102 protein-coding genes, 2 tRNA genes and 1 other RNA gene (2 of these 105 running past the window's edge) are annotated in these 114,291 nt (G+C 66.1%); 55 read left to right on the forward strand and 50 right to left on the reverse strand.

Going from position 1 to position 114,291, the window contains the following annotated elements:
* A protein-coding gene (locus L1965_RS12405) for a 1-acyl-sn-glycerol-3-phosphate acyltransferase (protein WP_235756765.1) crosses the window boundary here: on the forward strand, positions 1–70 show its final stretch. It extends 842 nt beyond the left edge of the window; 70 of the gene's 912 nt are visible here — the last part of the coding sequence; its start codon lies off the left edge, out of view; it ends in the stop codon at positions 68–70.
* Positions 71–73: 3 nt separating this feature from the next.
* Here the strand turns inward: L1965_RS12405 and L1965_RS12410 are convergent, their stop codons facing one another.
* From L1965_RS12410 to obgE, 3 genes are read right to left on the reverse strand one after another with little or no spacing between them, the layout of a single operon-like run.
* Positions 74–367 carry an Rdx family protein gene (locus tag L1965_RS12410; protein ID WP_235756766.1) on the reverse strand — a complete coding sequence of 98 codons (294 nt, stop codon included), beginning with the start codon at positions 365–367 and terminating at the stop codon, positions 74–76.
* Positions 364–1,476 (reverse strand): glutamate 5-kinase, encoded by a 1,113-nt coding sequence (gene proB, locus L1965_RS12415; RefSeq protein WP_235756767.1) that lies wholly within the window; start codon positions 1,474–1,476, stop codon positions 364–366. The genes L1965_RS12410 and proB overlap by 4 nt, the downstream gene beginning before the upstream one ends.
* A complete protein-coding gene (gene obgE / locus L1965_RS12420) occupies positions 1,464–2,495 on the reverse strand; it encodes a GTPase ObgE (RefSeq protein ID WP_235756768.1) in 1,032 nt (343 codons plus the stop codon). The genes proB and obgE overlap by 13 nt, the downstream gene beginning before the upstream one ends.
* A 199-nt stretch (positions 2,496–2,694) precedes the next feature.
* Here obgE and L1965_RS12425 point away from each other — a divergent pair, with 199 nt between their 5' ends.
* From L1965_RS12425 to L1965_RS12440, 4 genes are all read left to right on the forward strand, one after another.
* Entirely contained in the window at positions 2,695–4,095 is a 1,401-nt protein-coding gene (locus L1965_RS12425) for a protein adenylyltransferase SelO (RefSeq protein ID WP_235756769.1), read from the forward strand.
* Positions 4,096–4,186: 91 nt separating this feature from the next.
* Positions 4,187–4,870 (forward strand): endonuclease/exonuclease/phosphatase family protein, encoded by a 684-nt coding sequence (locus L1965_RS12430; RefSeq protein WP_235756770.1) that lies wholly within the window; start codon positions 4,187–4,189, stop codon positions 4,868–4,870.
* Between the two features lie 66 nt (positions 4,871–4,936).
* The gene (gene eno / locus L1965_RS12435) at positions 4,937–6,211 is read left to right on the forward strand and encodes a phosphopyruvate hydratase (protein ID WP_235756771.1); all 1,275 of its coding nucleotides are present in this window, start codon (positions 4,937–4,939) and stop codon (positions 6,209–6,211) included.
* 258 nt (positions 6,212–6,469) lie between these two features.
* Complete coding sequence (locus L1965_RS12440) at positions 6,470–7,588, forward strand: TRAP transporter substrate-binding protein (RefSeq protein WP_235756942.1); 1,119 nt, start codon at positions 6,470–6,472, stop codon at positions 7,586–7,588.
* Between the two features lie 160 nt (positions 7,589–7,748).
* Here the strand turns inward: L1965_RS12440 and L1965_RS12445 are convergent, their stop codons facing one another.
* A complete protein-coding gene (locus L1965_RS12445) occupies positions 7,749–9,644 on the reverse strand; it encodes a TRAP transporter large permease (protein ID WP_235756772.1) in 1,896 nt (631 codons plus the stop codon).
* The gene (locus L1965_RS12450; RefSeq protein WP_235756773.1) at positions 9,641–10,270 is read right to left on the reverse strand and encodes a TRAP transporter small permease subunit; all 630 of its coding nucleotides are present in this window, start codon (positions 10,268–10,270) and stop codon (positions 9,641–9,643) included. Before L1965_RS12450 ends, L1965_RS12445 begins: the two co-directional genes overlap by 4 nt.
* A 351-nt stretch (positions 10,271–10,621) precedes the next feature.
* On the opposite strand from L1965_RS12450, the gene L1965_RS12455 reads away from it, so the two are divergent.
* From L1965_RS12455 to L1965_RS12480, 6 genes are all read left to right on the forward strand, one after another.
* On the forward strand, positions 10,622–12,226 hold the full coding sequence (locus tag L1965_RS12455; RefSeq protein ID WP_235756774.1) for a peptide ABC transporter substrate-binding protein: 1,605 nt from the start codon (positions 10,622–10,624) through the stop codon (positions 12,224–12,226).
* Positions 12,227–12,331: 105 nt separating this feature from the next.
* Positions 12,332–13,255: an oligopeptide ABC transporter permease OppB gene (gene oppB, locus L1965_RS12460; RefSeq protein WP_235756775.1), complete on the forward strand. Its 924-nt coding sequence runs from the start codon at positions 12,332–12,334 to the stop codon at positions 13,253–13,255.
* A gap of 3 nt (positions 13,256–13,258) precedes the next feature.
* Positions 13,259–14,185: an ABC transporter permease subunit gene (locus tag L1965_RS12465; protein WP_235756776.1), complete on the forward strand. Its 927-nt coding sequence runs from the start codon at positions 13,259–13,261 to the stop codon at positions 14,183–14,185.
* A gap of 1 nt (position 14,186) precedes the next feature.
* Positions 14,187–15,290: an oligopeptide/dipeptide ABC transporter ATP-binding protein gene (locus L1965_RS12470; protein ID WP_235756777.1), complete on the forward strand. Its 1,104-nt coding sequence runs from the start codon at positions 14,187–14,189 to the stop codon at positions 15,288–15,290.
* On the forward strand, positions 15,283–16,308 hold the full coding sequence (locus L1965_RS12475) for an oligopeptide/dipeptide ABC transporter ATP-binding protein (RefSeq protein ID WP_235756778.1): 1,026 nt from the start codon (positions 15,283–15,285) through the stop codon (positions 16,306–16,308). The genes L1965_RS12470 and L1965_RS12475 overlap by 8 nt, the downstream gene beginning before the upstream one ends.
* 1 nt (position 16,309) lies before the next feature.
* Positions 16,310–18,160 carry an ABC transporter ATP-binding protein gene (locus L1965_RS12480; protein WP_235756779.1) on the forward strand — a complete coding sequence of 617 codons (1,851 nt, stop codon included), beginning with the start codon at positions 16,310–16,312 and terminating at the stop codon, positions 18,158–18,160.
* A 41-nt stretch (positions 18,161–18,201) separates the two neighbouring features.
* Here L1965_RS12480 and L1965_RS12485 read toward each other — a convergent pair.
* The 4 genes from L1965_RS12485 to L1965_RS12500 all read right to left on the reverse strand — a co-directional run bounded on the left by L1965_RS12485 (position 18,202) and on the right by L1965_RS12500 (position 21,622).
* Positions 18,202–18,285 (reverse strand) — tRNA-Leu (locus L1965_RS12485).
* A gap of 89 nt (positions 18,286–18,374) precedes the next feature.
* Positions 18,375–19,334, reverse strand: coding sequence for a lipoyl synthase (gene lipA, locus L1965_RS12490; RefSeq protein WP_235756780.1), 960 nt, complete (start codon positions 19,332–19,334; stop codon positions 18,375–18,377).
* Between the two features lie 86 nt (positions 19,335–19,420).
* The gene (locus tag L1965_RS12495; RefSeq protein WP_235756781.1) at positions 19,421–20,326 is read right to left on the reverse strand and encodes a hydrogen peroxide-inducible genes activator; all 906 of its coding nucleotides are present in this window, start codon (positions 20,324–20,326) and stop codon (positions 19,421–19,423) included.
* Between the two features lie 156 nt (positions 20,327–20,482).
* Complete coding sequence (locus L1965_RS12500; protein WP_235756782.1) at positions 20,483–21,622, reverse strand: DUF6456 domain-containing protein; 1,140 nt, start codon at positions 21,620–21,622, stop codon at positions 20,483–20,485.
* A 217-nt stretch (positions 21,623–21,839) separates the two neighbouring features.
* On the opposite strand from L1965_RS12500, the gene L1965_RS12505 reads away from it, so the two are divergent.
* Positions 21,840–22,247 carry a DUF6477 family protein gene (locus L1965_RS12505; RefSeq protein ID WP_235756783.1) on the forward strand — a complete coding sequence of 136 codons (408 nt, stop codon included), beginning with the start codon at positions 21,840–21,842 and terminating at the stop codon, positions 22,245–22,247.
* On the opposite strand, the gene L1965_RS12510 is transcribed toward L1965_RS12505, so the two are convergent.
* The gene (locus L1965_RS12510) at positions 22,210–23,790 is read right to left on the reverse strand and encodes a helicase HerA-like domain-containing protein (RefSeq protein ID WP_235756784.1); all 1,581 of its coding nucleotides are present in this window, start codon (positions 23,788–23,790) and stop codon (positions 22,210–22,212) included. The two genes, L1965_RS12505 and L1965_RS12510, sit on opposite strands and share 38 nt — an antisense overlap.
* A gap of 426 nt (positions 23,791–24,216) precedes the next feature.
* Between L1965_RS12510 and L1965_RS12515 the strand changes: the two genes are divergently transcribed.
* The gene (locus L1965_RS12515) at positions 24,217–25,026 is read left to right on the forward strand and encodes an invasion associated locus B family protein (RefSeq protein ID WP_235756785.1); all 810 of its coding nucleotides are present in this window, start codon (positions 24,217–24,219) and stop codon (positions 25,024–25,026) included.
* Between the two features lie 85 nt (positions 25,027–25,111).
* Here the strand turns inward: L1965_RS12515 and L1965_RS12520 are convergent, their stop codons facing one another.
* The 4 genes from L1965_RS12520 to L1965_RS12535 all read right to left on the reverse strand — a co-directional run bounded on the left by L1965_RS12520 (position 25,112) and on the right by L1965_RS12535 (position 29,446).
* The gene (locus L1965_RS12520) at positions 25,112–26,320 is read right to left on the reverse strand and encodes a beta-ketoacyl-[acyl-carrier-protein] synthase family protein (RefSeq protein WP_235756943.1); all 1,209 of its coding nucleotides are present in this window, start codon (positions 26,318–26,320) and stop codon (positions 25,112–25,114) included.
* A gap of 83 nt (positions 26,321–26,403) precedes the next feature.
* Entirely contained in the window at positions 26,404–26,670 is a 267-nt protein-coding gene (locus tag L1965_RS12525) for an acyl carrier protein (RefSeq protein ID WP_235756786.1), read from the reverse strand.
* Positions 26,671–26,682: 12 nt separating this feature from the next.
* The gene (lpxD, locus tag L1965_RS12530; RefSeq protein WP_235756787.1) at positions 26,683–27,789 is read right to left on the reverse strand and encodes a UDP-3-O-(3-hydroxymyristoyl)glucosamine N-acyltransferase; all 1,107 of its coding nucleotides are present in this window, start codon (positions 27,787–27,789) and stop codon (positions 26,683–26,685) included.
* A gap of 22 nt (positions 27,790–27,811) precedes the next feature.
* Positions 27,812–29,446 carry a L,D-transpeptidase family protein gene (locus L1965_RS12535; protein WP_235756788.1) on the reverse strand — a complete coding sequence of 545 codons (1,635 nt, stop codon included), beginning with the start codon at positions 29,444–29,446 and terminating at the stop codon, positions 27,812–27,814.
* A 301-nt stretch (positions 29,447–29,747) separates the two neighbouring features.
* Here L1965_RS12535 and mepK point away from each other — a divergent pair, with 301 nt between their 5' ends.
* Both mepK and L1965_RS12545 read left to right on the forward strand, forming a co-directional pair.
* A complete protein-coding gene (mepK, locus tag L1965_RS12540) occupies positions 29,748–30,308 on the forward strand; it encodes a peptidoglycan L,D-endopeptidase MepK (protein ID WP_235756789.1) in 561 nt (186 codons plus the stop codon).
* Between the two features lie 190 nt (positions 30,309–30,498).
* Positions 30,499–31,095, forward strand: coding sequence for a TetR/AcrR family transcriptional regulator (locus L1965_RS12545; protein ID WP_235756790.1), 597 nt, complete (start codon positions 30,499–30,501; stop codon positions 31,093–31,095).
* Here L1965_RS12545 and L1965_RS12550 read toward each other — a convergent pair.
* Positions 31,092–31,709: a TetR family transcriptional regulator C-terminal domain-containing protein gene (locus L1965_RS12550; RefSeq protein WP_235756791.1), complete on the reverse strand. Its 618-nt coding sequence runs from the start codon at positions 31,707–31,709 to the stop codon at positions 31,092–31,094. The two genes, L1965_RS12545 and L1965_RS12550, sit on opposite strands and share 4 nt — an antisense overlap.
* Before the next feature lie 138 nt (positions 31,710–31,847).
* Between L1965_RS12550 and L1965_RS12555 the strand changes: the two genes are divergently transcribed.
* The 8 genes from L1965_RS12555 (at position 31,848) to L1965_RS12590 (ending at position 39,295) form a co-directional block, all read left to right on the forward strand.
* Positions 31,848–32,144, forward strand: coding sequence for a hypothetical protein (locus tag L1965_RS12555; RefSeq protein ID WP_235756792.1), 297 nt, complete (start codon positions 31,848–31,850; stop codon positions 32,142–32,144).
* Between the two features lie 93 nt (positions 32,145–32,237).
* The gene (locus L1965_RS12560; protein ID WP_235756793.1) at positions 32,238–33,503 is read left to right on the forward strand and encodes a Zn-dependent hydrolase; all 1,266 of its coding nucleotides are present in this window, start codon (positions 32,238–32,240) and stop codon (positions 33,501–33,503) included.
* 78 nt (positions 33,504–33,581) lie between these two features.
* Positions 33,582–35,033: a dihydropyrimidinase gene (gene hydA / locus L1965_RS12565; RefSeq protein WP_235756794.1), complete on the forward strand. Its 1,452-nt coding sequence runs from the start codon at positions 33,582–33,584 to the stop codon at positions 35,031–35,033.
* The gene (locus tag L1965_RS12570) at positions 34,970–35,815 is read left to right on the forward strand and encodes an ABC transporter ATP-binding protein (protein ID WP_439332090.1); all 846 of its coding nucleotides are present in this window, start codon (positions 34,970–34,972) and stop codon (positions 35,813–35,815) included. The genes hydA and L1965_RS12570 overlap by 64 nt, the downstream gene beginning before the upstream one ends.
* 1 nt (position 35,816) lies before the next feature.
* On the forward strand, positions 35,817–36,728 hold the full coding sequence (locus L1965_RS12575) for an ABC transporter permease (RefSeq protein ID WP_235756944.1): 912 nt from the start codon (positions 35,817–35,819) through the stop codon (positions 36,726–36,728).
* Positions 36,725–37,567: an ABC transporter permease gene (locus L1965_RS12580; RefSeq protein WP_235756796.1), complete on the forward strand. Its 843-nt coding sequence runs from the start codon at positions 36,725–36,727 to the stop codon at positions 37,565–37,567. The genes L1965_RS12575 and L1965_RS12580 overlap by 4 nt, the downstream gene beginning before the upstream one ends.
* A gap of 22 nt (positions 37,568–37,589) precedes the next feature.
* Complete coding sequence (locus L1965_RS12585; protein ID WP_235756797.1) at positions 37,590–38,576, forward strand: ABC transporter substrate-binding protein; 987 nt, start codon at positions 37,590–37,592, stop codon at positions 38,574–38,576.
* 116 nt (positions 38,577–38,692) lie between these two features.
* The gene (locus L1965_RS12590) at positions 38,693–39,295 is read left to right on the forward strand and encodes a YitT family protein (protein WP_235756798.1); all 603 of its coding nucleotides are present in this window, start codon (positions 38,693–38,695) and stop codon (positions 39,293–39,295) included.
* Positions 39,296–39,353: 58 nt separating this feature from the next.
* Here the strand turns inward: L1965_RS12590 and L1965_RS12595 are convergent, their stop codons facing one another.
* Entirely contained in the window at positions 39,354–40,166 is an 813-nt protein-coding gene (locus L1965_RS12595) for a hypothetical protein (protein ID WP_235756799.1), read from the reverse strand.
* A gap of 140 nt (positions 40,167–40,306) precedes the next feature.
* On the opposite strand from L1965_RS12595, the gene L1965_RS12600 reads away from it, so the two are divergent.
* The 5 genes from L1965_RS12600 (at position 40,307) to preA (ending at position 45,479) form a co-directional block, all read left to right on the forward strand.
* Positions 40,307–40,729 carry a PepSY domain-containing protein gene (locus L1965_RS12600; RefSeq protein WP_235756800.1) on the forward strand — a complete coding sequence of 141 codons (423 nt, stop codon included), beginning with the start codon at positions 40,307–40,309 and terminating at the stop codon, positions 40,727–40,729.
* Positions 40,730–41,392 carry a response regulator transcription factor gene (locus L1965_RS12605; RefSeq protein ID WP_235756801.1) on the forward strand — a complete coding sequence of 221 codons (663 nt, stop codon included), beginning with the start codon at positions 40,730–40,732 and terminating at the stop codon, positions 41,390–41,392.
* Positions 41,392–42,690, forward strand: a complete 1,299-nt coding sequence (locus L1965_RS12610; RefSeq protein WP_235756802.1) for a sensor histidine kinase — start codon at positions 41,392–41,394, stop codon at positions 42,688–42,690. The genes L1965_RS12605 and L1965_RS12610 overlap by 1 nt, the downstream gene beginning before the upstream one ends.
* A 98-nt stretch (positions 42,691–42,788) precedes the next feature.
* Entirely contained in the window at positions 42,789–44,150 is a 1,362-nt protein-coding gene (locus L1965_RS12615) for an NAD(P)-dependent oxidoreductase (protein WP_235756803.1), read from the forward strand.
* A gap of 30 nt (positions 44,151–44,180) precedes the next feature.
* Positions 44,181–45,479: an NAD-dependent dihydropyrimidine dehydrogenase subunit PreA gene (gene preA / locus L1965_RS12620; protein WP_235756804.1), complete on the forward strand. Its 1,299-nt coding sequence runs from the start codon at positions 44,181–44,183 to the stop codon at positions 45,477–45,479.
* A gap of 91 nt (positions 45,480–45,570) precedes the next feature.
* On the opposite strand, the gene putP is transcribed toward preA, so the two are convergent.
* From putP to L1965_RS12640, 4 genes are all read right to left on the reverse strand, one after another.
* The gene (gene putP / locus L1965_RS12625; protein ID WP_235756805.1) at positions 45,571–47,040 is read right to left on the reverse strand and encodes a sodium/proline symporter PutP; all 1,470 of its coding nucleotides are present in this window, start codon (positions 47,038–47,040) and stop codon (positions 45,571–45,573) included.
* A 114-nt stretch (positions 47,041–47,154) separates the two neighbouring features.
* Positions 47,155–48,627 carry a carboxypeptidase M32 gene (locus L1965_RS12630; protein ID WP_235756806.1) on the reverse strand — a complete coding sequence of 491 codons (1,473 nt, stop codon included), beginning with the start codon at positions 48,625–48,627 and terminating at the stop codon, positions 47,155–47,157.
* Positions 48,624–49,769: a heme A synthase gene (ctaA, locus tag L1965_RS12635; RefSeq protein ID WP_235756807.1), complete on the reverse strand. Its 1,146-nt coding sequence runs from the start codon at positions 49,767–49,769 to the stop codon at positions 48,624–48,626. Before ctaA ends, L1965_RS12630 begins: the two co-directional genes overlap by 4 nt.
* Positions 49,770–49,808: 39 nt before the next feature.
* Positions 49,809–50,537: an RNA methyltransferase gene (locus L1965_RS12640; RefSeq protein WP_235756808.1), complete on the reverse strand. Its 729-nt coding sequence runs from the start codon at positions 50,535–50,537 to the stop codon at positions 49,809–49,811.
* A gap of 70 nt (positions 50,538–50,607) precedes the next feature.
* On the opposite strand from L1965_RS12640, the gene L1965_RS12645 reads away from it, so the two are divergent.
* Positions 50,608–51,210 (forward strand): thiamine phosphate synthase, encoded by a 603-nt coding sequence (locus L1965_RS12645; protein WP_235756809.1) that lies wholly within the window; start codon positions 50,608–50,610, stop codon positions 51,208–51,210.
* A gap of 61 nt (positions 51,211–51,271) precedes the next feature.
* Here the strand turns inward: L1965_RS12645 and purN are convergent, their stop codons facing one another.
* Together purN and purM are read right to left on the reverse strand one after the other, a co-directional pair.
* Entirely contained in the window at positions 51,272–51,886 is a 615-nt protein-coding gene (purN, locus tag L1965_RS12650) for a phosphoribosylglycinamide formyltransferase (protein ID WP_235756810.1), read from the reverse strand.
* Positions 51,883–52,923 carry a phosphoribosylformylglycinamidine cyclo-ligase gene (purM, locus tag L1965_RS12655; RefSeq protein WP_235756811.1) on the reverse strand — a complete coding sequence of 347 codons (1,041 nt, stop codon included), beginning with the start codon at positions 52,921–52,923 and terminating at the stop codon, positions 51,883–51,885. Before purM ends, purN begins: the two co-directional genes overlap by 4 nt.
* Before the next feature lie 150 nt (positions 52,924–53,073).
* Here purM and L1965_RS12660 point away from each other — a divergent pair.
* The 11 genes from L1965_RS12660 (at position 53,074) to L1965_RS12710 (ending at position 63,097) form a co-directional block, all read left to right on the forward strand.
* A tRNA-Ile gene (locus L1965_RS12660) sits at positions 53,074–53,150 on the forward strand.
* A gap of 341 nt (positions 53,151–53,491) precedes the next feature.
* Positions 53,492–54,013, forward strand: a complete 522-nt coding sequence (locus L1965_RS12665; protein ID WP_235756812.1) for a hypothetical protein — start codon at positions 53,492–53,494, stop codon at positions 54,011–54,013.
* Between the two features lie 72 nt (positions 54,014–54,085).
* Positions 54,086–54,751 (forward strand): HAD family hydrolase, encoded by a 666-nt coding sequence (locus tag L1965_RS12670; protein WP_235756813.1) that lies wholly within the window; start codon positions 54,086–54,088, stop codon positions 54,749–54,751.
* Positions 54,748–55,704 (forward strand): sugar-binding transcriptional regulator, encoded by a 957-nt coding sequence (locus L1965_RS12675; protein ID WP_235756814.1) that lies wholly within the window; start codon positions 54,748–54,750, stop codon positions 55,702–55,704. Before L1965_RS12670 ends, L1965_RS12675 begins: the two co-directional genes overlap by 4 nt.
* Positions 55,705–55,868: 164 nt before the next feature.
* Positions 55,869–57,194, forward strand: coding sequence for an ABC transporter substrate-binding protein (locus L1965_RS12680; protein ID WP_235756815.1), 1,326 nt, complete (start codon positions 55,869–55,871; stop codon positions 57,192–57,194).
* A gap of 98 nt (positions 57,195–57,292) precedes the next feature.
* A complete protein-coding gene (locus L1965_RS12685; protein WP_235756816.1) occupies positions 57,293–58,162 on the forward strand; it encodes a carbohydrate ABC transporter permease in 870 nt (289 codons plus the stop codon).
* A gap of 9 nt (positions 58,163–58,171) precedes the next feature.
* Positions 58,172–58,996 carry a carbohydrate ABC transporter permease gene (locus L1965_RS12690; protein ID WP_235756817.1) on the forward strand — a complete coding sequence of 275 codons (825 nt, stop codon included), beginning with the start codon at positions 58,172–58,174 and terminating at the stop codon, positions 58,994–58,996.
* A gap of 12 nt (positions 58,997–59,008) precedes the next feature.
* The gene (locus L1965_RS12695) at positions 59,009–60,013 is read left to right on the forward strand and encodes an ABC transporter ATP-binding protein (protein ID WP_235756818.1); all 1,005 of its coding nucleotides are present in this window, start codon (positions 59,009–59,011) and stop codon (positions 60,011–60,013) included.
* A 142-nt stretch (positions 60,014–60,155) separates the two neighbouring features.
* Positions 60,156–61,625 carry a mannitol dehydrogenase family protein gene (locus L1965_RS12700; protein ID WP_235756819.1) on the forward strand — a complete coding sequence of 490 codons (1,470 nt, stop codon included), beginning with the start codon at positions 60,156–60,158 and terminating at the stop codon, positions 61,623–61,625.
* A gap of 162 nt (positions 61,626–61,787) precedes the next feature.
* Entirely contained in the window at positions 61,788–62,525 is a 738-nt protein-coding gene (locus L1965_RS12705) for a cytochrome c biogenesis CcdA family protein (RefSeq protein WP_235756820.1), read from the forward strand.
* Between the two features lie 11 nt (positions 62,526–62,536).
* The gene (locus L1965_RS12710) at positions 62,537–63,097 is read left to right on the forward strand and encodes a thioredoxin family protein (RefSeq protein WP_235756821.1); all 561 of its coding nucleotides are present in this window, start codon (positions 62,537–62,539) and stop codon (positions 63,095–63,097) included.
* 132 nt (positions 63,098–63,229) lie between these two features.
* Here the strand turns inward: L1965_RS12710 and L1965_RS12715 are convergent, their stop codons facing one another.
* From L1965_RS12715 to L1965_RS12725, 3 genes are all read right to left on the reverse strand, one after another.
* Positions 63,230–63,595: a YigZ family protein gene (locus tag L1965_RS12715; protein ID WP_235756822.1), complete on the reverse strand. Its 366-nt coding sequence runs from the start codon at positions 63,593–63,595 to the stop codon at positions 63,230–63,232.
* A gap of 85 nt (positions 63,596–63,680) precedes the next feature.
* Entirely contained in the window at positions 63,681–64,853 is a 1,173-nt protein-coding gene (locus L1965_RS12720; RefSeq protein WP_235756823.1) for an E22 family MetX-like putative esterase, read from the reverse strand.
* 66 nt (positions 64,854–64,919) lie between these two features.
* Positions 64,920–65,342, reverse strand: a complete 423-nt coding sequence (locus L1965_RS12725) for a Fur family transcriptional regulator (RefSeq protein WP_235756824.1) — start codon at positions 65,340–65,342, stop codon at positions 64,920–64,922.
* A gap of 108 nt (positions 65,343–65,450) precedes the next feature.
* On the opposite strand from L1965_RS12725, the gene L1965_RS12730 reads away from it, so the two are divergent.
* The 5 genes from L1965_RS12730 to L1965_RS12750 all read left to right on the forward strand — a co-directional run bounded on the left by L1965_RS12730 (position 65,451) and on the right by L1965_RS12750 (position 70,321).
* Positions 65,451–66,317 (forward strand): metal ABC transporter substrate-binding protein, encoded by an 867-nt coding sequence (locus tag L1965_RS12730; RefSeq protein ID WP_277882973.1) that lies wholly within the window; start codon positions 65,451–65,453, stop codon positions 66,315–66,317.
* Entirely contained in the window at positions 66,314–67,162 is an 849-nt protein-coding gene (locus L1965_RS12735; protein ID WP_235756826.1) for a manganese/iron ABC transporter ATP-binding protein, read from the forward strand. Before L1965_RS12730 ends, L1965_RS12735 begins: the two co-directional genes overlap by 4 nt.
* Before the next feature lie 100 nt (positions 67,163–67,262).
* Positions 67,263–68,123, forward strand: a complete 861-nt coding sequence (locus L1965_RS12740; RefSeq protein WP_235756827.1) for a metal ABC transporter permease — start codon at positions 67,263–67,265, stop codon at positions 68,121–68,123.
* Positions 68,120–68,947: a metal ABC transporter permease gene (locus L1965_RS12745; protein WP_235756828.1), complete on the forward strand. Its 828-nt coding sequence runs from the start codon at positions 68,120–68,122 to the stop codon at positions 68,945–68,947. The genes L1965_RS12740 and L1965_RS12745 overlap by 4 nt, the downstream gene beginning before the upstream one ends.
* Before the next feature lie 60 nt (positions 68,948–69,007).
* Complete coding sequence (locus L1965_RS12750; protein WP_235756829.1) at positions 69,008–70,321, forward strand: GH1 family beta-glucosidase; 1,314 nt, start codon at positions 69,008–69,010, stop codon at positions 70,319–70,321.
* Here the strand turns inward: L1965_RS12750 and L1965_RS12755 are convergent.
* The 3 genes from L1965_RS12755 to putA all read right to left on the reverse strand — a co-directional run bounded on the left by L1965_RS12755 (position 70,318) and on the right by putA (position 77,276).
* The gene (locus tag L1965_RS12755) at positions 70,318–72,027 is read right to left on the reverse strand and encodes an amidohydrolase family protein (protein WP_235756830.1); all 1,710 of its coding nucleotides are present in this window, start codon (positions 72,025–72,027) and stop codon (positions 70,318–70,320) included. The two genes, L1965_RS12750 and L1965_RS12755, sit on opposite strands and share 4 nt — an antisense overlap.
* Before the next feature lie 48 nt (positions 72,028–72,075).
* Complete coding sequence (locus tag L1965_RS12760) at positions 72,076–73,731, reverse strand: GMC family oxidoreductase (protein WP_235756831.1); 1,656 nt, start codon at positions 73,729–73,731, stop codon at positions 72,076–72,078.
* A gap of 101 nt (positions 73,732–73,832) precedes the next feature.
* Positions 73,833–77,276: a bifunctional proline dehydrogenase/L-glutamate gamma-semialdehyde dehydrogenase PutA gene (gene putA, locus L1965_RS12765; RefSeq protein WP_235756832.1), complete on the reverse strand. Its 3,444-nt coding sequence runs from the start codon at positions 77,274–77,276 to the stop codon at positions 73,833–73,835.
* Positions 77,277–77,386: 110 nt separating this feature from the next.
* On the opposite strand from putA, the gene L1965_RS12770 reads away from it, so the two are divergent.
* From L1965_RS12770 to L1965_RS12790, 5 genes are all read left to right on the forward strand, one after another.
* Complete coding sequence (locus L1965_RS12770; protein WP_235756833.1) at positions 77,387–77,551, forward strand: hypothetical protein; 165 nt, start codon at positions 77,387–77,389, stop codon at positions 77,549–77,551.
* On the forward strand, positions 77,551–78,732 hold the full coding sequence (locus L1965_RS12775; protein WP_235756834.1) for a vWA domain-containing protein: 1,182 nt from the start codon (positions 77,551–77,553) through the stop codon (positions 78,730–78,732). The genes L1965_RS12770 and L1965_RS12775 overlap by 1 nt, the downstream gene beginning before the upstream one ends.
* Positions 78,733–78,816: 84 nt before the next feature.
* Positions 78,817–79,503, forward strand: coding sequence for a M48 family metallopeptidase (locus L1965_RS12780; RefSeq protein ID WP_235756835.1), 687 nt, complete (start codon positions 78,817–78,819; stop codon positions 79,501–79,503).
* A 55-nt stretch (positions 79,504–79,558) separates the two neighbouring features.
* The gene (locus tag L1965_RS12785) at positions 79,559–80,752 is read left to right on the forward strand and encodes a hypothetical protein (protein ID WP_235756836.1); all 1,194 of its coding nucleotides are present in this window, start codon (positions 79,559–79,561) and stop codon (positions 80,750–80,752) included.
* Complete coding sequence (locus L1965_RS12790; protein WP_235756837.1) at positions 80,749–82,092, forward strand: cytochrome P450; 1,344 nt, start codon at positions 80,749–80,751, stop codon at positions 82,090–82,092. Before L1965_RS12785 ends, L1965_RS12790 begins: the two co-directional genes overlap by 4 nt.
* Before the next feature lie 91 nt (positions 82,093–82,183).
* On the opposite strand, the gene L1965_RS12795 is transcribed toward L1965_RS12790, so the two are convergent.
* From L1965_RS12795 to L1965_RS12845, 11 genes are all read right to left on the reverse strand, one after another.
* Positions 82,184–83,284, reverse strand: a complete 1,101-nt coding sequence (locus tag L1965_RS12795) for an ABC transporter ATP-binding protein (RefSeq protein WP_241865529.1) — start codon at positions 83,282–83,284, stop codon at positions 82,184–82,186.
* Positions 83,285–83,301: 17 nt separating this feature from the next.
* The gene (locus L1965_RS12800) at positions 83,302–84,123 is read right to left on the reverse strand and encodes an ABC transporter permease (protein ID WP_235756839.1); all 822 of its coding nucleotides are present in this window, start codon (positions 84,121–84,123) and stop codon (positions 83,302–83,304) included.
* Positions 84,120–84,992, reverse strand: a complete 873-nt coding sequence (locus tag L1965_RS12805; protein WP_235756840.1) for an ABC transporter permease — start codon at positions 84,990–84,992, stop codon at positions 84,120–84,122. The genes L1965_RS12800 and L1965_RS12805 overlap by 4 nt, the downstream gene beginning before the upstream one ends.
* 105 nt (positions 84,993–85,097) lie before the next feature.
* Positions 85,098–85,868, reverse strand: a complete 771-nt coding sequence (locus L1965_RS12810) for a squalene/phytoene synthase family protein (protein WP_235756841.1) — start codon at positions 85,866–85,868, stop codon at positions 85,098–85,100.
* A complete protein-coding gene (gene cysS, locus L1965_RS12815) occupies positions 85,865–87,247 on the reverse strand; it encodes a cysteine--tRNA ligase (protein WP_235756842.1) in 1,383 nt (460 codons plus the stop codon). Before cysS ends, L1965_RS12810 begins: the two co-directional genes overlap by 4 nt.
* Before the next feature lie 30 nt (positions 87,248–87,277).
* Positions 87,278–88,501, reverse strand: coding sequence for a glycosyltransferase (locus L1965_RS12820; protein ID WP_235756843.1), 1,224 nt, complete (start codon positions 88,499–88,501; stop codon positions 87,278–87,280).
* A complete protein-coding gene (locus L1965_RS12825; RefSeq protein ID WP_235756844.1) occupies positions 88,498–90,228 on the reverse strand; it encodes an ABC transporter ATP-binding protein in 1,731 nt (576 codons plus the stop codon). The genes L1965_RS12820 and L1965_RS12825 overlap by 4 nt, the downstream gene beginning before the upstream one ends.
* Before the next feature lie 10 nt (positions 90,229–90,238).
* Entirely contained in the window at positions 90,239–91,342 is a 1,104-nt protein-coding gene (locus L1965_RS12830; protein ID WP_235756845.1) for an ABC transporter permease, read from the reverse strand.
* Positions 91,342–92,421 (reverse strand): microcin C ABC transporter permease YejB, encoded by a 1,080-nt coding sequence (locus tag L1965_RS12835; protein WP_235756846.1) that lies wholly within the window; start codon positions 92,419–92,421, stop codon positions 91,342–91,344. The genes L1965_RS12830 and L1965_RS12835 overlap by 1 nt, the downstream gene beginning before the upstream one ends.
* A 105-nt stretch (positions 92,422–92,526) precedes the next feature.
* A complete protein-coding gene (locus L1965_RS12840; RefSeq protein WP_235756847.1) occupies positions 92,527–94,401 on the reverse strand; it encodes an extracellular solute-binding protein in 1,875 nt (624 codons plus the stop codon).
* Between the two features lie 161 nt (positions 94,402–94,562).
* Positions 94,563–95,102: a c-type cytochrome gene (locus L1965_RS12845; RefSeq protein ID WP_235756848.1), complete on the reverse strand. Its 540-nt coding sequence runs from the start codon at positions 95,100–95,102 to the stop codon at positions 94,563–94,565.
* 121 nt (positions 95,103–95,223) lie between these two features.
* Here L1965_RS12845 and L1965_RS12850 point away from each other — a divergent pair, with 121 nt between their 5' ends.
* Positions 95,224–96,072, forward strand: coding sequence for a prephenate dehydratase (locus L1965_RS12850; protein WP_235756849.1), 849 nt, complete (start codon positions 95,224–95,226; stop codon positions 96,070–96,072).
* 13 nt (positions 96,073–96,085) lie between these two features.
* Here L1965_RS12850 and L1965_RS12855 read toward each other — a convergent pair whose 3' ends face one another.
* Entirely contained in the window at positions 96,086–96,541 is a 456-nt protein-coding gene (locus L1965_RS12855) for a hypothetical protein (protein WP_235756850.1), read from the reverse strand.
* 322 nt (positions 96,542–96,863) lie between these two features.
* Here L1965_RS12855 and L1965_RS12860 point away from each other — a divergent pair, with 322 nt between their 5' ends.
* From L1965_RS12860 to L1965_RS12870, 3 genes are all read left to right on the forward strand, one after another.
* Entirely contained in the window at positions 96,864–98,756 is a 1,893-nt protein-coding gene (locus tag L1965_RS12860) for a bifunctional 2',3'-cyclic-nucleotide 2'-phosphodiesterase/3'-nucleotidase (RefSeq protein ID WP_235756851.1), read from the forward strand.
* Between the two features lie 53 nt (positions 98,757–98,809).
* Positions 98,810–98,908, forward strand: an RNA gene (gene ffs / locus L1965_RS12865) — signal recognition particle sRNA small type.
* 71 nt (positions 98,909–98,979) lie between these two features.
* The gene (locus L1965_RS12870) at positions 98,980–99,432 is read left to right on the forward strand and encodes a hypothetical protein (RefSeq protein WP_235756852.1); all 453 of its coding nucleotides are present in this window, start codon (positions 98,980–98,982) and stop codon (positions 99,430–99,432) included.
* On the opposite strand, the gene L1965_RS12875 is transcribed toward L1965_RS12870, so the two are convergent.
* The 9 genes from L1965_RS12875 to L1965_RS12915 form a co-directional block, all read right to left on the reverse strand.
* Positions 99,408–101,378, reverse strand: coding sequence for a 3'-5' exonuclease (locus L1965_RS12875; protein WP_235756853.1), 1,971 nt, complete (start codon positions 101,376–101,378; stop codon positions 99,408–99,410). The genes L1965_RS12870 and L1965_RS12875 overlap by 25 nt on opposite strands.
* On the reverse strand, positions 101,372–101,743 hold the full coding sequence (locus tag L1965_RS12880; RefSeq protein ID WP_235756854.1) for a response regulator transcription factor: 372 nt from the start codon (positions 101,741–101,743) through the stop codon (positions 101,372–101,374). Before L1965_RS12880 ends, L1965_RS12875 begins: the two co-directional genes overlap by 7 nt.
* Positions 101,715–102,242 carry a hypothetical protein gene (locus L1965_RS12885; RefSeq protein ID WP_235756855.1) on the reverse strand — a complete coding sequence of 176 codons (528 nt, stop codon included), beginning with the start codon at positions 102,240–102,242 and terminating at the stop codon, positions 101,715–101,717. Before L1965_RS12885 ends, L1965_RS12880 begins: the two co-directional genes overlap by 29 nt.
* Positions 102,239–104,047: a DUF294 nucleotidyltransferase-like domain-containing protein gene (locus L1965_RS12890; RefSeq protein WP_235756856.1), complete on the reverse strand. Its 1,809-nt coding sequence runs from the start codon at positions 104,045–104,047 to the stop codon at positions 102,239–102,241. Before L1965_RS12890 ends, L1965_RS12885 begins: the two co-directional genes overlap by 4 nt.
* A 64-nt stretch (positions 104,048–104,111) precedes the next feature.
* Positions 104,112–105,923, reverse strand: coding sequence for a sodium:solute symporter family protein (locus L1965_RS12895; RefSeq protein WP_235756857.1), 1,812 nt, complete (start codon positions 105,921–105,923; stop codon positions 104,112–104,114).
* A gap of 12 nt (positions 105,924–105,935) precedes the next feature.
* Entirely contained in the window at positions 105,936–106,193 is a 258-nt protein-coding gene (locus L1965_RS12900) for a DUF4212 domain-containing protein (RefSeq protein WP_235756858.1), read from the reverse strand.
* A gap of 133 nt (positions 106,194–106,326) precedes the next feature.
* Positions 106,327–108,282 (reverse strand): acetate--CoA ligase, encoded by a 1,956-nt coding sequence (acs, locus tag L1965_RS12905; protein ID WP_235756859.1) that lies wholly within the window; start codon positions 108,280–108,282, stop codon positions 106,327–106,329.
* Positions 108,283–108,566: 284 nt separating this feature from the next.
* Complete coding sequence (locus tag L1965_RS12910; protein ID WP_235756860.1) at positions 108,567–110,861, reverse strand: glycosyl hydrolase family 28-related protein; 2,295 nt, start codon at positions 110,859–110,861, stop codon at positions 108,567–108,569.
* Positions 110,862–111,019: 158 nt separating this feature from the next.
* Entirely contained in the window at positions 111,020–112,657 is a 1,638-nt protein-coding gene (locus L1965_RS12915; RefSeq protein ID WP_235756861.1) for a lysine--tRNA ligase, read from the reverse strand.
* 92 nt (positions 112,658–112,749) lie between these two features.
* On the opposite strand from L1965_RS12915, the gene L1965_RS12920 reads away from it, so the two are divergent.
* Positions 112,750–113,172 (forward strand): tellurite resistance TerB family protein, encoded by a 423-nt coding sequence (locus tag L1965_RS12920; protein ID WP_235756862.1) that lies wholly within the window; start codon positions 112,750–112,752, stop codon positions 113,170–113,172.
* 10 nt (positions 113,173–113,182) lie between these two features.
* On the opposite strand, the gene dacB is transcribed toward L1965_RS12920, so the two are convergent.
* Positions 113,183–114,291 carry the 3' portion of a D-alanyl-D-alanine carboxypeptidase/D-alanyl-D-alanine endopeptidase gene (gene dacB / locus L1965_RS12925; protein ID WP_235756863.1) on the reverse strand. 307 nt of this gene lie beyond the right edge of the window, so 1,109 of the gene's 1,416 nt are visible here — the last part of the coding sequence; its start codon lies off the right edge, out of view; the stop codon is at positions 113,183–113,185.

Below are 114,291 nucleotides of genomic sequence, written 5' to 3' on the forward strand. Positions count from 1 at the left end.
GGCCGCCACGCAGCTCGGGCGCCCGGGCGCAGAGGGGCCAGCGCTGTCGGGCCCGAACAGGGCAGCCTGACGCCTACTGACCCGATCCTGGCGCCGGGCGGTCGAGATGCCCGAGCGACCGCTGGGGGTCGATCCGGTCGCGGATGCTTTGCTTCAGCGCCCGGATCTCGGGAAAGCCGCCATCACGCTTGCGCTCCCATATCTCGTCGCCCTCCAGCGTGATCCGGAACACGCCGCCGGACTCGTCGGGCACGAGCGTGACCCGCAAGGCGGCGCCAAAGGTCGACAGGCATTCCTGGGCATACCAGCCGGCGCGAAGCAGCCAGTTGCAGCCGGTGCAGTAGGTGATCTCGAGATGGGCAGTCATAGCGCCATGTCGTCGCGATGGATCAGGGCCGCGCGGCCCGGATAGCCGAGGATGGTCTCGATCTCGGCCGAGCGATGGCCGGCGATGCGTCGGGCCTCGGCGGCGGTGTAGCGGGCAAGGCCGGTGCCAAGGGTTTCGCCGCCGGGCCCGCAGATCGAGACCGGGTCGCCGCGGCCGAAATCGCCGGTCACCGCGCGCACGCCTGCCGGCAGCAGCGACTTGCCGCGCCGCAGCGCCTGGGCCGCGCCGTCGTCCAGCATCAGCGATCCCTTGGGCTTCATCGCGGCGATCCAGCGCTTGCGCGCGGCCTGCGGATCGCCCTCGGGCAGGAACCAGCTTGCCCGCGCGCCATTCGCGACCGCCGAAAGCGGGCGCATGACCGAGCCTTCCGCGATGGCCATGGCGCAGCCGCCGGCGATGGCCGTGCGCGCCGCCATCAGCTTGGTCTTCATGCCGCCCTTGCTGAGACCCGAAACCGGATCGCCGCCCATGGCCTCGATCTGGGGGGTCAGCCGCGCGATCACCGGCAGATGGCGCGCGGTCGGGTCGGTCTTGGGGTTGGCGGTGTAAAGCCCGTCCACGTCGGACAGCAGCAGCAGCTGGTCCGCGCCGCAGGTCACGGCGATCTGGGCGGCCAGCCGGTCGTTATCGCCATAGCGGATCTCGTCGGTGGCGACGGTGTCGTTCTCGTTCACGATCGGCACCACGCCCAGTCCCAGCAGCGTCTGCATTGTGGCGCGGCTGTTCAGATAGCGGCGCCGGTCGGCGCTGTCCTCGAGGGTCAGCAAAACCTGCGCCGTCTTGACGCCATGCGGGGCCAGCGCCTCTTCATAGGCGCGCGCAAGGCGGATCTGCCCCACCGCCGCGGCGGCTTGCGCCTGTTCAAGCGGCAGGGCGCCGGGGGCAAGGTCCAGCACCCGGCGGCCAAGCGCGATCGACCCGGACGAAACCAGCACGACATCGGTGCCCCGCCTGCGCCACTCGGCCACATCGTCGCACAGCCCGCGCAGCCATTCGGCATTCAGCCCTTCCGGGCCGACCAGCAGGGCCGAGCCGATCTTGACGACCAGCCGCCGCGCCGCAGCAAGGGATGGCGCTAGGGCTGCCATGGCCCGTCGGATTGCTCGGGGCCGGTCGCGCGTGTCGGCGCGATCTGCGACCACAGCGCCCGCAACACCTCGGTCACGCCCTGCCCCGACACGCCGGACATCAGATGAACCGGACCGCCGGTCTCGGCTTCCAGCGCGGCGCGGCCTGCGGCGATGCTGTCGTCATCCAGCGCATCGATCTTGTTCAGCGCGGTGATGCGGGGCTTTTCCATCAGCAGCGGCGAATAGGCCGCAAGCTCGGTCAGGATCGTGCGCGCATCGGCGGCCACGTCCTCGGACGTGCCGTCCACCAGATGCAGCAGAACATTGCTGCGCTCGACATGGCCCAGGAACTGGTCGCCCAGCCCCCTGCCCTCGCTGGCGCCCTCGATCAGTCCGGGAATGTCGGCCATGACGAATTCGCGCCCGTCCACCCCCACGACGCCCAGATTGGGGTGCAGCGTTGTGAAGGGATAGTCCGCGATCTTGGGTCGTGCATTCGACACGGCGGCCAGAAAGGTCGATTTTCCGGCATTGGGCAGGCCCACCAGCCCGGCATCGGCAATCAGCTTCAGCCGCAGCCAGATCGTGCGCTCGACCCCGGGCTGGCCGGGATTGGCGTTGCGCGGCGCGCGGTTGGTCGAGGTCTTGAAATGCAGGTTGCCCCAGCCACCATTGCCGCCACGGGCCAGCAGCACGCGCTGGCCGACCTCGGTCAGGTCGGCGATGACCGTGTCCTCGTCCTCTTCGAGGATCTCGGTGCCGACCGGGACCTTCAGCACGATGTCGTCGCCTGACTTGCCGGTCATCTGGCTGCCCATGCCATGCTGGCCCGACTTGGCGAAGAAATGCTGTTGATAGCGGAAATCGATCAGCGTGTTCAGCCCGTCGACCGCCTCGGCCCAGACGTCGCCGCCCCGTCCGCCGTCGCCGCCATCGGGTCCGCCATATTCGATGAATTTCTCGCGCCGGAAGGACACGCAGCCCGCGCCGCCGCCACCCGAGCGGATATAGACCTTGGCGAGATCGAGGAATTTCATCGTCCGGGCTCCTTTCGGGCAGGCGATACGCGCCCGGGAGCGGTTTCGCAAGAGCCGCGCGGCGCGCCCCGGCGTCGGTTTCCGCACCGCGCATGGCCGCGCCAGCCGCGGACGGTTGCGCCGGCATGCCGGCCGTCGAAGCGGGGCCGCTCTTTTCCTGACCGTCCCGCGCCCCTAGATGTTGAAGCAGGAGGCCGCGATGATCCATTTCGACAACAGCTATGCCCGCTTGCCAGACGGTTTTTTCGCCCGGGTCGGTCCGACGCCCGTCACCGCGCCAAGCCTGTTGGCGCTGAACGAGGCGCTGGCCTCCCGTCTTGGCCTTGAGGCGGACTGGCTGCGAAGCCCCGAGGGCATCGCGATGCTGGCCGGCAACGCCGTCCCCGACGGCGCCGAACCGATCGCCCAGGCCTATGCCGGCCACCAGTTCGGCGGCTTCGTTCCCCAGCTTGGCGACGGACGCGCGGTGCTGTTGGGCGAGGTGGTGGCCCCGGACGGGGCACGCTTCGACATCCAGCTGAAAGGCAGCGGCAAGACGCCGTTTTCGCGCCGCGGCGACGGGCGCGCGTGGCTGGGGCCGGTGCTGCGGGAATATGTCGTCAGTGAATTCATGCATGCGATGGGGGTGCCGACCACACGCGCGCTGGCCGCCGTGGCCACCGGCGAGACGGTCTGGCGCGAGGACGGCTTGCCGGGCGCGGTGCTGACGCGCGTCGCCGCCAGCCATATCCGGGTCGGCACATTCCAGTTTTTCGCCGTCCGCGGCAACGAGGCCGCGCTGGCCGCGCTGACCGATCACGTCATCGCACGGCATTATCCGCAGGCGAACGGACCGCTGTCGCTGCTGGATCATGTCGTCGTCCGGCAGGCCGAGACGATCGCCCACTGGATGGCGCTTGGCTTCATTCACGGGGTGATGAACACCGACAACATGGCCGTTTCAGGCGAGACCATCGATTACGGACCCTGCGCCTTCATGGACAGCTATCATCCCGATACGGTGTTCTCGTCGATCGACCGCGCCGGGCGCTATGCCTGGGCGCAACAGCCGCAGGTCGCGGTCTGGAACCTCGCGCAGCTGGCGACATGTCTGATCCCGCTGATGGGCGACCGCGACGCCGCCATCGATGCCGCGACCAGGTCGGTCCATGCCTTTGCACCCGTTTACCAGGCGGCATGGCTGCGGCGTTTCGGTGAAAAGCTGGGCCTGACCGGGGCCGCGCCCGTCCAGGATCTTGCGGAACGGTTGCTGATCGCCATGGCCCGTCAGCGCGCCGATTTCACGCGGGTCTTCGCGGGGCTTGCGGGCGGTTCGGCGCGCGCCGAGTTTGCGGACCCGGCCGAATTCGACGTCTGGGCCGCGGACTGGCAGGCGCACCGTCCCGATCCCGCGCTGATGAGGCACGCGAACCCGCTGCGGATTCCGCGCAACCACCGCATCGAGGAAGCCATCGCCGCGGGGGTATCGGGCGACCTCACACCGTTCCGGCATCTGTTCGCGGCCGTGACCCATCCGCGCGAGGCCCGTGCCGAATGGGATGATCTGGCCCTTGCGCCGGAACCGGGACAGGTGGTGCAGCAGACATTCTGCGGCACCTGATTGCCGCGCACCGCGCACCCCCTCTTGCGGTGCCCGGCGCCCACAGTATCCTGAGCGTGCGGATTCCCGGGACAGGGTGCAAGGCGGGTCTGTGTTGATACTGGCAAGTTACAACCTTCACAAATGCCGGGGATTGACTGGCCCGCACGCCCCGGAACGCAACCTGGCGGTGATCGCGGCCTTGAAGCCCGACATCATCGCCCTGCAAGAGGTCGATTTCAGGTTCGGCGCCCGTCCCGAGGCCTTGCCGCGCACGCTGATCCGCGACATGACGGGGCTTGTGCCCGCCGACATCACCGGCCGCACGGGCGAGAACTCGCTGGGTTGGCACGGTCAGACCATCCTGATGCGGCCGGATCTGGCGGACAGCGCCGTGGTGCGGCGGCTGCCCCTTCCGGGGATCGAGCCGCGCGGCGCGGTGGCCGTTCGGCTGCCGGGGCTGACGGTTGTCGGGTTGCATCTGGGTCTGGCGCGGTCCTCGCGCCGCGCGCAGCTGGCCCGGGTCGCCGCGCAGGCCGCACGCATCGCCGGGGACAATATCGTGTTGATGGGCGATTTCAACGAATGGCGCGACGATCGCGGCCTGGAATCGCTGGCCGGATTCCGGGTGATCGCGCCCGGCCCGTCCTATCCCGCCCCGCTGCCCCGGCTGCGCCTGGACCGGATCGCCCTTTCGCAGCATCTGGATGTGCTTCGACACGGCGTCTTCAGCGGGGCGGGCGCGCGCGACGCCTCGGATCATCTGCCGATCTGGGCCGAGATCCGGCAGCCCTGAAAATTGCGACTTTCGGCGCGCCGCGGCGGCAGCTATGTAGGTGCTAACGCAAACATGGAGGGGCAGATGACCGCCATCATCGACATTTTCGCACGCGAGATTCTGGACAGCCGAGGCAATCCGACCGTCGAGGTCGACGTGACGCTGGAAGACGGCACGATGGGCCGCGCCGCGGTGCCGTCGGGCGCCTCGACCGGTGCCCACGAGGCGGTCGAGAAGCGCGACGGCGACAAGGCCCGCTACATGGGCAAGGGCGTCCTGGAGGCTGTGGCGGCCGTGAACGGCGAGATTGCCGAGAACCTCATCGGCGAGGACTCGACCGAGCAACGCGCCATCGACGCGATGATGTGCGATCTGGACGGCACGCCCAACAAGGGCCGGCTTGGCGCCAACGCGATCCTCGGCGTGTCGCTGGCCGTGGCAAAGGCCGCGGCCGAGGCCACGGGCCAGCCGCTGTATCGCTATGTCGGCGGCACCTCGGCGCGGATCCTGCCGGTGCCGATGATGAACATCATCAATGGCGGCGAACATGCCGACAACCCGATCGACATCCAGGAATTCATGATCATGCCGGTCAGCGCGGACAATATCCGCGAGGCTGTCCGGATGGGCTCGGAAGTGTTCCACACGCTGAAAAAGGAACTTTCGGCTGCAGGCCTGTCCACCGGCATCGGCGACGAGGGCGGCTTTGCGCCGAATCTGTCCAGCACGCGCGATGCGCTGGATTTCATCCTGAAGGCGGTCGAGAAGGCCGGGTACAGGCCCGGCGATGACATCATGCTGGCGCTGGATTGCGCCTCGACCGAATATTTCAGGGACGGCAAATACGCGATGAAGGGCGAGGGCAAGTCCCTGACGCCCGCCGAGAATGTCGATTATCTTGCCGCGCTGTGTGACGCCTATCCGATCCTGTCGATCGAGGATGGCTGCTCGGAAGATGACTGGGACGGCTGGAAGCTGCTGACCGACCGGCTTGGCGGCAAGGTTCAACTGGTCGGCGACGACCTGTTCGTGACCAACCCCGCGCGTCTGGCCGACGGCATCGCCAAGGGCTGCGGCAACAGCCTGCTGGTCAAGGTCAACCAGATCGGCACGCTGTCGGAAACCCTGGACGCCGTGCGCATGGCCGATCGCGCGGGCTACACCAGCGTGATGTCGCACCGCTCGGGCGAGACCGAGGACGCCACGATCGCCGATCTGGCAGTCGCCACCAATTGCGGCCAGATCAAGACCGGCAGCCTGGCCCGGTCCGACCGGCTGGCGAAGTACAACCAGCTGATCCGGATCGAGGAAATGCTGGGCGAAGTCGCTGAATATGCGGGCCGCTCGATCCTGCGTTGAGCCTTGCGCGCCAGGCCACCGGGCGCCCCGGAAACGGGGCGCCCTTTTCGGTCCGCGCCCTCGCTGCGCCCGCCGGGTCCCGGCCCCGGACCGGCATTGACGCAAGGGCACCCCTGGATTGCCCGGACCTTCCCAGCCAGACCCCTCGACAGACCACGCGCAGTGGCTAAACTGCGGCGCCATGACGGGCGGGAATGTGCCGGGGCGATCGCCCCACCCGACCTGCAAGGAGGAGATTGCATGAAGAATTCCAAGAGCCTGGATCGTCGTTCGTTTCTGAGCCGGGCGTCGGTCGGCGGGGCTGCTGCGGCGGCCGGAACCGTTCTGGCGGCACCCGCGATCGCGCAGGAGATGCCCAGCATCACCTGGCGCCTGGCGTCGTCCTTTCCGAAATCGCTCGACACCATCTATGGCGGTGCCGAGGAATTCTCGACCCGGCTGAAAGAGGCGACGGACGGCAAGCTGACGATCCAGGTCTTTTCGGCCGGCGAGATCGTGCCCGGTCTCGACGCGATCAACGCCACGACCGACGGCACGGTCGAGTGTTCGCATTCGGTCGGCTACTACAACTGGGGCAAGGACCCGGCCTTCGCCTGTGGAGCGGACCTGCCCTTCACCTTCTCGGCCCGCGCCAAGGCGGCCTACAACTATCAGGGCGGCGGGATCGAGAATTACAACGAATTCCTCGACCAATACAGTCTCGTCAGCTACCCCGGCGGCAATACCGGGGTGCAGATGGGTGGCTGGTATCGCAAGGAAATCAACACCCTGGCCGATCTTCAGGGTCTGAAGATGCGGATCTCGGGTCTGGCTGGACGGGTTGTCGAGAAACTGGGCGTGGTGCCCCAGCAGATCGCCGGCGGGGACATCTATGCGTCGCTGGAAAAAGGCACGATCGACGCCGCCGAATGGGTCGGCCCCTATGATGACAGCAAGCTGGGCTTCCAGAAGGTCGCGCCGTATTATTACTATCCCGGCTACTGGGAAGGTGGCCCGACCGTCGGCTTCTTCTTCAACAAGGCGAAATGGGACGAGCTGCCCGACAGCTACAAGTCGCTGATCCGCAGCTGCGCGCAGGCGACCGACCAGAACATGCTGGCCAAATACGACATGAAGAACCCGACCGCGTTGAAAGAGCTTGTCGGCACGGGCGCGCAGTTGCGATCCTTCAGCGAAGAGATCCTGACCGCCGCCTTCGCCGCCTCGAACGAGGTCTATGCAGAACTCTCGGGAGAGAACGAGTCGTTCAAGAAACAATACGAGGCGATGCTTCAGTTCCGCGACGACTGGTATCTGTATTCGCAGACCGCGGAATACACCTTCGACACGTTCATGATGATCCAGCAGCGCAACGGCAAGCTGGCGCCCGCAGGCTGACGCCTTTCGGCGCCCATGTCGCAATGCAGGCAGCCGCCGCGATCCTGTCGCGGCGGCTTTTTCGATCGCTCCTGCGGCGCTGACCGGGCATCCATGCCCTCACGCCGTGGCGGGATGAAGAAACCGGTCGGAAGTCCGGCCTGGTTCGCTCTGTTGCGGTTCAGTTGTCGCCACCCAGCCCCGGCGGTGGCCCCTCAAGCCCAAGCCCGCCATCCGTGGCCGGTGCGGGCACTGGGTCCAAGGACGGCGCGTCCTGCGGCGTTTCGCTGCCGGTATCTGCCTGTGGGGGCGCGCCGAAATCCGGCGTGCCGAGGCCGCCAAGTCCGCCCCCCAGTCCACCGCCAGGTCCGGGGGTGGCGCCGTCGTCGCCGGATGCGCCGGCGGGCGGCTGCCCGAAGGGCGACCCGCCCCCCAGACCGCCCAGCCCGCCAAAGCCACCCGATCCCACGCCGCCCGACGGGATCTCGATGCGGATGCCCGATGTGTCGATCACCGGACCCTTGTAGTGCATCACCAGTTGCGGGAAGGCGATCACCACGGCGATCATGACGATCTGCAACCCGACGAACGGCACGGCCCCCCGATAGATGTCGCCGGTGCTGACCGCGGGCATGTCCTGCCCCGTGACCGCGTCGGCATAGGGTTTTCGTGGTGCCACCGATCGCAGGTAGAACAACGCGAAGCCGACGGGCGGGGTCAGGAAGGATGTCTGCATGGTGACCGCAAGGATGATCCCGAACCAAACGAGGTCGATGTCCAGCGCGGTGGCGGCCGGGATCAGCAGCGGCACGATGACGAAGGCCAGTTCGAAGAAATCGAGGAAGAAGGCGAGGAAGAAGATGATCGCGCAGACCGCGATCAGGAACCCGTATTCCCCCCCGGGCAGTGCGGTCAGCAGGTCGCGCACCCAGATATGCCCGTTCACCGAATAATAGGTCAGCGAGAACACCGTCGCGCCGATCAGGATGAACATCACGAAGGATGACAGCCGCGCCGTCGACAGCAGCGCCTGGTTGATGACGGTGAAGGTCAGGCGCCGCTTCAACGCCGTCAGGATCAGCGCGCCGACCGCACCCATCGCACCGCCCTCGGTCGGCGTGGCGATGCCGAGGAAGATGGTACCCAGCACAAGGAACACCAGGGCCAGCGGCGGGATCATGACGATGATGACCTGACGGGCCATCGGCGACAGCAGCCCGAGGCCAAGGCCACGATCAACCAGCGCGAACACCAGCATGATCGCCACCGCCAGCGCGGCGGCCCAGATCTTGCTGTCGTCGCCCAGGGTTTCGCCCAGATACCGCTCGCCCGCCCAATAGAGGACGATGGAAGCCACGATCGCCAGGATCAGCGACCAGCCCCCGGACCCCAGGCTGCGGGCCTCGATCGGCAGGGCCGGCATCGTCTTGGGGCGCAGGATCGACATGACCAGCACATAGCCCATGTAGACGCCGGTCAGCGCCAGCGCGGGCACCAGCGCGGCCTTGTACATGTCGCCCACCGACCGGCCAAGCTGGTCGGCCAGCACGATCAGCACCAGCGAGGGCGGAATGATCTGTGCCAGCGTGCCCGACGCGGTGATGACCCCTGTCGCCATCCTGCGGTCATAGCCATAGCGCATCATGATCGGCAACGAGATCAGCCCCATCGAGATGACCGAGGCGGCGACCACGCCGGTCGTCGCGGCCAGCAGCGCGCCGACCAGGATCACGGCATAGGCCAGCCCACCGCGGACCGGGCCGAACAGCTGGCCGATCGTGTCCAGCAACTCCTCGGCCATGCGCGAGCGTTCCAGCACAATGCCCATGAAGGTGAAGAACGGGATCGCCAGCAAGGTATCGTTGCGCATCACCCCGAACACCCGGTCGCCAAGCGCGCCCAGCAGGTTCCAGCCCAAATTCACCTGGTCGCTGAGCGGTGTCAGGAAGACGCCGAAGAAAAAGAACAGCAGGCCGTTGGCGGCCAGCGCGAAGGCGATCGGATATCCGACCAGCAGGAAGACGACCATCGACGCGAACATGATGGGCGCCAGGTTATGGGCGATGAGGTCGATCACGGACGGGTCTCCCGGTCGTTGGGCCGGAACGAGGCCGGATGGTCATGGTCGAAACCCGAGCCCATCAGTTCGGCCTCTCGCAGGGCTGTCTCGTGCGGAGATGTGTGCGGATGCGGATCGGGCATCGCCCCGCGCATGACCGCGATCTTCTTGATGATTTCCGAAATGCCCTGAATGAACAGCAGCACGAAGCCGGCCAGGAGGATCGCCTTGGCCGGCCAGATGATCAGCCCGCCGGCGTTCATCGAGATTTCGTGCGTCCGCCACGAGGTCCGCAGCGACGGATAGATCAGCCAGATCATGATGGCCGTGAACGGCAACAGGAACAGCAGTGTGCCGAGCAGGTCGATCCAGTGCTGCACGCGGCGCGACCAGCGGGCATAGATGATGTCGATCCGGATATGCTCGTTCTCCAGCAATGTGTAGGCCGCTGCCAGAAGGAACGCGCCGCCGTAAAGATACCATTGCAGTTCAAGCCAGGCATTCGACGAGACGCTGAACACCTTTCGGATGATCGCATTGATCGCGCTGACGAGAATCGCCAGAAGGATCAGCCAGGCCGCGCTGCGGCCAATCATGGTGTTGATGCGGTCGATGCCGCGAGACAGGGCCAGCAGGCCGCCCATGATTTCCTCCCTCGAGACATTCGCGTGGCTGCGGGGGGCGCTTTCCCGGCCGCCTTCACGACCGTTTCCCGGCCGTTTTCCATTCCCCGATATGCGGGAAGCGGTCTGAGCCGTCAACATAATCCCGCGCGGATGGGGGGCGCCCACCCCGGCCGGGAACGGGTTCACCCCCCTTGCGCGATGCCGCCGTGGTGTCGCGCGAAGACGGCGGCCTGGGCGCGGACCAGAGCCGGCCGCGCCCGACCCCGCCAGACGAACGTGACAAAACCGCTTTAACTCGGGCGGGCTTTGACTAGTGTTCCGCCATTCCGGTGCACCGGCCACCGCGACGCAACCTGGAGGAGCCCCGACATGACCAAGCTGTTTGCAACGACCGCGCTTGCGGCCTGGCTGGCAATGCCGGCCTTCGGCGCGCAGCCCGCCGAGGGCGAGACTTTGGCGGACAGGCAGGAGGTCCGGTACTGGATCCTTGACGCGATCAAGTCGCTGGACCCGCAGCTGACCACGACGCGCACGGATTCCGACATGATCCGGCAGCTGTTCGAAGGGCTGATGAACGAGGACGCGACCGGCGCGATGATTCCCGGCATGGCCGAAAGCCACGAGGTCCGCGACGACGGGCTGACCTATGTCTTCCACCTGCGCGATGCGGCCTGGTCGAATGGCGACCCGGTCACCGCGGGTGATTTCGTCTATGCCTGGCAGCGGGCGGCCAACCCCGAAACCGCCTCGGAATATGCGTGGTTCATCGAGCTGATGAACATCGCCAACGCCTCCGCGGTGGTCAAGGGCGACCTTCCCCCGTCGGAGCTGGGCGTCAAGGCTGTGGACGACCGGACGCTTGAGGTGAGGCTGTCGAAACCGACGCCCTATTTCGTCAAGACCCTGTCGCACGCGACCACCTACCCGGTGCCACGCAAGGTGATCGAGGCCGAGGGCGACGCCTGGACCCGGCCCGGCAAGATGGTGGGCAACGGCGCCTATGTGCTGGACGGCCACGACCTGGGCGTCGAGGCCGTGGCGGTCAGGAACGACCGGTACTGGGACGCGGACAACACCATCATCGAAACGGTCCGGTTCATCACCGTCAATGACCAGAACATCGCCCTGACCCGCTATCTGGCGGGCGAGCTGGACTGGTTCGACTCGCTGCCCGCCGGCCAGTATCCGCGCCTGAAGGAGCAGTATCCCGACCAGGCCGTGACCGTCCCCTGGTCCTGCTCCTATGCCTATCTCTTCAACCTGTCCGACAAGGGCCCCGAGGCGCTGAAGGATGTGCGGGTCCGGCAGGCGCTGGCCTATGCGGTGGATCGCGACATCATCGTGGACAAGGTGCTTCAGGGTGGCCAGACGCCCGCCTATTACTGGACGCACTGGGCGACCGAGGGCTTCGAGGCGCCACAGATCGAGATGGCCGGCTGGACCCGGACCGAGCGGATGGAAAACGCCAGGACCTTGCTGGCAGAGGCCGGCCACGGCCCCGAAAACCCGCTGAACCTGACGATCCAGTACAACACCTCCGAGGATCACAAGAAGCTGGCCGTCGCGGTCCAGCAGTTCTGGAAGGCGATCGGCGTCAACGCGACGCTGGCCAACTATGAATGGAAGGTCCACACCGACCGGCTGCAGAACCAGGATTTCGAGGTCGCCCGCTATGCCTGGTGCGCGGATTACAACGAAGCCTCGACCTATCTCGATTACTTCCGCACCGATGGCTACAACAACGGCAAGTGGTCGAACGCCGAGTTCGACACGCTGCTGTCCCAGGCCTCGACCGCCCGGAACCCTGCCGCGCTGTACGAGCAGGCCGAGCAGATCCTGATCGGGGACATGGCGCTTGTGCCGGTCTATCACTACGCCAAGGCGCAGATGTTCCGGCCCGATCTGAAGGGCATTCCGACCCGGAACGTCATGAGCACCTGGTACGCCAAGGACATGTACCGCATTGCCGAGTAGGCCGCGGCCGCGGCCGGTCCTGGCCTTGATCCTGCCGGAAGGGGCGCCCGCCCCTTGTGGCTTTGGAACGGTTTTCACCCTCTTCTGAAGCGGAGGCTGCACCCGATGTTCGCGTATGTCCTGCGTCGCATGGCGGTGGCGATCCCCACGCTGCTGCTGCTGATCGTGCTGTCCTTCGTCCTGATGCATCTGGCGCCGGGCGGGCCGTTCACGCAGGAACGCGAACTGCCCGCGCAGGTCCTGGCCAACCTGAACGCCAAATACGGGCTGGACCAGCCGCTGTGGCGGCAGATCTGGAACTATCTCTACGGGATCGTGGCGCATTTCGACTTCGGCCCCAGCTTCGTCTATCCCGACCGGACCGTGAACCAGCTGATCGCAGAGGGGTTTCCGGTGACGCTGACCTATGGCGCGCTGTCCTTCCTCTTCGCGGTCGTCGTCGGCGTCGCGCTGGGGGTGGTCGCCGCGATCCGGCAGAACAGCTTTCTGGACTATCTGGCGGTCGGCATCTCGATCGGGGCGCAGGTGCTGCCGAACTTCGTGATGGCGCCGATACTCGTGCTGGTCTTCACGCTGTGGTGCGGGCTGCTGCCCGGCGGCGGCTGGAGCTTTTCGGACCCGCGATTCTGGGTCATGCCGGTGATCGCGCTGGGAACCAGCTACATGGCATCGATCGCGCGCATCACGCGGTCGTCCATGCTGGAGGTGCTGGGCAGCAACCACATCCGGACCGCCCGTGCCAAGGGCATGCCCGAGCATCGCGTCGTCATCCGACACGCGCTGAAGCCCGCGCTGCTGCCGGTCATCAGCTATCTGGGACCGGTCTTCGTGTCGATGATCACCGGATCGGTGGTGATCGACATCTATTTCTCGACCGGCGGCATCGGAAAGGCTTTCGTGGACAGCGCGCTGAACCGCGACTACGCGGTGATGATGGGGGTCACGATCCTGATCGGCGCGCTGACCATCCTGTTCAACCTTGTCGTCGACATCCTCTATGCGTGGATCGACCCCAGGATCAGGTACTGAGCCATGGTGATCGAGCAGGAAAAGATGCGCTCTCTGGCCAGCCGTCTTGGCCAGGAGGAGGTGCGCGGCCGCAGCCCGTGGACGGATGCCCGCAAGCGCTTTGTCCGCAACCGGGCCGCGATGACCGGGTTCGTGATCCTTGTGCTGGTGGCGCTGTTCGCGATCTTCGGCAATGGCCTTGCGGTCTGGTCCAACGAGGACCTGGATTTCGAGGTCATGGGCCAGGTCGCGACGCTGGGTCAGCCTTCGCTGGCGAACGGCCACTATTTCGGCACCGACGATCTGGGCCGCGACCTTTTTGCGCGCACCGTGCAGGCCACGCAGGTGTCGCTGACGGTCGGCGTCGTGGGCGCGGCCATCGCGGTCATCGTCGGCACGCTTTACGGCGCGACGGCCGGCTATGTCGGGGGCCGTACCGACCAGCTGATGATGCGCATCGTCGATATCCTGATGTCGATCCCCTACATGTTCGTGCTGATCCTGCTGCTGGTGATGTTCGGCCGGTCGATCACGATGCTGTTTCTGGGCATCGGCCTGATCTCGTGGCTGGACATGAGCCGGATCGTGCGTGGCCAGACGCTGAGCCTGAAGAACCGCGAGTTCATCGAGGCCGCCCGCGCCATCGGCGTCCCGTCGTGGCGGATCATCCTGCGTCACATCGTTCCCAATCTTCTGGGCGTCGTCGCGGTCTATGCCACGCTGCTGGTGCCGTTGATGATCCTGACCGAAAGCTTCATCAGCTTTCTTGGACTTGGCGTGCAGGAACCTCTGACAAGCTGGGGGGCGTTGATCTCGGAAGGAGCCGGCACGATGAACTACGGCACGCTGTGGCAGCTGGCCTTTCCGCTGTTCTTCTTCTGCATCACGCTGTTCGGCTTCTTCTTCGTGGGCGACGGGCTGCGCGATGCCCTTGACCCCAGGGATCGCTGACATGGCCCTGCTTGCGATCGACAACCTGTCCATCCGCTTTGCCACCAATGACGGAGAGGTCCGGGCGGTCAACGCGGTGAGCCTGACGATCGAGGCCGGCGAGACGGTCGGCATCGTCGGCGAATCCGGCAGCGGCAAGTCACAGCTGGCCTACGCGATCATGGGCCTGCTTGCCAGAAACGGTCGCGCCGCCGGAAGCGTCATCTTTGACGGGCAGGACATCCTGAATGCCCGGCCGAACGTGCTGAACCGGATCCGCGCCGAAAAGATCGCCATGATCTTTCAGGACCCGATGACGTCGCTGAACCCCTATATGCGCGTGGCCGATCAGATGGCCGAGGTGCTGGTGCTGCACAAGGGCATGGGCAAGCGGGCGGCGGTGGCCGAGGCGGTGCGGATGCTGGACGCGGTCAGGATTCCCGATGCCAGGGGCCGGGTGCGGCTTTACCCGCACGAGTTCAGCGGCGGGATGCGCCAGCGGGTGATGATCGCGATGGCGCTGCTTTGCCGGCCACGGCTTCTGATCGCAGACGAGCCGACGACGGCGCTGGACGTCACCGTGCAGGCGCAGATCATGGCGCTGCTGTCCGATCTGCAACGCGAATTCGGCATGGCGATGATTCTGATCACCCATGATCTTGGCGTGGTCGCCGGCTCATGCGAGCGGGTCGCCGTTATGTATGGCGGCCGCATCCGCGAGACCGGGCCGGTCGGCCCGCTGTTTCGCGCGCCGGCCCATCCCTACACGCAGGGGCTTTTGCACGCGATCCCGCGCATCGACCGGACGGACGACGAACTGGCCGCGATCCCCGGAGCGCCCCCGAACATGACCTGCCCGCCGCCGGGCTGCGCCTTCGAGCCGCGCTGCCCCTGTCGCCGCGAAGTCTGCGCGACCGATCGCCCGCCCCTGGAAGGCTTTGCCCCGGGCCGCGCGCGCGCCTGTTTCGCTCCACTCGCCGATGTCCGGGGCCACCGCGAGACGGCGGCGCCGACCACGCCGCGCGGCACGGGGGCGCATCCGCCCGAAAACCGGATTGTCCCGGTTGCGGCCGTCGCGGGCGCGGGCATGGCCGCAACGCCGGGAAGGCTGGACGATCATGACTAAGCCCTTGCTTGAGGTGCGCGATCTGCGCGTGACATTCACGATCAGGCGCCCGGGCGCGATGCCCTGGACGCCGCCGGACCCGCTGCATGCCGTGGCCGGCGTCGATTTCGCGCTGAACCCCGGCGAAACGCTGGGGGTGGTCGGGGAATCGGGATGCGGAAAATCCACGCTGGCCCGCGCGCTGATCGGGCTGGTGTCCGCCACCGGCCGGGCCGAATGGATCGACGGGACGGACCTGCTTGGTCTGTCACCCCGGCAGATGATGGCCCGTCGCCGCGACATCCAGATGGTGTTCCAGGACCCGCTGGCCAGCCTCAATCCGCGCATGACCGTGGGCCAGATCATCGCCGAGCCGCTGACGACCCACCATCCCGGCCTGGACCGGGGCGAGGTCAGGGATCGGGTCAAGGCGATGATGGACAAGGTCGGGCTGCTGTCCAACCAGATCAACCGCTATCCGCACGAATTCAGCGGCGGCCAGTGCCAGCGCATCGGCATCGCCCGCGCCCTGATCGTCGAGCCGAGGCTGATCGTCTGCGACGAACCCGTCAGCGCGCTGGACGTGTCGATCCAGGCCCAGGTCATCAACCTGCTGATCCGGTTGCAGCGCGAACTGGGCCTTGCGCTGATCTTCATCGCGCACGATCTGTCGGTGGTGAAACATGTCAGCGACAGGGTGATGGTGCTGTATCTGGGCAAGGTCATGGAGATCGCCTCGACCGACGATCTCTATGCCAGGCCGCAGCACCCCTACACGCAGGCGCTCATGTCGGCGGTGCCGGTGCCGGACCCGCAGCATGACCCGCGAGAAACCGTCGTGCCGCTGGCCGGTGACCTGCCATCGCCGATGACGCCGCCCTCGGGTTGCGTGTTCCGGACACGATGCCCGCGCGCCCAGGCCACCTGCGCCGAAAGGCTGCCGGCTCTGCTGGGTCAGGATCACCAGACCGCATGCCTGTTCCCCGGCCCGCTGACCGCCGCGGAAATCGCCCGCGCCCGCGCAGCCGAGGCGGCCTGACATGTCCGGCGGCGAGGCCCCCGCAAGTTTTCGCGCCCGGTGGGCGGCGCTGAAGAACCTGCCACCGTTCATTGCGATGGTCTGGCGGGCAAGTCCTGCCCTGACGCTGGCGATGGTGGCATTGCGACTGGCACGCGCGGTCATGCCGGTCGCGATGCTGTGGGTGGGCAAGCTGATCATTGACGAGGTCGTGCGCCTGCTTGCGCTCGAGGCGCGGCCCGACGGCCTGACCGGCTGGTGGCAATCCGGTCTTGCCGAGCAGCTGGCCTGGCTGATCGCGATCGAACTGGTGCTTGCGCTGGCGTCCGACATTCTTGGCCGGCTGGTGACCTATGCCGACGCATTGTTGCAGGAAAAGCTGGTCATCTCGCTCTCGATCCGGCTGATGGATCACGCGGCCGAACTGGACCTTGCCAGTTTCGAGGATGCCGGATTTCAGGATCGGCTGGACCGTGCGCGCCGTCAGACCATGGGGCGCATCCCGCTGGTGAACCAGATCATGCAGCAATTGCAGGACGGGGTGACCGTCATCAGTTTCGGCGCCGGTCTGGTCGTCTACAACGCCTGGCTGGTCGTGCTGCTGCTGGTCGCCCTGATCCCGACGCTGATCGGCCAGATGCATTTCAACGCCGAACTTTACGAGATGAACTGGCGTCGCGCCCCCGAACGGCGCGAACGCGACTATCTGCGGATGATCGGCGCCACGTCGGATTCGGCAAAGGAAGTCAAGATCTTCGGCCTGAACCGGTTCCTGCGCGACCGCTATCTGGAGCTTGCCGAACGGTTCTACGCCGAGAACCGCGCGATCAACCGTCGCCAGCTTGTGGCGATGGCCGTGCTGACCGGGATCGGCACGCTGTGCTATTATGGCGCCTATCTGTGGATCATCGGCCGGACCTTGACCGGCACGCTGTCGCTGGGTGATCTGACATTCCTGTCGGGCAGTTTCCTGCGTCTGCGCGGCCTGATCGAAGGGCTGCTGGCGTCGTTTTCGGGCATGGCGGCACAGGCGTTGTACCTGGACGATCTCTACCGGTTTTTCGACGAGCGACCTGGCATTGCCTCGTTGCCCGATGCCCGGCCCGTGCCGAACCCGATCCTGACGGGCATCACCTTCGAGGATGTCGGGTTCCGCTATCCCGAGGCCGGACGTTGGGCGGTGCGGCATCTCAGCTTTCATCTGCGGGCCGGCGAAACCGTCGCGCTGGTCGGCGAGAACGGCGCCGGCAAGACGACCATCGTCAAGTTGCTTGCCCGGCTTTATGAGCCCACCGAGGGACGCATCCTGCTGGATGGTCGCGATCTGCGCGAATACGATGTGGATCAGCTTCGCGCGGCGATCGGGGTGATCTTCCAGGACTTCGTCCGATACGCCATGTCGGCGTCCGACAATATCGCCGCCGGGCGGATCGAGGCCCGCGCCGATCGCGCCCGTGTCGTCACCGCCGCCGAACGTGCCCTGGCCGATCGGGTGATCGCCAAGCTGCCTGCCGGATACGACCAGATGGTCGGCAAGCGATTCGCTCGTGGCATGGAATTGTCGGGCGGCGAATGGCAGAAACTGGCGATTGCGCGCGCCTATATGCGCGAGGCGCAGGTGCTGATCCTTGACGAACCCACCGCCGCGCTGGATGCCCGCGCCGAATTCGAGGTCTTCCAGCGCTTCAAGGAGCTGTCGGCCGGGCGCACCGCCGTGCTGATCTCGCACCGGTTCTCAAGTGTCCGGATGGCGGACCGCATCATCGTGCTGGAAGATGGCCGGGTGCAGGATGAGGGCACGCATGAAACGCTGGTCGCGCGCGAAGGTCGCTATCGCGAGCTGTTCGAACTGCAGGCCCAAGGATATCGCTGATCGCCGATCAGCGAGCGGTCGTGCCGATGCGGCATGGGGGCTGGTACCCGAGGTCGGACTCGAACCGACAAGCCTTTCGGCGGGGGATTTTGAATCCCCTGCGTCTACCATTCCGCCACTCGGGCCCCGTCATTCGCCTAAGGCCGCGCGCCGGAATTTGCAAGACCTCGCGCGCGATGTCCTGCCCCGTTCACGCCGGGTGCACAGCCGCAGGTCAGGCGCGGCCCAGCTTTTCCAGTCGGGCGGCGCGAAGCCGGGCAAAGTCGTCGCCTGCGTGGTAGGATGACCGGGTCAGCGGCGTCGCCGAGACCATCAGGAATCCCTTGCCATAGGCCGATTTCTCGTAGCCCGCGAATTCATCGGGTGTGACGAACCGGTCGACGCGATGGTGCTTGGGCGAGGGTTGCAGATACTGGCCGATCGTCATGAAGTCGATATCGGCTGCGCGCATGTCGTCCATCACCTGCAACACGCCCTGACGATCCTCGCCCAGCCCCACCATGATCCCCGACTTGGTGAACATCGTGGCGTCCAGTTCCTTGACCCGTTGCAGCAGCCGCAGCGAATGGAAGTAGCGCGCCCCTGGCCGCACCGACGGATAAAGACCCGGCACGGTTTCGAGATTGTGATTGAAGACATCGGGCCGCGCCTCGACGACGGTTTCCAGCGCGCCGGGCCGTGCCTTGAGGAAGTCCGGCGTCAGCACCTCGATGGTCGAATCGGGCGAACGGTGGCGAATGGCCCGGATGGTCTGGGCGAAATGGTCGGCCCCGCCATCGTCCAGATCGTCCCGATCGACGCTGGTGATGACCACATGTTTCAGACCAAGCTTCTGGACGGCATGCGCGACACGGCCGGGCTCGAAAACGTCCAGCGCGTCGGGCCTGCCGGTCGCGACGTTGCAGAAGGTGCATCCCCGGGTGCAGATCTCGCCCATGATCATCATGGTCGCGTGGCCCTGGCTCCAGCATTCACCGACATTGGGGCATCCGGCCTCTTCGCAAACGGTCGAGAGGCGGTTCTCCTTCATGATGTCGCGCGTGCGCTTATAGCCTTCGCTGACCGGCGCCTTGACGCGAATCCAGTCGGGCTTCCTGGGTTGGGCCTGGTCAGGGCGGTGAGCCTTTTCGGGATGGCGCAGGCGCGGCGCCTCGGGGGCAGACAACTCGGTCATGGCAGACCTCTCGCTGGGTTTCGTCCTGTCTAGTCGCAATCCCGGTACGGATCAACGCCGCTCGCCTTGCGAATTCGGACACACTGTCAGTCACCCAGCAGCGTCTCGCCGGCGCGCCGCAGAACCTCGGCCAGGTCATCGAACCAGCCGCCCGCCGGTGTCGAGGCACGGCGCAAGAGCAGGATCCGGCGGGCGGGCGAAGGGTCGGGGAACGCGATCGCGGTCAGGCCGGGCGCGGCCGCGATCTCTTGCCGGCGGGCGATCTGGGGCAGAAAGGTCAGCCCCATGCCCTGGGCCGCAAGCCGGCACAGCGTGGCCAGCGAGGCGGCACCCAGGTCCAGCCGGCCGCTGCGGCGGCTGAGGCCGCACAGTTCCAGCGCCTGATCGCCCAGACAATGCCCCTCGTCCAGCAGCAGCAACTGACCCGGATCGAGGTTGCGGGGCTCGATGGCTGCGCCCTTCAGCTGCGCAATCCGGGTCGCGCTGCCGGCCAGCAGGAACCCGTCCGTGAACAGCGGCGTCGCGATCAGCCCGGGATCCTCGGCAGGCGTGGCGACCACGGCCGCATCCAGACGGCCAGCGACCAGTTCGTCCAGCAGGCGTTCGGTCTGGGCTTCGCGCAGATGAAGATCGCGACCGATGTCACGGGCGCGCAGGATCGGCAAGGCCTCGGGCAGAAGATAGGGCGCCACGGTCGGGATCATGCCCAGCAGCAGGCGGCCGCCCTGCCCCGGCTGGCGCAGCCCCTGTTCCAGCCCCGCCATCACGGCCATGACCTTGCGCGCATCATCGGCCAGCGCGCGCCCGCGCGGCGTCAGCACGACCCCGGCCGAAGTCCGTTCGACCAGTTTTCCGCCCGCCAGATCCTCGAGCGCGCGGATCTGCATCGACAGCGCTGGCTGCGAGACATGGATCGTTTCGGCCGCACGGGTGAAGTGGCCATGCTCGGCCAGCGCGAGGAAATAGCGAAGCTGGCGCAGGGTGATGCTCATAACGGGACCTGATGCAAGGCGAAGGCCGGTTCGAGCATGAATTATCACGAGATGGCGCTGGAAAGGCAATCCGGTCACCAGAAAGGGGCCGCCTTGACGGCGCCCCCTTTCGCATGACGGCCCATATCCGGAACCAGGCTCGCTTGCGGATCGTCGTCAGCCGATCAGCGGCGAGCCGTGACCATAGATCTCGCGGTAATGCCGCTCGAGCCGCATGAGGGCAAGCCGGAGAACGATCTTGCCGGACCGTGCCGACCAGCCCAGACGCCGTTCGGTCATTTCGATACCTTCCAGAAAACAGCACACCCTCAGCACGATGTCGCCCATCCCCGGCCCCAGATCGCGCAGCGCCACGGCGACACGATCGCGTGCGGATTCCGACCCGCCGCGATAGCCCCCGCCGCTGGACGACAGGTCGATCCCGGCCGTCATGAAGCCGTCCCAGTTCTGCGTCACCCGCGGTCCCATCTGCGCCAGTTCGAAATCCTCGCGCAGCCGCTCGCCGGCCCCGACCATGCCCTGCGTCAGGAAGGGCTCGCCGTTCTGGTCGCGGCGGCGCGAAAGGATAAGCAGCGGGCTTTCGGCGATATTCACGCGGGCCGACCTGCGCCGGCCATCCTCGGGATCCTGGATCACCCGATCGTCCCAGATCCGGTGGCGTTCGGCATGGTCGAACCCGGCCTGCGCTTCGGCAAGGCCGGGGGCGGCCTCGCATTCCACGGGTCGGGCATCGCTGAAGTCTTGCGGGCCCGGCACGGCGTTGCGCTGGCGCGGCGAGGTCAGCATCTTGCGCAGCGCGTCGCGACCTGCGGGTGCGATCGCATAGCGCTGCAGCCGCCCACCCTGCCCGATCTGCACGACCCAGCCTTTCAGGGCCATCGTCTCGGCCAGGCTGCGGTCCAGAACGGCGGTGCGGATTTCGTCGCGGGTCACGATGGCCTTTTCCATGCCTGCGGCCGAGGCCATGACCGCGCCCGGCTCGGCCAGACGGCGCAGCACGCGCAAGGCAAGCTTGTCGCAGGCTTCCTGCGGCGGGGCGCCTTTTTCGGACAATGCGCCATCGATCAGGGGATCGTCGCGGCGAGCCTCGAATCGGCGGATGCGCCGCAGGATGGTCGAGGCATGGCAGCCGGCCTCGCGGGCCAGCGCGCGGATCGTCTCACCGTCTTCGACATGGCGCAGATACAGTCTGGCATCCTCAGGCAGATCATCTCGGCCGCCCGCGACGCCACTGATCCGAAATCGGTGCTCCGCGCCCTCTGTGTCGATTGCGAAATCACCGGTCAATATGGTCATGTCTGGTCCCTTGTCGTCCTTGGGCCGCCCGGCAGCTGGCTACCCTGGGTTGCGTTATTTCCTGTGGATGACAGGCTGCTTTCTGCACATAGGCGCAACATTCCCTAACAAATCCTAAAGAAACCTTGGTCCGCCGCGCGCTGCACAGGGTCGGAAAGCAACGCACGTTAAAGTTGTGTGAAGCTGCGATCACCGACAGCCAAGAGGACCGAAAACCATGACAGCGATGCCGAACGTGATCGTCTTCCGCCCCCGCCCCGCCCGTGACGGGCTTCGCCGGCCCGCCACGCTGATCCGCGCCGCGCGCGAGGGTCAGTCAGGCTGGAAACGCGATCGCGACCTGCCGCGCCTGCTGCGCCTGGACGGCTGCGTCAGGCCTGGCGCAGCACTGGCCAGGTTGCGCGCGGAGGAAGCGATGCTGAACGATGCGCGTCTGCGCAGCGATCCGGCCTATGACATGAGGCGCCATGTGCTGCTGATGATCGCCGTGCTGGCCGAGATGCGGGCGGCGGTCGCCGCGGCACCGCAACCGGACGACATCGCCAAGGCCGCGATCGGCGGCCTGCCGCAAGTCGGTGCATCCGCGCTCAGCGGCCTCGGAACAGCGATCCCAGCACACCTCTGACGAGTGCCTGCCCGGACTTCGTCCCCAATTGCCGGGCAAGGCTCTTGCCGAAGGTTTCGGCGATGCTATCCGATCGAGACGACCGGGTGCCGCCGCCGCTGCGCGAGCTTGCCTCGCGAGGAGGTTCGTAGCGGCGGGCATTGCGATATTCCTCGCGCTCCATGTCGAACAGCCCGCCATCGTCCTGGGTGTTCGTCTCGGCCGCGGCGCTGGCTTGCGCTGCTTCCTCGGCTCGCCGCGCCAGCACCTCGTGGGCGGAATCGCGCTCCAGCCGTCTGGCGTATTTCAGCGCCATCGGCGAGGCCTGCATGATCTGGACCCGCTCCGCCTCTGTCACCGTTCCAAGCCGGCTGAATGGCGGCCGGATCAGCGTTCGCTGTGCCACGCCCGGCACGCCCTTGGCCTCGAGCAGCGAGGTCACGGCCTCGCCGGTGCCGACATGCTGGATTGCATCGGCGATGTCGAATTCGGGGTTTGGGCGGTAGTTCTGGGCCGCAAGGCGCAAGGCTTTCTGGTCCTTTGCCGTAAATGCGCGCAACGCGTGCTGCACCCGGTTGCCCAGTTGGCCCAGGATCGTCTCGGGGATGTCCGCGGGATTCTGACTGATGAACCAGACGCTGACACCCTTCGACCGGATCAGCCGGGCCACCTGCTCGACCTTGTCGATCAGGGCCTTGGGCGCGTCGTCGAACAGCAAATGTGATTCGTCAAAGAAGAATGCGATGCGGGGACGGTCGGGATCGCCGATTTCGGGCAACTGTTCGAACAGTTCGGACAGAAGCCACAGCAGGAAGGTCGCGTAAAGCCGCGGCGACGTCATCAGCCGGCCGGCGGCGAGGATGTTGATCATGCCCCGCCCCGATGCGTCCTGCCGGATGATGTCCGCCAGATCCAGCGCCGGTTCGCCGAACAGATTCGCCCCGCCCTGGTTCTCAAGCACCAGCAGCGCGCGCTGGATCGCGCCCACGCTGGAGGTGCTGACATTGCCGTAGCGCAGCGACAGGTCCGTGGCGTTCTGACCGACCCAGACCAGCATCGCCTGGAGGTCCTTGAGGTCCAGCAGCGCCAGGCCCTGCTCATCGGCGACATGGAAGGCGATGTTCATCACGCCTTCCTGCACATCGGTCAGGCCCAGCAGACGCGACAGCAGCAATGGCCCCATCTCGGCGGGTGTCGTGCGGACCGGGTGACCCTGCTCGCCCCAGACATCCCAGAACGTCACCGGGAACGCCTGATAGGCCAGCGTCACGCCGATCTGATCCGCCCGCTTGCGGAACGCGTCATGCAGGCTGGCTTGGTCCGACCCGGGTTGCGAAAGCCCTGCCAGGTCGCCCTTCACGTCGGACAGGAACACCGGAACGCCGGCAAGTGAAAGGCTTTCCGCAAGCGTCTGCAGCGTGACCGTCTTGCCGGTGCCGGTCGCCCCGGCGATCAGCCCGTGTCGATTCGCATATTTCAGCAGCAGCGATTGTGGCTGCGCATGGTCCGCCCCGCCCCCGCCCACGAACACCGTCCCTGCCTGTTCATCCAGAACCGTCGCCATCTTCACCGTCCCGATATCCGGTTATGCGCTGCCGCGTCACTGCGCGTGCGATGCGACAATACAATCTTAAGGGATTTGTGCCATATTGGAATTGTCCGGGATCATTGCCGTGGTACCGGACCTTCCTCCCTGTTGGACTGCCGCGCCCTCGGGCGCGGCTTTTTTTCTTGATCGAACATGACATTCTGGACTGTTGACGGATCGTGATGGCGCAACTAGCGTGCAGCACAATGAAGACCGGCCAGTCCGGCAGGGAGAATACGCTCAAGGCGTTGGGGTCGCAGTCATCGCTGCGGCCCTTTTAAATTCCGACACGCCCAGGACAGGTCAAGCCAAGGTGAAGCTGGTTCGCAATCATGCCGCCTGACAATCGCGCCGATACGTGCTAGGCCGCTGAAAAGCATTGAGCAAAGGGAAGTAATGCACATGCCGATCAAACCCTCGCAGGCGCTGCTGGCGGCGCTGGCCTTCATCGCCGCGCCGGCCTTCGCCCAGGACACCGATCCAGCCGCGCCTTCGGGCGAAAGCGAAACCTCGACCCAGCAGCCGGTCGCGACCGAAGCGGCGCCCGATGCGTCTGCCGAGGATGGCGCTGCCGCGAACACTGCCGCCCCGGCCGAAGACACCGCCGCCCCGGCCGAAGACACCGCCGCCCCGGCCGCAGAGCAGACGCCGGAGGCCGAGACAGAAGACGAGGCTGCTGCGCCCGCCCCGGAAGAAACCGCTTCGGATGAGCCCGCGATCGGCAGCTATTATGTGAAATCGACCGACCAGGACTGGACCACGCGCTGCATCAGGACCGATGAGATCAAGGACCCGTGCGAACTTTACCAGCTGATGAAGGATTCCGAGGGCAACTCGGTTGCCGAGTTGACCCTGATCCCGCTGGCGAACGGCGATGTTGCCGCCGGCGCGACGCTTGTCGCTCCGCTTGAGACCGACCTGGTCGAGGGCCTCGGCTTCGCGGTCGACAGCGGCAAGCCACGCGGCTATCCGTTCAGCTTCTGCGCGCCGGTCGGATGCGTTTCGCGCATGGGCTTCACCAAGGCGGAACTGACCGGGTTGAAGCGCGGAGCCAAGGCGACCGTCACGCTGCTTCCCTTCGGCGGGGACCCCAAGAAGCCGGTCGAGCTGACGCTGTCGCTGTCCGGATTCACGGCCTCGTTCGACGCGCTGTCGGAATATGCTGCTGCACAGCCCGCACCGGCTGCCGAAGCCGAACCGGCCAGCGAATAGGCAAGAAGACAGAGGCCGCCCGTTTCCGGCGGAACGACCAGGCCGCGCCCTTTCGGGCGCGGTGATTCGTTTCAGGCGTCTTCGATCAGACCCGCCGCAGCGCGATCACCGCGTTCAGGCCTCCGAAGGCGAAGGCGTTCGACAGCACCGCATCGACCTTGGCGTCGCGTGCCTCGTTGGGAACCACGTCCAGCGCGCATTCCGGGTCAGGTTCCTGATAACCGATGGTCGGGGCGATCACCCCGTCGCGCAGCGCCATGATGCAGGCCAGCAATTCGACCGCGCCGGTCCCGCCGATCAGATGACCATGCATCGACTTGGTGGACGATATCATCAGCCGGTCGGCATGATGGCCGAACGCATGCGCGACCGCGGCACACTCGGTCTTGTCGTTCGCCGCAGTGCCGGTGCCGTGGGCGTTGATGTAGCCGATCTGTTCCGGGGCCAGCCCGGCATCGTGCAGCGCGCCGGTGATCGCGCGCTCGGCACCCTGCGCCGACGGCATGACGATATCCTGCGCGTCGGACGACATCGCGAATCCGACCACCTCCGCCAGGATATCGGCGCCGCGCGCCCTTGCATGATCGTAATCCTCGAACACGAAAACCCCCGCGCCCTCGCCCTGGACCATGCCATTGCGGTTCGCGCTGAAGGGCCGGCAGGCATCCTTGGACATGACCCTGAGACCTTCCCACGCCTTGACGCCGCCAAAGCACAGCATCGCCTCGGACCCGCCGGTCAACATCACCTGTGCCGCGCCGGAGCGGACCATCTGGAACGCCAGACCCATCGCATGGTTGGAACTGGCGCAGGCGGTTGCGACCGTGAAGGACGGACCGCGCAGCCCGAACTCGATCGAGGTGTGGCTGGCGGCCGCATTGTTCATCAGCTTGGGCACCACGAACGGATGCACACGATTCTTTCCCTCCTCGTAGACCGCCCGGTAATTTTCGTCCCAGGTGTTCAGGCCGCCCCCGGCCGTGCCCAGAATGACGCCCGAGCGCAGCCCCAGCGCGCCCTCGAATTCCAGCCCGGACTGCGCCACCGCCTGCTTGGCCGCAAGCAGCGTGAACTGCGTGAACTTGTCATAGAGCAGGATCTGCTGACGGTTGAAGTAATCCTCGGGACGCCAGTCATGGACCTGCGCGCCGATCTGGATCGACAGCCGATCCACGTCGCGAAAGTTCAGCGCGGTGATCCCGCAGCGGCCTTCGCGGAAGGCCGAAAGGGTCGAGGGAACGTCGTGCCCAAGGGCGTTTATCGTGCCCGCCCCGGTGACCGCGACCCGACGCAGTCCCTGCGCTCCCTGCGGTGCGACCGTGTCGCCCGCAGCCCGCACAGTCCGGGGCATCGTCTTCTTGCCGGATTTCTTCGGGCTCATGCAGCCTTCTGCGACACCAGGCGTTCGACCGCCGCGATGATCGTACCCATGTTGGTGATATCGAAATCCGATTTCTCGGGTTCGTTGGCGTTGAAGGGAATCGAGATGTCGAACTCCTCCTCCAGCGCAAAGATCGACTCGACCAGCCCAAGACTGTCGATTCCCAGGTCCTCGGGCGTGGCGTCCTCGCTGACCTGGTCAGCTTCCAGCATCGCCTGCTCGGCGATGATGGCCTTGATGCGGTATCTGATCGTATTGGTCATGGAGCCTCCTGCTCAGCCCTTTTCCAACAGCCGTGTAACAGTTTCCTGAAGCTTTGCTAGCTGTTGTGCGAAACGCGGCAGACGCCGCATGGCCTTCTGAATTTCCATCTGCGTGTCCATCTTCACGGCCGGGTGTCCCAGGATGACACGGCCCGCCGGTACACGGCTGAAGATCTTGGTCGCACCACCGGCTATCACATCATCGCCGATCTCGATATTGTCGGAAACGCCGCACTGTCCGGCAAGCACGACCCGATTGCCGATCCGCGACGAGCCGGCGATGCCCACATGCCCGCACAGCAGGCAGTCCTGGCCAACAACGACATTATGGCCAAGCTGCACGAGGTTGTCGATCTTTGTCCCCGATCCGACAGTGGTCGCGCGAATGGTGCCTCGGTCGATGGTTGCATTGGCGCCGATCTCGACGTCGTCGCCCAGATCCACCCCGCCAAGCGAATGGATGCGGGTCCAGTGCTGGGCCTTGATGCCTTCGCGCGCACCCAGGGTCCGACGAATCTCCTCGATGCCGGATTCCTCGGGTGTCACGAACGAGAATCCGTCACCGCCGATCACGGCACCCGATTGCAGGATCAGCCGATCCCCGGCACGCACGCCATGCGCGATGCGGGCACCGGGATGGATCAGGGCCTGTTCGCCGATCACGCTGCCGCGCCCGATCGAGACATGCGCCCCGATGCGTGCGCCGGCGCCGATCCGGACATCCGCGCCGATCACCACGAACGGACCGATCGCGGCATCCCCGGCGACGCTGGCCGACGGATCGATGATCGCGCTGCCATGAATGCCGGGGGCGATATCGGGGCCGGTGTCGAATTCCCGCGTCAGGCCCGCCATCAGCACTCGCGGCCGTGGTGCGAAGATCGCGGCCTTCAGCCCATAGTTTTCCGGCTGCATGCCCTCGGCCAGAATCGCCATGCTGCCGGGTTTCAGGGCGCGCGCGTATTTGTCCGCCATGGCCAGCGCGATGATGCCGCCCTCGGCGCCTGCGGGTTCGGTTGCCGCCGGCTCTGCGGCGCCGGTCACCTTCAATGTCTCGTCGCCCCAGCAGCGCGCATCCAGCGCGCGGGCCAAATCACCGACGGTCACGGATTTCGTCATCGCACCCTCTTTCGAGCGCGATCTAATCGCTTTCGCGGCCCAAATCCAGTGCGGCCTTCTGCAAACGATCCCAGACGGCCGCATCGCGCCCGTAGATGTCGTCAAAGAACCGGATCTGGCCGGACGCGTCGGGGTAGGCGGTGAAGTAGACAAGATGCACGGGCAGCTCGGGTGTCAGCGCCAGCCAGGTCTCGCGGCCGCTGTCCAGGGCACGCTGAAACAGGCCAAGCGGATCGGCGCTTTGCGCCGAAAGCAGGTGAGCGGCCAGATCGAAGGGATCGCCCACCCGGACACAGCCATGCGAATAGGCGCGCCGGGCGTTGCCGAACAGATGCTTGGTCGGCGTATCGTGCAGATAGATGTTCCAAGGGTTCGGGAAGATGAACTTCACCAGCCCCAGCGCATTGTCTTCGCTGGGTTTCTGCCGCATGCGATACGGAAAGCTGCCGGCGTCATAGCGCGAGAAGTCGATCCTGTCGCGCGACACGACCTTGCCCTGGCCATCCACGATGTCGAGATGAGGCACCGCATAGCGGTTGGCCTTCAGTCGCGGCAGGTATTCCCTGACGGTGATCGACCGCGGCACATTCCAGCGCGGATTGACCACGACATATTCCATCCGGTCAGAGAATTCGGGCGTCCGCATGTCGTGGTCGGTCTTGCCGACCACCACCCGTGTCCGGAACACCTCTGTCCCGCCATCCATGATCCGCGCGACGAATTCGGGAATGTTGACCCAGACGTGGCGGGCCTGCAGATCGTCGTCGGCCATCCATCGCATCCGCTCAAGCGCGACGGTGATCGCGCGACTGCGCCTGTCATCGGCGGCACCCGCATCCCCGTTCAGCCGGGCGATCGTGTTGGGCCCGGCGATGCCGTCGGCCTGCAAGCCGACGGCGGCCTGGTAGCGGGCCACCGCCTCTGACAGGGCGGCATCGTAGAGCCGCGGATCAACGGATGGGGCCCAGAAGCCGATGCTTTCCAGGCGCGCGCGCAGCGGTTCGACCCCGTCGCCGCGCATCCCGACCCGCCACAATGCCGAGGGCACGCGCGGCAGATCGGCGGGCACCGTCAGGTCCTCGAACCCGGCAAGCGCGCGTTGCAGGGCGAGATAGTCCGGGTGCTGCGGAGAAAGCCCGGCCAGAAAGGCCCGCGGATCGGGCGCGTGCACAAAGTCACGCATGAGACGGGCGGCGTCCGGGCGCGCAACGCTGCGATGGATCTGAGGGTCCGCGTCCGAGGGGCGGATCGCCCCGCCGGTCATGTCGCGCAGATAGCGCAGCAAAGCCCGCGCATGAAGCAGTTCGGCCTCAAGCCCCTGCCCCGCCGATGAAAGCTCTTCGGGCCGGTATCTTGCGGCAGGCAGGCCATGGCTCGGTGCGGCGGCGACCGCCTCGTGCAGCGCGGCCCGCAAGGCAGCACCATCCGTGCCCTGAAAGATGGGCTTGAGCCCGTTGCTTCCATAGAACGCCGCAAGCTGAGGCGCGCCGGCGACGCTTTCGGCGAGGGCCATTTCTTCGGGATGGAAGGTCAGTTGTGGCGCCATTGCAACGCCGGCCCCACGGCCTGACACGAGCGATGCCTGAGCGGACGCAGGTTCGGGCAGGCCGCCAAGCACGACGAGAGCCAGAACGGCAGGTGTCAGGGACAAACGCATCACAACCTCGGAAAAACCGGATTTTATGATGCCATCGCCGCAGGGCATCCGCCAGCGGACCGGCACAATCTTAGCGAGTTTGCCGCCTCGGGTTGCGGCGAAGACACAGCCTGAAACCAAAACGTCACGGTGGCGTCGATCGGCGGGATTCTGCCTATGCGGGTAAAATCCTGCGGCATCGGGTACGAAAACTGTTCCTCGACACACGATCTTTTGACATATTGTTAGGAAGTTGGGGATAAACCCGACGAAGTCGCGCCAGAACGCGGCGACCAGAATGAAGCAGGACAGGCGATCCGACATGACAATGAATCTTCTATCGCGCCGCGGCATCCTTGGTGTGTTCGCAGCAACAGGCGTGGCCGCCGCTCCGGTGATGGCCAACGCATTCGGCTTTCTTCGCGGGGCGGGCGACATGCGGCGTATCCGCATGTATAGCGGCCGGACCGGCGAAAGCCTCGACACCGTGTATTGGGTCGATGGCAAATACATCCGCGAAGCCCTGAACGAAATCAACATCTTCATGCGCGACTGGCGGACCGGGACGGCAATCGGGATCGACCCGCGCGCCATCGACGTTGCCGCCGCCTCGCACCGGTTGCTGCAGACCAACGAACCCTACATGATGCTGTCGGGCTATCGATCCCCCCAGACCAATGCCATGCTGCGCCGCAGCTCTGGCGGGGTTGCCAGGAACTCGCTGCACATGACCGGCAAGGCCGCCGATCTGCGGCTCAAGTCGCGCTCGGTCGGTCAGATGTTCCAGGCCGCGAAAGCCTGCAATGCCGGGGGCGTGGGCAAATACAGCCGGTCGAATTTCGTCCACATGGATTGCGGTCCGGTCCGCACCTGGGGCGCCTGAAGCGCGCAGCCCGAAGACATGTGCCGCTGCCCGCCTTGTCCTGCGCGGGCGGCGTGTTTCTGCTTGATGTCTCAGCCGATTCAGTGCTTTGGCTCAGGTGACGCAAACGCACGAATGCTTGACGCCGCTTGCCCCTCCGGGAACGCTGTGCTGCACTCGGCCCACCAGCAGATCGGACGACCCCCAGGACATGAGCCCACAGACAACCCGCCGCTTTCGCACAGCCAAGAAAATTCAGGCGGCCGCCGTCGCGCTTGCGGTCCGGGACGGGCTCTCCAACGTCACCACCGAGGCGATCGCCCGCGAAGCCGGGATCAGCACCCGCACCTTCTTCAACTATTACCCCTACAAGGAAGCCGCGCTGGCCGGCCCTCCGCCCGACTACCCGTCCGAGGCGGCCGAACGATTCGTGGCAGGCAGCGGCTCGCTCATCGATGATCTGGAACAGTTGATCGAGGCGCATCTCGCCCGCTTCCTGTCCGAGCGCGAGATGTTGGCGCACATGTTTCGCCTGGCCGAGACCGACGCCAAGCTTGGGGCCTTGCGAAACAGCGCCGTGATGGCGCGTCGGGCGCAGATGCGCGAATTGCTGAGCCGCCGGATGCCGCGCGCGGACGGTCGCATGGTCGAGATCCTGGCAGCCGCGATCATCGCCGCGACGAACGCCGCCACCAAGGACTGGCTTTCCGGCGAAAGGAACGACTTCATCGCCGCCGCGCGCCACAATCTGGCATTGATCCTGCCCGCAGCCGAAATGCTGAAATCCACGACGGGCCGCGCCCTCTAGGTCGCCAGCATCCGCCGGAACAGGTTTTCCAGGAACACCTGGGCCTCGGCATAGGGATCGTGGCCCGGTCCCAGAACCGCGCGCACCTGCACCTCGAAATCGGCGTAATGCTGGGTCAGCGCCCAGATCGAGAAGATCAGGTGATGCGGATCGACCTTGGCCAGCCTTCCCTCGTCGATCCATCCGGTCAGGACCGCGACGGTTTCATCGACAAGATCGCGCAGGCGCCCGCCCAGGATCTCGCTCAGATGCGGGGCGCCCTGAAGCACCTCATAGGCAAACAGGCGGCTTTCGCGGGGAAAGTCGCGCGACATGTCAAGCTTGGTCGAGACATAGCGCAGCACCTCGTCCAGCGGCTCGCCATCGGGATCGAGGCTCAGCATCGGCGCCAGCCACAGATCCAGCAGCGCCGTCAGCAGAGTCTTGTGGATCTCGTCCTTCGAACCGAAATAATACAGCACGTTGGGCTTGGACAGGCCCGCCTCCTCGGCGATCTGGTCGATCGTCGCGCCGCGAAACCCGTTGGCGGAAAAGGCCGTCAGCGCGCCCTCCAGAATTCGTTCGCGGTTCCTTTGCTGGATCCGCGTGAGTTGAGGACCATTCTGATCTGTCATCGCTCATCCCGCTCTGGCATGATCCTTTTCTGGGCAGCGGAACGTGATTTGTCACGCGCTGGTTTGAATGCTTGACTGAAAACATCCGCGTGCTAGCCTCATCCTGACCATTTGGTCAATATTCGCCGGGGTTCCTAGATGCCGCTCGACCGCAAGCCCGCGCCAATGGATCTGCGCGCCTTCTGGACGCCCTGCACGGCGAATTTCAGGTCGGCCCCGCGCCTGCCGGTCGCGGCCAGCGGCATGCACGGCGCTGACACGGACGCCCGGCCGCCTGGTCCGGGAACGTCCGGGCGGTGGTGCCGCAACGCCGGCCATACCCGCCTCCGCCTCACCGGCGCCATCATCGCCATGTCTCCGCCGCCGATCATCCGCAAGGCGCGGATCGCCGAACGGACAGGAACCCTCGCCGATGTCCGCGAGACCGCGTCCTGAACCGCAGCGGTCGCCGGCTCCCGCGCACCGGTCGCCGCCCCATCACGCCGATTTCGCATCAAGACGGAACGGCCAGACAGGAAGGAAGACGACATGACCGACAGCAACGGTCCGGGACCTGCCGCCAACATGACGGTCGATGGCGACAGGCTTTGGGACAGCATCATGGAGATGGCAAGGATCGGACCCGGAATCGCCGGCGGGAACAATCGCCAGACCCTGACCGACGCCGATGCCGAGGGGCGGGCCCTGTTCCGGATGTGGTGCGAAGAGGCCGGGATGACCATGGGGCTTGACCGTATGGGCAACATGTTCATGCGCCACGAGGGGGCCGAGCCGGATCTGGACCCTGTCTATGTGGGCAGCCATCTGGATACCCAGCCGACCGGCGGCAAGTATGACGGGGTGCTGGGCGTGCTGTCGGGGCTGGAGATCATCCGCTCGATCCGCGACATGGGGATCACCACGCGTCGCCCCGTCGTGGTGGTGAACTGGACAAACGAGGAAGGCACACGTTTCGCGCCCGCAATGCTGGCCTCGGGCGTGTTCGCCGGCATGCATGACGAGGATTATGCCAACAGCCGCGAGGATGCCGAGGGCAAGACATTCGGCGCCGAGCTGGACCGGATCGGCTGGCGCGGCGATGAGGAGCCGGGCAAGCGGCCGATCCACGCGATGTTCGAATACCATATCGAGCAAGGCCCGATCCTCGAGGCCGAGGGCTGTCAGATCGGCGTCGTGACGCATGGCCAGGGGCTGTGGTGGCTGCAGGTGACGCTGGCCGGCAAGGCCGCGCATACGGGCAGCACGCCGATGAACATGCGGGTGGATGCGGGACTTGGCATGGCGCGGATCACCGAGGCGGTGAATCGGATCGCCATGGATCATCAGCCAAACGCCGTGGGCGCCGTCGGTCAGGCGAATGTCTGGCCCAACAGTCGCAACGTGATCCCCGGAAAGGCCGTCTTCACCATCGATTTTCGCAGTCCCGATCTGGACAAGCTGACCTCGATGCGTTCGAGGCTCGAAGCCGAAGCCGCTGATATCGCAAGGGCGCTGGGGCTGGAAATCGAGATCGAGCCCGTCGGCCATTTCGATCCGGTGACCTTCGATGCGGATCTGGCCGCGAAGCTGCGCGAGGCCGCCGACCGTCTGGGATACAGCCACATGGATCTTGTCAGCGGCGCCGGCCATGACGCCTGCTGGATCAACCGCGTGGCGCCGACGGTGATGATCATGTGCCCCTGCGTGGACGGGCTGAGCCATAACGAGGCCGAGGAGATCAGCCCCGAATGGGCGAAGGCGGGCGCTGACGTGCTGCTGCACGCGGTGCTGGATGCCGCCGAGATTGTCCGCTGACGCGGACGCAAGCCGGGGGCGCTGCCCCCGGACCCCCGAGAAGGGGCGTATTTTTGGTCACGGAAGAAGAGGTTGGCGATGAGCACGGTCATCAGGGGTGGAACAATCGTCACGGCGGATCTGACCTACAAGGCGGATGTCCTGATCGAAGGCGGCAGGATTGCGGCGATCGGCGAGGGGCTGGTGGGCGACAAGGTGCTGGACGCCTCGGGTTGCCATGTCATGCCCGGCGGGATCGACCCGCACACGCATCTGGAAATGCCCTTCATGGGCACCTATTCGGCCGACGATTTCGAAAGCGGCACCCGTGCCGCGCTGGCGGGCGGCACCACGATGGTGGTCGATTTCGCCCTGCCCTCGCCCGGTCAGGGGCTGCTGGACGCTCTGCAGATGTGGGACAACAAGTCCGGCCGCGCGCATTGCGACTACAGCTATCACATGGCGATCACCTGGTGGGGAGAGCAGGTCTTCGCCGAGATGCAGGCCGTGGTGGATCGCGGCATCACCAGCTTCAAGCATTTCATGGCCTACAAGGGCGCGCTGATGGTGAACGACGACGAGTTGTTCGCGTCGTTCCGCCGGGTGGGCGATCTGGGCGGCATTGCCCTGGTCCATGCCGAGAACGGCGATGTGGTGGCCGAGTTGTCCGCCCGCCTGCTGGCCGAAGGCAATACCGGCCCCGAGGCCCATGCCTATTCGCGCCCCCCTCAGGTCGAGGGCGAGGCCACCAACCGCGCGATCATGGTGGCCGACATGGCGGGGGTGCCGCTATATGTCGTGCATGTCAGCTGCGAGGACAGCCACGAGGCGATCCGCCGCGCCCGCCAGCAAGGCAAGCGCGTCTGGGGCGAACCTCTGATCCAGCACCTGACGCTGGATGAAAGCGAATATTTCGACAAGGACTGGGACCACGCGGCGCGGCGGGTCATGTCTCCGCCGTTCCGCGACAAGAAGCATCAGGACAGCCTGTGGGCCGGTCTGCAATCGGGCAGCCTGTCGGTCGTGGCCACCGATCATTGCGCCTTCACCACCGAACAGAAACGCCATGGCGTCGGCGACTTCACCAGGATCCCGAACGGCACCGGCGGGCTCGAGGACCGGATGCCGATGCTGTGGACGCATGGCGTCGGCACCGGCCGCCTGACCCCGAACGAGTTCGTCGCCGCCACCTCGACCAACAGCGCCAAGATCCTGGGCATGTATCCTCGAAAGGGCGCGGTGCTGGTCGGCAGTGACGCGGATCTGGTCGTCTGGGACCCCGAGGCCGAAAAGACCATCAGCGCCGGCAGCCAGCAATCCGCCATCGACTACAACGTCTTCGAGGGCCAGAAGGTCAAGGGCCTGCCGCGCTACACGATCACGCGCGGCGTCGTCGCCGTGACCGAGGGCAAGGTGGACAGCCGCGAGGGTCACGGCGAATTCGTCCCCCGCGAACCGCGCGGCACGGTGAACCGCGCGCTGTCGCAATGGAAGGAACTGACCGCACCCCGCCCGGTCGAACGGTCGGGCATCCCGGCGACCGGGGTCTGATCTTGAGCCAGCCGGTCATCAGGGCGAACGCGGTCGGGCTGACCTTCCAGACCGCCGACGGACCCGTTCACGCGCTGAAGGATGTGGATCTGACCATCAACAAGGGCGATTTCGTCAGCTTCATCGGTCCGTCGGGCTGCGGCAAGACCACCTTCCTGCGCGCGATCGCCGCATTGGAGACACCCACTTCGGGTCAGCTGACCGTCAATGGCATGGACCCGGATGCGGCGCGGCGCGCGCGCGCCTATGGCTATGTCTTTCAGGCGCCCGGGCTTTATCCCTGGCGCACGATCGCCGGCAATATCAGCCTGCCGCTGGAGATCATGGGGTTTTCCAGGGCCGATCGGGCCGAGCGCGTCGCCCGCGTGCTGGATCTGGTCGATCTGGCGGGGTTCGGCGGCAAGTTCCCCTGGCAATTGTCGGGCGGGATGCAGCAGCGCGCCAGCATCGCCCGCGCGCTGGCCTTCGACGCCGACATCCTGCTGATGGACGAGCCCTTCGGGGCGCTGGACGAGATCGTGCGCGACCGGCTGAACCAGGCGTTGCTTGAATTATGGGCCAAGACCGGCAAGACCATCGGCTTCGTCACCCACTCGATCCCCGAGGCGGTCTATCTGTCCACGCGGATCGTCGTGATGTCGCCCCGGCCCGGCCGGATCACGCGCGTCATCGACAGCCCGCTGCCCGCCAGCCGCCCGCTGGACATCCGCGACACGCCCGAATTCATCGCGCTGGCCCATGAGGTCCGCGAGGGCCTGCGCGAGGGGCACAGCTATGACTGACATGGCCATCGGCGGGATGCGTGGCGGCGGAATGTTGCGGCGCGCGGCCAGCGGCGGCGTCCTGCCGATCCTGACCGTGCTTCTGGTGATCGTGATGGTCTGGTATGTCGCGGCGGTCGGCATGAACGCGCAATGGGTTCGCGATCAGGCCGCGCGCAGCGGCGCGGTGCTGGAAACAGGCGAATTCGTCCGCCAGACCCTGACGCTGGACAGGCCGGTTCTGCCCGCTCCGCACCAGGTTGCGGCGGGGCTGTGGGACGGGATCGCCGGCCAGAAGATCACCTCGAAGCGCAGCCTTGTCTGGCATGGCTGGGTCACGCTTTCGGCGACGCTGGCCGGTTTTGGCATCGGCACGCTGGCGGGCATCCTGCTGGCGGTCGGCATCGTGCACAACCGGGCCATGGACCAGTCGCTGATGCCCTGGGCCGTCGCCAGCCAGACCGTGCCGATCCTGGCCATCGCGCCGATGGTGATCGTGGTGTTTGCCAGCGCCGGCATCACCGGGCTTCTGCCAAAGGCGATCATCGCGGCCTGGCTGTCGTTCTTTCCGGTGCTGGTCGGCATGGTCAAGGGGTTGCGGACGCCCGAGGCGATGCAGATGGACCTGATGCGGTCGTGGAGCGCATCACCCGCGCAGCGCTTCTGGCGGCTGCGCCTGCCCTCGTCGATGCCCTATCTGTTCGCCAGTCTCAAGGTCGCGATCGCCGCCGCGCTGGTCGGCACCATCGTTGGCGAATTGCCGGCCGGCGCCAGTTCCGGCCTGGGCGCGCGGCTGCTGTCGGGCAGCTACTATGGGCAGACCGTGCAAATCTGGTCGGCCCTGTTCACCGCCGCCGCGCTGGCCGGGGGGCTGGTCCTGCTGATCGGGCTGCTGGAACGGCTTACGCTGCGGCGCATGGGACTGGCGCGATGAACGCGCTGCCGATCCTTGCGGTCTGGCTGGGCGGATGGGCCCTGAATGTCTGGCTCGCCCGGATCGACACCCGCGCCTCGCGGCTGCTGGTCGCGCTGATCTTTGGCGCCACGCTGCTGCTGGTCTGGGAAATGATCGTCACGCTCTACGGCGTGCCGACGGTCATCCTGCCCGCGCCCAGCCAGATCGGGGCAAGCGTTGCCGCGAATGGCTCGATCCTGTGGACCGATTTCGTGCAGACGATCCTCAAGGGCGCACTGAGCGGCTGGCTGATCGGAGGATCGGCCGCGATCCTGACCGCCATCGCCATCGATCGCAGCCCTTTTCTGCAACGCGGCCTGCTGCCGATCGGAAACTTCGTCGCCGCGCTGCCGATCGTCGGCATCGCCCCGATCCTGGTGATGTGGTTCGGGTTCGACTGGCAGTCCAAGGCCGCGGTGGTGGTGGTGATGGTGTTCTTCCCGATCCTTGTGAACATGGTCGCGGGGCTTGCCGCCACTGATCCCATGCAGCGCGACCTGATGGCGACATGGGCGGCGCCCTATGGCGCGTCGCTTTGGAAGCTGCGGCTGCCGGCGGCCATGCCGTTCCTGTTCAACGGTCTCAAGATCACCACCACGCTGGCCCTGATCGGCGCGATCGTGGCCGAATTCTTCGGCAGCCCGACGCGCGGCATGGGGTTTCGCATCTCGACCGCCGTGGGCCAGCTGGACCTGCCGCTTGTCTGGGCGGAGATCCTTGTAGCGGCGATCGCGGGGACGTTGTTCTATGGCGTCGTCGCGCTGATCGAGAAGAAGGTGACCTTCTGGCACCCGTCGCAGCGCAATCAACGGGGCTGAGCCCCCAACAGGAGAGTGGATCATGAAGAAACGGATGCTATCGGTCGGAGCCTTCGCCCTGATGAGCGGCGGCGCCCATGCGGCGGACGAGCTGAGCTTGCAGCTGAAATGGGTCACCCAGGCCCAGTTCGCAGGCTATTACGTGGCCCAGGACAAGGGCTTCTACGAGGAGGAGGATCTTGACGTCACCATCAAGCCCGGCGGTCCGGACATCGCGCCGACGCAGGTGCTGGCCGGGGGCGGTGCCGATGTGACCGTCGAATGGATGCCCGCGGCGCTGGCGGCCCGCGAAAAGGGCCTGCCGATCGTCAACATCGCCCAGCCCTTCAAGTCCTCGGGGATGATGCTGACCTGCCTCAAGGAATCGGGCATCACCGACCCCAAGGCCGACTTTCCGGGCAAGACGCTGGGGGTCTGGTTCTTCGGCAACGAGTATCCCTTTCTCAGCTGGATGAACCATCTCGAAATCCCGACCGAGGGCGGTCCCGACGGCGTGACCGTGCTGAAGCAGGGGTTCAACGTCGATCCGCTGCTGCAAAAGCAGGCGGCCTGCATCAGCACCATGACCTACAACGAATACGGCCAGGTGCTGGACGCGGGCTTGACCGAGGACGATCTCGTCACCTTCAAATACGAGGACCAGGGCGTCGCCACGCTGGAGGACGGGCTCTACACGCTGGAACAGAACCTTCAGGACCCGGCGATGGTGGACAAGCTGGTCCGGTTCGTGCGCGCCAGCATGAAAGGCTGGAAATACGCCGAGGAAAACCCCGAAGAGGCGGCCGAGATCGTGCTTGAAAATGACGAGACCGGCGCCCAGACCATCGAACACCAGACCCGCATGATGGGCGAGGTCGCCAAGCTGACCGCAGGCTCGGACGGCGCTCTGGACGAGGCGGATTATCAGCGCACCGTCGATACGCTGCTGGCCGGCGGCTCGGACCCGGTCATTTCCCAGGCGCCCGAAGGCGCCTGGACCCACGACATCACGGACCAGGCGTTGAACTGATCCGGCGCGATTCCTGCGCCGACATGCGCGGGACCGGGTGGGGGGGGCAGGCGCGCCCCCCCCTTTTTTCATGTCACGCCCTTGCGCCGATCCGGATCAGGGGGCACAGCACGCGGATGAGCGACACGCAACGCAAGCACAGCATGATCGAGGATGCGCAGGGCATCGCCTTCGGCAGCTTCATGGCCGCCGCGGGTGTCCTGCTGCTGACCCATCTGGGATTCGTCACCGGTCAGACGGCCGGCATGGCCATCCTGATCGCCTATGCCACCGGGTGGGAATTCGGCCCGGTCTTCTTCGTGATCAACCTGCCCTTCTACTGGCTGGGCTGGCGTCGTTTCGGACCGCGTTTCGTTGCGAAAAGCTTTGCGGCGGTGGCGCTGCTGTCGGCCTTCAGCATGGTGCTGCCCGCGCATCTGCACTTCGGGCCTATCCATCCGGCCGTGGGCGCGGTCCTGATCGGATGCCTGACCGGGGCCGGGCTTCTGGCGCTGTTTCGCCACGGATCGTCGCTTGGCGGGGTCGGGATCGTCGGGCTGTATATCCAGGACGCGACCGGGTTCCGCGCCGGCTGGGTGCAGCTGATCTTCGACGCCGGGCTGTTCCTGATCGCGTTCATGCTGCGCGACCCGATCACCGTGGCGTGGAGCTTTCTGGGCGCGATCGTGCTGAACCTGGTGATCGCGGTCAATCATCGCCGCGACCGCTACATCGTCTGAGGGCGGGCGAAGGGGGCGCGGCGCTGATGCGGCCCCTTCGCCCTGGTTCGGCGCGCGGTCAGCGCGCGGTTTCGCGGATCACCTCGCCGGCCGGATCGACCTCCAGCGTGACCGCCTCGCCCGCGGGGTTGGTGGCATCGACCAGCAGCCGAGGCCCGGCCGGACGTGGTGCGGCAAGCTCGGTGTATCCGGCACCGCCCAGGCGTTCGTTCAGCGCCTGGCGGTCGATCGGCGGCATCCCGCGCAGGCCATCCGGGCTGCGGCGTCCCTCGGGACCGCCGCGCATCTCGTCCCCGACACCGCGCATCTGGCGATCGCCGCCCTTGCCGTTCCAGGCGCCGTGATCCCCGCCCCGGCCCTCGCGATGCCCGCCCATGCCGCGCTTGCCGCGTTTCCCGTGATCGTCCTCATCCCGGCCAAAGCGCAGCAGGCGCCCGTCCTGGTCAAAGCCTGCCCGCAGATCGGTTCCATCCGCATCCTCGCCCGAGACCATGAAGCGACCGTCGCGACCGCCCACCCGCTCGATCTGCGCGAATTGCGTCAGGATGTCGTTGTCGCGCACGGTTTGCGGCAGCAATGCCTCAAGCAGCGGTTGCGGCATCGCGATGTCATCAACCTCGACCATGACCAGGTCGTTGCGGTCATTCACAAGCGCCTCGATCTCGCCGCCGCCCGGCAGATCGCCCTCGATCTTGCGGCCGCCGCGCGGTCCCTGCCGGATCTGGACAGCCTCCAGGTTCAGCGCGCGCAGCGCCGCGGGCAGATCATCGGCGGCGGTGACCGGTGCGGTGCCCTGCGCCAGCGCCGCATGGCCCAGTCCGGCAACCAGAGCCAGCGTTGCCGCCGAGATCTTCAGGATGTTTCTGCTCATGTCGGTTTTCCCTTCTTGTGTTCAGGTCGGGCAGGACCAACGTCCCGCCACACGAATCGGGTTCTAGACGAACAAGGCCGAACGGAACGCCAACGGTTCGTTTGGTTTCCATTTGGGCGGATCGGCGCATAGATGGTCCCATGCAAGCGCGCCATGGTATCCCGATCATCCTGCTGGCTCTGGCCCTGACCGGCTGGACCCTGAGCGGGCACGGATCGGATCGGCTGCTGCGACATGCGCTGCCCTCGCCCATGCTGTCGCCGGTGTGGGCGGATGAGTTTCGGCCCCTGCCGTTCCATGAGCTTGCCGAAAGCCTGGGCGATCGCTATCGGGGCCGTCTGGTCGGCGCCCGGATTGCCGCACCCAGGCCCTGGGAACGCGACCTCGGCGCGGCGCTTGTCTATGAGTTCCGGCTGGTCACGCCACAGCGCAACCTGTTGCGGGTCCGGATGGACGCCCGGAGCGGGCGATTCCTCGAGGTCGCCGGACGTGGCCAGCTGGACGCCTTGCGTCGCACCGGCGAGGAACGCGACGGTCGAGACCGTGATGTTGACGAGGATTGAATGCGCGCATTGATTGTCGAGGACGATTCCTTGCTGTCCAGCCAGCTTGCAACGGCGATGCAGGCGGCGGGCTTCGTGACCGATCGGGCGAGCGACGGCACGGAGGGAGAGTTTCTGGGTGCCACCGAAAGCTATGACGTGGCGATCCTGGACCTGGGTCTGCCGGGCCTGCCGGGGATCGAGGTGCTGACCCGCTGGCGCGATCAGGGAATTACCATGCCCGTCCTGATCCTGACCGCGCGCGGCGACTGGACCGACAAGGTGGCCGGGTTTCGTGCCGGCGCGGATGACTATGCCGTGAAACCCTTTCGGCTGGACGAGGTGGTGCTTCGCGCGCAGACCCTGATCCGCCGCGCGGCCGGCCATGCGCGGCCGGTGATCGCGGCCGGCCCGCTGAAACTGGACAGCCAGCTGGGTGTCATCACCCGCGACGGGACAGCCCTGAAGCTGACCGCTTTCGAGACGCGCATCCTGTCCTATCTGATGCATCATCAGAACCGGATCGTCAGCCGGACCGAGCTGTCCGAGCATCTTTACGAGGCCGAGACCGACCGCGACTTCAAATCCATCGAGGTCGTGATCGGACGGCTTCGCCGCAAGGTCGGGGACGGCCTTATCGAGACAAGGCGCGGCGAAGGCTATGTGCTGCGGGCCGTCGGCTGATGCGATCGATCCGGGCGCGCCTGCTGCTGCTGGCCGCTGCCTGGCTGGGCGCTGCGCTGCTGGCGGCATTCCTGATGGTGTCGCATCTGCTCGAGGATTTCGTGACCGGCCGCTTCGACGCCGAGGCGGATGCGGTCGCCGACGCGCTGACCGGCAGCATCGAGGCCACCGCAGACGGCCGCATCACGGTCGACGGCGTGCCCATCGACGCCCGCTTCGGCCTGCCTCTCAGCGGCTGGTACTGGCAGGTCAGCGCCGGGGAACGGGCCGTGGCGCGCTCGACATCGCTGCTGGACGGACGGCTTGACGGTCCGGGCGGGTCCTTCCTGAGCGGGCATGGCATCGGCGCGGATGGTGCCGTCCTGCGCGTGCTGCGGCGCGAGTTTACGATCCCCGACAGTGACGCGCTGATCGCCGTCACCGTCACCGCACCGGTCGACCAGATCCGCGACAGCCTGCACCAGATCCGTCGTCCGCTTGCGTTCTCGCTGATCGTGCTCGGCCTGGGTCTTGCAGCGGCAAGCGTCATCCAGGTGCAGGCTGGGCTTCGCAGCCTGACGCGGCTGGGTGCCGATCTGCGGCGCGTGCGCGCGGGGCAGATGGACCGCCTGCCCCTGCCCGACGTCAGCGAGCTGCGCGCCCTGACATCCGAGATCAACGCCGCCCTTGACCAGAACGCAACGCTGCTGGCGCGCGCGCGGCAGCATCTTGGCAATCTGGCCCATTCCTTGAAAACGCCGCTTGCCGCGCTGCGCAACGAATTGCCGCCCGATCACGGCGGGCAGGCGCTGATCACGCGGATGGACCGGCTGCTGGGCTGGCATCTGCGCCGCGCCCGGCAGGCCGGTCCGCGCCTGCTGGGTCAGCGGACGCCCGTGCCTCCGGTCATCGACGACATCCTGATGGTGCTGCGCTGGCCGATGCAGGACCGGGGCGTCACCGTGCGGACCGATTGTCCGGCCGAGGCAGGCTTCGCGGGCGAGCGGCAGGATCTGGAAGAGATGATCGGCAACCTGGCCGAGAATGCGGTGAAATGGGCGCGCAGCCGGGTGCAGATCACCGTCTCCGCGAGTGCGGCCGGGCTGTGCATCCGCGTCGAGGATGACGGTGCCGGAATGGCAGACACCGATGCCCCGAAGGCCTTGATCCGGGGGGGGCGTCTGGACGAAGATGGGGCGTCGGGATCAGGGCTTGGCCTGGCGATCGTCGCCGATCTGGCCGCGCTGCACGGGGGCCGTCTGCGGCTGGACCGCAGCGCGCTTGGGGGGCTTGCCGCAATTGTGGACCTGCCCGCCTGAAACAGTCGCAAGGACCGGCCGCAGGGGTTTTACCGTTTGATAAAAAATCGAAGCTGTGCCAGCCTGATCCTGTCCAACAGGTGAGCCAGGAGACGCAAATGTCCCAAGCCCGACTCTCGCCCGGCATCGTGCCCGGACGGCTGACCGCCGAAGAGCTTGCGGCGAATTTCGCCGATGTCGCCCCGCCGCTTGACCGGCACGAGGCGCAGGTCGCGGCAGACCGCTGCTATTTCTGTCATGACGCGCCCTGCATCACCGCATGTCCCACGGCCATCGACATTCCGCTGTTCATCCGGCAGATCGCGACCGGCACGCCCGACGCGGCCGCGATGACGATCTTTCACGCCAATATCCTGGGGGGCATGTGTGCCCGCGTCTGCCCGACCGAGACGCTGTGCGAAGGCGCCTGCGTGCGGATGGAGTCCGAGGGCGATCCGGTCCGGATCGGCGCGCTGCAACGCCATGCCACGGACGGCCTGATGGCGCAGGGCGGACATCCGTTCCGCCGCGCCGCGCCGACCGGCAAGCGCATCGCCGTCGTGGGCGCAGGCCCCGCGGGGCTGTCCTGCGCGCATCGCCTCGCGGCCAAGGGCCACGAGGTCGTCGTCTTCGACCGGCGCGACAAGCCCGGCGGCCTGAACGAATACGGCATCGCCAGCTACAAGACCGTGAACGGCTTCGCCCAGGCCGAGGTGGACTGGCTGATGGCGATCGGTGGCATCACCATCGAGACAGGCAAGGCGCTGGGGCGCGACCTGACGCTGCAGGCATTGCAGGACCGGTTCGACGCCGTTTTCCTGGGCATCGGGCTGGGTGCCGTGAACGCGCTGCGCGCCGAGGGCGAGGACTACCGCAATGTCCGCGATGCCATCGATTTCATCGCCGAACTGCGCCAGGCCGAGGATCGCTCCGCCCTGCCCATCGGTCGCGACGTGGTGGTGATCGGCGGCGGCATGACAGCCGTGGATGCCGCCGTGCAGGCCCGGCTGCTGGGCGCCGAGAACGTCACCATGGTCTATCGCCGCGACCGCGCGCAGATGGGCGCCTCGCAGCATGAGCAGGACCACGCCGCCAGCAAGGGCGTGCGGATCATCACCGGCGCGGCGCCGGTCGCGGTGATCGGCAACGATGGCGCGGCCGAGGCCGTCCAGTTCGCCTATACCGCGGTCAGCGACGGCCAGGTGCACCTGACCGGGAACGGCTTCCGTCTGAAGGCAGACCAGGTGTTCAAGGCCATCGGTCAGCGGCTCGGGGGGCCTCCGGATAGGCTGCAACTGACGAAAACCGGCAAGATCGCGGTGACCGCGTCGGGCCGGACCAGCATCGCGGGCGTCTGGGCGGGTGGCGACTGTGCCGCGGGCGGCGACGACCTGACGGTGACGGCGGTGGCCGAGGGCCGCGATGCCGCCGAGGATATCGACGCCCATCTGACCGGGCGGACGCCCGAAATTCCCGGCTGAGGCCGGATCGCTGAAGGAAAGGAGGCTGACATGGCTGATCTGCGCAGCGACTTTGTCGGGATCAGATCCCCGAACCCGTTCTGGCTGGCCTCGGCGCCGCCCACCGACAAGGAATACAATGTCCGCCGCGCCTTTCAGGCCGGCTGGGGCGGCGTGGTCTGGAAGACGCTGGGGGGCGAGGGTCCGCCGGTGGTCAATGTCAACGGCCCGCGCTACGGGGCCATCCATGGTCCCGACCGCCGGCTGCTGGGGCTGAACAATATCGAACTGATCACCGACCGCCCGCTTGAGGTGAACCTGCGCGAGATCAAGACCGTCAAGCGCGACTATCCCGACCGCGCCCTCGTCATCAGCCTGATGGTGCCCTGCGACGAAGACAGCTGGCGCAGGATCCTGTCGCAGATCGAGGACACCGGTGCCGACGGGGTCGAGCTGAATTTCGGCTGCCCCCATGGCATGAGCGAGCGCGGCATGGGATCCGCCGTCGGCCAGGTGCCGGAGTATATCGAGATGGTGACGCGCTGGGTAAAGCAGTATTCGCGGATGCCCTGCATCGTGAAGCTGACCCCGAATGTCACCGATGTCCGCAAGCCCGCCGAGGCCGCGAAACGGGGTGGCGCCGACGCGGTCAGCCTGATCAACACGATCAACTCGATCACCTCTGTCGATCTGGACCTGTTCGCCCCGCAGCCGACCATCGACGGCAAGGGCGCGCATGGCGGCTATTGCGGGCCGGCGGTCAAGCCGATCGCGCTGAACATGGTGGCCGAGATCGCCCGCCACGCCGCGACGCGCGGCCTGCCGATCAGCGGCATCGGCGGCATCACGACCTGGCGCGATGCGGCGGAATTCATGGCGTTGGGGGCGGGCAATGTGCAGGTCTGCACGGCCGCCATGACCTATGGATTCAAGGTGGTGCAGGAGATGATCTCGGGGCTGCGCGATTATCTGGACAGCCACGAGATGGCGCTGCCGGACCTGATCGGGCGGGCGGTGCCCAATGTCACCGACTGGAACCAGCTGAACCTGAACTATGTCACCAAGGCGGTGATCGACCAGGACGCCTGCATCAAATGCGGTCGCTGCTACGCTGCCTGCGAGGATACCAGCCACCAGGCGATCGCCATGAAGCCCGGCCGGGTCTTCGAGGTGATCGAGGAGGACTGCGTGGCCTGCAACCTGTGCGTCGATGTCTGTCCGGTCGAGGACTGCATCACGATGCGCGAACTGGCCCCGGGCGAGCTGGACCTGCGGACCGGCCTGCGACGTGGGGGCTACGCCAACTGGACGTCCCATCCCAACAACCCGATGGCGAAGGCGGCGGAATAGACCGCCGCCTTCGTTTGCGTCCCGCGATGGCCGGGGGGCTGTCTGCCCCCCGGCCCCCCCGAGCTTGTGTCGCGACCGATGCGGGCCGCGATCAACCCTGTTTCAGGGGCCGGAACTCGCCCTTGGCCTCGGTCGCCAGGCTGACGGCCACGATCGCGATCATGGCGAGGATGAAGCCCGGAATGATCTCGTAGACGCCCGGCCCGCCCATGAAGCTGGCATTGAGCCCGGCCCAGATCCAGATCATCACCGTGCCCGCGCCGACGACGAGCCCCGCAACCGCGCCCAGCCCGGTCATCCGCGACCAGGTCAGCGACAGGATGATCAGCGGACCGAACGCCGCGCCGAAGCCCGCCCAGGCATTGGACACCAGCGAAAGCACGCTGGAATTCGGGTCGCGCGCGATGATGGCGGCGACGATCCCCACCGCCAGCACTGCCAGGCGGCCGACCAGCACCAGCGTCTGATCGCTGGCTTCGCGGTTCAGGAACAGCCGATAGAAATCTTCGGTCAGCGACGACGAGGACACCAGCAGCTGGCTGGAAACCGTGCTCATGATCGCGGCCAGCAATGCCGCGAACAGGAAGCCCGTGACAAGCGGGTGGAACAGCAGTTCGGCCAGGATGATGAAGATGGTTTCCGGATCCTCGATGCTGAGCCCGTTGCGGACCACATAGGCGCGACCGAAGACCCCCAGGCCGATCGCGCCGAGCAGCGAGATTGCCATCCACCCCATCCCGATGTTGCGGGCCGTGGGCACCTCCTCGAGGCTGCGCACCGCCATGAAGCGGACGATGATGTGGGGCTGACCGAAATAACCCAGACCCCAGGCGACCGCCGAAAGGAAACCCACGACTGTCAGGCCCTGAGTCAGCGAGAGGAAGTTCGGATCGACCGCAGCGAGGGTCTCGCGCGCCTGTGCAAGCCCGCCGCCCCCCGGCCCCAGCAGCACCACCAGCGGCATGATGACCAGCGCCAGCATCATGATGCAGCCCTGCACGAAATCGGTCAGGCTGACCGCCAGGAATCCGCCGACCACGGTATAGGCCAGCACGACGCCAAGGGTCAGCCAGACCCCGGCCTGATAGTTGCCGCCGAATGCGCTGGCGAACAGCTTGCCGCCGCCGACCAGTCCCGAGGCGGTGTAGACGGCGAAGAACACCACGATCACCACCGCCGAGATCACCCGCAAGGGCAGTGCCCGGGTGGGAAAGCGGTTCGCCAGAAAGGCGGGGATCGTGAGAGAATTGTCATAGCGCTGTGTCTGTTCGCGCAAGCGCGGCGCGACGATGATCCAGTTCAGAAGCGCGCCCACGAACAGCCCGATGCCGATCCAGGCCTCGACCAGTCCGGCTGCGTAAAGCGCGCCGGGCAGCCCCAGCAGAAGCCAGCCGCTCATGTCCGAGGCACCGGCCGACAGCGCGGCGACGGCCGGCGGCAGGTTGCGCCCGCCCAGCATGTATTCTTCCGAGTTCGACGTGGATTTGCGCCACGCGTAGATGCCGATGGCCAGCATCAGCATGAAATAGAGGATCAGACTGATCCAGACGCCAGTCGCCATGTTTTCCATCCGTGTTTTCAAGACATCGTGATGAACCAACGGTGACAGATCGATACGCTGGACGCAACCGACAAGCCCCGGCGAACCTGGCGACACGCGCCGGGGCCGGCGGGATCAGAGGCTGTAGAGGCGCCCGAACTTGTCCTCGAGATAATCCAGAAGCGGGGCGGGGCTGACCGGCGCGCCGGTCGCCTCTTCGATCAGCCGGTTCGGCGGCCTCAGCCCGCCATGCCGCTGCACGTTCTCGCGCAGCCATTCGACGCCGGGTCCGGCATCCCCCTGCGCGAGGGCGTCGTCCAGGTCGGGCACCGCCTTGCGCATCGCCGCGTTCAGGCAGCCGGCATAGACATTGCCCAGGGCATAGGTCGGGAAATAGCCGAACAGCCCCACCGCCCAGTGGACATCCTGCAGCACGCCATTCGCCGGGCGATCCACCGCGATGCCGAAATCCTTGAGGAAACGCGCATTCCACGCTTCGACCAGATCCTCGCAGTCCAGCCGGCCAGAGATCAGGTCGCGTTCCAGATCAAAACGCAGCATGATGTGAAGGTTGTATTGCACCTCGTCGGACTCGGTGCGGACGCAGCCCGGGGTCACGCGGTTCACGGTGGCGTAGAACGCGTCGGGGTCGGCGATGTTCAGCCCGTCGAACGCGTCCGACATGCGGTCGAACAACCATCCGGTGAACGCCCTGCCCCGGCCCATCTGGTTTTCGTAGATACGGCTCTGGCTTTCGTGAAGACTCATCGACCCGCCGCGCCCCAGCGGAGTGAAGGCATAGTCCGGATCGATGCCCAGCTCATAGCTGGAATGGCCGACCTCGTGGATGGTCGAGTAGAGGCAGTTGAAGGGCTCGGGCTCGACCACGCGGGTGGTGATCCGGCTGTCCTGCCAGCGGCCACTGCTGAACGGATGGACGGCCGTGTCCATCCGGCCGCGCGACCAGTCATAGCCGAAGGAGGTGGCGCAGCTGCGTGCCAGTCGCAGCTGCGTTTCCTGCGGGAAATGGCCGGTCAGCGCCTGTGGCTGACTGTCGGCGCCCAGCACGTCCTCGCGCAGCGTGACGAGGCGCGGGCGCATGGCGTCGAAGACCGCCGCGATCTCGGCGGCGGTTGTGTCTGGCTCGAACTCCTGAAGCAACGCGTCATACAGGTCGCCGCCATCCGCCAGCGCGGCGGCCTGTTCGCGCTTGAGCATCAGGACCTGGTCCAGGGTGGGCAGGAAATCCAGAGGCGATTCATTCGCGCGCGCGTCGGCCCAGATGCCTTGCGCCAGCGAAGTGGTCCGGGCCAGTTCGGTGGCAAGCCGCGCGGGAATGCGGCTGGCGCGGGTGAAATCGCGGTTGATCAGTTCGACGATTCGCGTCTCGACCTCGGTCCGCGGCTCGGCGGCGGCCAGCCATTCGCCCAGGCGCGGATCGGTCCGCCGTTCGTGCAGCACCTCTTCCATCGCCGCGATCTCTTCGGATCGCTGTTCGGTCGCGCCGCGCGGCATTACGGTTTCCTGGTCCCAGCCAAGCCGTTCGGCGACCGAGGACAGCGCCTCGGTCTGGCGCTGGAACGCAAGCAGGTCGTCGAAAGCGCTCATCGGATGGTCCCCCTGACCGAGGTTTCATGTGGGTAGCGAGCGTGGGCGCGTGCCCGGATAATCAGCGTGAACAGCGCGACCGCGCCAAGCTGATGGGCCAGCGCCAGTGCCAGCGGCGAGGCGTACACGACGTTCATGATGCCAAGTCCGATCTGCACCGCGACTATGACGATCATGGCAGCATGGGCGCCGCGTGTCACGGGATGCGGCGATCTGCGGGCGCGCAACCAGACGACCACCGCGAAGATCGCCAGCAGATAGCCCGCCATGCGATGCATGAACTGCACCAGCGCCGGGTTCTCGAACAGATTGCGCCAGCCAAGCTCGGCCGTCCAGATCGAAGCCGGAATCCATTCGCCGCCCATGGTCGGCCAGCCGGTATATTGCCGGCCCGCGTCGATGCCCGCGACCAGCGCGCCGATCAGGATCTGGACAAAGGCCAGATGCATCAGCCCGGTGGTCATCGAGAACAGCTTCGGCTCTCCGGCGCGTCGGGCGCGCAGCAGATCGGCTTCGGACCGGCCAAGAAGCAGCACATACCACGCGATCAAGCCAAGGATCAGGAAGGCGATGCCGAGATGCGTGGCAAGACGATAGGACGCCACGCGCGTCATCCCCTCGACCAGCCCGGAACTGACCATCCACCAGCCGATCGCGCCCTGCAGACCGCCAAGCGCGCCAAGTCCCAGCAACCGGGGGGTCCAGCCTGTCGGGATCCGTCTCGTGGCCAGCAGGGTCAGAAAGCCCGCCGCCCAGACCAGCCCGACCAGACGGCCCAGCAGGCGATGCGACCATTCCCACCAGTAGATCCACTTGAAACCGGCCATATCCATGTCGGCATTGACTTGCGAATATTGCGGGATCTGCCGATAGGCCTCGAACTCGGCTTGCCACTCGGCCTCGGTCATCGGCGGGATCGTACCCGTCACCGGTGCCCATTCGGTGATCGACAGGCCGGACCCGGTCAGCCTTGTCGCCCCGCCCAGGGCGATCATCGCGGCGACCATCGCAAACAGGATCATCAGCCAGATGCGGATCGCCCGCCGCGCGCCCCGCGGGGCGGCGTCGATCATGCCGGTCCGCGGGGGCGCGCGGCGGGCAGTCTGGTCCGAGACTTCCTCGAATACGGGGCGCTTGGCCATTTTCGGCTCCATTTTGGTCGAGCGGAGGTTAGGTCGGGCTTATCGGCGGGTCAATTGCCGCAGCATGCCGTGCAGGATGCGGACATCGCCGCGTGTCAGGGTCAGCCGCGACCACATGTTGCGCAGGTTCAGGCGCATGTTGTGGGCCTTGTTTTCAGGGAAGAAAAACCCGGCCTCGGTCAGCTTTTCCTCGTAATGGTCGCCAAGGCGCTCGACTTCCACACGGTCGGCCAGCAGCTCGGAGACCGGGCGGCGGCCATGCGGCGCGGGTTCGGGCGGCAATTGGTCGCGGCCCCACTCATAGCCCATCAGCAAGACGGCCTGGGCCAGGTTGAGCGAGGGGAAGTCCGGGTTCACCGGAACGGTCACGATGGCATTGGCGCGGGCCACGTCATCGTTTTCCAGCCCGGCGCGTTCGGGGCCGAAGATGATCGCGCTCTGCCCGTCATGGCTGCGCGCCTTTTCCATCGCGGTCTGCGGGGTGTGGACCGGCTTCGACAATTCGCGCCCGCGCGCGGTGGTGGCGAAGGCGAAGTCGATGCCCTCCATGGCCTCGGCCAGCGTGGGATAGACGCGCGCCTGGTCCAGCACCGCGCCGGCGGCACCCGAAGCCATCGCGACCGCCTTCGGATTGGGCCAGCCATCGCGCGGCGCGACCAGCCGCATCCGGATCAGGCCGAAATTCAGCATGGCGCGGGCGGCCGCACCGATATTCTCGCCCATCTGCGGGCGGACAAGGATCACGACGGGTTGGCGACTGTCTTGCATGCCCGCCGCATAGTCCGTCTGGCAGCGGGCGGCAAGCTGCGCTATCTGCGTGTCAAAGATGGAGACGCCAATGACGGACGCCCCGCAACTGTATCTGATGACGCCGGCCGGCGCGCAGGCTTCGGCCCTGGGACCCTTGCTGACCGAGGTCATGGACCGATTCTCGCCAGCCTGCCTGCGCATTCGCGGCGGCGCCGAAGAGGATGAGCTGGGCCGGCTGGCCGATCTGGCGCGCGAAATCGCCCATGCCCGAGACGTGGCGGTGGTCATCGACGATCATGTCAGGCTGGCGCAGCGGCACGGCCTGGACGGCGTTCACCTGACCGATGGCGCGCGGGGCGTGCGACTGGCCCGCAAGGAGCTGGGGGCCGACGCGATCGTGGGAGCCTTCTGCGGCGCGTCGCGCCACGAGGGCCTGAGCGCCGGCGAGGCGGGTGCCGATTACGTCAGTTTCGGCCCGGTCGGGGACAGTGCCCTGGGGCGCGGCGAGCCGGCCCCGCTGGAGCTGTTCCAGTGGTGGTCCGAGCTGATCGAGATCCCGGTCGTCGCCGAGGGCGCGATCACGCGCGCGCTGATCGAGCAGCTTTCGCCGGCCTGCGACTTCATCGCGATCGGGCCCGAGATCTGGTCGGAACAGCAGCCGACCGAGGCGCTTTCGGCGCTGTGGGCGTGACACCTGCCTGATCTGTCAGCCAGCAACGGCTTGCCGCACGCTGGGCCGTGGGCCCCCGCCATCACGATCCGCGCACCAGCCCCTCGGATCCCAGCATGACCGGCGTCTTGTCGCCCGCTGAAAAACGCCGAAGCACGGCGGGGTAAAGCCGGTGCTCCTGCGTCAGCACCCGCGCAGCCAACGATTGCGGCGTGTCGTCCTTCAGCACCGGCACCCGCGCCTGACCCAGAATCGGCCCCGAATCCAGTTCGGATGTGACCAGGTGGACTGTCGCGCCAGCCTCGGTATCGCCCGCGGCGATGGCCCGGGCATGGGTGTCAAGGCCGGGATATTTCGGCAGCAGCGATGGGTGGATGTTCAGCATCCGCCCGGCAAACCGGTCGACGAAGCCTGGCGTCAGGATGCGCATGAACCCGGCGAGGCAGATGATGTCGGGCCGCGTGTCCAGCAGCGGCCTGAGCAACGCGGCTTCAAAACCCGGCCTGTCGCGCGGAAAGTCGCGGTGATCGACGGCCAGGGTCGCGATACCCAGGGCGGCCGCCTTTGCAAGCCCGCCCGCGGCAGGCTCGTTCGAGGCGACCAGCACCGGCCGCGCCGGATGATCGCCTGTCATGTCCTCGACCAGTCGCAGCATGTTCGAACCGCTGCCGGAGATCAGGATGGCGACGCGGATCACGCAAGCCTTCCGCTGTAGCGCACCCCTGCCCCGGCGCGGACATGGCCCATGCGGTGCACGGTCTCTCCGGCCTCTGACAGCAATGCGGCGATCGCCTCGGCACGGTCCGCGGCCACGGACAGGATCAGGCCGATACCGCTGTTGAAGGTCTTCAGCATCTCGGCCTCGTCGGTCCCGCCTGCCTGCGACAGCCAGCGAAAGACCCCAGGCAAGCGCCATGCGCCCAGATCGATCTCGGCGCCGAGGTCCCCTGGCAGGACGCGCGGCAGGTTCTCGGTGATCCCGCCGCCGGTGATGTGGGCCAGCGCGTGGACGCCGCCGGCGCGGATCGCCGCAAGCGCGGGCCTGACGTAAAGCCGGGTGGGCGTCAGCAGCGCCCGCCCCAGCGTTCCCTCGGCGAAGGGCGCCGGATCGGACCAGCCAAGGCCGGCGCGCTCGGCCACCTTGCGGACCAGCGAATAGCCGTTGGAATGCACCCCGTCCGAAGCCAGCCCCAGCAACACGTCACCGTCGCACACGTCCCGGGGCAGCGCGGTCCCGCGCTGCATGGCGCCAACGGCAAAGCCCGCCAGATCGAAATCGCCATCGTGATACATGCCCGGCATCTCGGCCGTTTCGCCGCCGATCAGCGCGCAGCCTGCGGCCTTGCAGCCGCGCGCGATGCCCTCGATGACCCGCGCGCCCTCTTCGACCGACAATTTTCCGGTGGCGAAATAATCGAGGAAGAACAGCGGCTCGGCGCCCTGGCAGACCAGGTCATTGACGCACATCGCGACCAGGTCCTGGCCGATACCGTCCAGATGACCCGTGTCGATGGCGATGCGCAGCTTGGTGCCGACGCCATCGGTCGCGGCGACCAGCACCGGATCGTCGTAGCCGGCGGCCTTCGGGTCGAACAACGCGCCGAACCCGCCGATGGCATCCATCACGCCGGGGCGCGTCGTCGTCGCAGCGGCCGGCTTGATACGCTCGACAAGTGCGTTGCCCGCATCGATATCGACGCCTGCGTCGCGATAGCTAATCCCGTCTCTGGTCATTGCGGCCCCCGTCTGTCTTGTCGCGCCCCCGATAGCCGAAGCCGCGTTGCGGGGCAACGGCCAAGGCGGCCGATGCCTGACCCGGCAAGCCCGGCGACGATGTCACGCTTGACCACGCGCGCCGGCCCGATTACGCAGATCAGGCTGCATGGGCCTGTAGCTCAATTGGTCAGAGCAGGGCGCTCATAACGCCTTGGTTGGGGGTTCAAGTCCCTCCGGGCCTACCACCCCCTTATCGTTCGGACCTGCATGCGGCGCCCCCTGACGGGTCTGGCCCCACAACGTTCCGGCGGTTTCCGCCACGATCGCGGCACGGCATCCCGAAGCCGTGTCTTTTTCCTGCATCGTCGCGGCGTAATTCGGGTCGGATCGTCCACAAAAGCTGGCTTGAGTGCCGCTCTTGGGGCAGACTGCATCACAGATCGGTTTTCTGCGCGCGCATTCTCTCCGGACCCATGCAAAAGATATTTCAGTGTCACTACATGAAAAATTGGCAACGAATTGTTCCTGCGGACAAAACTGTCCTGGGTCGGAATGCTGCGCCGTGCCGCAAGAGGCGGAGATCGCCATGTTGCTGATTCCCGCTCTGATTGTCGCGGTGGTGTTCGGCTTGCTTGGCTCGTCCGCGGCCCTGCTGGCGGGGTTCGGCTGGCGCGGCGCGCTTGGTGCCTATTGGCTGTCCGGAAATATCGGCCTGCTGGCGACAATCATGCCGCGCTTGCTGCGGACGGGGCCAGGCGAAACCGCTTCGGGGCTGGCGTCACGGGCAGGCCGGCACCGGATGCTGATCGCGCTTTGCTGGATGATGCTGGGGCTTGGCATCATCGCCTGGCATGGTTTCGTTGGCCATCTTCAGCCCAGAAACCCGCATGGCAACGAGATCGGTGCGGTCATTGGTCTGCAATATCAGGGCTCCAACACGGATTACCGCTATCTGTGGACGGCTTCCGCGCCGCAATTCATCAACGCGGTGGTGGAGATGGCGTTGCGGATTCCGCTGTGGGTGATGGGGGCGCTGGCCTATTTCGCCGGGCTTGCGCGGCTGCTGGTCGCGGCGGCCGATCGGATCGAAACGCCCGGTCACGGCTGATCACCCCGTTGCGGCAATCCGAACCGCCGCTATGCTGCCGATGGCATGGGGGGGGGGGCTGGAACGGGTTTGGTGCCGGGACTGATCATTTTCGACTGCGACGGCGTGCTTGCGGACAGCGAGATCCTGTCGGCCGAGGTGCTGATCGACCAGCTGGGGGCATTGCAGATCGCGCTGAGCATCGACGATGTCCGAAACGAGTTCCTGGGACGCAGCTTTCCGACCGTGGCCAGGCTGATTCGCGACCGCTTCGGTTGTCCGCTGCCCGAGGATTTCGAAGCCGCCTATCGCCGCCGCCTGCTGCAACGCTTTCAGACCGAGCTGCGTCCGACGCCCGGACTTCTGCCGATGCTTCGGCAGCTGCGCCTGCCTGCCTGCGTCGCGACCTCGTCCAGCCCTCCCAGGGTTGCGCGCACGCTGAACCTGCTGGGGCTTGAGCGTCGCTTTGGCGCGAATGTCTTTACCGCAAGCCAGGTCGCGCACGGCAAGCCTGCGCCTGATCTTTTCCTGTTCGCGGCGCAGGAGATGGGCGTCCTGCCGGATCATGCGCTGGTGATCGAGGACAGCCCGCCCGGCATCATGGCCGGGCTGGCGGCGGGGATGCGGGTCCTGCACTACCGCGGCGGCGCCCATTTGCGTCACCTGCCCGCCGGCGATCCCCAGGTGCCGTGCTTTGACAACTGGGCGGAATTCCCGCAACTCTTGAAGGACATCGAGCAAGGAGCGACCTTACGGTGAACGCAGGACGTCTTACGCCCGAGGCCACGCGGCTGGACGACGCGGCCCGTGCCGGCTGGCTTTACTATGTCGCCGGCAACACCCAGGACGAAATCGCGCGGAAGCTGGGGGTCAGCCGCCAGTCGGCACAGCGACTGGTGGCGATGGCCGTCAGCGAACGGCTGATCAAGGTTCGCATGGATCATCCGATCGCCCGCTGCATGGATCTGGGTCGCGCGCTTTCCGATCGCTTCGAACTGAGGCATTGCGATGTCGTTCCGTCGGATCCCGACGCACCGGACCTGCTGACCGGCATTGCCATCGCGGCGGCGGCCGAGCTTGAAAAGACCCTGAAATCGCCGGAGCAGAAGATCGTCAGCCTCGGCACGGGGCGGGCCCTCAAAGCGACGGTCGAACAGCTGCCGCGCATGTCCTGCCCCCAGCATATCGTCGTCTCGCGTCTTGGAAACATGATGCAGGACGGTTCGGCCTCGCCCTACAATGCCACCATCCGGCTGGCCGAGCGGATCGACGCGCCGCATTATCCCTACCCCCTGCCGGTGCTTGCCCGCAGCCCGTCAGAACTGGCCGCGATGCAGAGCCAGGAGGCGGTGCAGAACACCATCGCCCTGTGCCGGCGGGCGGATCTTTCGCTGGTCGGCATCGGCCAGATGGACCGCGGCGCGCCGCTGTTCGTCGACGGCTTCGTCAGCGCGGCAGAGATGGACCGGCTGGCCGAGGCGGGCGCCGTGGGCGAAATCACCAGCTGGGTCTATGACCGGGATGGCCGCGTGATAGACTGTGACCTGAATGCCCGCGTCGCCTCTGCCCCGCTGCCACACGCGGTCGCGCTGCCGGTGATCGCGGTGGCCAGCGGCGAGGCAAAGTTGCCGGCCATCCGGGCGGCGCTGATCGGCAAGCTTGTGAACGGACTCATCACCTCGGAAGCGACGGCAGAGCGCCTCTTGCTGTGATCTGGCTGGGAAAGATGTGCGAACCCTGTTGAAATCAGATCCCTTCCGACGTCCCGGGCCGGGTGCGGCCGGGCGGTGACGTTTGGCGATTGACAGAATCGGTTAAAATTGTGAGTATTTGCCCATCGGCATGGCAATTGCCCGAGCCGTCAAGGGAGGAAACCATGAACAAGACGATCCGCGCTCTGATGGGCGCGACGGCGCTTTGCGCGACCGCTGGCATCGCCACCGCACAGGACAACGTGACGCTGACCGTCGCGACGGTGAACAACGGCGACATGATCCGGATGCAGGGCATGACCGACGATTTCTCCAGCAGCCATCCCAATGTCAGCGTCGAATGGGTCACGCTGGAGGAGAACATCCTGCGCGAGCGCGTGACCACCGACATCGCCACGCAGGGCGGTCAGTATGACGTGCTGACCATCGGCACCTACGAGGTCCCGATCTGGGCCGAGCAGGGCTGGCTGGTTGCGCTGGACGACCTGCCCGAGGATTACGACGTCGATGACCTGCTGCCGGCCGTCCGCGAGGCGCTGTCGGTGGACGGCACGCTGTATGCGGCGCCCTTCTATGGCGAGTCGGCGATGGTGATGTACCGCACCGATCTGGCCGAGGCGGCCGGTGTCACGATGCCCGACAGCCCGACCTGGACCGACATCAAGGGCGCCGCAGAGGCGATGACCGACAAGGAAAACGAGGTTTACGGGATCTGCCTGCGCGGCAAGCCGGGCTGGGGCGAGAACATGGGCTTCATCACCGCCATGGCGAACAGCTATGGCGCGCGCTGGTTCGACATGGACTGGAACCCGCAATTCGACAGCGAGGAATGGAAGGCGACGCTGGCCGACTATCTTGAGCTGATGACCAATTACGGGCCTCCGGGCGCCTCGTCGAACGGCTTCAACGAAAACCTGTCGCTGTTCCAGCAGGGCAAATGCGGCATGTGGATCGACGCCACCGTGGCCGCCGGCTTCGTGACGGACCCCGAGAACTCGACCGTGGCCGACAGCGTAGGGTTCGCAAAGTTCCCCAACCGCGAAGGCGTGGACAATCACGGCAACTGGCTGTGGGCATGGAGCCTGGCCATCCCGGCCTCGTCGCAAAAGCAGGATGCCGCCAAGCAGTTCATCGCCTGGGCGACCTCGAAAGGCTATACCGAGCTGGTGGCCGGCAAGGAAGGCTGGCGCGCCGCGCCTCCGGGCACGCGCACCTCGCTCTACGAGAATGCCGACTATCTGGCCGAGGCCCCGTTCGCCGAAATGACCCTTTCGGCGATGAACGCGGCCAACCCGCAGAAAGGCTCGGTGCAGGACATTCCCTACACCGGCGGACAGTTCGTGGCGATCCCCGAGTTTCAGGGAATCGGCACGGCGGTGGGCCAGCAATTCTCGGCGGCACTGGCGGGGCAGATGTCGGCGGATGACGCGCTGGCGGCGGCTCAGTCCACCACCACCCGCGAGATGACCCGGTCCGGCTACATCCAGTAGGCGGCCAGCTTCGCGCTGCCCGGCGACGACCCCGGGCGGCGCGATGTCGACACCGGGACCGTGCGCGCGTCCGCGCGCCGCCGCAGAAGGAACACATCATGGCCACTCGCCAGACCGCAAGCCTTGCCCGGCTCATGCGTGCGCCCGCGATCATCCTGCTGCTGATCTGGATGGTCGTGCCGCTGGGGATGACGCTCTATTACTCGTTTCTGAACTACAACCTGCTCAACCCCGCCGTCACAAGCTGGGCCGGCTGGTTCAACTATCAGTATTTCTACACCGATCCGGCCTTCCTCGACTCGCTGTGGAACACGCTGGTGCTGGTTGTGGGCGTGCTGCTGATCACCGTCTGCGGCGGCATCGCGATCGCGATCCTGATCGACAAGCCGATCTTCGGACAGGGACTGGTGCGGATCCTGGTCATCTCGCCCTTCTTCGTGATGCCGCCGGTCGCGGCGCTCATCTGGAAGAACATGATCATGCATCCCAGCTATGGCGTGTTCGCCGACATCGCCAAGTTCTTCGGCACGTCGCCGGTGGACTGGTTCGCACAATATCCGCTGTTCTCGATCATCATCATCGTCGCCTGGCAGTGGCTGCCCTTCGCGACGCTGATCCTGCTGACCTCGCTGCAATCGCTGGATGGCGAACAGATGGAGGCCGCCGAAATGGATGGCGCCCCGGCCTATAGCCGCTTCATCCATCTTGTGCTGCCGCACATGGCGCGCGCGATTACCGTCGTGATCCTGATCCAGACGATCTTCCTGCTCAGCATCTATGCCGAGATCCTGGTGACCACCAATGGCGGTCCGGGCACGGCCTCGACCAACCTGACCTATCTGATCTATCGCGCCGCGCGACTGAACTTCGATATCGGCGGGGCAGCCGCCGGCGGGGTCATCGCCGTCGTCCTGGCCAATATCGTCGCCATCTTCCTGATGCGCGCCGTCGGCAAGAACCTGGATTGAGGGAACATCATGGCACGCGCAGTAACCCGAAACACCAGGATCGGATGGACGATCGTCGCCTGGGCGGTGGCCCTGGTGATCTTCTTTCCGATCCTCTACACCATCATCACCAGCTTCAAGTCCGAGCAGGAGGCCATCGCAGGCTTCGACCTGATCCCCAGCCTCACGCTGGAAAGCTATCAGACGGTCCAGACCCAGAACAATTACTTCCGCCCCTTCATGAACTCGGTCATCCTGGCCGTCGGATCGACCCTGCTGGCGCTGATCGTGGCCATTCCGGCCGCCTGGGCGATGGCGTTCTCACCGACCCGGCACACGAAGAACATCCTGATGTGGATGCTCAGCACCAAGATGATGCCCGCGGTCGCGGTGCTGGTGCCGATCTACCTGATCTTCCTGCGCTTCGGGCTGATGGATACACGGATCGGGCTGACCGTCCTGCTGATGCTGATCAACCTGCCGATCGTGGTCTGGATGCTCTATACCTATTTCCGCGAGATCCCGGGCGAGATTCTGGAAGCCGCGCGGATGGACGGCGCGTCCCTGCGCGACGAGATCCTCTATATCCTGACCCCGATGGCGGTTCCGGGCATCGCCTCGACGATGCTGCTGAACGTCATTCTGGCCTGGAACGAGGCGTTCTGGACGATCCAGCTGACCACCACCAGTGCCGCGCCCCTGTCGGCCTTCATCGCGTCGTTCAGCAGCCCGCAGGGTCTGTTCTGGGCGAAACTGTCGGCCGCCTCGACCATGGCGATCGCGCCGATCCTGATCCTTGGCTGGTTCAGCCAGAAACAACTTGTCCGCGGCCTGACCTTCGGCGCCGTGAAGTAACCGGAGGAAGACATGGGACGCATTACTCTTGAAGGCGTGACCAAGCGTTTCGGCGATGTCGAAGTCATCCCGCCCCTGAACCTGGATATCGAGGACGGCGAATTCGTCGTCTTCGTGGGCCCGTCGGGCTGTGGCAAATCCACCCTGCTGCGGCTGATCGCGGGATTGGAGGATGTCAGCGCCGGGCGCATCCTCATCGACGGAACCGACGCCACCGAAGCGTCGCCGGCCAAGCGCGGCCTGGCGATGGTGTTCCAGTCCTACGCGCTTTACCCGCATATGTCGGTCAGGAAGAACATCGCCTTTCCGCTGAAGATGGCGGGCATGGACAAGGCCGAACAGGATCGCCGCATCGCGGCCGCCGCCAATGCCCTGAACCTGACCGACTACCTGGACCGACGCCCGGGTCAGCTGTCGGGTGGCCAGCGTCAGCGCGTGGCCATCGGCCGCGCCATCGTGCGCGAACCCTCGGCCTTCCTGTTCGACGAACCGCTGTCAAACCTGGACGCTGCGCTGCGCGTGGGGATGCGCCTCGAGATCAGCGAGTTGCACACCCGCCTGAGGACCACCATGATCTATGTGACCCATGATCAGGTCGAGGCGATGACGCTGGCCGACAAGATCGTCGTTCTGCATGCCGGGCGGATCGAACAGGTCGGATCGCCGCTGGACCTGTATATGCGTCCCAGGAATGTCTTTGTCGCCGGCTTCATCGGCAGTCCCAAGATGAATCTCTTCACCGGCGAGGCCGCGGCCGAATACGGTGCCCGGACGATCGGCGTGCGGCCCGAGCATATAGCCATCTCGACCGAGGGCGGCACATGGAAGGGAAGGGTCGGCGTCAGCGAGCATCTGGGATCGGACAGCTTCTTCTATGTCGAGGATACCGGGCTGGCCGAAACCGTCACCGTGCGCGCCGACGGAGAGATCGGCCTGCATCACGGCGACGAGGTCTGGCTGACACCCAGCGAGGACAAGGTCCACAAGTTCGACGACGGCGGAGACCTGATCGAATGAGCGCGCCGGACGACCGGCGTTTGCATGGGCCGGGCCCGATTTCGGATCGGCGGGCGTGTCGGCCTTGCCTGTCCAGCCAGTGACCATGCGGACGAAGCGGGCGATGGCGGCATGCAGCCGATAATCTGAAAGGGCCAAAGCAATGGCGATCAACCTGTCCCAATCCACGCTTGCCGATCTTCCCGATGCGGTCGGCAGACCCGGCTATGACCGCGCCGCGATGACGCCGGGCATCCTGCATGTCGGCGTGGGGAATTTTCACCGCGCGCATATGGCGTGGTATCTGGATCAGCTGTTCGAGCGGGGAGAAGCGCATGACTGGGCCGTGGTCGGCGCCGGCGTGCGTCCCGGCGATGCCGCGATGCGCGACCGGCTGGCGGCGCAGGACTGGCTGACCACGGTGGTCGAGCTGGACCCCAGCGGCCTGCACGCGCGCGTCATCGGCTCGATGGTCGATTTCGTCGCGGTTGATCCGCACCGGGTGATCGAGGCGATGGCGGCTCCGGCGATCCGGATCGTGTCGCTGACCATCACCGAGGGCGGCTATTACGTCGATGCCAAGACCGACGGTTTCAACGCGGCCCATCCCGACATGGCGCATGATGCGGCCCATCCGGACTCGCCGCGAACCGTGTTCGGCATGATCCTGGCCGCCCTGCGCAGGCGACGCGAGGCAGGCACGGCGCCGTTCACCGTCCTGTCCTGTGACAACCTGCCGGAAAACGGCCATGTCTGCGCCCGCACGGTCACCGAACTGGCCCAGCTGTCGGACCCCGCGCTTGCCGAATGGATCCGCCAGACCATCGCCTTTCCCAATTCCATGGTGGACTGCATCACCCCGGCAACCTCGGATCGCGAGCGCGCGCTTGTCCGCGACAGTTTCGGCATCGCCGATGCGGCTCCGGTCGTGTGCGAACCCTTCCGGCAATGGGTGCTCGAGGACAATTTCCCGCAAGGCCGCCCGCCCCTGGAACATGTCGGAGCCGAGTTTGTCGCCGATGTCGGCAGGCACGAGTTGATGAAGCTGCGGATCCTGAATGGCGGCCACGCCGCGATCGCCTATCCTTCGGCGCTTCTGGGCCATCATTTCGTGCATGACGCCATGGCCGATCCGCAGATCGAAGCCTGGTTGCGTGCGCTGGAATCGCGCGAGATCATTCCGACCCTGGCCGCCATTCCCGGCGTCGATTACGACGCGTATCTGGACCTGATCATCAGCCGATTCGCCAATCCCCGGATCGGCGACACGATCCCCCGGCTTTGCTTCGACGGCGCGAACCGGCAGCCGAAATTCATCCTGCCGACCCTTCAGGACGCGCTGCGCCATGATCGCGGCATCGACGGCCTTGCACAGGAGGTCGCGTTCTGGTGCCGCTATTGCGAACGGGTGGACGAGGCCGGGAACGAGATCGCCCCGAACGACGATGACAGCGACGCCCTGCGCGACCTTGCGATGGCCGCCCGCAGCGACCCGGCGGCCTTCCTGGGAAACCGGGCCGTCTTCGGACCGCTGGCCGACAACCCGCGCTTTCAGGAAGCCTTCGCCCGCAAGCTGACGCTGCTGCGCGAACAGGGTGTCCGCAAGGCGATAGACATCTTTCTGGCAGGCTGATCCGTCGGGCCAGGCAGGCCGGGGGACAGGGGCCGGCCTGTCCGGGGGCCCCTGTCTGAGGCGCGGCAGGCCGTGAGCCGTTTCGTACACGCACATATTCGCATTTCCGATTGACGCGGCGCGGCCGACAGTCAAGCATCGCGCCCGGAAGGGGGAACCGCGATGCTTGATATCGGCTACTGGGGTGCGTTCGTGGCGGGCATCCTCTCCTTCCTGTCGCCCTGCATCCTGCCGATGGTTCCGTTCTATCTGTCCTACATGGCCGGCCTTTCGATCGCCGAGTTGCGCGAGGACGGCCGGATCGCGCCCGGCGCGCAGCGTCGCCTGATCGCCTCGGCCGTGGCCTTCGCCCTGGGGGTGACCACGATCTTTGTCCTCCTGGGTCTGGGCGCGACCGCCCTGGGCCAGGTTTTTGCGCAATGGCGACAGCAGCTTGCCTACGTCGCCGCCGCGATCCTGCTGGTTTTCGGACTGCATTTTCTGGGCGTGATCCGGATTGCCTTCCTGTATCGAGAAGCCCGTCTCGAGGGGCCGGCGAAACCTTCGGGCCTGATCGGCGCTTATGCGATGGGGCTGGCTTTCGGCTTTGGCTGGACACCCTGCGTCGGACCCGTCCTGACCGCGGTTCTGATGGTCGCCTCGGGCTCTGGCGACCTGTGGCGCGGCGGCACGCTTCTGCTGGTTTACGGTCTTGCGATGACGGCGCCCTTCGTGCTGGCGGCCTTCTTCGCAGGGCCGTTTCTGGCATGGGCAAGCCGCAACCGGAAATACCTGGGCTATGTGGAAAAGGTGATGGGTGTTATGCTCATCCTGTTTGCGATCCTCATCGCCACCAATACCGTGAACCTGATCGCAGACTGGCTGCTTCGGAATTTCGACTGGTCCGCCACGCTTGCCTGACAGAGGACACGATGACGGGATTTCTGCGAAACACGGTCGCTGCGCTGTTTCTGGCGCTGCCGGTGCATGCCGCGAGCATCGGCGATGACGGGCTGCACGACCAGCCCTGGATCCGCGAGACCTTCAAGGATCTGCGCGAGGATCTGGACGAGGCCAATGCCGAAGGCAAGCGGCTGCTGATCCTGATCGAGCAGCGCGGCTGCATCTATTGCCGCGAGATGCATGAAGAGGTGTTCGCGGACCCGGCCGTCGCGCAAGACATCACCGACAATTTCTTCGTCATCCAGATGAACATGTTCGGCGATGTCGCGGTGACGGATTTCGACGGCACCGAGTTGCCCGAAAAAGAGATGTCGAACCGGTGGGGCGCGATGTTCACGCCGACCATGATCTTCCTGCCCGAAGACGTGCCAGAGGGTCAGACCGCAGCCCAGGCGGCGGTTGCGGTCATGCCCGGGGCGTTTTCGAAGGACGTGACAGCGTCTTTGCTGGAATGGGTTCGTGATCATGGCTACGAAACCGGGCAGCATTTTCAGAACTATCTGTCCGAAAAGGCGAAAAAGGGAAAGTGACGCGCACAGCCGGTGCGGCTGCGCTGCCCCCGTCCCCGTCCCCGTCCCCGTCCTCGTCGCCGTCCGCGCGGTGCCGGAATTCGGCTGGCGCCGATCCGCTGACCGCGACACGGCGCCAGCGTCCAGGGGGCATCAGTCCCGCGCTGTCTCGTGCAGGTAGTGCCGCACCGCAGTCGCAACATGCCTGAACCGGTCACCGCCCAGATTCTTGCCGCCATACCAGCGCGTGACGACCACCACATGGTCATGCAGTTCCGCCCGTTCCAGCATCTGCAGGATCAGCGCGCCCGCGCCCGCCTCGCCGTCATCGTCCCTGAACGGCTCGCCGGACAGGACGGCGGCCCAGCTGTTATGCGTGGCCCTGGCAAACCGCTTGGTGCGCTTCAGCGCCACCAGCAGTGCCGCCGCCTCGGCCCGGTTCGTCGCCGGCCCGCCCGAGACCGCGTATTTCGACCCGCGATCCGAGATGATCCTGTCGTAGACACGAAGCCCGGTCATCCGCGTCCCAAAGCTGTCTCGCAGGGGGTCCGGGGGGCGCGCAGCCCCCCGGCGGTCGCGGGACGCAAGGCGGATGCCCTGGCGTTCATTCGGCGTTCAGGAAGGCCCGGATCCGGTCACTCGCCTGGGCAATATTCAGGACCCCGTCCAGATGCCCGCGCGTGCCTTCCAGTTCGACGATCTCGACCGATGTGCCGGCGGACCTGATGATCGCGCCCGTCTCGCGCACGGCATTCCCCGGAAAGACCAGATCCTCGTCGGTATGGATCAGCATCACCGGCACGTCGATGTCCAGCAGACCCTGATACAGCCCGTCTTCGGGATGACCCGCGACGAAAAGCTGGTTGGCCTTGGCCAGATACAGGAAGTGATTGGCGTCCGAAATCCGCGCCCGGGCCGCGCCGGCCGCATCCAGGGCCGAGACGACGGCGAACTCGTTCTGCCAGCTTGCAGCGGGATCCTTGCCCTCCTCGGCCCAGCTGCGACCGAACACCCCGTTCGCCCACTCGGCGGATTGCGCGTGCAGCGTCACGATCTTCAGCGCCTGGGCCAGCCCGGCCTCGGGCGCGGCGCCGCCGTGGTAGTCGCCGCCATTCCAGTTCGGATCCAGCCGGATCGGCGCGGCCCAGATATCCAGCCAGGCGATCAGGTCGGCATCCGCCCATCCCGACGCGATCACCGGGATCACCCTTCCCAGCAGGTCGGGATAGCGCGCCGCCCATTCATAGCTTTGCAATCCGCCCATCGAGGCGCCCATCACTGCATGCCATCTGCCGATCCCCAACTGCTCCATCAGGCCCTTCTGCGTGTCCACGAAATCGCCGATGGTCAGGATCGGAAAGTCCATCCCCCAGGGCTCTCCGGTGGCCGGATTGGTCGTCGCGGGTCCGGTCGTGATGACATTCGGATCATGCGCCCCCAGATTGACCGGACTGTCGACCGAGACCACGAACCACTTGTCCGTGTCGATCGGTTTGCCCGACCCGATGATCGCGTCCCAATAGCCGGGCGCCGCATCGTCCGGGGCGTATTTGCCGGCGGCATGGCTGGTGCCGCTGAAATAATGCGGGATCAGGATGGCGTTGTCCGCGGCCTCGTTCAGCGTGCCATATGTCTCGTATCCCAGCCGCATCTCGGGGATCACCTCGCCGCCGCGGGTGGTGAAGTCGGTCAGGGTGAATTCCTGCTTCTCGACCAGCGGTTCATAGGCGGCCGCCGGTCCGGCCAGCAGCGCGGCGATCAGGATCATGGGGCGCATCTTGGTCCTCCCTCGGTCATGCCGGGGCCATCGAACATCGGCATGCCCGGAAAGTCCAGCACCGGCTCAGCCGCGGCGGCGGCGCACATACAGTTCCAGCCGATGGTGCACGATCTCGAAGCCCATCTCGGCCGCGATCTCGGCCTGAAGCCGTTCGATCCGGTCATGGGTGAACTCCATCACCTCGCCGGTCTCGACATCGATCATGTGGTCATGATGGCGCTGGTCCGCCGCCTCCCATCGCGCCGGCTGGTCCCTGAATTCCAGCTTTGCGATCACCCCCTGGGTCTGCAGCGTGGTCAGCGTGCGATACACCGTCGCCAGCGACACCCCTGCCCCGGCGGCCTCGGCCCGGGCGTGCAGCTCGGCCGCGTCGGGATGGTCCTCGCTGCCCGCGATCACCCGCAGCAGGGCCGCGCGCTGCCGCGTCACCCGCACACCGGCGTCCCGCAGGGCCGTTTCCAGTTCTTTCGCACGGCGTTCGGTCATGGGGATGTCATGCCTGAACCCGGGCCCAGTTGCAACTGAATCGCAACTGTTGACAGTTGCGAACTATTCGCAGAAAAGCGGCACATGAACCGTTTTCTCGCCATTCTGATGATCTGCCTCGGGCTGCCCGTCAGCGTTGCTGCCGAACCGTCGGGCGACCGGCTGAAGATCGCCACCACCTTCACGATCATTGCCGACATGGCGGGCAATGTCGCCGGCGACCTGGCGGTGATCGAATCGATCACCCGGCCCGGCGCGGACATCCACAATTACCAACCCACCCCGCAGGATCTGGTCCGCGCCAGCGGCGCTGACCTGATCCTGGCCAATGGTCTCAATCTCGAATTGTGGTTCCAGCAATTTCTGGACAAGCTTGGCGATGTCCCGACGGCGGTCGTCAGCGACGGCATCGCGCCGGTGGCGATCCAAGGAGGCGACTACGATGGAAAGCCGAACCCGCACGGCTGGATGGCGCTCGATTCGGCGCTGATCTATGTCGACAACATCGCCGCGGCGCTGGCCGGGCGCGATCCGGACAACGCCGCCACCTACATGGCCAATGCCGCGCGCTACAAGAGCCGCATCGCCGCGACCGTCGGACCGCTGCGCGACGCCGCGCGCGCGCTGCCCGAAAGCCGCCGCTGGCTGGTCACCTCGGAAGGCGCGTTTTCCTATCTGGCCCGCGATTTCCAGCTGAACGAACTTTTCCTGTGGCCGATCAACGCCGATGCCCAGGGAACCCCCCAACAGGTCCGCCATGTCATCGACACGATCCGCCGGAACCAGGCCCCGGTGATCTTTTCGGAAAGCACCGTCTCCGACCGTCCTGCCCGAAGCATCGCGGCCGAGACCGGCGCGCGCTATGGCGGCGCGCTTTACGTCGACAGCCTGTCCGGCCCCGACGGGCCGGTGCCGACCTATCTCGACCTGCTGCGCGTCACCGCCGGCCGCATCGTCACGGAGCTTTCGAAATGAACCAGGGAATCGAGGTCGATGATCTCACCGTCACCTATCGCAACGGGCATACCGCACTGCGCGAGGCGGCCTTTTCCGTGCCCCCGGGCTCGGTCACCGCACTGGTTGGCGTGAACGGGGCCGGCAAGTCGACGCTGTTCAAGGCGCTGATGGGCTTCATCCCCGGTGCGCGCGGCCATGTCCGCATCCTCGGCCACGAGGTCGAGGACGCCTTGTCTCGCAACCTCGTCGCCTATGTTCCGCAGGCGGAAGAGGTCGACTGGTCGTTCCCGGTGCTGGTCGAGGACGTGGTGATGATGGGCCGCTATGGCCATATGGGCTTCCTGCGCCGGGCCCGCGCCGCCGACCGCCAGGCCGTCGACGAGGCGCTGGCGCGCGTGAACATGGCGGAATTCCGTCATCGCCAGATCGGCGAACTGTCGGGCGGCCAGAAGAAGCGCGTCTTCCTGGCCCGCGCGCTGGCCCAGGACGCCCGCGTGGTCCTGCTGGACGAGCCCTTCACCGGCGTGGACGTCAAGACCGAATACGCGATCATCGCCCTCTTGCGCGAGATGCGCGAGGAAGGCCGGGTGATGCTGGTCTCGACCCATGATCTGGGCTCGGTCCCCGAATATTGCGACCGCGTCGTGATGGTGAAGGGTACGGTGCTGGCCTCGGGGCCGACCGAAACCACATTCACCCCCGCCAATCTCAAGCGCGCCTTCGGTGGGGTTCTGCGCCATTTCGTCCTGGGCGGATCCGATCTGCACGACGACCCCGACGAGCGCAGCGTCGATGTCTTCACCGACGACGAACGGCCGCTGATCTTCTATGACGACCGCCACCGCACGCGAGAGGGCAACTGATGCAGGCTCCGACCTTCATCGCCCTGCCCTGGCGCCAATTTTCCGGGGGGTCCGGGGGGCTGGCCCCCCGGCGATCGCGGGACGCAAGGAATGTGCTGCAATGCTCGACACACTTCTGATCCCGTTCACCTATGGCTACATGGCAAGCGCCATCTGGGTGTCGGCGCTCGTCGGCGCGGTCTGCGCCTTCCTGTCGGCCTACCTGATGCTCAAGGGCTGGTCCCTGATCGGCGACGCGCTGTCGCATTCGATCGTGCCGGGCGTCGCCGGCGCATACATGCTGGGCTTGCCCTTCGCCATCGGCGCGTTCCTGTCGGGCGGCCTTGCCGCGCTGACGATGCTGTTTCTGAACAACCGGACCGGCCTGCGCGAGGACGCCATCATCGGGCTGATCTTCACCAGCTTCTTCGGGGTCGGCCTGTTCATGGTCTCGCTGAACCCGGTCGCCGTCGACCTGCAGGCGATCACGATGGGCAATATCCTCGCAATCTCGCCAGGCGACACGCTGCAACTCGCCATCATCGGCGGCGTCTCGCTGCTGATCCTGCTGGCGAAATGGCGCGACCTCATGGTGGTCTTCTTCGACGAGAGCCACGCCCGCACGGTCGGGCTGCACCCCAACCGGCTGCGCGTGCTGTTCTTCACCCTTCTGGCCGCCTGCACGGTCGCCGCGATGCAGACCGTCGGGGCCTTCCTCGTGATCGCCCTGGTCGTCACGCCGGGGGCCACCGCCTATCTGCTGACCGACCGCTTTCCGCGCCTGATCGCGCTGTCGGTGGCCATCGGGTCGCTGACATCAGGCTTCGGCGCCTATCTCAGCTTCTTCCTTGATGGGGCGACCGGCGGGGTGATTGTCCTCATGCAGACGCTGATCTTCCTTCTGACCTTCACCTTCGCCCCGACCCATGGCGCGCTGGCCGCCCGGTCGCGCGCCCGCAAGGCACTGGAGCGTCTGACATGAGCTGGCTGACCGCACCCTTCGCCTTCGGTTTCATGGTCGAGGCGGCGCTGATCGCGCTGATCATCGCGATTCCGGCGGCGCTTCTCAGTTGCTTCCTGGTCCTGAAGGGCTGGTCGCTGATGGGTGACGGCATCAGCCATGCGGTGCTTCCAGGAATCGTGCTGGCCTATATCGCCGGCATTCCGCTGCTGATCGGCGCCTTTGCGGCCGGGATGATCTGCGCGTTGGGGGCCGGGTGGCTGGACGCCAACAGCCGGATCAAGCAGGACACGGCGCTGGGGATCGTCATGTCCGGCATGTTCGGGCTTGGCATCGTGATCTACACCCAGATTCCGTCGGACGCGCATCTGGACCATATCCTGTTCGGCAATATACTGGGCGTCGGCCGCGACGATTTCATGTCGGCCGGGGCGATCGCTGCGGCGGTCAGCCTGATCCTGATCCTGAAATGGCGCGATTTCGCGATGCTTGCCTTCGACCCGGTGCAATCCAGGGTTTCGGGTCTGTCGGTGCGGCTGCTGCAATATGGCCTTCTGGCGATGATCTCGGCCTGCGTCGTGGCGATGCTGTCGGCGGTCGGCATCATCCTGTCGGTGGCGCTGCTGATCGCGCCCGGCGCCATCGCCTTCCTGCTGACGCGCCGGCTTCAGGCGATGCTTGCCATGGCGGTCGCGGTCGCGGTGTTTTCCGGTCTGGGGGGCGTCTGGGCAAGCTTCTGGCTGGACAGCGCACCGGCCCCGACCATCGTCCTGGTCCTGACGGCGCTGTTCATCCTGGCTTTCCTGTGGCGGCAGATTGCCGCGCGCCGGTCCGGCGGCGCCTGACCCCTTCCGCGTCGGGCTGTATCGTGGCAGCGTGTTTGCGCCGACACAAGGGGATCCGCCATGCTGCCGAACCGATCCGAGTTTCCCGAAGGTTTCGTCTTTGGCGCCGCGACCGCCGCCTATCAGATCGAGGGTTCAGCCTTCGGAAACGCGGGGCCGTCGCATTGGGACACATTCGCGGCGACCCCCGGCAACATCGCGGATGACAGCAGCGGCGCGCGCGCCTGCGATCATTACCGGCTTTGGGAAACCGATCTCGACCTGATGCGCGACGCGGGATTTGATGCCTATCGGTTCTCGACCTCGTGGGCGCGGGTGATGCCCGATGGCCGGACGGTCAACCCCGAGGGGCTGGATTTCTATGACCGGCTGGTTGACGGCATGCTGGCGCGCGGGTTGCAGCCCTTCCTGACGCTGTATCACTGGGACCTGCCTGCGGCCCTGGCCGATCGGGGCGGCTGGCGCAATCGCGACGTGGCCTCGTGGTTCGCGGATCATGCGCGCGTGGTGCATGCCCGGCTGGGCGACCGCGTGGCCAGCACGGCCACGCTGAACGAGCCGTGGTGCATCGCCTGGCTGTCGCATTTCCTGGGCCACCACGCCCCCGGCATGCGCGACATCCGCGCCGCCAGCCGTGCCATGCATCATGTCCTTCTGGCGCACGGCACCGCCATTCAGGCGCTGCGGGCCGAGGGCGCGCGGGATCTGGGCGTCGTCCTGAATTTCGAGACCGCACACCCGGCCGATGACAGCCCCGAGGCCGCAGCGGCCGCCACCACCCAGGACGCGATCTACAACCAGTGGTTCATTCGCGCACTGATGGGACAAGGCTATCCGCAGGCCGCGCTGGACGGGATCGGGCCCTATCTGCCCGATGGCTGGCAGGACGACATGCCGCGGATCGCCGCCCCGCTGGACTGGCTGGGCGTCAATTACTACACGCGCGTCCTGCATCGCCACAGGCCCGGCTTGTGGCCGAACGCCGCGCCGGTCCCGGGCCCGCTGGCCAAGACCCAGATGGGATGGGAGATCCGTCCCGAGGGCCTGACCGAATTCCTGGTTCGCCTGGCCCGCGACCATACCGGCGACCTGCCCCTCCATGTCACCGAGAACGGCATGGCGCTGGAGCCCGGACTTGACATGACCGACGACGCCGCGCGCGTGGCCTTCATCGGCGATCATCTGCGCGCCGCCAGGGCCGCCCTGGATCAGGGCGTCAATCTGCGCGGCTTCTTCTACTGGTCGCTCTTGGACAATTACGAATGGGCGTTCGGCTATGGCCCGCGCTTCGGTCTGGTCCATGTCGATTATCGGACGATGAGACGCACGCCGAAAGCCAGCTGGCAGGCCTTCCGACGGATGCTGACCGCCTAGGCGGCCAATTGCGCCCAGACCGGATGGCGTCCGTGAAAACGGGCAAGCCGCTGGCGCTGCGCTCCGTCGCGGTCGAGGCCCAGCCAGCGCCGCGCGTTGCCGCCCATGATCGCCTGGGACTGCCGCGCATCACCCGTCACCGCGTCGACAAAGCTTGTCAGCCCGGCAAGATAGGCCGGATGGCTGGGCAGGCGCGCGATCATCGACCAGTCGCTGCCATACAGCATCCGCTGCGCCGCCAGCGGCTCGGACGCGAACAGCGCGCGGGTCGAACGCAGCGCCTCGGGCCGGGTCGGGGCGCCGGCCATGGCCTCGGTCCAGAAGCCGGAATCGAAATACAGATTCGGGGAACTGTCCAGCATCGCGATCAGCTCGTTCTCCCATTGCGGGTTTCCATGCCCGCCGAATCCGCCGAAATGGGCCAGATTGACACGCAGATCCGGATAGTCGCGCAGCACCGGCCGCCACAGCCATGGCGCGGAATAGCCGGCCGTGCCGGGCCCGGCCCCCATGCTGGCCGAGGCATGCGCCGCGATCGGCACGTCGTTGGCCTGGCACCACGCGTAAAGCTTGCGCAACTCGCGGTCCAGCGCCGTTCCCCGCCCCGGCGGCGTCACCCGCGCATGCGAAAAACCGACGCCGGCATTCTCCAGCGGCTTGAACCCCATCGGAGGGTACAGCTTGACCCCCGCGAACCCGTTCCGGGTGACGGCGCGGCGAACGCGGTCATGCGCTGAATCGCCCTCGATCGCGGCGCGCAGCGGGCAGAACCCGACGAAATTCAGCACCAGGACATCGCTGCGGCGCGCCGAGAGCTCCGCAAACAGCGTGATGAGGTCGTCGGGATGGCTTTGGTTGACCTCGTCGGCGCGCAGCCAGTAGCCGATATCCAGAAGATGATTGCAGAAGACCCGAAGCTCGGTCGGGCGGCCATAGAGACTGACCGCCTGCTGCATGATCTGCGCACGCGGCCGTGTCATCAGTTCGGCCCACTGGACCATCCCCGCCAGCGTCTGCTTCAGCGGGTCGCCGCGCTGGTTCCGAGGATCGAAGAGTCCCTCGGCGATCTGCCTTGTGCTGGGGGCCGGCGCGGGCGGGGCCGGCGGCGGTGCGGCGCGACGGGTCGCCATCGGCCCGGTGATCGCGGGCGCCTCTTCGACGATCACCGGCTCGGCTGCGATCTCGGGCGGCGCAAGCCCCGCGGCGGCGGCCAGGTCGGCGAACAGCTGCTGGTCCTCGACCCGGCGCTGCTGCTGGACGGGACTGCCGGCGGATAACAGCTCCATCACGTCGGGATCGTCGGCCCCGGTCAGAACCGCATCCTGATAGCGCTCCAGGAACACCGCCAGACGATCGACCCCTTCATCCCGCATCTGCCGTTGGGACGGGCGCGGCAGTCGCGCCGGCAGGCGCGCAAGCTCGGCGCCCGCGGTCGGCGTCGCGTTGGCCAGGAAGCTGACGATCAGCCGGACCAGCGGCGACTTGGTGATGTCGGGCAGGCTGCCTCCGCTTTCGGCCGTGAAGTCCACCTGTGTCAGCCAGCCGATCACCGGCACGTCCGCCCCGTTGAACAGATGCATATGCGCGTCCACGGGAATGCCCGGCAGATCGGTCTGCGGACCCGGCTGGATCAGGCCCGATATGCCGCAACCCGACAGCGCGGTGCTGCCAAGGGCAAGATGGACGAAACGGCGTCGGGACAGCATGGCGCACCTCGTGGCAGGGGCAGGGAATTGCCTGAAGGTTAACACGGATCACGCGGTCGTGACATGCCCCTGCCGCGCGGAGGCCAGGATCATCTCGCTGGCCTTCTCGGCGATCATCGTGACGGGCGCATGCGTGTTGCCGGACACGATCGAGGGCATGATCCCCGCATCCGCGATCCGCAGCCCCTGCAGGCCGATGACGCGCAGTTGCGGATCGACGACGGCCATCGCGTCACGTCCCATCCGGGTGGTTCCCACCGGATGAAAGATCGTGGTGCCGACATCGCCTGCCGCACGGGACAGGTCCGCATCGCTGTGCAGATGGGCGCCTGGCATGATCTCGGCGGGTGAAAAGGCGGCCATCCGGCGGGTCTGCATCAGTCGGCGGGCCTGGCGCAGGCTCTCGACGGCAACCTGCCGGTCGCCTGGCGTGGACAGATAGCAGGGTGCGATGTTCGGGGCCGCGCCGGGATCGGCGCTGGCGACATGGCTGTGGCCCGTGCTTTCCGGGCGCAGGTTGCAGACCGATACGGTCAGCCCCGGAAAATCGTGCAGCGGGTCGCCGAACTTGTCCAGCGACAGCGGCTGGACATGGTATTCCAGATTGGCCGTGGCGAACGCGTCCGAGGATTTCGCGAAGATACCCAACTGGCTGGGGGCCATCGACATGGGGCCGGACCGCCGCAGCGCATATTCCAGCGCGATCCCCGCCTTGCCCCAGATCGTGCGCGCCCGGTCGTTCAGGGTGCGCGCGCCGGTGATCCGAAAGACCGTCCGCAATTGCAGGTGATCCTGCAGGTTCTCGCCGACGCCGGGCAGATCATGGACCGGCGCGATCCCGAGACCGGCCAGTCGCTCGGCCTGACCGATGCCGCTGAGCTCCAGGATGGAAGGCGAATTGATGGCCCCCGCCGCAAGGATCACCTCGCCGGCGGCGCGTGCCTGGCGGCTGCGTCCGTTCTGCGTGAATTCGACCCCCGTGACCCGGCGGCCGCGGACTGTCAGCCGCGCGACCTGCGCGTGGGTCTCGATCCGCAGGTTGGGTCTGCCCCGTGCCGGGTTCAGAAACGCCTTGCGGGCGTTCCAGCGGATGCCGCCGCGCTGGGTGACGGGAAAATATCCCACCCCCTCATTGTCGCCGCAGTTGAAATCCGCGCAGGCCGGCAGCCCCATTTCCTGCGCGGCCTCGGCGACCGCATCGAGGATCGGCCAGTTCAGTCGCTGCTTCTGGACCCATAATTCGCCCTGATCGCCGTGCAGGTCGTCGGCGGGGCCGAAATGCCGCTCGGACCGGCGAAAATGAGGCAGGACGTCATCCCAGCCCCAGCCTTCGTTTCCCGCCTGCCGCCAGCGATCGTAATCGGCCGACTGTCCGCGCATGTAGATCATGCCGTTGATCGAGCTGCATCCGCCCAGCACCCGGCCGCGCGGATAGTTCAGCCGACGTCCGTTCAGCCCGGCCTCGGGCTGGGTCTGATAGCACCAGTCCAGGGTCGGGTTGCCCATCGCATAGAGATAGCCGACCGGCACATGCACCCAGAACCGGTTGTCGCTGCCACCGGCCTCCAGCAGCAGGACACGGTGGCGCGGATCGGCCGACAGCCTGTTGGCCAGCACGCAGCCCGCCGACCCGGCGCCGACGATGATGAAGTCATACTCCCCGAGATCCTGCCCCGCGAAATCCTGCCCCGCAAAACCCTGCATCGCCCCTCTCCTTGCGCAGTCAGAACGCCAGCCCGCGAGACTGCGGGGGCAAGACGCGGCACCCGTCCCAAGGCGCCGCGTCCCGTGTGCCGGCCGCCCGCCTATTCGGCAGCCGCCAGCAGCGAGGCGTTCCCGCCCGAGGCCGTGGTGTCAACGCACAGATGCCGCTCGAGGATCGCGTAGGCGGCCAATTCGGCCGAGGTGACCAGCGGGATGATCGCGCCACCGCGCGCGGCCAGCGCCTGCCGGTAATGGCGGGCCTGATCCTCGGGTCCGTCAAAGACGACGACCGCCATGCCCGACAGGGTCTTCAGGGCGTTGGCGTCCAGATGGCCGGGAACCTCGACCGTCGCGCAGCCCTGCGACGACGCGATCTGCGCCTGGGATCCGGCGTCCGGGCCCAGGCACAGGACCGTGCCGCGGGCATGGGTCGTCAGGCGGTTGGATTCGCCGGTCGGACCCGGCAGCACCAGCGTCTCGCGCGGTGTCGCGCTGTCGGTCAGCGCCTGATCCAGCGCCTTCTGAACCTGCGCGGGCAGAGCCTCGCTTGAGGCGCTTGCCGGCATGCGGTTGACCGGCATCGCCCGGAAGCGGGGGACATAATGCGGGCCACCGGCCTTGGGCCCGGTGCCCGACAGCCCCTCGCCGCCAAAGGGCTGGCTGCCGACGATCGCGCCGATCTGGTTTCGGTTGACGTAGAGATTGCCGACATTCAGTCGCCTGTCGACATGCTGCACCCGGTCGTCGATCCGCGTGTGAAGCCCGAATGTCAGGCCATAACCCGACGCGTTGATCGCGCCCAGCACGCGGTCAAGGTCGCTGGCGTCGAAGCGCGCGACATGCAGCACCGGGCCGAACACCTCGCGCTCGACATCCTCGATCCCGCCGACCCGGATGGTGACGGGTGCGACGAAATGACCGCGGCCCGGCGCCTTCAGCCGGTGCAGGATGCGGCCGTCGCTGCGGGCCTTTGAGACATGGTCCTCGATGCCGGTCTTGGCAGCGGCGTTGATGACCGGCCCGACATCGGTTTCCAGATGCCAGGGATCACCGATGCGCAACTCGTCCATCGCGCCGTGCAGCATGGCCAGCAGCCTCTTCTCGACGTCCTTCTGGACATAAAGCACACGCAGCGCCGAACAACGCTGTCCCGCCGACTGGAAGGCGCTGGCCACGATGTCGCGCACCGCCTGTTCCGGCAATGCGGTCGAGTCGACGATCATCGCGTTCAGCCCGCCGGTTTCGGCGATCAGCGGTGCGTCGGGCGAAAGATGTTCGGCCATCGCGCGATTGATCGCCTGCGCCGTCGGCAGCGAACCGGTGAAGCACACGCCCGAGACCCGCGGATCGCTGCACAGCGCGGTTCCCACCTCGCGTCCCTCGCCCGGCAGCAATTGCAGCGCGTGGCGCGGCACGCCGGCCTCGTGCAGCAACTGAGTCGCGCGCCACGCGATCAGGCTGGTCGTCTCGGCCGGCTTGGCCAGGACAGCATTTCCCGCCGCCAGTGCGGCGGCCAGCTGGCCGGTAAAGATCGCCAGCGGGAAGTTCCACGGCGAGATGCAGGTGAACACGCCGCGCGGCGCATCACCGCTTGCGAAATTCGCATAGTAGCGCAGGAAATCGACCGCCTCGCGCAGTTCGGCCACGGCGTCGAACTGCGATTTCCCCGCCTCGCGCGCGATCAGGGCGAAAAGTTCGCCATAATGTTCCTCATAGAGATCCGCGCCCCGACGCAAGGCTTCGGCGCGGGCCTCTGGTGGTGCGTCCCAGGGCCGGGCGCCGTCGAGCGCCGCGCCCACGTCATCGCGCGACGCATAGGCCACCTGCCCCACCCGGTCGTTCGGACGCGCGGGGTTCACCTGGTCGATCACCTGCCGATCGTCCCCGTCCCGCTCCTCGGCAAGCAGCGGACCGCCCTGCCAGCGCGCCTCGGAAAACGGCGTGCGCGCCGCCTCGACGCGGGCCAGTTCCACGGGATCGCGCAGATCGAACCCCATCGAGTTGACGCGCTCGGGGGCAAACAGATCAGCGGGACGGATGACGCCGGCCGCCGGCTTGCCGGCCACCGCAAGCCATTCGGCGAAGGGGTCCGGAGCCACCTCGGCGGGCGGAATCTCCTCGTCCACGATACGGTTCACGAAGCTGGAATTCGCGCCGTTCTCAAGCAGGCGGCGGACCAGATAGGCCAGCAGGTCGACATGCGCACCGACCGGCGCATAGATGCGGCAGCGGGTCTTGTCGCGGGTCTTGACGATGTCGTGCAGGGCTTCGCCCATCCCGTGCAGACGCTGGAACTCGAAGTCGCGGTCCTCGCCCGCCAGATGCAGGATCGCTGCGACCGAGTGGGCGTTGTGGGTCGCGAATTGCGGATAGATGCGGGGGCTTGCCAGAAGCTTTCTGGCGCAACAGATCCACGCCACGTCGGTGGCGGCCTTGTGCGTCCAGACCGGGAAACCGTCCAGCCCCTCGACCTGCGAGCGCTTGATCTCGGTATCCCAGTAGGCGCCCTTGACCAGCCGCACCATGATCCGCCGGTCCAGCGTTTCGGCCAGCGCGTCCAGCCAGTCGATGACGGCGCTTGCGCGCTTGCCATAAGCCTGCACGACGACCCCGAACCCGTCCCAGCCCGCCAGCGACGGATCCGACAGCACCGCCTGGATCACGTCCAGCGAGATTTCCAGGCGATCGGCCTCTTCGGCGTCGATGTTCAGACCCATCCCGGCCGCCTTGGCCATCCGGCACAGCCGCAGCGCCACCGGCACCAGCTCGGCCATCACCCGGTCGCGCTGGGGTTCCTCGTAACGCGGATGAAGGGCCGAAAGCTTGATCGAGATACCGGGATTGTCGCGGATGTCGGCCTTGGTCGCCTCGCTGGCCAGCGCCTTGATCGCACCCTCGTAGGCGGTCTGATAGGCACGCGCGTCCGCCTCGGTCCGGGCGGCCTCGCCCAGCATGTCATAGCTGTAGGTATAGCCCTGATCGACCCGTTCCCGGCCGCGCTTGATGGCGGATTTCACCGTCTCGCCCAGCACGAATTGCTGGCCCATCTCGCGCATCGCGCGGTGGACGGCGGTGCGGATCACGGGTTCTCCGAGGCGCCGGACCGCGTTGCGCAGATGACCGGCGATCCCCGGCGACTGGTCGTCGCGCAAGACCCGGCCGGTCAGCATCAGCGCCCAGGTCGAGGCATTGACCAGCGACGAGGACGACTTGCCCATGTGCTGGCCCCATTCCGAGGGCGCGATCTTGTCCTCGATCAGCTCGTCCATCGTCTCGGCATCCGGGACGCGCAGCAGCGCCTCGGCCAGACACATCAGCGCCACGCCCTCGTCTGTCGAAAGCCCGTATTCGGCCAGAAACACCTCCATCAGCCCCGGCTTGCGGTCGGACCGGATCGCCCGCACCAGCTCGGCCGCGTCGGCCGCCATGGCCTCGCGCCCGCCCGTGTCGGGGGCAAGCGTCTGCATCAGGCGGTCGATCTGGGATCGTTCCTCGGTCAGGTGCAGGGCGCGGATATCGTGGCGGATCTGGTCAAGCGTCTTCATCTTGAACTCCCTCTCGGTATTCTTGTTCATTGTCCGGACGAATCGTCATCCGGTTGCACGGGCTGTTTCCACCGTCTATCTGCGAGGAGAAAAGATCAACCGAGGACGCCATGATCGTTATCGCAGCCCTAGTCATCGGGGCCATTCTGGGCTGGCGCCGCGCCACACAACTGGGTGGCAATTCGCGTGACCGCCTGCAATACGCCGCAGCCTTTGCCATGGGGCTGGGCGTGATCGCGCTGTTTCTGACCGTGCTGATCGAACGGATGGCGTGATGTTCATCCCCTTCCTCGACGCGCTGCGGCGGCAAGGGGTCCCTGTCTCGTTGCGCGAATGGCTGGACCTGATGGCCGGGATGCAGGCCGGCATCGCCGGCTGGTCGGTGGACGGGTTCTACCACGTCGCGCGGCTGGTGCTGGTCAAGGACGAGCGCCATCTCGACCGCTTTGACCGGGCGTTTTCGGAAAGCTTCGCGGGGCTGGAGCAGATCCCGGTCGAGGCGCTGGTCCACGAACAGGCGATCCCCAGGGAATGGCTTGAGAAGCTTGCCGAAAAACTGCTGACCGACGCCGAGAAGGCCGACGTCAAAGCTGCCGGAAGCTTCGAGTCTCTGATGAAGGCGCTGCGCGAAAGGCTGGCCGAGCAGCAGGGCCGGCACCAGGGTGGAAACAAGTGGATCGGCACCGCCGGCACGTCGCCCTTCGGGGCCTATGGCTACAATCCCGAGGGCGTCCGGATCGGCCAGGATGAAAGCCGGCACCGACGCGCCGTGAAGGTCTGGGACAAGCGCGAGTTCCGGGATTTCGATGACAAGGTCGAGCTGGGGACCCGCAACATCAAGGTGGCGCTGAAAAGGCTGCGGCAATGGGCGCGCCATGGCGCCGCCGAAGAGCTGGACCTGCCGGCAACGATCCGTGCGACCGCCGATCACGGCTATATCGACGTGCAGACCCGCCCCGAGCGCCGCAACGCCGTCAAGATCCTGCTGTTCCTGGATGTCGGCGGCTCGATGGACGAGCATGCAAGGCTTGTGGACGAGCTGTTCTCGGCCGCCCGGGCCGAGTTCAAGCACATGCAGCACTTCTATTTCCACAACTGCCTCTACGAAGGCGTGTGGACCGACAACCGCCGCCGATGGGACGAACAGACGCCGACCTGGGACCTGCTGCACCGCTATGGCCGCGACTACAAATGCATCTTCGTCGGCGATGCCTCGATGTCGCCCTACGAGATCGCCATGCCGGGCGGCGCGAATGAGCACTGGAACACCGAACCCGGCGAGGTGTGGCTGCGTCGGGCCTGCGAGACATGGCCCGACCACGTCTGGCTGAACCCGGTGCCGCAGCAGCATTGGCGCTACACGCAGTCCATCGCCATGATCGGGCAGGTCTTCGAGCGCCGGATGGTCCCGCTGACCCTGGCGGGGCTGACCGAGGCGATGCGCCTGCTGGGATGAAAAGGACGGCGGGCCGGTCTTGCCCGCACCGATCCCTGCCTTTCGACGATTGATCCCGGCCCCGTGCCGCCCCACATATGATCCATGCTCAAGCTGACCCCGATCCTGCTGCTCATCGCATACATGGCCGTCATGTGGTTCTTTTCCGCATGGCGGCTGAAACAGGAACTGAACCAGAAATCGACGCCGCTGAAACATCCGCGCCTGTCTCCGATGCTGAAGCGGCTGGGCGATGCGATGGACCTGCCCCCGGTCTCGGCCCACATCTACGAGATCGAACCGGTCAACGGGCTTGCCGCGCCCGACGGCCGCATCTTCCTGACGCGCGGCTTCATCCGCAAGCTGGATGCCTGCGAGGTGACGCCAGAGGAACTGGCCAGCGTCGTCGCCCACGAGCTGGGCCATGTCGCGCATGGACATGCGCGCCGCCGGATGATCGACTTTGCCGGGCAGAACGCGATCCGCCTGGCGCTGGCGGGGATCCTCGGCCGGTTCCTCCCCGGCATCGGGGCATGGATCGCGACCATGGTCGCCAGCGCCGTCGCCGCGCGTCTGTCGCGACAGGACGAATTCGAGGCCGACCGTTTCGCCAGCGCGCTGATGATTCGGGCGGGACTGGGCACCGAACCTCAGAAGTCGCTGTTCCGCAAGCTGGACAGGCTTGCCGGGGGGCGGGTCGCCGGCGCACCCGTCTGGCTGTTGTCGCATCCCCCGACCGACCGCCGCATCGCCGCGATCGAGGCGCAGGAGAAACGCTGGTCCAACCGCTGACGGGTTGCCGCAGGGCCGATTTGGCCTATGGTGCGGCACGTCAGTGAGGCTTTCGATGACGCGCCCATTCCGCCGCCGCATTCTCTACATTCCCGGCTTCGATCCCATCCCGCCCCGCCGCTACCGCGAGCTGTATCGTCGCGAATCCGCGCACCAGGCCGGCATTTCAGGCTATCGGATCGCGATGGCACCGCGCCAGCACGGCCCCGGCTTTGGCTGGCGCAGCCGGGGGGAGTTTCCCGAAGGCGCGGCCGAAAACCGCTTCGAGGTGCTGGTCTGGGACGATCTGGTGCAGACATCCATGCAGGCCGGCATCATCGGCACCTATGGCCAGCTTTTCACGACGGCATGGGTCTATCTCGGCTCGGGCGCGCTGTTCGGGCTGATGCGATTGCGGCGCGGTCCGGTGCTGGCCGCGCTGTATCCGATCGCCGTGCTGCTGGCGCAGGCGCTGGTGGCGTTGCTGGCCGGCGGGCTGGCGGGTTGGGCGGCGGCGCGGCTTGCCGGTTGGTGGCTTGGCCTGCCGGTCGCGGTCGCGCTGGTGGTGGTCGTCCTGATCGTGTTCCGCCGGCTGGATAACCGCATCTTCGCCTATTACCTGATGCATGACTATGCCTTCACGGCCCGCCATCGCGGTGCCTATCCCGCGGTGCTGGAGGAACGGCTGGCCGAGTTTTCTGGCCGACTGGCAACGGCGTTGGGCGAGGATGTCGACGAGGTGCTGGTCGTCGGCCATTCCTCGGGCGCCTATCTGGCCGTGTCGCTGCTGGCCGATGCGCTTCGCGGTGGCAGGACAGCCGGACCCGGACCGGCGCTGTCGCTTCTGACACTCGGACATGTGGTGCCGATGGCCTCGTTCCTGCCGCGCGCCGACCGGCTGCGCGCGGATCTGGCCTGCCTGTCCGAACGCCCCGACATCTTCTGGCTGGACGTGACCGCGCCGGGCGATGCCTGCTGCTTCGGGCTGTGCGATCCGGTCGCGGTGACCGGGGTCGCCGGACCCGATCAGCGATGGCCTCTGGTCATCTCGGCCGCGTTCACGCGAACGCTGTCACACGCGCAGCAGAAAAAGCTGAAATGGCGATGGTTCCGGCTGCATTTCCAGTATCTCTGCGCCTTCGAGCGGCCGGGTGACTACGACTATTTCGCGATCACCGGCGGGCCGCTGACGCTGGCGCGGCGCTTTGCCGGCCGCGCGCCCTCGCCCGGCCGCATCACCCGGCCGGTCGGCCCCGGATCACCGCGATGATGCCGCCAAAACCGGCCAGCAACGAGGCGCGCGGATCGGTCCTGCGCTTTGCACGCGGGTTCCGGCGCGATCTGCTGTCGGCCCTGCCCGCGCGCCTCTACCGTGCCTGGATGGCCGAATTCCGCAGCACGCTGATCCACAGCTTCCTGTGCAACGACCCGGCGTTGCTGCGGCTGATCCTTCAGGACCGGCCCGGCGATTTTCCGAAATCGCAGCGGCTGCGCGAAGGGCTGGCGCCGCTTCTGGGCAATTCCGTCTTTGTCACCAACGGCGCGGAATGGGCGCAGCAGCGCCGCATCATCGACCCCGCCTTCGAGGGCGGTCGCCTGCGCGAGATGTTTCCCGCAATCTGGTGTGCGACCGAGGCCGCCGTGGCCCGCCTGAAACCAGGCGAGATGGACATCGAGCCCGCGACCAGCCACGCCGCCGCCGACGTGATCTTCCGCGCGCTGTTCTCGGTGCCGATCGAGGACCGCATCGCCAGCCGCGTCTTCACGGCCTTTCGCGCCCATCAGGACGCCCAGCCGATCGTCAACCTCGCCGCCCTGCTGCCGCTGCCGCGCTGGCTGCCGCGCCGGCATTCGCGCAGGACCCGCGAAACCGCCGCCGAAATTCGCGGTCTGATCGGGGATCTGGTCGCGCAGCGGAAGGACGCGATCGAGGCCGGCACCGCGCCCGACGACCTGGCGACCAAGATCATGACGACGGCCGATCCGCAGACCGGAAAGCGGTTCGACGCGACCGAGATGGTCGATCAGGTCGCGATCTTCTTTCTGGCCGGGCACGAGACAAGCGCCTCGGCGCTGGCCTGGGCGCTGTGGCTGCTGGCAGGCAATCCCGACTGGCAGCAGCGGGTGGCGGCCGAGGGCGCCGGGATGACCGCCGATTTCGGTGCCGTGGCGGGCCTGCGCGCCAGTCGCGCCGTCTTCCGCGAGGCGCTGCGGCTGTATCCGCCGGTGCCGATGATGGTGCGCGAGACGACCCGCCCCGAGACCTTGCGCGGCCGTGCGGCGCCGCGCGGCGCGCAGCTGATCCTGTCGCCGTGGCATCTGCACCGCCATGAACGGCTGTGGGAACGGCCCGACGAGTTCGATCCCGCCCGATGGAACAACCCCGAGGGCAAGGCCAGCGCGCGCGCGGCCTTCATCCCCTTCTCGGCCGGTCCGCGCGTCTGTCCCGGCGCAGGTTTCGCGATGATCGAGGGGGTGCTGATGCTGGCACGGATCACGGCGGCGTTCCGCCTGGCACCGGGCCGCGTGCCGCCAGTGCCGGTCGCGCGGCTGACGGTGCGCGGTCGCGAGGGCATCCTGATCCGCTTGCAGCCACGCGACGCGCCATGACGCCCTGCGCCTCGCGCCACAGGATGACGCCCCGCCATTGCCGCATTCCCCGGGTCTCGCGGGACAGGGCGCGGCCCCTTGCCGAAGACGCCTAGCGGAACAGCACCAGCGAACCGGGCGACCAGGCCAGCTGCGTGCGGGTGCCGACATCCTGGACATCGCGGCCAAAGACATTCCGCATCGAGATCCGGACCGTCCGCGGCCGGCCATCCAGCCGCGCCGAACCATCAAGCCGGAGGTCGTAATAGGTCATGTCGCCGTAATAGACGACCTCGTCGATCGTGGCGCCGGTTTCGCGCGTCTGATAGTGGATCTGGCCCGGCCCCATGAGGGTCATCGTCTCGGGACGAAACCCCACCATCACGCCCTCGTCCTCCGGATTGGCGCGGCTGATCTGGGCACGGGGCAGTTCGACCTCACCCAGTCCCGCCACCTCGACCCGCGCGCCTTCGTCCGTCTCGGCAAGGATGCGCGCCGGCAGGAAATTCATCACGCCGATGAAATCCGCGACCCGGCGGTTGGCCGGGCGGGCGTAAAGCGCCTCGGGGCCGTCCAGCTGCGCGATCTCGCCCTCGAACATGACGGCGATGCGGTCGGACATGACCAGGGCTTCTTCCTGGTCATGGGTGACCAGCACGAAGGTGATCCCGATCTGCCGCTGAAGCTTGATCAACTCGACCTGCATCTGTTCGCGCATCTTGCGGTCCAGCGCCGACAAGGGCTCGTCGAGCAGCAGCACCTTGGGCTTGAGGATCAGGGCGCGCGCCAGCGCCACGCGCTGACGCTGTCCGCCCGACAGTTCGTGTGCCGCGCGGCCGCCATAGCCGCTCAGCCCGACCATCTTCAGCACGTCCTCGACCAGCGCCGTCTTTTCGGCCTTGCCGCGCGGATCGCGTCGCAGCCCGAAGGCCACATTCTGCGCGACGGTCAGATGCGGAAAGATCGCATAGGACTGGAACACCATGTTGGTCGGCCGCTTGTTGGCCGGCACGTCCTCCATGTGCTTGCCGTCGATCAGCACGGCCCCGGACGAGATGCCCTCGAAGCCCGCGATGGTCCGCAGCAGCGTGGTCTTGCCGCAACCCGACGGACCCAGCAGCGAAAAGAACTCGCCCTCGCGAATGGCCAGATCGATCCCGCGCAGCGCGTGATAATCGCCGTAGTATTTCTGCACGGCCTGACATTCGATCATCGGCCTATGGTCGTCGCTCACTGGAAGCCTCCGGAATCCTTGCCGCTGATCCGGGCGATGCCGCGGCGGCGGAAATACTCGCCGATCGCCAGAAGGACGATCGACAGCACCACCAGCACCGTCCCAAGCGCCATGATCATCGGGATCTGCTTGGGAAAGCGCAGCTGGCTGAAGATGTATGTGGGCAGGGTCGGCTCGTTCCCTGCCAGGAAGAACGCGATGATGAACTCGTCCAGGCTGATCGTGAACGAGATCAGCAGACTGCTGATGATGCCCGGCATGACCAGCGGCAGCGTGACCAGCCGGAACGCGCCCCATCGCGTCTCGCCCAGATCGTATGCGGCCTCCTCCAGCGACTTGTCGAGGCTGGAAAACGCGGTCGACAGGATCGCAATGGCGTAGGGCATGCAGATCAGCGTGTGCCCCGCGATCACCGTCAGGATCGAAAGCTGCAGCCCCGCGCCCAGCAGCACGACCAGCAGGGACATGGCGACGATGATCTCGGGCAGCACCATCGGCACCATGATCAGCCCCATGATGCCGCCCTTGAACGGGAATTCGAACCGGGTCGTGGCCCGCGCCGCAAAGATCCCCAGGCACGTCGCCAGGATCGAGGCCGAGACGGCGATCGTCAGCGAGTTGCCAAGCGCGCGGCGCAACGTCGAATTGGTCGACATCTGCGCGAACCAGTCCGTCGTGAAGCCTTGCAGCGGAAAGGCGATGATCGTCCCGGAATTGAACGCGAAGACCGGCAGCAGCGCGATCGGCGCATAAAGGAACAGCAGATACAGGATGGCATAGATCCGCAGCCCGCTGCCTTCGAAGCTTCGCTGGCTCATTGGCGCATCCTCAGGAAGCGCCGGTTCAGAAACAGGAACACGACGCTGACAAGCGCGACGGTCAGCATTGCGGTGACGGCAAGCGCAGACCCCAGAGGGCGGTTGTCCAGCGCCAGCATCTGCACCTGGATCAGGTTCGCGATCATCGGGATCTTGCCGCCGCCGATCAGTTCCGGCGTCACATAGTCACCGATCGTCGGAATGAACACGATCAACGTGGCCGCGATGACCCCCGGCATTGCCAGCGGCAGGGTGACCCGCCAGAACGTCATCGCGCGGCTTTCGCCCAGATCCCGACCCGCTTCCAGCAGCGAGCGGTCGATCTTTTCCAGCGCCACGAAGATCGGCAGGATGGCAAAGGGCGCGTAGGCGTGGGCCAGCGTCAGCACGATCGAGTTGACGTTGTAGAGGATGAAGGTCAGCGGCTCGTCGATGATCCCCAGACCGGTCAGCGTCGAGTTGATCACGCCGTTATAGCCCAGAATGACCTTCCACAGGAAAACCCGGATCAGGTAGCTGGTCCAGAACGGGATGGTGATCAGGAACAGCCACATCGACTTGCGTTCCGGCCGCACCATGAAGCTGACATAATAGGCGATCGGAAAGGCCAGCAAGACCGTCACCAGCGTCACCATCGCCGCGACGATCAGCGAGCGCAGCATGATCGTCCGCACGATCGGATCGGTCAGGACCTGCGCATAGTTGCCCCAGGTGAATTCGGCGATCACCTCCAGATAGCCATCCTTCAGGAAGCTGTAGGTCAGGATCGTCAGCAGCGGGGCGGCAAGCACCGCCAGCGCATAGAGAAGCGGCGGGGCAATCAAGGTAAGCCCCTTTTTCGCCTCTGCGTCCAATCCGTGTCTGGCCATGGCTGCGTCCCTGCTGGCCCCCGTGTCGGCGGGGCTCTTTGAACAATTCCTTCCACAAGGCCGCGGTGATGGAAAGAGGATTTGTCGCCGGGCGTTCCTCCGACGCTATCGCCACCAGCGCCCGGTCAGCGCCAGACGCGCCAGCGAGGCGCGGCGCTGAAAGGGCGAAATCTCGGGCGTTGCCGCGAAGCAGTCGATATGGCCACGCCCGATTTCTCTCAGAAAGCGCGGAACGCGCGGACCGGGATAAAGCGCCGCTGCCGCCGATCCGGGCAGGGCACGATGACCGCGTGCGGCCCGGCGCAACGATTCCAGTGCGATGACCGACAGCCGCCGGATATCCTCGGGGCGCGCGCCGTTGAGGCCAAGCCCAAGCGGCTGCAGCCTCGGCAAGGCCCGCAGCCAGGCGGCCAACCCGGCCCCCAGCGCGTGATCGGCGACCACGCCGCGCGCTGACATGGGCGCCCCAAGCCGGTGCGCCGCCCGCCACATCAGCGCGCCGGCGGTGGCATCGACATAGGCCACGACCGCCTCGGGACCGGCAAGCGGCTCGCGCGCGCAATCGCGCCGTCTTGCCTCGGCCAGCGCCGCCAGATCGCCGGCGCCATCGGCCCAGGCATCCCACAGCGGCGTCAGCACGTCATGCAGCGGAGGCTCGGTGCCGCGCCCCATCTCGGCCAGACGGTCGATCCACCATTGCAACCGCATCTCGGCCAGCATCGGTTCGGCCGATTGCAACGGCGCGCGCGCGATCTCGAGGTTCAGCACATACAGCGTGACAAGCGCGGGCCGATCCGCGGGCGGCGCAACCAGCACCGCGCCGAAGCGGTCCGGGTCCTGCTGACGCAAGACCTCGGTGCAGGCCTCAAGGGTCACGCGCGGACCATGCGGGCCAGCCTGGCCAGCCGCGCCGCGTCGAAGCCGGGCGTCAGCGCCCATTCCACGCCACCGGCCGTGTCCATGACATCGACCCCCGCCGCCTTGAAGCCGTCGCGAATGGCATCGGCGCGACCGAAATCACGCATCTTCCGGGCCTCCGAGCGCGCCGCCAGCAAGGCCTCGATCATGGCTTTTGCGGCGTCGCCCGCCTCGGCCCAGGCACCCATCTCGGGCATCAGCAACCCCAGCATCTGCGCCGAGGCGACGAACAGCGGCCGGTCGTCCTGCCCGGCAAGTTCGTGCAACGCCGCAATCGCGCCCGCGGTGTTCAGGTCGTCCGCAAGCGCCTCGACCACCGAGGGCGCGGGGCTTGCGGCGGGTTCGATGCCCGCCGCAAGCCCACGCCACCGCCGAAGCACCGCTTCGGCCTCGGCGGCCTTCGTCTCGGTCCAGTCCATCGGCTTGCGGTAATGGGTGGACAGCATCACGAAGCGGATCACCTCGCCCGGCACGCCCTTGTCCAGAAGGTCGCGGACGGTGAAGAAATTGCCAAGCGACTTGGACATCTTCCTGCCCTCGACCTGCAGCATCTCGTTATGCAGCCAGACCTGCGCGAAACCGGCGCCCGGATGGGCGCAGCAGCTTTGCGCGACCTCGTTCTCGTGATGGGGAAACTGCAGGTCGATGCCGCCGCCATGAATGTCGAAGCTGGGCCCCAGCAGCGCCGCCGACATGGCCGAGCATTCGATATGCCAGCCCGGCCGCCCCCGGCTCCAGGGGCTGCCCCAGCCCGGCTGGTTCTCATCCGAGGGCTTCCACAGCACGAAATCCATCGGATCGCGCTTGAACGGCGCCACCTCGACCCGCGCGCCCGCGATCATGTCATCGACCGAACGGCCTGACAGCCTGCCATATTCGGGAAAGGACCGCACGTCGAACAGCACGTGACCTTCGGCCACATAGGCGTGGCGCCGGGCGATCAGCGCCTCGATCATCGCGATCATCTGGGTGATGTAGTCGGTCGCGCGCGGTTCGTGGTCCGGTCGTGCCGCCCCCAGCGCGTCCATGTCGTCGTGATACCAGCCGACGGTTTCCTCGGTGATCTCGCGGATGCTGCGTCCGGTGGCGGCGGCGCGGTCGTTGATCTTGTCGTCGACATCGGTGATGTTGCGCACATAGGTGACGTGGTTGGCGCCATAGACGTGGCGCAGCAGCCGCACCAGCACGTCGAAGACCAGCACCGGTCGCGCATTGCCCAGATGGGCGCGATCATAGACGGTCGGCCCGCACAGATACAGGCGCACATTGCGCGGATCCAGCGGCGAGAAGACATCCTTCTTGCGCGTGCGGGTGTTCGTCAGCCGGATCTGCACCATTTGCCTGCCTCATCTGTAAGCTGGCAGGGTCTAGCGCATCCCGCAGGCGCTTTCCACCCATTCGATCTGGCGCGGCAGGCTGTGGCGGTGCAGGTCATAGCCGTCGAGGATGGTCTGGCGCGCCGCCTGCCGCAGCCGGGGCGCATCCGGATCGCCCGCAAGCCCGCGGATCAGCGCCGCCTCCAGCGCCGGGATGTCGAAGAAGGGCACCAGCCTGCCGTTCTGCCCGTCGCGGATCAGCTCGCGCACCGGCGCGGTGTCCGACGCGACGACATAGCCGCCCGCCGCCATCGCCTCGGTCAGCGACCAGGACAGCACGAAAGGATAGGTCAGATAGCAATGGACCCGGGCAAGCTGGATCAGCGACAGGTAATCCGCATAGCGCAGCCGGCCGACGAAATGGACCCGGTCCAGGTCCAGCCGCGTGCCCAGCTCGGCCAGCAGGATGTCCTTCCAGCTGCGTCCGTCCCTGGGCGCGCTGCCATAGCTGACGCCGTCGCCGCCGACCAGCACGACCTGCGCGTCAGGCCGCGCCTTCAGCACCTGCGGCAGCGCGCGCATGAGGACGTGGAAGCCGCGATAAGGCTCAAGCGACCGCGACACATAGCTCAGCACCTCGTCGCCGGACTGCAATTTGCGCCCGTCGGCCAGTTCCAGCCAGGCGTCGGGAGAGGGCTGCACGCGGGCGACATCGATGCCGTCATGGATCACGGTGATCTTGCTGCGCAGCTCGGTCGGGAAGCTGTCGGCCTGATACCGGGTCGGCGCGATGGCGGCATCGGCCTGCACGATGCCCTGGATCAGATGCGCCGAGCGCGCCACCGTCATGAACCGGCTTTCATCACTGTCGGGATGCATCTCGGGATCGAAGCCGACATCGTGGCCGCGCGTGCGATACATCAGCTCGGCATAGACCAGCAGCTTCGCGTCGGGCCAGATCTCGTTCAGGAACAGCGTCTCGCCCCATCCGGTATGGCCGATGATGACGTCGGGGGTGAATCCGTGGCGGTCGCGCAACGCCCGCGCCCCGCGCGCCGCCAACAGGCCGCGCTCGGCGAAATCGGAATAGCTGCGGCCCAGCACGCCGTTGGTGCTGACCGGCTCGGGCGCCTTGTAGCGCAAGGTCTTGACCGGGCTGGGCCGTTCGTTCTTTTCGTCGGTCAGGGCCAGCACCGCGTGGCCGCGCCTTGCCAGCGCGGCGGCCAGATGCGGGAACTGGCCGGGAAAGTTCTGATGGACGAAGAGGATCTTCATGCGCGTTCCGGAAATGCGGCCTTCAGCAGGCTTCTGGTGTATTCGGTTTGTGGATGATCGAATATCTCGGCCGCGCCGCCCTGTTCGATCACCTCTCCGGCGCGCATCACCATGATCTGATGAGACATCGCCCGCACCACCCGCAGGTCGTGGCTGATGAACAGGAAGGCCAGCCCGTATTTCTGTTGCAGTCCGCGCAGCAACTGGACGATCTGGACCTGCACGGTCATGTCCAGCGCCGATGTCGGCTCGTCCAGCACCACGACCTTGGGACGCAGGATCATCGCGCGGGCAATGGCGATGCGCTGGCGCTGGCCGCCGCTGAATTCGTGCGGGTAGCGGTGCATCGTCTCGGGGTCCAGGCCGACCTCGACCATGATCGCGGCAACCAGTTTCCGCCGGTCGCCGGCCTTGTCGATGCCGTGCACGCCCAGCCCCTCGGCGATGATCTGCTCGACGGTCATGCGGGGCGAGAGGCTGCCGAACGGGTCCTGGAACACGATCTGCATGTCGCGGCGCAGGCGGCGCAGCTGCTTGCCGCCCCAGGCCGCGATATCCTGTCCCATGTACAGGATCGGTCCCTGGCTTTCGATCAGCCGCATGATCGCCAGCGCCAGCGTGGTCTTGCCCGAGCCGGATTCGCCCACGATCCCAAGGGTCTCGCCCGCACGCACCGTCAGCGTGGCGCCATTGACGGCCTTCACATGGCCCACGGTCCTGCGCATCAGGCCGCGCTGGATCGGGAACCAGACCCTCAGGTCGCGTGTCTCGACCATGGTTTCGGCGCCCTCGGGCACCGGGTCGGCCACGCCACGCGGCTCGGCCGCCAGCAGCTTCCTGGTATAATCGTGCCGGGGATCGGCGAAGATCGCCTCGACCGGTCCCTGTTCGACGATCGCGCCGTCCTTCATCACGCAGACCCGGTCGGCGATGCGCCGCACGATGCCCAGATCGTGGCTGATGAACAGCATCGAAAGATTCTCGGCCTCTTTCAGCTCGGCCAGCAATTCCAGGATCTGCGCCTGGATGGTCACGTCCAGCGCGGTCGTGGGCTCATCCGCGATCAGCAGGTCGGGACCATTGGCCAGCGCCATCGCGATCATCACCCGCTGGCGCTGTCCCCCCGACAGCTGGTGCGGGTAATCGGCCAGACGGCTTTCGGGCTCTCGGATGCCGACGCGGGTCAGCAGTTCGATGATCCGTGTGCGCGCCCTGGCGCCGGTCAGTCCCTGATGCAGCGCCAGACTTTCGGACAATTGCTTCTCAAGCGTATGCAACGGGTTCAGAGAGGTCATCGGCTCCTGGAAGATGAAGCTGATATCGTTGCCGCGAATGTCGCGCAGCACCCGGTCGGGCGCGCCGACCAGTTCGCGGCCCTCGTATTGCACCGATCCTTCCACCACCGCGGAATCGCCCAGCAGCCGCACGGTGGACAAGGCCGTGACCGATTTGCCGCTGCCGGATTCGCCCACCAGCGCGACCGTCTCGCCGCGGCCGATCTGGAACGTGACACCGCGGACCGCCGGAACCAGCAGGCCTTCCTGTCGAAAGCTGATGGTGAGGTCACGCACCGCCAGCACCGCGTCCGACGCCGGCGCGGGGATGGCGCGATCCGAATCATCGCCCTCGATCCGGTCGGACGCGCCCCTGTCCTCTGCCACCGCCGCCGCGCTGGCGAAGCCGGGGCGCGAGGGGTTCAGTTCGGCCTCGTCGTCGCGTGCGCTCATCTGCCCAAGCTCATTTGAAGGTCTTCCGGGGGTCGAAGGCATCGCGCACGCCTTCGAAGACGAAGACCAGAAGCGACAGCATGATGGCGAAGGTGAAGAAGGCGGTGAAGGCCAGCCATGGCGCCTGGAGGTTCTGCTTGGCCTGCAAGGCCAGTTCCCCCAGCGAGGGCGCCGAGGCCGGCAACCCGTAGCCCAGGTAATCCAGCGCCGCCAGCCCGCTGATCGTGCCGGTCACCACGAAGGGCAGCATGGTCAGCGTGGCGACCATCGCGTTGGGCAGGATATGCCGGAACATGATCGTGCGGTCGCCCACGCCAAGGGCGCGCGCGGCGCGGACATATTCGAAGTTGCGGGCCCGCAGGAACTCGGCCCGGACGACGCCGACCAGCGCCGGCCAGCCGAACAGGACGGTCACGAAGACCAGAAGCCAGAAACTTCGCCCCAGGATCGCAAACAGGATGATGATGACGTAAAGCCCCGGCGTGGAAGCCCATATCTCCAGCAGCCGCTGGAAGATCAGGTCGGTCCTGCCGCCGAAATAGCCCTGGATCGCACCGGCCGCGACGCCGATGGTCGAGGCGATGACGGTCACGATCAGGGTGAACAGGATCGAGATGCGGAATCCGTAGATCACCCGCGCCAGAACGTCGCGGGCGGTGTCGTCGGTCCCCAGCCAATGCGTGCCGTCCGGGGCGCTGGGGGCGGTGCCGACATTGTTGATGGTCTTGAAGTGGAAGGGGATCGGCGGCCAGATCATCCAGCCCTGTTCGTCCTCGGGCACGTCGCTGCTGCCGGACCTGACCGCCGCGATCAGGCTGTCGGGTTCGTCCCAGCAGGCCTCGCGCCCGCCGGTGACGATCAGGCATTGCACGGCCTCGTCGCGATAGATCGCCTCGGTGCCGAAATCGCCGCCGAACGCGGTTTCGGGATAGAAGTTGTAGGCCGGCCAGTAAAGCTCGCCCCGGAAGCTGACGACGATCGGCTTGTCGTTCGCCACGATCTCGGCCAGCATCGCCACGACGAACAGGATCGAGAAGATCACCAGAGACCAGAAGGCCCGGCCATTGCGGCGGAAGCTGCGCCAGCGGCGCCTGTTCAGTTCCGAAAGCGCCATCAGCCGGCCCTCGCCTCGAAGTCGATGCGCGGATCGACGAAGACATACATCAGGTCCGACAGGATTCCGACGATCAGGCTCATCAGGCCAAAGACGTAAAGCGTGCCGAAGATCACCGGATAGTCGCGCTGCACGGCAGCCTCGAAGCCAAGCCGGCCAAGCCCGTCCAGCGAGAAGATCGTCTCGATCAGGATCGAGGCGCCGAAGAACACGCCCAGGAACATCGCCGGAAAGCCCGCGATCACGATCAGCATGGCATTGCGGAACACATGGCCGTAAAGCACCCGTCGCTCGGTCAGGCCCTTGGCGCGGGCGGTGATGACATATTGCTTGTTGATCTCGTCGAGGAAGCTGTTCTTGGTCAGCAGCGTCAGCGTCGCAAAGCTGGAAATCGTCGAGGCGACGACCGGAAGCGTCGCGTGCCAGAGATAGTCCTTGATCTTGCCCCAGGTGGACAGATCCGCGAAATTGTCGCTGGTCAGGCCGCGCAGAGGAAAGATCTTCCAGAAGCTGCCGCCCGCGAACAGCACCATCAGCAGCACCGCGAACAGGAACGCCGGGATCGCATAGCCCATGATGATGACGCCCGACGACCAGGTGTCGAACCGCGTGCCGTCCCGGACCGCCTTGCGGATGCCAAGCGGGATCGAGATGATATAGGCGAGAAGCGTGGACCACAGTCCCAGGGTGATCGATACCGGCATCTTCTCGACCACCAGGTCGATGACGCTGATCGAGCGGAACCAGCTGGTCCCGAAATCGAAGCGCAGATAGTTCCACAACATCGAGAAGAAGCGCTCGACCGGCGGCTTGTCGAAGCCGAATTCCTTTTCAAGCTGCGCGATGAATTCCGGCGGCAGGCCGCGTGCGCCCTCGTACTGGCCCTCGGTCACGCCGGTATCGCCGCCGCTGCCGCCTCCCGAGATGTTGCGGAACACGTCGCCCTCGCCCTGGATCTGCGCCGCGATCTGTTCGATCGGGCCGCCCGGCACGAATTGCGTCAGCGTGAAGTTGACCAGCATGATGCCGACCAGCGTGGGGATGATCAGCAGCAATCGCCGCAGGATATAGGCTCCCATCCGCCTGCCCTTCTGCCCGCCCCTCGGGACCATACGGGCCTTGCCGGCCCTGTTCGGTTGTCACGCCTTGTCGGCAATCCCGGCAAGGAAATCAAGCGCCGGTTGTCAGCGCAGCGCGCCGCTGGAGCGCAGCTGGTCCGCCCGTTCGGAATCCGCCCACCAGAAGTCCAGCACGCCCAAAGCATAGGGCGGCATCTGGTCGGGGTGGCGATACATGTCGTAATAGGCCAGCGTGTAATTGGCCTTGTACCATTGCGGCACCCAGAACCGCAGGCTGCGCAGCGCCCGGTCAAGCGCGTGGATGGCGACCAGGTTTTCTTCCCGCGTCTCGACCAGCTGGCCGCTGGCGATCAGCGCGTCGATGGCCGGGTTGGCAAGTCCCATCGGGTTGAACACGTCGCCGACATTGTCGGACCCGAAGATCTGGTCCGTGCCGCCGCCTATCGCATAAGCCTGACCCAGCGTGTCCTCGACGATGTCGAACTCCTTGGCGCGGATGCGCTGTTCCATCTGGGCGTTGTCGACCCGCTGGTTCACGGCGTCGATGCCGATGGCCCGCAAATTCTGCACGAACGGATTGATGACCCGGTCATTGCCGGCATCGTCGTTGAGGAATTCGACCCTCAGCCTCTCGCCCCTTTCGTTGCGGCGCTTGCCGTCATCGCCGACCGTCCAGCCCGCCTCGTCCAGCAGGGCCACCGCGCGGCGCATGTTCCCGCGATCAAGCTGGCGCTCGCCCGACACCGGCTGCACGACCGCATCCTCGGTCAGGATGCCCTTCGGCAGGTCGTCGGCAAGCGGTTCCAGCAAGGCCAGTTCCGCCGGCGAGGGCGGCCCCTCGGCGCGGAACTCGCTGTTGTCCCAGAACGAGTTGACGCGCGTTTCCAGCCCGTACAGCAAGGTCTGGTTGGTCCATTCGAAATTGAACATCAGCCCGATCGCCTCGCGGACGCGGATGTCCTGGAATTTCTCGCGGCGCAGGTTGAACACCCAGGACTTGCCGTTGGCGATCGTCCCGTCGGGCAGCGTGTCGCGGATCACGGCGCCGTTTGTCAGCGCCGGGAAATCATAGCGCGTGGCCCAGTGCAGCGACGACGTCTCGTTCCGGAACGTGTATTCGCCCGCCTTGAACGCCTCGAACGCGGTGTCGAAGTCACCGAACATCTCATAGCGGATGCTGTCGAAATTGTAGCGGCCCCGGTTGATCGGCAGGTCCTTGCCCCAGTAGTCCGGGTTTCGCTTCACGACCAGGGTCCGGCCCATGTCGGCCCGGTCGAACATGTAGGGGCCCGACCCGACGAATGGCTCGACGCTGCCCTGTTCCAGGTCGCGATCATTGGCCAGAAAGTCCTTGCGCGAGAAGACGATCTGAGAGCCCATCTGCGAGATCACGTCGCGGCGCGGATAGTCCGGCGCGAACGTGAACCTGATGCGGTGATCGTCAAGCGCCTCGGCCTTGGCCACCATCTGCTGCATGGCGGTGCGGAACGACGACAGCCCCTTGTCGCGCAGCGTCTCGAACGAGAACAGCACGTCCTGCGCGGTCAGCGGCGTTCCGTCCGAAAAGCGCGCCTCGGGCCGCAGGTTGAAGATCACCCAATCCCGGCTTTCAGGATATTCGACGGTCTCGCAAAGCAGGCAGTAATCCACCCCCAGCTCGTCGGCCGGGCTGTCCATCAGCCGTTCCAGCTGGATGACCGACAGCGCGATCGCCCGCCCCCGGAACGTGAACGGATTGTAGCTGTCGAACCCCCCCACGGCCCCGAAAGAGATCTCGCCGCCTTTCGGGGCATCGGGGTTCACATAGGGAAAATGGTCGAAATCCGCAGGCAACGCGGGCTCGCCGAACAATGCGATGGCGTGGGTCCGGATGATGGTCGCGTCATTGCCCGCTGCCCGCTCCGTGCCGGTCTCTTGCGACAGGGCGGGGTGGGCTGTCAGGGCAAGGGACAAGGCGGCGGTCAGGGCAAGATGGCGCATCGGCAGACTCCGGCGGATCGGGGGTTCGGGCCAAGCTAGGCCAGCGCGTGCGACCGGATCAAGCCGCGTTTTCGTGAGCAGGCAGGCCCGGCGCAGGCAGACATGAAAACGGGCGCGGTCCCTGGACCACGCCCGCGACGGTCATGCCGGGTCCGGTGCGGTTACGGCTGGGTCTGCAGATAGGCGATCAGGTCGGCGCGATCCTCGGGCTTTTTCAGACCCGCGAAGGACATCTTGGTGCCGGGCACGTCGGCCTTGGGGTTGGTCAGGAATTCCTGAAGCGCCTCGGGGGTCCAGTCGGGCGCTTCGGCGACATGGGCCACCATCGCATCCGAATAGGCATAGCCGCCAACCGATGCGACCGCGCGACCGACGACGCCATTCAGATGCGGGCCGACGCCGTCGCTGCCATCCAGCTTGTGGCAGGCCTTGCACTTGCCGAAGCCCTTTTCGCCGGCGGCCGGGTCGGCGGCTTCCATCAACACGGCAAAGTCGATCTGCTCTTCCTCGCCGCCGCCTTCGCCTTCGCCCGACTCCTCGACCGGAATCGTGTAGGCTTGCGCGTGCTCTTCGCCCTCGCCGGCATGTCCAGCCGGCCCGACACTGTAGAGGCCGCTGGCCGCCCAGTTGGCCAGCATCAGAAACAGCAGCGCGCCGATCAGCGCGCCGGCGACCTTGGTCAGGGTCATGGTGTTGAACATCGCGTGCGGTCCCCGCTTTGGTAAGCTCGTCAATTCGCCCGGTATCTATCCGCTTTCGCTTTGCGGGATCAAGGTATAGTTACCCCACGACCAATCAAAAAACGCTTATCGGACGCCAGCCATGACCACCAGACGCATCGCATTCCAGGGCGAACCCGGCGCCTATAGCCACGAAGCCTGCCGCAAGGCGCGTCCCATGCACGAGGCCCTGCCCTGCCGGACCTTCGAGGACGTGATCGAGGCCGTGCGCGGCGATCAGGCCGAGCTGGCGATGCTGCCGGTCGAGAACTCGACCTATGGCCGGGTCGCCGATATCCATCACCTGCTGCCCGAATCCGGCCTGCACATCATCGACGAAGCCTTCGTGCGCGTGCATATCAGCCTGCTGGCCGTGCCCGGCACGGAGCTGGGCGAGGTCCGCGAGGCGATGAGCCATACCGTCCTGCTGGGCCAGTGTCGGAACTTCATGCGACAGCACGGCATCCATCCCGTGACCGGCGCCGACACGGCGGGATCGGCCAGGGACGTGGCCCGGCGCGGCAATCCGTCGCTGGCGGCGCTGGCGGCACCGCTGGCCGGCGAGATCTACGGGCTGGTCAGTCTGGCCGACCAGATCGAGGACCGCCAGAACAACACCACCCGTTTCCTGATCATGTCGCGCGAACCGGACCTGACACGTCGCGGGCAGAAGATGCTGACCAGTTTCGTCTTCCGCGTCCGCAACATTCCTGCGGCGCTGTACAAGGCGATGGGCGGCTTTGCCACGAACGGGGTGAACATGACCAAGCTGGAAAGCTACATGGTCGACGGGGTGTTCACGGCGACGCAGTTCTATGCCGATATCGAGGGTCACCCCGACGACGCCCATGTGCGGCGCGCGCTGGACGAGTTGCGCTACTTCACCTCGACACTGGACATCCTGGGCGTCTATCCCGCCGATCCGCTGCGCGAAACCCGGCCGATGAACTGACCCGTCGCCGCGATCAGCGCGCGGCGTGCATGTCGGACAGGAACTGCGCGACCCGGCGATCGAACTTGCGGTCAAGCTGCGGCTTGGCCAGTTTCGCCGTCTGCAACATCAGCCGCGCCTTCATGTTGCGCGGTCGCAGGTCGGTCTCGAAGATCAGACGCGACCGTGTTCGGCTCAGCGCGATCACGGTCGCGTCGATATTGATATCCAACGCATCCGACATGCCCGCCATCGACAGCCGTTCGGGGCGGTCATGGCGCGTCACCTCCAGTCGAAGGCTGCGGGGTCGCCCACGCCAGTCGAAATCGATCTGCCAACCCATGCCCGTCCCCGGCTCTTGCGTGGGGTCGATCCGGCAGACATGGGCACCGCGACACATCAGCATCCGCTCGATCCGTCCGAAATCACCGACGACGCCGAACAGATCCTCGGCCCTGCTTTCGGTGTCGTGACGCGTCGAAAACTTCATGGCAAAAAATCCGCTGACGATGCTGACCGGACCAGGACAATGAGCAGCCCGAGCGCGCTCATAGTCCATACCGGGCGCCGTGTTCAACCAGGTCGTCAGCATCGAGCGGGACTCACTCTTGACATGTTTCATTCTTGCCAGAGCACGGCGGGATTGAGATCCTGTTTTCTTGGTCAATTTGCATGAATGTCGATTCAAGGTAGAAACATTCATGTCGCCGCAATCAAAGGTTGTTCCGTGCGGCCTGCACTCATAGTCTGGGACGGCGACCGGTCCCCGAACCCGCCCGGGACACCCGGATCAGCAGCGACGGAGAATCCGAATGCCGGATGGCAGAGGCCAGACTGAGCGACAGCAGGCATTTGCCATGCAGGCCGATTGCGCGATCAGCCTGCGAATCCTCGCGACCACCGACATGCACATGAAGGTCCTGCCCTACAATTACTACACCGACCAGCCATGCGACAGCGGTGGACTGGCCCGCACGGCCTCGCTGATCGCGCGCCGACGGGCCGAAGTCGCGAACTCGCTGCTGCTGGACAATGGCGATTTCCTGCAAGGCACGCCGATGGGCGATTTTGCCGCGACGGCCATGACCGGCAAGCCGCGCAGCCTGCACCCCGCGATCGCCGCCATGAACGCGATGGGCTATGACGCGGCGGCGTTGGGAAATCACGACTTCAATTTCGGGCTGTCGTTCCTGAGGCAGGTCACCGCGCGGGCCGGTTTTCCGTTTCTGGCCGCCAATCTGCATGTCCTGCGCGGCCCCGGGTTTCGCAGCCATGTGATCCTGCGCCGCCATGTGACCGACGGGCAGGGACGCCAGGTTCCGCTGGCAATCGGCATCATCGGCTTCGTCCCGCCCCAGACCGCCGAATGGGACCGCGACCTGTCCGGCCAGATGCGCTGCGCCGACATCCTCGAGACCGCGCGCAACCTGGTGCCCGAGATCCGTGCCGAGGGCGCACAGATCGTCATCGCGCTGGCCCATAGCGGCATCGGTGGCCTGTCACCGCATGCGCGGATGGAGAACGCGGCGACAGCGCTTGCGGCGGTGCCGGGGATCGACGCGGTCATCGCAGGGCATACGCACGAGGTTTTTCCGGGCCGCGACATTCCCGCCGCTCCGGGCATCGATCCGGTCGCCGGCACGCTGGCCGGCAAGCCCGCCGTGATGCCGGGGTTCGGCGGATCGCATCTGGGCATCATCGACCTGGATCTGAGACCCGACATCGCCGACGACTGGCAGGTCGCGAATTTCCGCGTTCGCACGGAAGCCGTGGCTGCGGGGCTGCCCAATGATGCCGATGTCGCCCGGCCGGTGATGGGCGCCCACCGCGAGACGCTGCGCCGTCTGCGCCGCCGTGTGGGGCGCAGCATGACCCCGCTGAGCAGCTACTTCGCCCTGATCGGGGACGATCCCGGGCTGCGCCTGGTCAACATGGCGCAGCGATGGCATGTGCGCCAGCGGCTGAAGAACACCCAATGGGCGTCGATGCCGGTGCTGTCGGCCTCGGCCCCGTTCAGGTCCGGCGGGCGCGGCGGACCCCAGCACTATACCGACGTTCCGGCCGGCGCGCTGAGCCTGCGAAATCTGGCCGATCTCTATTTCTTTCCCAACCGCATCTGCGCGATCCGCCTGACCGGGGCGCAGCTTGCCGGCTGGCTCGAGCGTTCGGCCAGCCTGTTTGGCCATGTGCAGCCGGGCGATACCGACCAAAAGCTGATAGACCCCGCCTTTCCCTGCTACAATTTCGACGTGGTGGACGGGGTGACATGGCAGATCGACCTGTCCCAGCCTGCACGTTTTTCGCCCGACGGCACGCTGATCGGGCCCGAGGCGCGGCGGGTCCACGAATTGCGGTGGCAGGGGCGTCCGGTCCAGCCACACGACAATTTCGTGCTGGCCACGAACTCCTACCGGCTGGCAAGCTGCGGCCTCTTCAGCCCGCTGGTGTCGGGAAACGAGGTCGCGCTGAAGGGTGACGAACTCACGCGCGACGTCCTGCGCCACTATGTCCGCCGTCGCCGCCGGATCGCGATCGAGGCTGCCCCGCATTGGAGTTTCAAGCCGATGCCGGGAACGTCGGTCCTGTTCGTCACGGGACCGGGCGGAATGTCCCATCTTGACCAGGTGGCCGCGCGGCATGGCGCGCGGATCGAGTATGCGGGCGAAGATTGCCGCGGGTTCGCAAGGCTGCGGCTGTTCCTGTAGGCGCCCGCTTGCCAGGGGTTGCATCGGCTGCCCGGCGGCATTATCTGTCGCGCTGAGGGGTTGGCGCGGGCAGGCGTCTCGCCAACTCGGTCAGGTCCGGAAGGAAGCAGCCGTAACGATTTCCGCCTGGGTCGTAGTCCAGCCTCTCACCTCACCCCCCCCCACCGTTCGATGCCTCTGCCGTGACTTGCGCGGCGGCCTTGATTGCCCCATCTTCGATGGCATGAGCATTCGCCGCATCGCCACGACAGCCTTTCTGACAGCCTTGCCGTTCGGCGCGTGCCCGGCGCTTGCGCAGCAGGACTACAGCCCGCCCATGGCAGACGAGAAGGCGCAGACCGATGACGGGCTGAGCCTGATCGAGCGTGGCATGGGCATGATCTTCCGCAACCTGCTGGAGGATGTCGGGCCCGATCTGAACAGCCTTGGCCAGAACTTGTCCGGGGCGCTGTCACGAATGGCGCCGGTGTTGCAGGACCTGTCGGTGCTGGTCGATGACCTGGGCAATTACCAGCCGCCCGAACGCCTTGAGAATGGCGACATCGTCATCCGCCGCAAGCCCGGCGCCCCCCCGCCCCCGCCCATCGGCGACAGCCTGCGCGATTTTTCAGAGCCGGGCGATCCGGCGGAACCCGGGATACCGCGCGATCCCTATTCCCCCGAAATCGAGCTTTGATCGCCGCGTGCCGTGACCGGAAGGTTTGCGTCCTCGATCAAACGCCGGTGACGACGGGCCTCGACAACGGCCTCTTCGAACCGTTCGATGCCCTTGCCTTCCAGCGCCGGTATCAGTTGCAGGAATGCCTCTGCGGTCGCCACCGTGTCGCCCATCGCGGTATGGCGGGCATCGGGCGGAATGACGATGCCAAGCCGCTCGGTCAAGGCGTCCAGCGTATGCGGCACCCCGCCACCCCAGATCATCGCCGAAAGCAGCACCGTATCCAGAACGCGATTGTCGAAATGCGCCCCCGTCTCGGCCGCCGCCGCGCGCAGCAGGCCCATGTCGAAAGGCGCATTATGGGCGATCAGGACCGAATCCTCGGCGAAATGGTGGAACGCCGTCAGCGCGGCGGTCATGTCGGGGGCGTCCGCGACCATCTCGTCGGTGACGTGATGGATCGCGGTGGCGCCCGGCGGGATCGGGCGGCCGGGATTGACCAGCGTTTCGAATCGCTCGCCGGTCAGCTTGCCGCGCGCGATCCTGACCCCGGCGATCTGCACGATCCGGTCGGTCGGTTCGAGGCCGGTGGTTTCGGTGTCGAACACGACGCAGGTCAGGTCTGCCAGGCGCGACGAGGCGGCACCGCGGCTGGCCAGCGCGAAATCATAGGTCACACCCGAGTCACGCGCCTCGGCCTGCCCGGCCAGGCGCAGCGGCAGCACCAGCCGCCCCATATCCGCATCCGCCTCGGGCCACATGCCGGTGCCATGCGTGGCCAGAATGTCGGCGCCGCTCACATCCGGCTGGTCGGGGTCGGGGGACTCGGACAGCCACGCCTCGAGCCGGTCCATCGGCAGGCCCGGGCCCTGCCATTCCAGCAGCAGATGCCCTTCGCCCGGCTCTTGCAGCGCGACGCGCAGCCGCGGTTGGCGCATCTCGCTCCGCAATCGGTCGTCAAGCAGCCGCAGCAGCGCGTTCATCGGCCCGGCCTCGGCCAGCAGCGCAAGATCCGGCATCGCGCTGGCGGTCTCCAGCCCGGCAGCCAGTTCAGAAAGCGCCGCGCGGCCGGTCGGCGCGTCGGCGGCCATGATCTCGGACAATCGGCGCGTAGCCTGCGACAGACCCTGCCCCTCGTCCCGTATCGCCTGCGCCAGGGCCGGGGGGATCGGCCCGTCCAGCGCATCGAGCATCGGGACAAGCGTCGCCGCGTGCCGACGCAGCGCCTCCAGCGTGTCGCGCGGGGCCGGGCGTTCGGGCGCGCGGTCGCGCAGGATCAGCAGCGTCTGATTGTCGATGCGCCGCATCCGCCCCGAAAGCCGCACCCCAAGCGAACTGAGGCAGACAAGGTCGGTGGCTTCGGCGCCGTTCGCCAGCCTTGCGGCAGCAGCCTCGAGCGCGCCGGGCAGGATGTGACGATCAAGCGGCCGGTCCAGCGCAAGCCCCGGCAGCAACCGCGCGGCCGACGCGTTGTAGAACACCACCCTGCCCCGCCCGTCGGTCATCACCGCGCCCGCCCCGAAATCGGCCAGAATCGATTCCAGCGCGGATTTTTCGCGGGCCAGTTCGGCGGCGTGCTCCTGCACGGCCGCGGCCAGAGCCTCGGCCGTACGCGCCCGCGCCTCGGCCGCGTCGCGGGCGGCGGGCCCTAGATCGGCCAGATAGCGTGCCTCCTCGATATCCGGGGCCTGGCCTGTGCGCAGGCCACCGGCCAGAGTCTCGATCGGGCGCGCAACATTGCGATCGAACAGAAACCAGACCAGCGTGACCGCCGCGACCGCACCGAAGCCGACGATCATCCCCGCCTGAACGGCGGGATCAAGCGACAGCTCGGCCTCGACACCCTGCTGTGCCAGGCGTTTCAGGATCAGCGTCAGCGCCAGCGCCAGAAGCCCCAGAATGACCGCCAGCAGCCCCGCAAAGATCAACAGGATTCGCAGCCTCAGCGAAAGCCGGGTCAGCATGGCGACTTCAGCAGCCGCGCCACCTCGGCGCGCAATTCGTTCAGTTCGAAAGGCTTCGCGATGAAGCCGTCGGCCCCCAGCGCAAGCCCCTTGCGCCGCTCCACGACCGAGCCTCGGGCGGTCATCATCAGCACGCGCACATCCTTCAGGTCCGGATCGGCGCGCACATCCTGGACGATCTGATAGCCAGACACGTCCGGCAGCATGATATCCAGCAGCACCAGATCGGGATGCGTCTCGCGAATGCGCGCGACCGCTCCGGCACCCGTCGACATCCGCTCATGGTGGTGACCGTCGCGCGTCAGCAGGAAGTCCAGCGCAACGGCAATATTGTCCTCATCCTCGATCACCAGTATCTCGGCCATCCTTCACCTCCCCCTCGCAAACCGCGGCGAAAGCCGGATCATCCGGCTCGGCTGCGGTCCATTCGCCGCGTGCAGGCCTGACAAGGCCGGCGTCGCAATCGAACTCCTGCGGCACGACCAGGGTCTGGCCGCGTCGCTCGACCAGCATGATCCGGGCTGTCCTGATCCCTTCGGCACCGTTGCTGATCGTGGCCGGATCCAGCGCGGCAAAGCGCACTGCCACCGGCGACAGATAGGTCCAGGGCGCCCAGGGCTGGCTGTCACGGCCGATCAGCAGCAGCTGTGCATCCTGCGGCAACCGGTCCTGCGCCCGCCCGAACCAGGCATAGTCGTTCCAGATCGAATAACTGATCATCGCCAGCCCGATACCCGCGGGCAGCAGCCATAACGGCAGGTCCAGCCCGGCCTTTCGCAGCGCGTGCATGCCGGCATACAGAACCGACGCTGCGCCGATCCCGACTGCGATCACGCCCAGCAGTTCGACCCCGACACCCATCATCCCAGCATTCCCTTTCCATGACCGACCGCCGACTGCATGCTGCGCACGACAACGAAGGCGTCACGCAGATGGCTGCGCTCGAAATCCGGCAGATCCGAGGGCGACAGATAATTGTCGGGCTTGCGACCCGCGCCGACCAGATGCGCCTGGTTGTCCAGCCGCATGGTCTGGATGAGGTCGAAGGCGGCGATCAGGTCGCGGCCGCCGCTGCCCGAGATCACGCCCTTGGCCTCGGCATCCTGCAACCGGGCGCGGGTGTTGACCGGCGTCAGCCGCCCCTGCAAGGCATAGACCCGCGCCAGGTCCGCCACCGGGACGACGCCGTTCAGCTTCATGTCGATATGGTGGCGATGCCCGCCCGAGCGGATGGTCGACAAGCCGCCCATCAGACCCAGCGGCGGGCGGTGTTTCAGGGAATTCGAGATCATGTGCGCCACGAATATCGAATTCTTCGAGGCCATCTGCAGCGTGTCCTGCTGCAACCCGGCCAGCAACGTGGCATCGCCGCCGATGGCGCGCAGATCGAACATCACGCTGGCCAGCATCTGCGCCTCGGGGCTGGGATTGTCGATCCAGTCGCGGAAATATCTCTGCCAGACCTGTCGCGGCTGCCGCCAGCGCGGGTTGGTGGCCATCATGTCGCCGGGGCAATAGACATAGCCGCATGCGTTGAGCCCGTCACTGACGAAGCGCGCCAGGCGTTCGAACCACGGGTCATCGGGATCGGCGCCGTCGCCCAGGATCAGGCAATTGTCCTGATCCGAAACCCCGGTCTGTTCCTGACGCCCCTGCGAGCCGCATGCCGCCCACAGCCAGGCGGCGGGCGCCGACCCGAGTTGTTCCTGCGCCAGATCCAGCAGGCGCCGGGTCACCGCGTCCGCGATGTCGGTGATCATCCGCGTGATGACCTCGTGGCGCTGATGGGATTTGACGAGCTGCACCAGCAGGTCGGGGATGCGTCCGGTGGCCTCGGCCATCTCGGGCACGGTTTCGGCATCGGCAATGTCGCGGATCAGCGCCGAGGCCGTGATCGCCTGCACCCGGGTCAGATCCGTCTGGCTGATCATGCCGATGAAGCGTCCATCCTCGATCACCGGCAGATGGCCGACGCGGCGTTCCAGCATGATGTTCAGCACGTCATACCCCAGCGCGTCCGGCGGCAGCGTGATCGGATCGCGGGTCATCACCTCGCTGACCGGATCGCGCAGGTCGCGCCCCTCGGCGACGACCCGGTTCGACATGTCGCGGATGGTGACAAGGCCGGTCAGCTTGCCCTTCTCGGCGATGCCGAGGCTGCTGATATTGGAATCGCGCATCCGCCGCGCGGCCTCGATGATCGGCGTGTCGGGCGGGCAGCTTTGCGGCTTGCGGCTCAGCAGGTCGCCCACCTTCAGCGTCGCGATCGGATCGCTGCGCTCGGCGGGCCCACGGCCACGATCGAAAAAGCGCGCGACCGCGCGATGCGTGGCGATCAGCCGGCGGACCTCGGCGCGCGGCAGCATCAGCACCACGGATTCCTCGACCGTGCTGGCCGACGTGACCGCCGTGCCGTCACGCAGAAGTCCGCGTTCGCCGAACGAGTTGCGTGGACCCAGTTCAGACACCGAATCGCCGTTGCGATCGGTCACCAGGACACGGCCGCTTTCGATCAGATAAAGACCTGGAAGCAGATCGCCCTGGCTGTAGATCTGCGTGTCCGCCGGATAGGTCCTGCGGCTGAAAGAGCCGGCGACCCGCGCCAGCTCGTCCCGCGGCAGGCTGTCATAGGGGTGGACCGTGGCGATGAAGTCGGCGGTCTCTGACATCCCGGAGATTCCCGATTGAGAAATGGGTCGCCGCGCCCCCGGACAGGGGGCGCGGCGCGTGTGCTTAGTGAGCCTGGGCCTGACCGGCGCCGCGCGGAACGCGGATCGATTCGACCAGTTCCTGGATCTCTTCCGGCGGCTCTTCGGTGGCATTGGACACCACAAAGGCGACCACGAAGTTGATCAGCGCACCGACCACACCGAAGGATGCGGGCGAGATGCCGAGCACCCATTCGGCCGGGACATCGTTAAGCGAGTTGGTTCCGGCGATGAAGAACCAGCCCTTGTAGAGGAAGATGTAGACCAGCGTGGACAGGATCCCTGCCAGCATGCCCGCGATCGCGCCCTGCCTGTTGATGCGCTTCGAGAAGATGCCCATCATCAGAACCGGGAAGATCGAGCTTGCCGCAAGGCCGAAGGCCAGCGCCACGGTCTGCGCCGCAAAGCCCGGCGGGTTCAGACCAAGGATCGTGGCCACCAGGATCGAGACCGCCATCGAGACGCGCGCCGCGAACAGCTCGCCCTTCTCGCTGATGTTCGGGTTCAGGGCACCCTTGATCAGGTCGTGCGAAACGGCACCCGAGATCGCCAGCAGCAGACCGGCGGCGGTCGACAGCGCGGCGGCAAGACCACCGGCCGCGACGATCGCGATGACCCAGCCCGGCAGGTTGGCGATTTCCGGGTTGGCCAGCACCATGATGTCGTTGTTCACGTTGGTCAGCTCGTTGCCTTGCAGATTCTGCTCGGCAATGACCTGGGCCAGCGGCTCGCTGTCGGCGGCGGCTTCGTTGTAATACTGGATCAGCCCGTCGCCGTTCTTGTCTTCCCAGTCCAGAAGCCCGGTGATCTGCCAGTTGCGCATCCACTGCTTGTCATCGTCGTTCTGGATCGATTCCAGCGAGACGGCCGGCTGGCTGAAGGTTTCGCCCGACGCGGCACCCGGCCACATGTTGGTGGTCAGGTTGAAGCGCGACATCGAACCGACGGCCGGAGCGACCGTGTAGAGCAGCGCGATGAAGACCAGTGCCCAACCCGCGGATTTCCGCGCGTCCGAAACCTTCGGCACGGTGAAGAAGCGGATGATGACGTGCGGCAGGCCCGCGGTGCCGATCATCAGCGCCAGCGTGAACAGGACCATGTTGAAGGTGCTGCCGTGGTGGCCCGTGTAGGATCGGAAGCCCAGATCGGTCACGACCTGATCCAGCGTGGCCAGGAACTTGGCGTCCGTGCCGTTCAGCGAGCCGAACAGCCCGGTCTGCGGCAGCACATGGCCGGTCAGCTGCAGCGCGATGAACACCGCCGGGATGGTGTAGGCGATGATCATCACGATGTACTGGGCCACCTGCGTGTAGGTGATGCCCTTCATGCCACCCAGAACCGAGTACATGAACACCATCGCCGCGCCGATCCAGAGGCCGGTCGAGTTCGACACTTCCAGATAGCGCGAGAAGGTCACGCCGACGCCGGTCATCTGGCCGATCACATAGGTGATCGAGATGATCAGCAGGCAGACGACGCCGATGATCCGCGCGGTGCGCGAATAGAAGCGGTCGCCGATGAACTCCGGCACCGTGAACTTGCCGAACTTGCGCAGATACGGTGCCAGCAGCATCGCCAGCAGAACGTAGCCACCGGTCCAGCCCATCAGGTAGACCGAGTTGTCATAGCCGGTGAAGGCGATCAGACCGGCCATCGAGATGAACGATGCCGCCGACATCCAGTCGGCCGCGGTGGCCATGCCGTTCATGACCGGGCTGACGCCGCGGTTGGCGGCGTAGAATTCGGCCGTCGAGCCGGCGCGGGCCCAGATCGCGATACCGATATAGATCCCGAAGGTGATCCCGATGAAGATCAGGTTGAGTGTAAACTGGGTCATGTGTCTTTTCCCTTACTCTTCCACGCCGAATTCGCGGTCGAGCCGGTTCATCCGCCACGCGTAGAAGAAAATCAGTACGATGAAGACCAGGATCGAGCCTTGTTGCGCGAACCAGAATCCCAGATCGGTCCCGCCGATCTTTATGCCGGAAATCAATGGTCGCAGGATGATCGCAAAGCCATAGGAGGCAAGTGCCCATATGGCCATGCTGATATAGATGATCCGCAGATTGGCCTTCCAATATGCATTCGTCGATTGTCTGTCACTCATGTCCTTCGGACCCTCCCAGTTCAGACGTGTCCCTCAATCCGCCCATGTCTCAGTCAACCGCCCCGGTTCCCGGCGGCAAGGCCGGGGCGCAAGCAAGAGGCCGGAACCCGGCCTCGCAAGGATCTGTGCCGGGTCAGCCCCGGTTCATCCGGTTGGCGATCAGATCGTCCACGACCTCTGGCTCGGCCAGGGTCGATGTGTCGCCAAGGCTGCCATAGTCGTTCTCGGCGATCTTGCGCAGGATACGGCGCATGATCTTGCCCGATCGGGTCTTGGGCATGCCCTGCGCCCACTGGATCAGGTCCGGCTTGGCGATCGGACCGATCTCGGTGCGAACCCATTTCTCCAGCTCGGTGCGCAGCTCGTCGCTGGGGTCGACACCGTTCATCAGCGTGACATAGGCATAGATTCCCTGACCCTTGACCGGATGCGGGTACCCGACCACCGCGGCTTCGGCAACCTTGTCATGGGCGACCAGCGCGCTTTCGACCTCGGCGGTGCCCATCCGGTGGCCGCTGACATTGATGACATCGTCCACGCGGCCGGTGATCCAGTAATAGCCATCCTCGTCGCGACGGCAGCCGTCTCCGGTGAAGTAATACCCCGGGTATTGCTGGAAATAGGTCTCCATGAAGCGCTGATGATCGCCCCAGACGGTCCGCATCTGGCCGGGCCAGCTGTCGGCGATGCACAGGACGCCCTCGGCGGGGCTGTCTTCGATCAGCTCGGCGCTGTTGGCATCCAGCACGGCGGGCTTCACCCCGAAGAACGGCACGGTCGCCGAGCCGGGCTTGGTTTCCGTCGCGCCCGGCAACGGCGTGATCAGGTGGCCGCCGGTCTCGGTCTGCCACCAGGTGTCCACGATCGGGCATTTGCCCTTGCCGACATGCTGGTTGTACCAGTTCCATGCCTCGGGGTTGATCGGCTCGCCAACCGTTCCCAGCAGGCGCAGGCTGGACAGGTCGTGCTTTTCGACGAACTCGGCGCCCTTGCCCATCAGCGCGCGAATCGCGGTCGGCGCGGTGTAGAACTGGTTCACCTTGTGCTTGGCGCAGACCTCCCAGAAGCGGCCGGCATCTGGCCAGGTCGGCACGCCTTCGAACATCAGGGTCGTGGCGCCATTCGCCAGCGGCCCATAGACGATATAGCTGTGGCCGGTGACCCAACCCACGTCGGCGGTGCACCAGAACACGTCGCCGTCATGATAATCGAAGGTGTATTGGTGGGTCATCGCGGCATAGACCAGATAGCCGCCGGTCGTATGAACGACACCCTTCGGCTTGCCCGTCGAACCCGAGGTATACAGCACGAACAGCGGGTCCTCGGCGTTCATCGGGCGCGGCGGACAGTCGGGGCTGACCTCTTTCATCTGCGCCTTCAGATCGACGTCCCGCCCGGACACCCAGGTGGTCTGGTCGCCGGTATGCTTGACGACCAGGCACCGCACCTTGTCGGAACAATGCAGCAGGGCCGCGTCGGCGTTCGATTTCAACCCGGTCTTGCGGCCGCCACGCGGCGCGCTGTCGGCGGTGATCAGCACCTTGGCGCCGGAATCGTTGATGCGGTTGGAAAGCGCATCCGGAGAGAAGCCGGCGAAAACGATCGAGTGGATCGCCCCGATCCGCGCGCAAGCCAGCATCGCATAGGCCGCCTCGGGGATCATCGGCAGATAGATGACGACGCGGTCGCCGCGCATGACGCCCTGGCTCAGCAGGACATTCGCCATCCGGTTCACGCTGTCGGACAGCTGTTTGTAGGTGATGTGCTGCGCCTCGACCTTGGGGTCGTCGGGCTCGAAGATGATCGCGGTCTGGTCGCCGCGCGTTTCCAGATGCCGGTCCACGCAGTTGTAGCTGGCGTTCAGGACGCCGTCCTCGAACCACTTGATGCTCACCTGGCCGAACGTGAAATCGGTGTTCTTGACCTTGGTGTAGGGCTCGATCCAGTCCAGCCGCTTGCCCTCGCGCCCCCAGAACCCGTCAGGGTCCTGAATCGATTCGGCATAGAGGCGCTGATAATCCTCCGGTCCCACATGGGCGTCTTCAAACCCCCGCGGAATGGCTTGTTTTTTGACGTTCTCGGTGCTCATGGTCCCTCCTCACGGCAATCAAGCGGCCAGCGCGCAGCTTCCCATCGGCTGCAGGCGGGCGGCTTTTCGCGTTGGGAAGGATGTTAATCACAATCAGACGGAAAAGTTAAGCCTTTTTTAAACAACGATTTTTTTGTTAATTTATTGACTGAATGTTAGCGTATAATGTAAATAATTCACAAGCCCGTCAGAGACCCAGTCTGGCGGTCTCGGACCGCCAGACCAAGCCGCCGCGAGACTCCTGGTCCCGCGGCGGCCTCGCGTGTCGATTCCGGTCGGGTGACTCAGACCGGACGGTCCATCCGGGCATAGACACAGACCTTGCCCATGACCGGCGTGCTCCAGTTCAGCCGGACCTGTCTCTTGCTGGTGCCAACGAAGGTCTGGACCCATGGCATCGCATCGACGCGGGCGCCGCTGGCATTGGTGACCGGCCCCTCCAGGATCAAGGATTGTACGGACTTCGCCCAGCCCTGGAACGGCAATCCTTCGATCACCGGCAACGTCCAGCCAGCGGACAGGCTGTTCTGGACGTGCTGGACCATCAGCGGATTCGAAACGTAATTGGCGATCCCGTTGAAGGTATTGGCCTCGAACTGGATGTTCCGCATGTTGTTGTAGTCCAAATCCGCGATCGAGGTGTCGACACGCTCGATCCTCTCGATCTGGTTCCACAGCGACTTGAAGACATTCCCGGACACCGTCAGGCCGTGAATGAAGTGCCCGGCACCAAAGGGCTTCACCGTCAGCCAGGTAAACCAGGGAACCGCCCGGCTGCACAGACAGGTGTTTCCGGTGATCGTCAGCCCGCCAAAGCTGTATTCGCTGCCGCTGAAGACAGGATAGGCGCTGTGTTCGTTCGTCCATTCGATCGAGGCATTGTCGATATAGTTGCCCGAAATCGTCGTCTGCACATTGGTCTGGGTCAGCACCAGGCCGGCGTAGCGCAGACCGTCATTGCTGTTGTCTCCCTGGAACCAATGGTTGCCCGAGATGATATGGCCGCCGCCACATGCCACCATGAAATGCGCGAAGCGCACGAACCGGTTGTTGCGGATCTTCGTGTCGTTGGCGTTGACGTTGATGGCGACCGTCCGGCGTTGCTGCGCGGGCAGGGTCATCTCGTCCGACAGGAACTGGCAGCGATCGACCAGCATGTCCTGACAGCCGCTGCCGATCGAGGTGATGGCGCGATCCTTCGGGCGGGTGAAGTAGCAGTCGCGAACGGCGATCATCTCGCCGTCGGCAGGCAGCATGATGGCACTGCCGACGCCCTGGCAATTCAGGTCCAGATCGACAAAGTTCAACCGGTCCAGCTTTCCGATCTCCGAAAAATCGAACATGTAGCGATAGCGCTCGAAATCATAGCTGCGGGTCCCGGCCCCACCATAAAGCGGTTGCGACAGTTGCAGCCATCCATCCGCGATGCTCTTCGACCTGACATAGACCTCGCGCCCGACGCCATTTCCGATCACCCGGCTGCCGACCTCGATCGCCGCGACATTGGCGACATTCGTCAGTCGCAGGGGATTGGACGGGTTGTAGGTCGCGGTGCTGGTCCAGGTCCCGGTATCCCAGGCCGGGCCGGGAACCGCCATGACGCTGCCGTTGCAGATCACGCGTCGGTTCGAGAATTCGGTCAGTTGCGGGGCAAGATCGCGGATCATCAGCGGTTCGGTCAGGTCGACCCGCCGGCCGCGCAGGTCCAGCGCGACATGGTCGGTATAGCCGAGCAGGGCCTGAAGCGCCTTCTTCATCCCCAGCGTCTCGTCGGCAAAGGCGTCCGCGTAGGTCGGATAGTCGAAGCTTTCGAGGAATGCGACCCGGGTATCGGCCGGGGTGCTCAGCCTTCCCTTGAACCGGATCGGGCTACGGATGCCGATATCGCCCTCGATCCGGAAATTGCCCTCGGGAACCAGGATCCACCCGCCATTCGCGGCATTGTCGGCGGCCAGGAAGGCGGCGCGGTCATTGGTGACCCCGTCGCCGACCGCGCCGTAATCGCGCACGTCCACCCAGTCGATCAGCGACGGCACAAAGGCCGCGGTCACGTCCTCGATGCGGATCGATTCGATGCGGAACGCGCCGCCATTCGCCCCGATCAGGTCCAGCCCGAAATGGCCGTAGATCGGCCGCGTCCCCCAGCCCATGTCCACGCCCCCGCGCGAACCGACCCCGACGATCGCGCTGACTTCGACCACCTCGCCGTAAGTCTGCAACGGAATGGTCGGGCCGATTTCGGTGAGGCCGGTCACATGGTTGCGGTTGCCGTCACCCGCCCATCCGGCAATCCTGACACTGCACAGCGCGCCCGCCACCGCCTTCACCCGAGCCGAGACACGCAGATACACGCCCGGGATGATCGGCGTCTCGCCCACAAAGCGGACGCTGGTCGTCGTTTGCTGCTTGAAGATTTCCAGACAGGCCCCGAAATCCTGATCCGCGGGGTTGATCCCGGCATTGTCGGCCGAGGCCCATGTCGCGCTGCCGGGTGTGCCGTCGCTGCGGGACCAGGCGCTCAAGCCCGCCCTGAACGCCGGCGGCATCAGCAACAGCCCGTTGGTGATCGCTATGTTCATTCACTATCTCCCCAAGACGGAACAGAAGCGGGCCCGTCGGACGACCCCGGCTCAATGCCTGAGAAAATAGTTGATGAAAGGTTAACGACCGGTGAAACCGGCGCGCGCTGCAACGTTCGCCGGCGCAACGGACGCAGCGACAGCGGGACGGTCGAAGGTCAGTCAGCCACCGGCCGTATCTGGTCTGCCCCCGAACCGTCCTCAACCGCAGACGGGGTTTCGGCGGTCAGCTCTCCGGCCAGTGCCCGCTCGATCAGCGCGCGGGTTTCATCGATCCCGTAAAGCGCGATGAAACCGCCGAAGCGCGGCCCCTGATCGGCACCCAGCAGGACCTGATACAGCGCCGCGAACCATTCGCGCAGAGGTTCGAAACCATGTTCCTTGCCGACCGCGAAGACCATCGATTGCAAAGCCTCGGGATCGGCCGGCTGGTCCCACGCCACCAGACGACCGGCAAGGTCCTCCATCGCGCGACGCTCGATATCGGAAGCTGCGCGATAGTGCCGGGTCGGCGCCACGAAGTCATGGAAATAGCGCAGAGCGAACCCCGCGGCCTGATCCAGTCCGGGATGGGTCTCGGGGCTGGCCTCGGGTGCGTAGCGGCGGATAAAGCCCCACAGCCCGGCCTTGCCACTCGCGCCCGCGACCGAGGCCAGGTTCAGCAGCATCTGGAAGGGAACCACCATGTCCGATTCCGGGACTTGCCCGCCATGGATATGCCAGACCGGGTTGGCCAGTTGCTGTTCCTGTGTCTGATCGGGATAGGCGCGCAGTTGCTGGTGATATTCGTCGACCGCCTTGGGGATCCCGTCGAAATACATGCGCTTGGCGGTCTTGGGCTTCTGGAACATGAAATAGGACAGGCTTTCGGTCGCGGCATAAGTCAGCCACTCGTCGATCGACAGCCCGTTTCCCTTGGATTTGCTGATCTTCTGCCCGTGCTGGTCCAGGAACAGCTCGTAGATGAAATGCTCGGGCTTGCGACCGCCCAGGATCTCGCAGATGCCGTCATAGATGGGCGTGTTGGTGCTGTGATCCTTGCCGTACATCTCGAAATCGACATCCAGCGCCGCCCAACGCGCACCGAAATCGGGCTTCCATTGCAGTTTGACCTGGCCACCGGTGACCGGCAACGTCATCTCCTGCCCGTCCTCGTCGAAGGTGATGGTGCCGTTCTTCGCATCGACATGCTTGATCGGCACATAAAGGACACGACCGGTTGTCGGGCTGATCGGCAGAAAGCAGCTATAGGTCTGCTGGCGCTCCTCGCGCAGCGACGCCAGCATCACCTGCATGATGGCATCGTATTTCTCGGCCGCGCGCAGCAGCGTCGCGTCGAAGCGACCGGACTTGTAGAATTCCGTGGCGCTGATGAATTCGTACTCGAATCCGAACGTGTCCAGGAACCTGCGCAGCATGGCATTGTTGTGCCCGCCGAAGCTGTCATGCGTGCCGAACGGGTCCGGCACGGTCGTCAGCGGCTTCTGCAGATGCTGACGCAACATGTCCTGCTGCGGGACATTGTCGGGCACCTTGCGCATGCCGTCCATGTCATCGGAAAAGCAGATCAGCCGGGTCGGAATGTCGCTGATGATCTCGAACGCGCGGCGGATCATGGTCGTCCGGGCGACTTCCCCGAACGTGCCGATATGGGGCAGCCCCGACGGGCCATAGCCGGTCTCGAACAGCACGAAGCCCTTTTCGGGATCCTTCTTCCCATAGCGTTTCAGCACCCGGCGCGCCTCTTCGAACGGCCAGGCCTTCGATGTCATTGCGGCGTCGCGCAGGGTGGTCATTGCATGATACTCCTGTTCCAAGGATATGACGCCTTATTGAAAGCGCGCGGAATCGTCAATAATTTGCGCCCGCGCCAGATGGAGAACCGACCATGACCACCGAACTGCCGTCCTTTTCTCCCTGCGATTCGCTGGTTGCTGTGATGGTCGCCGTGTCGGCGTCGGACGAAACCATGCGCACCTCGGAGCTGGTGGCGATCCAGCGGAATGTCGATCACGCGCCGGTGTTCGCGAATTACGACGACGAACGGATCCGCGCCGTCAGTCAGACCGTGATCTCGCTTTTCGAGGACGAGGACGGACTTGACGCGCTTTTCGGGCTGATTCGCGACGCGCTGCCTGAAAAGCTGTACGAGACGGCCTATGCGCTGGCTTGCGACGTGGCCGCCGCCGACGGCCGGCTTTACGAGAACGAGATCGAGATGCTGGCCGAGATCCGTCACCAGTTGTCCATAGCGCGACTGCACGCCGCCGCCATCGAATTGTCGGCCCAGGTGCGTCACCGCGTCCTGTAGCGCGGCGTCGTCACAGGAACCGCTGCGCCCAGCCATCCAGCAATTGACGTTGCAGCGTCTTCGCGCTGCGGGTCCAGCCCCTGGCGCCGCCCGGCCGTTCCGTGCCACTGGTCTCTGCATGACGCGCGCCGTCCACACACAGGATGGCAAAGACCGCCCGTTGCGATGTCGGTCCCCGAACATGGCCGGCCAGGTTGGAGACGAAATTCAGCGTCCCGGTCTTGGCCTCGACCCGGTAAGTCCGGCCCCGGATCGCGCCAAGCTCGTCATCAAGCGGGTTCCGCTTCAGCATTCCGGCCAGATCTGACGCGCCCTCGGCTGACAGGATCGCCCGCGCCAGTCCTTCGGCGGTCACGCGGCTTTCACCCGACAGCCCGGAATGATCCGCCAGATGGAACCCGGCGCCCAGGCCCTGACCGCGCAACCAGGCCTGCATCGCAGACGCCGAGGCCGCCAGATCGGCCGCGCCGCTCGCGTGAAGCCCCACCACCTCGGCCGTCAGGTTGGTCGAGAAAGACAGCATGTCGCGCAGGATCCGGGCCAGCGGGGGACTGTCCACGCCGGCGAGTTCCTGACTCGCGGGCAGGGATGGGGCGATTTGCGGCGCAGGCAGTGCCAGCCCCTTCGCGCGACAAAGGGTCTGGAAGACATCGCCGGCATAAAGCTCTGGCTGGCGAACGGGCAGCCAGCGGCTGCCCGGGCGTGCCAGCGCGGTGCGGGCCACGGTCCAGCGTTCCCGGCCCTCCGCCTCGGCGTATTCGAACAGACCGGCCTGATCGCCCGCCTCGGCGGTGATGGTGTAGGCGCGCGGCGAATTCGCCGCTGCCCGCGCCTCCAGCCGCAATGTCACGCCGCCATCGGCCGGACGCCAGCCCAGATGGACGCGGTTGAAGTTCAGGATCATGCCCGACATGGCTGGATTGTAGGCCAGGTGGTCCGCCTGTTCCGGCGCGATCTCGGCGATACGCGGCAAGGCTCCGCCCCAGACGAGGAAACGCGCCGGACTGGTCTGGCCGGTCACCACCAGTTCATCGGCAAGCGCCGCAAGATCATCGGTGCTGAGAACCGGATCGCCGCCCCCGGCCAGAATCAGGGTGTCGCCCGCCCGCAGCACGCGCG

This window comes from Paracoccus salsus (assembly GCF_021556615.1).
Taxonomy (GTDB): Bacteria; Pseudomonadota; Alphaproteobacteria; order Rhodobacterales; family Rhodobacteraceae; genus Paracoccus; species Paracoccus salsus.

Coding starts and splice junctions, on each gene's coding strand:
- L1965_RS12410 (WP_235756766.1), bottom strand. CDS start 367: ATGACTGCCCATCTCGAGATCACCTACTGCACCGGCTGCAACTGGCTG.
- proB (WP_235756767.1), bottom strand. CDS start 1,476: ATGGCAGCCCTAGCGCCATCCCTTGCTGCGGCGCGGCGGCTGGTCGTC.
- obgE (WP_235756768.1), bottom strand. CDS start 2,495: ATGAAATTCCTCGATCTCGCCAAGGTCTATATCCGCTCGGGTGGCGGC.
- L1965_RS12425 (WP_235756769.1), top strand. CDS start 2,695: ATGATCCATTTCGACAACAGCTATGCCCGCTTGCCAGACGGTTTTTTC.
- eno (WP_235756771.1), top strand. CDS start 4,937: ATGACCGCCATCATCGACATTTTCGCACGCGAGATTCTGGACAGCCGA.
- L1965_RS12450 (WP_235756773.1), bottom strand. CDS start 10,270: ATGGGCGGCCTGCTGGCCCTGTCTCGCGGCATCGACCGCATCAACACC.
- L1965_RS12455 (WP_235756774.1), top strand. CDS start 10,622: ATGACCAAGCTGTTTGCAACGACCGCGCTTGCGGCCTGGCTGGCAATG.
- oppB (WP_235756775.1), top strand. CDS start 12,332: ATGTTCGCGTATGTCCTGCGTCGCATGGCGGTGGCGATCCCCACGCTG.
- L1965_RS12465 (WP_235756776.1), top strand. CDS start 13,259: ATGGTGATCGAGCAGGAAAAGATGCGCTCTCTGGCCAGCCGTCTTGGC.
- L1965_RS12470 (WP_235756777.1), top strand. CDS start 14,187: ATGGCCCTGCTTGCGATCGACAACCTGTCCATCCGCTTTGCCACCAAT.
- L1965_RS12475 (WP_235756778.1), top strand. CDS start 15,283: ATGACTAAGCCCTTGCTTGAGGTGCGCGATCTGCGCGTGACATTCACG.
- L1965_RS12480 (WP_235756779.1), top strand. CDS start 16,310: ATGTCCGGCGGCGAGGCCCCCGCAAGTTTTCGCGCCCGGTGGGCGGCG.
- lipA (WP_235756780.1), bottom strand. CDS start 19,334: ATGACCGAGTTGTCTGCCCCCGAGGCGCCGCGCCTGCGCCATCCCGAA.
- L1965_RS12495 (WP_235756781.1), bottom strand. CDS start 20,326: ATGAGCATCACCCTGCGCCAGCTTCGCTATTTCCTCGCGCTGGCCGAG.
- L1965_RS12500 (WP_235756782.1), bottom strand. CDS start 21,622: ATGACCATATTGACCGGTGATTTCGCAATCGACACAGAGGGCGCGGAG.
- L1965_RS12505 (WP_235756783.1), top strand. CDS start 21,840: ATGACAGCGATGCCGAACGTGATCGTCTTCCGCCCCCGCCCCGCCCGT.
- L1965_RS12510 (WP_235756784.1), bottom strand. CDS start 23,790: ATGGCGACGGTTCTGGATGAACAGGCAGGGACGGTGTTCGTGGGCGGG.
- L1965_RS12515 (WP_235756785.1), top strand. CDS start 24,217: ATGCCGATCAAACCCTCGCAGGCGCTGCTGGCGGCGCTGGCCTTCATC.
- L1965_RS12525 (WP_235756786.1), bottom strand. CDS start 26,670: ATGACCAATACGATCAGATACCGCATCAAGGCCATCATCGCCGAGCAG.
- lpxD (WP_235756787.1), bottom strand. CDS start 27,789: ATGACGAAATCCGTGACCGTCGGTGATTTGGCCCGCGCGCTGGATGCG.
- L1965_RS12535 (WP_235756788.1), bottom strand. CDS start 29,446: ATGCGTTTGTCCCTGACACCTGCCGTTCTGGCTCTCGTCGTGCTTGGC.
- mepK (WP_235756789.1), top strand. CDS start 29,748: ATGACAATGAATCTTCTATCGCGCCGCGGCATCCTTGGTGTGTTCGCA.
- L1965_RS12545 (WP_235756790.1), top strand. CDS start 30,499: ATGAGCCCACAGACAACCCGCCGCTTTCGCACAGCCAAGAAAATTCAG.
- L1965_RS12550 (WP_235756791.1), bottom strand. CDS start 31,709: ATGACAGATCAGAATGGTCCTCAACTCACGCGGATCCAGCAAAGGAAC.
- L1965_RS12555 (WP_235756792.1), top strand. CDS start 31,848: ATGCCGCTCGACCGCAAGCCCGCGCCAATGGATCTGCGCGCCTTCTGG.
- L1965_RS12560 (WP_235756793.1), top strand. CDS start 32,238: ATGACCGACAGCAACGGTCCGGGACCTGCCGCCAACATGACGGTCGAT.
- hydA (WP_235756794.1), top strand. CDS start 33,582: ATGAGCACGGTCATCAGGGGTGGAACAATCGTCACGGCGGATCTGACC.
- L1965_RS12570 (WP_439332090.1), top strand. CDS start 34,970: ATGGAAGGAACTGACCGCACCCCGCCCGGTCGAACGGTCGGGCATCCC.
- L1965_RS12575 (WP_235756944.1), top strand. CDS start 35,817: ATGGCCATCGGCGGGATGCGTGGCGGCGGAATGTTGCGGCGCGCGGCC.
- L1965_RS12580 (WP_235756796.1), top strand. CDS start 36,725: ATGAACGCGCTGCCGATCCTTGCGGTCTGGCTGGGCGGATGGGCCCTG.
- L1965_RS12585 (WP_235756797.1), top strand. CDS start 37,590: ATGAAGAAACGGATGCTATCGGTCGGAGCCTTCGCCCTGATGAGCGGC.
- L1965_RS12590 (WP_235756798.1), top strand. CDS start 38,693: ATGAGCGACACGCAACGCAAGCACAGCATGATCGAGGATGCGCAGGGC.
- L1965_RS12595 (WP_235756799.1), bottom strand. CDS start 40,166: ATGAGCAGAAACATCCTGAAGATCTCGGCGGCAACGCTGGCTCTGGTT.
- L1965_RS12600 (WP_235756800.1), top strand. CDS start 40,307: ATGCAAGCGCGCCATGGTATCCCGATCATCCTGCTGGCTCTGGCCCTG.
- L1965_RS12605 (WP_235756801.1), top strand. CDS start 40,730: ATGCGCGCATTGATTGTCGAGGACGATTCCTTGCTGTCCAGCCAGCTT.
- L1965_RS12610 (WP_235756802.1), top strand. CDS start 41,392: ATGCGATCGATCCGGGCGCGCCTGCTGCTGCTGGCCGCTGCCTGGCTG.
- L1965_RS12615 (WP_235756803.1), top strand. CDS start 42,789: ATGTCCCAAGCCCGACTCTCGCCCGGCATCGTGCCCGGACGGCTGACC.
- preA (WP_235756804.1), top strand. CDS start 44,181: ATGGCTGATCTGCGCAGCGACTTTGTCGGGATCAGATCCCCGAACCCG.
- putP (WP_235756805.1), bottom strand. CDS start 47,040: ATGGCGACTGGCGTCTGGATCAGTCTGATCCTCTATTTCATGCTGATG.
- L1965_RS12630 (WP_235756806.1), bottom strand. CDS start 48,627: ATGAGCGCTTTCGACGACCTGCTTGCGTTCCAGCGCCAGACCGAGGCG.
- ctaA (WP_235756807.1), bottom strand. CDS start 49,769: ATGGCCAAGCGCCCCGTATTCGAGGAAGTCTCGGACCAGACTGCCCGC.
- L1965_RS12640 (WP_235756808.1), bottom strand. CDS start 50,537: ATGCAAGACAGTCGCCAACCCGTCGTGATCCTTGTCCGCCCGCAGATG.
- L1965_RS12645 (WP_235756809.1), top strand. CDS start 50,608: ATGACGGACGCCCCGCAACTGTATCTGATGACGCCGGCCGGCGCGCAG.
- purM (WP_235756811.1), bottom strand. CDS start 52,923: ATGACCAGAGACGGGATTAGCTATCGCGACGCAGGCGTCGATATCGAT.
- L1965_RS12665 (WP_235756812.1), top strand. CDS start 53,492: ATGTTGCTGATTCCCGCTCTGATTGTCGCGGTGGTGTTCGGCTTGCTT.
- L1965_RS12680 (WP_235756815.1), top strand. CDS start 55,869: ATGAACAAGACGATCCGCGCTCTGATGGGCGCGACGGCGCTTTGCGCG.
- L1965_RS12685 (WP_235756816.1), top strand. CDS start 57,293: ATGGCCACTCGCCAGACCGCAAGCCTTGCCCGGCTCATGCGTGCGCCC.
- L1965_RS12690 (WP_235756817.1), top strand. CDS start 58,172: ATGGCACGCGCAGTAACCCGAAACACCAGGATCGGATGGACGATCGTC.
- L1965_RS12695 (WP_235756818.1), top strand. CDS start 59,009: ATGGGACGCATTACTCTTGAAGGCGTGACCAAGCGTTTCGGCGATGTC.
- L1965_RS12700 (WP_235756819.1), top strand. CDS start 60,156: ATGGCGATCAACCTGTCCCAATCCACGCTTGCCGATCTTCCCGATGCG.
- L1965_RS12705 (WP_235756820.1), top strand. CDS start 61,788: ATGCTTGATATCGGCTACTGGGGTGCGTTCGTGGCGGGCATCCTCTCC.
- L1965_RS12710 (WP_235756821.1), top strand. CDS start 62,537: ATGACGGGATTTCTGCGAAACACGGTCGCTGCGCTGTTTCTGGCGCTG.
- L1965_RS12715 (WP_235756822.1), bottom strand. CDS start 63,595: ATGACCGGGCTTCGTGTCTACGACAGGATCATCTCGGATCGCGGGTCG.
- L1965_RS12720 (WP_235756823.1), bottom strand. CDS start 64,853: ATGCGCCCCATGATCCTGATCGCCGCGCTGCTGGCCGGACCGGCGGCC.
- L1965_RS12725 (WP_235756824.1), bottom strand. CDS start 65,342: ATGACCGAACGCCGTGCGAAAGAACTGGAAACGGCCCTGCGGGACGCC.
- L1965_RS12730 (WP_277882973.1), top strand. CDS start 65,451: ATGATCTGCCTCGGGCTGCCCGTCAGCGTTGCTGCCGAACCGTCGGGC.
- L1965_RS12735 (WP_235756826.1), top strand. CDS start 66,314: ATGAACCAGGGAATCGAGGTCGATGATCTCACCGTCACCTATCGCAAC.
- L1965_RS12740 (WP_235756827.1), top strand. CDS start 67,263: ATGCTCGACACACTTCTGATCCCGTTCACCTATGGCTACATGGCAAGC.
- L1965_RS12745 (WP_235756828.1), top strand. CDS start 68,120: ATGAGCTGGCTGACCGCACCCTTCGCCTTCGGTTTCATGGTCGAGGCG.
- L1965_RS12750 (WP_235756829.1), top strand. CDS start 69,008: ATGCTGCCGAACCGATCCGAGTTTCCCGAAGGTTTCGTCTTTGGCGCC.
- L1965_RS12755 (WP_235756830.1), bottom strand. CDS start 72,027: ATGCTGTCCCGACGCCGTTTCGTCCATCTTGCCCTTGGCAGCACCGCG.
- L1965_RS12760 (WP_235756831.1), bottom strand. CDS start 73,731: ATGCAGGGTTTTGCGGGGCAGGATTTCGCGGGGCAGGATCTCGGGGAG.
- putA (WP_235756832.1), bottom strand. CDS start 77,276: ATGAAGACGCTTGACCAGATCCGCCACGATATCCGCGCCCTGCACCTG.
- L1965_RS12770 (WP_235756833.1), top strand. CDS start 77,387: ATGATCGTTATCGCAGCCCTAGTCATCGGGGCCATTCTGGGCTGGCGC.
- L1965_RS12775 (WP_235756834.1), top strand. CDS start 77,551: ATGTTCATCCCCTTCCTCGACGCGCTGCGGCGGCAAGGGGTCCCTGTC.
- L1965_RS12780 (WP_235756835.1), top strand. CDS start 78,817: ATGCTCAAGCTGACCCCGATCCTGCTGCTCATCGCATACATGGCCGTC.
- L1965_RS12785 (WP_235756836.1), top strand. CDS start 79,559: ATGACGCGCCCATTCCGCCGCCGCATTCTCTACATTCCCGGCTTCGAT.
- L1965_RS12790 (WP_235756837.1), top strand. CDS start 80,749: ATGATGCCGCCAAAACCGGCCAGCAACGAGGCGCGCGGATCGGTCCTG.
- L1965_RS12795 (WP_241865529.1), bottom strand. CDS start 83,284: ATGATCGAATGTCAGGCCGTGCAGAAATACTACGGCGATTATCACGCG.
- L1965_RS12800 (WP_235756839.1), bottom strand. CDS start 84,123: ATGAGCCAGCGAAGCTTCGAAGGCAGCGGGCTGCGGATCTATGCCATC.
- L1965_RS12805 (WP_235756840.1), bottom strand. CDS start 84,992: ATGGCCAGACACGGATTGGACGCAGAGGCGAAAAAGGGGCTTACCTTG.
- cysS (WP_235756842.1), bottom strand. CDS start 87,247: ATGGTGCAGATCCGGCTGACGAACACCCGCACGCGCAAGAAGGATGTC.
- L1965_RS12820 (WP_235756843.1), bottom strand. CDS start 88,501: ATGAAGATCCTCTTCGTCCATCAGAACTTTCCCGGCCAGTTCCCGCAT.
- L1965_RS12825 (WP_235756844.1), bottom strand. CDS start 90,228: ATGAGCGCACGCGACGACGAGGCCGAACTGAACCCCTCGCGCCCCGGC.
- L1965_RS12830 (WP_235756845.1), bottom strand. CDS start 91,342: ATGGCGCTTTCGGAACTGAACAGGCGCCGCTGGCGCAGCTTCCGCCGC.
- L1965_RS12835 (WP_235756846.1), bottom strand. CDS start 92,421: ATGGGAGCCTATATCCTGCGGCGATTGCTGCTGATCATCCCCACGCTG.
- L1965_RS12840 (WP_235756847.1), bottom strand. CDS start 94,401: ATGCGCCATCTTGCCCTGACCGCCGCCTTGTCCCTTGCCCTGACAGCC.
- L1965_RS12845 (WP_235756848.1), bottom strand. CDS start 95,102: ATGTTCAACACCATGACCCTGACCAAGGTCGCCGGCGCGCTGATCGGC.
- L1965_RS12850 (WP_235756849.1), top strand. CDS start 95,224: ATGACCACCAGACGCATCGCATTCCAGGGCGAACCCGGCGCCTATAGC.
- L1965_RS12855 (WP_235756850.1), bottom strand. CDS start 96,541: ATGAAGTTTTCGACGCGTCACGACACCGAAAGCAGGGCCGAGGATCTG.
- L1965_RS12860 (WP_235756851.1), top strand. CDS start 96,864: ATGCCGGATGGCAGAGGCCAGACTGAGCGACAGCAGGCATTTGCCATG.
- L1965_RS12870 (WP_235756852.1), top strand. CDS start 98,980: ATGAGCATTCGCCGCATCGCCACGACAGCCTTTCTGACAGCCTTGCCG.
- L1965_RS12875 (WP_235756853.1), bottom strand. CDS start 101,378: ATGCTGACCCGGCTTTCGCTGAGGCTGCGAATCCTGTTGATCTTTGCG.
- L1965_RS12880 (WP_235756854.1), bottom strand. CDS start 101,743: ATGGCCGAGATACTGGTGATCGAGGATGAGGACAATATTGCCGTTGCG.
- L1965_RS12885 (WP_235756855.1), bottom strand. CDS start 102,242: ATGATGGGTGTCGGGGTCGAACTGCTGGGCGTGATCGCAGTCGGGATC.
- L1965_RS12890 (WP_235756856.1), bottom strand. CDS start 104,047: ATGTCAGAGACCGCCGACTTCATCGCCACGGTCCACCCCTATGACAGC.
- L1965_RS12895 (WP_235756857.1), bottom strand. CDS start 105,923: ATGACCCAGTTTACACTCAACCTGATCTTCATCGGGATCACCTTCGGG.
- L1965_RS12900 (WP_235756858.1), bottom strand. CDS start 106,193: ATGAGTGACAGACAATCGACGAATGCATATTGGAAGGCCAATCTGCGG.
- acs (WP_235756859.1), bottom strand. CDS start 108,282: ATGAGCACCGAGAACGTCAAAAAACAAGCCATTCCGCGGGGGTTTGAA.
- L1965_RS12910 (WP_235756860.1), bottom strand. CDS start 110,861: ATGAACATAGCGATCACCAACGGGCTGTTGCTGATGCCGCCGGCGTTC.
- L1965_RS12915 (WP_235756861.1), bottom strand. CDS start 112,657: ATGACCACCCTGCGCGACGCCGCAATGACATCGAAGGCCTGGCCGTTC.
- L1965_RS12920 (WP_235756862.1), top strand. CDS start 112,750: ATGACCACCGAACTGCCGTCCTTTTCTCCCTGCGATTCGCTGGTTGCT.